Genomic DNA, 111,620 nt, shown 5'->3' on the forward strand with positions numbered 1-111,620 from the left:
CTGAGGGCATGCCAATGCTTAATTTGCAGATGGGGGCAAATGAAATTTTAGGCTCAACCCGTTGGATTGGTGATGACATCGATCCGTTTATTTATACCGAAGCAAATCGGTACGTTTTGAGCTTACAAGAAGGATATAGCATAAAATCCATAACCGCTGAGATCTTTAATTCTGTACTAGATTCTCAGGAGTCACTTGACAGCCTGTGGGCAACGACATTTTGGTCACTGCAAGATTTTACCTATGACTTCAAGTGGTACGAATATACCCGCATTGGTGAACCGTCACCTTATGCTAGTTTCAGTAATCTTCCGCTCAACGGTTTCAATAATTTTCTCTTGAATCAAGCTGCTGGGCTTTCTATTTCGGGGCCGTTTGATCTTTCCTGGGATTATAGAGTGACTATTGAAGTAGTTAATTCAGTTCCCGAGCCATCATCATTATGGTTGGTGCTGTTCGCACTTGCTGTCATCTTTGGGCACAAATATCAACTAAGAAACGTGTCAGCCCTTTGCAAAATATTCTAGTCATTTACACGGCGGTATCGCTGTAGAGGGCTTTGGAAATTATTGATCGTGGTACAGCTTCTTTTTGCTAGATAGCAAAAAACAGATTAATGCTTCTCGACACTTTTGGCGGCTAATGCGCAGCATGACCGCCAGATTGAAAATCTTTTATGCCGTACATTTTCCTCCGGTTTGTTCGTTATGAACAAACCGGTTATTTTCCAAAATAGCCCAAACATTCATCCACTTCATTTGCGGAACCTAAAATGACTGCAACGTGTTCAAGTAATTGTTGCGGTTGAATTTCCAAAGTGCGTTGCTGCTCGCTCCAGGTATTTCTTATTGTGTCCTCAATTAATATCGGTTAGGTAACAGAATTATTGGCTATCGCCCTTGGCTGATTCTCAATCAATGATTTAAGCTATGATTTTTACAATGCAGCTGACCATATTTTGTGGGTGAGTGAACTATTACAATAACAAACAAGATTTCACCGGAGTAGCTTATGCAAGCACAAAGGTATTTGGCATCTCTACTAATATTCATGTGTACCATTTGTATGGCGGCAAATGCCCCGGCGCAATCGCCGGATTCTGTACTCGTTAATTCAACATTGCCTGTTGCAAAAATGCCCTTTTTTAATCTGCACGATTTTGTTTCATTGCTGACTGCGGCGATTTGTGTACTGCTGGTGATTTACCAATTTTTCTTACCAAAGACCAAACCCCTGTCGGCGGTGTTGTTGGGCTTGTTTTTCCTCAGCTTGGGCGCTGCTGCGGTTTCAAATGTATTGCTGTGGAATGCGTACATTAGTATCAACTCAATACTGTTAAAAAATTTAATCCCATGGTTTTTTTCAATAGTCTCTATCACCAAAGGTGTATTTTTATATTTATATGTGGCGTCGTTAACGCAGCATGACTTCAAAATTAATTACAAACATTTTCTATATGCAACACCGCTATTGATTGTGTTAGTTATGTTGTGGGTGTTTCAAATTGATGCCGATAATTTGCGTTTTATCGGTGTGCACAAATCTCCAGAGGATATACAGCATGTTGTGTGGGTATGGCACTTTTTACGCATAACACCGTTTATCTATGCGATTTTGGCGGTAATCATGACATTCTATTATCACAATAATTTAAAGGAATATTATTCGAGTTACACCGTCAATGGACCTGTTTGGCTTAGTGTGTTGACAATTGGTTTTGCGCTGAATTGGGGATGGGCGTTGGCAACGCATTTCGGGGGGCGGTATTTACCTGTGGCAATCGCTGATTCGCTTGGCATAGCCGATAATTACATTACGTTGGTGTTGCTCAATGGAATTTTTATTTACAGTTTTGTCTATAGTCATAAATTAGAAGCGACCAAAACGCTGCCAAAAGGTGCTGAGGCGGCGGATGTGACGCACAGCTCTCTATCCGGTGATGAACTAACAAAAATTAGAAATGGAATGGAAGTTGATCAGTTATATTTGAAAAACAATTTGAATATAGAAGAGTTTTCAAAATGCATCGGTCTTTCTTATCGGGAGGTGTCGAGCATTATCAATAAACACTTCCAGACGAACTTTTATGAATTTGTTAATTTGTACCGCGTGAATAAGGCAAAACAGTTATTACTCAATCCGGATTATGCCGATAGAACCATTTTAGATATTTTTTTGGAATCCGGCTTCAACAGTAAGTCGGCATTCAATCGGTTTTTTAAACGTTATGTGGGAGTTACTGCCACTGAATTCCGTAAAAATCCACTCGCCCAACAAAAACGGGAAGGCTAAGCCTTCCCGTTTCAGGTTAATTCACCAAGCGGTAACTTAGTAGCAACCAGCGTTGATGCGTGTATTGCCATCCCACGCACATTGACCGGTGATACAGTCAACCAAATTGTTGTTAAAGCTGTTCGTTGCATGGCTGAAAATGGTGAACCAGCCACCGTCGTCCCATACTGCAGTCGGATAGTTGCGCGAACGAGCTTCCAGCGAGTGCATTTGTTGGTACCACAAACGAATGTTGTTGCAGGTCATGGTGGGCTTGTTCTTGGCCCAGCCTACCCCCCATTCACTTACATACACTGGCATACCTTTGCCGACCGAATCAGCCCAATTTTTTACCCGCGTCAGAGGATCAGCGATGGTGGCAGTCGTCCAGGCCATTGCATGGTTTCCGTCTTGACCGGAAAAGGTGAAGGGCTCGTAGTGGTGATGGGAGGCCATTATGTAGGGATCATTACCGTTGCCGACCGGGCTAAGGTCGTACCACACGTTACCCAACTCGTAAGACCCAAACCATTGGTTGCCGCCAATCATCACAATACGCTGTGGATTTACTGCGCGAATCTTTTGATAAGCCCGGCCACTCATCGCGCGGATGTTGGCGACTGGCATTGCACTACCATCAGAAAGATGTGGCTCATTCAGCAACTGGAACATCAGGCGCGTGTTGCGATTGCCAAAAATATCCACCACGTCTTGCCACAGACGCTCAAGTACCGCGGCGCGGTTGTTGTCTTTCAGGCCGTATTCGTGGTGGGCGTTGATGACAACATGCATGCCCGGCAGGGAGAGCGCATAGTCAACCGTCTGCTGAAGTTGTGCGAGCCTTGGATGGTTGCGGTCAACCACTCCAGTAAGTTGGTTAGCCAGGCGCGAACCGTTAATGGTTTCAGTCCAGGTAACCGGGATGCGCACATTACGGAAGCCTTTGGCGTAGTAAGCATCGATTTTGGGTTTGGCATTGGCGAAGGTTGACGCGTTCTGCTCGCCTTCGAACATGTTCCCCAAATTAAAGCCTGCACCCATATCCGTTGCTGCTTGTGCAGCAGTTTTCCATTGGCTGGCCGGTGCTGAGCTGGACGTACTTGTGGCGCTGGATGAACTTGGAGTAGATGTGTTTGTGCCAGAAACGATTTCAATCCAATCCAGATTGAATCCGCCCACCGCCATAAACATACCCAGGTCGTAGGTGCCGGCCTGGATAGTCACGTTAGCCTGGATGGTCTGGAAGTTTTGCCAATCGCCGGTGTTGGGGATCACCATATTGGTGAGGAAAGTTGCGCCGCTGTTTAGATCAACTGCAAATTGGGCCCCGGTATTGGGGCTCGCAACCCGTGCGCGGATGGTGTACTGGCCGGAGGTTGGAATGACAACATCAGTAAATTTGAGCCATTCATTGGCAACGATCCAACCTACATTAAATCCGCCACCCGCGGCCAGTGCTTGTATATCCACTGCGTCGTTACGATAGGCTGCGCCGCTATTACCGGCTGTGGTATCAAAGAACTCATCGTAGTCTTCCGCTTGCAAGCGGAGATTGGTGCCTGCCGCCACAGATGACCTGCTGGATGAGCTTGCCGCACACTTGTCGGTCAGGCTAAACCAATTCAGGTTCCAGCCGCCTGCAGGTACAACAATGCCCAAGCCCTGTGCACCGCCGGGGAGGGTGATATCACGAGTGATGGTGACCCAGTTTTGCCAGCCGCCAGTGTTGGGTACCGGGAGTGTGTCATAAGTGGCACCTCCACCCGATTTCTCCAGCACCAGCACCGAGCCGGTCACTGCGCTCGCTACACGGTATTGGACGGTGTAAGTACCCGCGCAGGGCAAGTTGAGCGTTGGGTAAGAAATCCAGTCGCCGGCATCGGTATAACCCACATTCAGTCCGCCGCCGGTATCGGTCGTCGCCTGGGTTTGGATGCCGAGCATATTGTTAAAGCTTTCGGCCTGGACAGTGGTGGTCGCAGCATTGACCTGTGCAGCTAGAAGGCCAAGCAGCATGCCTCCCACAGCAGCAGTGCCCCTGAGGGCTTTTTGAGCATCAAGATATGTAGTCATTTGGAAAACCTCTATGAATTTATTATTCGGTGTTGTGCTGCTGGCGATTGCCGATCAGTTTTGGTAATGCATCCTCTTTGTTATTCCGTTGTATAAGGATTCAAGCCAGCTACCCGATAGTAAATTTTGTGCAAGCCGACGCGCGCCAGAAGTTGCACAGCGTCAAAGTTGGTGCGCACCAGCTTCGCGGCGAAACTGGCACCTGTAGTTTTTGTGCTAAACAGCCACTTTTTTATAGAGCTGGTTCAAATTTTTAGGATGCGGCGGGATTTATAAAACAAGGGGAATAAAAAAGCCCCGGTAGTGAGTGGATTACCGGAGCTTCGTTTAAGGTCGAACGTTATGACAAAACAGTTAATGCAATCTGCTCGATATCAAGCAAACGACCCTTGCACAGGCTTCTGCTTGTGGTCTTCTAATACGCTGTCGGATGCGCTTGCAGATAACCTAAACACTCGTCCACTTCATTCGCAGAGCCCAATATTACCGCCACTCGCTCATGCAATTGTTTGGGTTGGATTGCCAAAATTCGCTGCTGTTCACTAAAGGCTTTTCCGCCGGCATTTTCAATTAACAGTGCCATGGGATTTGCTTCGTACAACAGACGCAATTTTGCCGGTTGTTTGGCGTTGCGTTTATCTGATGGGTATAAAAATATGCCGCCGCGCGTAAGCACGCGGTGCACATCGCCCACCATTGCCGCGTTCCAGCGCATGTTGTAGCGCTTCTGGCGCGGGCCGGTTTCGCCGAGGATTAAATCCCCAATATAGCAGTGCATATCGTCGTTCCAGAACCGCGAGTTGCTCATATTGATGGCAAATTCCTGGGTGTCTTTTGTGATCTGGATATTATCTGCCGTTAATAAAAAAGTGCCCTGGGTTGAGTCCAGGGTAAAGCAGCGCGTGCCTTTGCCGGTGGTAATGGCGAGCAGGGTCGACGGCCCATAGAGCACATAACCGGCGCAGACTTGTTGTGTCCCCTGCTGGTTAAATTGCAATTCGCTGTTGTGCGGAACTGAATCGAGTGCGCGGTAAATACTGAATATAGTTCCAATCTGGCCGTTGATATCGATATTGGATGAGCCGTCAAGTGGATCAAAGGCCACCAGATATTGTCCCTCTGGATTGGCCGCGACGACGCTATCTTCCTCTTCCGAGGCGAGAGCCGCTACAGGTGCACAGGCGAGTAACAAGTCTTTCAATAATTGGTTGGATATGACATCCAATTGTTTTTGGGTTTCGCCCTGGATATTTTCATCTTGCGTTGAACCGAGCACTCCCGCGAGCGCACCTTGGCGCACGCGGAACGCAATTTCTTTGCTCGCATCAATAACGGTTTCAATTACTCGCATCAACTCTGCTTCGACATCGTCCTCGCGCAGTACATTCAGTAAATTTTTCATTCAATTACCTGTTGCGGCTTTTTTGTTAGATATAGCGATTGATACAATTTAAATCGGCGAAGGATTGTTCCAAACGCTTAACCATATGTTCTTCGCTTTGGCGCAGCCAGACGCGCGGATCGTAATATTTTTTGTTAGGTTTTTCATCGCCATCGGGGTTGCCAATCTGGCTTTGCAAATATTCAGCGTTGGCTTTGTAGTATTCCATTGTCCCTTCCCAAAATGCCCATTGGGTATCGGTATCGATATTCATTTTTACAACACCGTAGTGGATCGCTTGGGCAATGTCGTCTGCTTCAGAACCTGAGCCGCCGTGGAAAACAAAATCCAGGCTGTTGTGCGGCACACCAAATTTTTCACTCACAAAGGTTTGGGAGTTGCGCAAAATTTCCGGCGTGAGTTTTACATTGCCCGGTTTGTAAACGCCGTGCACATTGCCGAAAGACGCCGCTATAGTGAAGCGGGGGCTTATGGGGCGCAATTTCTCGTAGGCGTAGGCCACATCCTGTGGTTGGGTATAGAGCGCGGAATTATCCAGATGGCTGTTGTCCACGCCATCTTCTTCGCCTCCCGTGCAGCCTAACTCGATTTCCAGTGTGATGCCGAGCTTGTGCATGCGTGTTAAATAAGCGGCAGAAATTTCGATATTTTCTTGCAGCGATTCCTCCGATAAATCGATCATGTGTGAACTAAATAGAGGTGTGCCAGTTTGCGCAAAATGTTTTTCGCTTGCATCGAGCAGTCCATCGATCCAGGGTAATAATTTTTTCGCGGCGTGATCGGTGTGCAATATCACCGGCACACCGTAGGCTTCTGCCACTGTATGTACATAGTGTGCAGCGGCGATTGAGCCTAGTATCGAACTACCTTGGCCATCGAGCTTGACACTTTTGCCGAGAAAAAAAGCGGAGCCGCCCTGCGACAATTGCACAATCACCGGCGAATTCACTTTGCGTGCCGCTTCGAGTGTAGCGTTAATCGTATTGGTGTTGGCTGCATTGACCGCGGGATAGGCAAAACCACCGGCTTTGGCGGCATTGAATAAGGTTTTTACGGCATCGCCAGTGGCAACGCCAGGGGCAACGAGGTTCGCGAGACTGTTCATCATCAAATCCTGAGCTGTGGTTGATTTTTTGTGATGACCGAGTTATTCGCCGATTGGATTTTTTAGTTTTTCTTTTTTATGTCGAATATAAATTTATGTGCACGACTTCATTTCTCGTTGCACTGACTCGTAGGGGCGCCGCTTGCTGCGCCCAACTCTCGCCGAACGCGCCCAAGGTTTTCTAGTCATCAATCTCCGCAAGTTCCGACGCCTGTTCGCAAATCGCAACAAAGTGACCCGGGTCCAAACTCGCACCGCCCACTAACAAACCATCGATATCTGCTTGCTGTAATAAATCGCGCGCATTGCTTTTAGTTACGCTGCCGCCGTACAAAATGCGCACGCGATTGGCAGTAGCTTCATCAAAAATGCGCGTGAGTTCTGCGCGGATAAACTGATGCACTTCTTGTGCAATTGCGGGTGTTGCTGCAAGGCCGGTGCCAATCGCCCAGACAGGTTCGTAGGCGATGCACAGGTCTTTGCCGTGCAGGTCAATACCGGTGAGGCCGCCGCGCAATTGTTCACGCAATACTTGCTCGGTGATATTGGTTTCGCGCTGCTGTTGGTTTTCACCGACACAGAGCACTGGCAATAATTCGTGGTTCAAGGCAGTGCGCACTTTGATTTGGCAGCCCTCGTTATTTTCCGCAAACATCGCGCGGCGTTCGGAGTGGCCTATTAAACACAGTGAGCAGCCCGCTTGCTTGAGCATTTGTGCCGAGGTCTCGCCGGTGTAGGCGCCTGATTCGTAGCGGCTCACATTTTGGCTGCCGATTTGCAATTCGGAATACTGCAAAAAAGTCAGCATATCGCGCATATACAAATAGGGTGGGCAGATGGCGATTTGCGCCGCAAAGTGTTTGCCGATAAACGAGGCCACCGAAGTGCAAATCAAATCCAGACCGCCGTTGAGTTTCCAGTTGGCGATCACTATGGGTTTACGTTGTTTCATGAAATCTACTCAAAAGAAGACGTGCACAAGAGTGCGGCGATAAAAATGGGTCGTCGGCGATTGGCGAGCTGATAAGTGAAAATGCTACACAGCGGAATGAAATCGAGCAATAGTCGATTGAAATTATATTGCTTTAAATTGGGTTTTTTTAGAAATTAAATCCTAAATTATCGTGAAAAACATGTGTAAACGTTTCATTTTTGTACATTCACAAAATGTAATCGTTTACATTTTGTGAATGTTTAGTTGTTGGCCGTAAGGGGTAGGTCGTTGTCGCTGGGGTCATAAAATGCGTAGTTGTTTTTGCCCTGCCGTTTGACGATGTACATAGCCTGGTCAGCATGTTTGCGCACGCTCAGTGCGTTGTCGCCATGCTCGGGGTAGAGCGCTATGCCGATGCTCATGCCGATTTTTTCCAGCACTCCGGGTTGTATTTCGATGGGGGCTTGTTGTGCATCGAGAATTTTTTGCGCGATGCGTTTGATGGTGTCGATTTTGCCAGCGTGGTTGAGGATCAATAAAAACTCATCGCCACCCAGACGTGCGACCACATCGGAGTCGCGCACCAATTTGCGCAGGCGCGCAGCGATAGTGACCAGCACTTTATCGCCCGCATCGTGGCCGTAGGTATCGTTGATGGTTTTAAATCGGTCGAGGTCGATCAACATCACCGCAAATTCTTTGCCGCCCACCGGGGCTTGCTGGATAAGTTCTTCCAGTGCACTTTCAGCTGCCTGCCGGTTGCTCAAACCGGTGAGGCTGTCTTTTTCGGCCAGCTCGCGAATGCGTTCTTCGGAATATTTGCGCTGGGTAACGTCGTACATCACCCCTTCTACAGTAGCGCCCTGTTGGGTATTGCCCGCGGGCGAAAAAATGCAGTGGACCCAGCGCACCTGATTATCTTGTTCGGTGCGGATGCGCAAATCGGCGGAGTGTGGACGCTTGCTGATCAAGGATAATTTAATCAGCGATGAAGCTTGTTCGTGGTCGAGAAAAACGCGCGCGATAATATTGTCATCACCTGTTGCAGACTGCGGTATTTCGGTTAAGCCGGTGAGATGAAAAAATGCCGGATTGGCGGTGACTAAAGTACCTCGCTCGCGCACTAAAAAAATACCTGCGCTGCTGTCTTCAAAAATGCCGCGAAAGCGCGTCTCCAATAATTCTACGCGATGGCGCAATTGCCGCTCTTCCTCAAGCATGGTTTCAACGGTGTGCAGGAGGGCATTGATATCGCCTGCGAGCAAGCCGATTTCATCCCCGCGGTGTACACCAGCCACATCAAGCCGGTTGCCATCGCCGGGCGTGATGCGATGCAAACGGCCGGAGAGATACGACAGCGGGCGCGTCATCATCCAATACACCAGAATTAATACCAGCAATGCAACTACAGCGGCTTGCGCCGCTAAACCTATCGCAGTAGCCATGGCGGAATCGCGTGCGCGCAGTGCAATGAGCGGAAAATTGGGCACCACGGCGAGCTCGCCCACCTTTTCTTTTTCATCGAAGGGCGCGTTTAGGCTAATCGAAATCAATTGCTGTTTTGCATCGGCATTGGTTCGACCGTGCTGGCCAATAATTTCCTTGTTGGCAACAATTTTTGCGCCTACCACTATATCGTTTTGCGTTAACCCGGTGACCACTTGCTGCGCGAGTTCACGGTTGCCAACGTAAGCTGCAATAGCTGCAGTTGCCTGTACGGTTTCCAATAATTGTTGTACCGAGCGCTCGCTGTCGGCAAAGGATTTTTCATAACTGCGCTGGTAAAAAAATTGTGATGACAAGAGCACAACAAAGAGCGCTGCGGCAGCGACACTAAGCGAGACTTTAATGTGCAGGCTTTGGATATTCATTCGTGCGAGGGTAACTCCGTTACAATTTTTACATTCTTGGGTAGCGCCTGGCGTGTGACATACGCAATCGCTTCGGTATTGCGGGCCACTTCAGCAATCAAGGTTTGTTCATCGACCAGTTGTTTGGGGGGCGACATACGCCCGGCAAAAATCAGTGTGGCCCAATAGGCATCTACCTGGGCTTCATTTTTGCCGGTGAGGATTTTGTAAAAGTGGGCGCGCAAGGGTGTACCGGTTTTTAAATCCAGGGTTTCGGCTGACTGCCCGTTGGGAAACGCGGAGGCTCGACCCATAAACAAATCCATTACCTGTTTTTTTTCCAGTGCACTGACGGAATTCTGCGCGTTGACGATCACCAGTATCTCAGCCTGGAGTTGGCCGCTGAAGATCAGCGCTGCGATCAACATAATCACTTTCGCCATTAGAAGAGCACATCCCATGCAAGGCTAAGGACAACAGGTTTTTGGTCTGCAAGGATCGGCTGGGTATTGTCAGTGCGCAACCAGAGGTTGGTGCCGGTTTTATCTACGTCAAATTGTTCCAGTTGGATTTTCAAGGCCATTTTTGCAGTGAAATCCCAGCGTGCGCCTACACCATAACTGCGCTGCTTGATACGCACACCATTCAGGGTGCGCTCGGTGGCAACAACCAGGTAATCCAATTGGGATTGAAAGGGCTCAGGCAGCACAATGGAGGGATAAGGTACGTAAACCGATGGGTTTTTGGGTTCCGCATAACCGGCCAAACCGTAAATGCTCAGGCTACCAAAGCGCTTGCCCAGACTGGCATAGGCGTGTTTGCCGCTGGCAACCAGTGCCAGCTCCGACCCCAATTGCAAAAACTCACCTTGAAACCACCAGTCGTTGTTGTCGTAGTTCACACCTATCTGGTTGTAATCAAAACTTTTATCAAGGGTTTCCAGTTCGGACATAAAAAGCGTGGCGGGCGGCCATATCGAAGCCACTTGTGCTAATCCCTCGCGCAGGGGTTTGGCGTGGTCACTTTTGACTTTCACTTTGGCGTAGGTGTAGCGCAGCTTCCAGTAATTCCATTCCATGCTAGTGCTGGCACCATAGAGATCGAACTCCACGTGAATGCCTTGGTCGTTATTGAAACCGGTGGGATATTCCTCATCCGAGTTGCCGTAAAACGCTTTGATATTGAGTGCGGCATCGCCCAGTTCGATGCGCTTGGTAACGTCTGCACCGTCAAAATGATAGAGGGAGGCAAGGCCGTAAAGGTCATGGGGCGGGCGTACCCAAGGGATGGCATAACCGACTTGCCGATACTCAGAGAGCATAAACACATCGGCGCCCAAGCGCCCCAGGCGCAGATCCAGGCCATCGGTGGGGCGATAGCGGACAAATGCCCACTCGATGGAATTGGCGAGGCTGTTATTAAAGCGGTCTTTCGCCACCAGCTGCACCATGGTACCCCATTCGGGTGACCAATCTCCCTGCCATTGCAGGCCTAGCAGGGAGTCGCTTTTCCAGCTGCCGCTATGCTTGTAGGCGCCGTCATCTTTGGTGATGTCGCGTCTGAACACAAGCTTGGGGTTATCGCTCATCGCGATACCCAGGGTGGCAAAGCCAGAGAGGCGATGCTCTGCATCAGCGCTTGCGAGTGGTGCAACACACACTAGCAAGAGCGCTAGTAGTGGCGGGAAAATGCGATTTTCAAACATCATGGGAAAGGCAACCTGAAAATCCGCTAGTGGCTGGACATCAACATTGATGGAGACATGGACTGAGTATAGCCAGCGAGCCGTGCTTTGCAGGTTTACATTTGGGCGATATATTTGGACAGTGTTTCGAATTTTTCCGCATCGTTATCGACAAAGCGGATAACGATTTTAACTACGCTGGTATCGGGACGGTTCTCGCCCGCCTGGATGCTGTGGACATAGCCGTTGACGCGCGCGAGGTTGCTGCCGTCACCAGTTTCAATATCGACGACGGCCTGCTCAAACACCGTGGGCAGATCATCTGTCCGCTGCATTAAACAGCTCATCAGTTGCAATGACATCTCGCGAATAACACAAGCAAAAGTGCGGTTGTTAGAAAAGCGCAATTGCGCCTTGCCTTTGGCGGCCTTGGGAGTTTCTACTGCTTTAATGACGGGGGCTGAGGGCGCCGCCGGTTTTGCGCCCAATGCGCCAGCGCTGTTATTGGCGAAGGGATTGATGGGTTTGGGGGCAACCGCTTTAGGTGTGCCACCTCCACTGCCGGTCAATACATCCACCGAGGCAAAGGCAATCCCTTGGGTGCTGGCGGTACGCACCGCTTGCGTGGGTGATTTACCGGCAAGTTTCAATTGCTTGAAGACTTTTTTCAGCAGCTCTTCAGCCGAAAACGGTTTGGTTAAATAATCGGATACGCCCAGTTCGATCGCCTTAACGATATGGTTGCGGTCGCCGCGGCTGGAAATCATCACGAAGGGAATAGTGCCGTCGTGGGGCATGGCGCGTACGGCGGTGAGCAATTCGGCGCCGGTCATATTGGGCATTTCCCAATCGGAGAGAATCAGGTCGACCGCTTGGCCTTTGAGTTGCGCCAATGCCCGTGCGCCATCGGGAGCATCAAATACTTCCACGCCGGGAATTTTATCGCGCAGTTGTTTTTTGATCATATCGCGGATAAAGGTGGCATCGTCCACCACCAGAATACGAATGCCCATAGGTCATCCCTCTAACGATTATCCTTTTAGCCTAGCCCAGCTTTGATAATTTGCGCGCAATCCCGGGCAGGTAGAAATACCTAATCACGCGCGTGCATGCAGGTGGCGGATGGGTGTATCGAGGCAGGTTTCGTCGTCGCGGAAGTCGCCAATTTGCGCCGCCTCCACCGCGATACGCAGCCAGTGTTTCAATTCGGCTGGTTGGTCGAGCACTTCATTGGGCAGTTGGAAGAAGGAGGATTCCACATTAACTGCCGCGCGCGGCTGGAACGCGGCCATGCCTTTTTGCTGGTAAAGCGCGCGCGAGTGTTCGTCGGCGCGGAAATAGAGGTGGTCGTTGATCACAATGGCAAACTGCACGCCGCGATAATAAATGCCGACACCATTGAAAATCCGGCGATAGGAAACCTCTGCCACTTGCGACAAGCGGGCAATGATGCGATCCAGATACGCATGGCTGAGGTTCATTGGGTGATTTCCTATCCTGACTATTATTTAAAAAGCCCCAAAACTTTATGGAGCTGCGCATCCGTTTGCAACGACCTGCTAAGATCGTTTTCTGCGCCAAAATGAGGATAGTTGAATTTTTGACTATATACAGTTTACTGCTGAAAACGGGCGTATTTATGCAAATTGGGTGTGACGAATAAATACTGCTATAGTGCCCGGCTTTTTTAGGTTCAGGATTTGCTTATGACCAACAATGATATTCTCCGCCGCCTGCGTTTTATTTTTGATTTTGGCGATGCGCAAATGATGGCGCTGTTTGCATCAGGTGGTTTCAATGCATCGCGCGAGCTGGTGAGCGATTGGTTGAAAGCGGATGATAAACCCGACTACAAAGAGTTGCGCGATGTGCAGTTGGCTATCTTTTTGAATGGCCTGATCAATAAAAAACGTGGCAAGCGCGAGGGCGAGCAGCCCGAGCCAGAAAAAAGACTCAATAACAATATTATCCTGCGCAAATTAAAAATCGCGTTGGATTTTAAAGATGAGCAAATTCTGGAAGTGATGGAACTGGCTGGTTTTCCCCTGAGTAAACACGAGTTGAGTGCATTTTTCCGTAAGCCTGGGCACAACAATTATCGTGAGTGCCAGACACAAGTACTGCGTAATTTTTTAAAGGGCTTGCAATTCAAGATGCGTGGCAGCGCCGTTGATGCAATGGAGCCTGCGTCCGAATAACATGTCGCTTACATTCTAAAGTCCGTACTAACGAAATAGTTCGTTCTAAATGTATGGCCTCTTCATAACAATTGCTTCCGTTCCAGACGAGATTGCTGGATTACACTTTTAAGTACCCCTACTTATCACGTGTTGATCCAGTTCATCTGCTGCGAGTCATTGTTATGCGCACTTATATCCGCCACCCCACATCGATTCCCATTCAAGTCTGCGCCGGCGGCGACGAAGATTCGCGCGTTCGGGTGCGCAATTTGAGCGCGGGTGGCTTATGTTTCATCACCGATAAGCCGGTAAAAGTTGGCACCCTGGTCGAATTTGATATTCCGGTCACCAAACCGGATTATCACGGACGCGGTGTAATCGTGTGGCGCCGCGAGCAGTCATCGACGAAATATGAGGTGGGTGTGCGCTTTACCAGCGACGATGAGTTTTTCCGTACGCGCATGGTGGAGCAGGTGTGCCAAATTGAGGATTATCGCCAGCGCCTGGCGTTAAAGGGTCGGCAGTTGAGTAGCGAGGAGGCGGCACTGGAGTGGATTGAACGCTACTCGGCGAGTTTTGATCATCACGCGCAGCATTAATAAAAGCAGGTTATCAAAAAAACAAAACCCGGCCATGAGCCGGGTTTTGTTTGTTGATGGCATCTTAGTCGTGTTTTTGATGGAAGGGTGCGAGCCAGCAAATCAGAAAAGATGGAATAGTTGCTACCATCACAAAAATAAAATAACCGGTATAACCCATCGCTTCCTGCAATACTCCACTCACCATACCGGTGAGCATCATGCACAATCCCATTAGCGCTGTGCCGAATGCATAATGCGCTGTCGTGTATTTGCCGGGAGCGAGCTGCTGCATCAAATAAATCATAAAGCCCACAGAGCCAATACCAAAAAAGAACTGCTCAACTATGACGCCGGTAGCTATCAATGCGTAGCTTTCCGGTTGGATAACGGAAAGCAGTAAAAATGTGACATTGGGAATATTAATCGCGCAGCAAAGAGGGAAGAGTGCCTTTTTCAGTCCTTTTTTGGCAACATAAAATCCGCCGATTAAAGAACCAATGATCATGGCTATCAGGCCAAAGACGGAATAGATAAGTCCAAATTCCTGATTGGTTAATGAAAGTCCTCCATTTTCCATTGAGTCTTTCATAAACAACATGCTGGGTGCCAACAAAAAACCATAGCTGAGACGGAACAAGAGTGCGAAACCAATCATCATCCAAATTCCTTTTTTCTGGAAGAAGGTGATGAATGCATCAAGCAGAGTTGCACTTGCTTCTTTCACACTTGTGGGGGTATTTTCAGAGCGCGAGCCATCGGGCATAAATTTCCAGTGCCAAGCTGCCATTGCCAGCATAACGGCACCCAATAACGCGAAGGCAATTTGCCAGGATTGAGTCCAGTCAGTGCCATTTACCAAGGGATCGTGACCAAAAACATTTTCATGTAAAAAACCGGTCAAAATAATTAAGCCGCCGGTAATTGCCAGTTTTCCAAGGTTCCAGCTTAAGCTTTGCACGCCGCAATACTGCGCTTGCTGTTTGCTGTCCATAGAGGTGACATAAACCCCGTCGCTGGTGATGTCCTGTACTGAGCCGATAAAAGAAATTACCCAGAACAATACAATCATGGGAAGAAAAAAACTGGGAAGATTCAGTGCCAGGGCAACACCGATAAATCCTATACCTTGTATGATTTGGCTGGCGAGTACAAAAAACTTTTTGGTTTTATACATCTCCAAAAATGCAGCGAACAGTGGTTTTATTGTATATGCCAAACCGAGGGCGCTGGCATAACCTGCTGCCTCAGCATTACTCATTCCGAGATTGCTGAACATAATTACGGCGGCTGCGGTAAGAATGTTGTAAGTCAGCGCCATCGTAAAATAACCGGTTGGCACCCAGAGCAAAGGATGTTTAGTTTTGGCGGTCGGCGTTATAACAGAGGCGGAATCAATCGCAGAATCAGAACTCATGGTCAGTACCTTGTGTTTTTTCTTGCTGTTGTGTTTTTGTGGTAACGGCGACCTGCTCGTGTGTGTTGTTTCAGGTATTGGTTTGCGTTACTCACTGCCACTGGTTTTATTTTAGTCGGCGTAATCCATGCCTTGATTGTTACTCCGCTTTGGAAACAGAGGCCACTTTTTCTGAAAGTGGCCTCTGCGATCTCTCTCACCTGATCAAGCGGTTGATGCTGCTTTGTTGGGTGTTACTTTTTTTATTGCGATGTTTAATCGCTATTGTTTACAACTATTTTTTTATTGCTGCAGTGATGCAGTTTTATTTCATAGCTCGCGCGCAATTATTTGCCCGCTTTGTAGGTTTCTGCGGCTTTCAGGATTTCTGCGCGCGCTTCTTCCAGATCACCCCAGCCAGCGACTTTTACCCACTTGCCTTTTTCCAGGTCTTTGTAGTGCTCAAAGAAGTGTTCGATTTGCTTGAGGGTGATTGCGGGTAAATCTTGCAGGGTTTTTACCTCGCTGTAGATAGTAGTCAGCTTGTCGTGCGGTACCGCCACGATTTTCGCATCTTCACCGGCTTCGTCGGTCATCTTCAGCACGCCCAGCGGACGGCAGCGAATCACAGAACCGGCTTGCACTGGCTGCGGGAATACTACGAGTACGTCTGCAGCATCGCCATCGCCACACAGGGTGTTGGGGATGTAGCCGTAGTTGCAAGGGTAGTACATGGCAGTGCTCACCAGACGGTCAACAAACAGCGCATTGCTGTCTTTGTCGATCTCGTACTTGATACCGGAATTCATGGGGATTTCGATAACTACGTTAAAGTCATCGGGCAGGCTTTTGCCCGCAGGGACAAGTTCAAAACTCATGATGCGTTCCTGAAGTCTATTGATTGAAAATTAATGAATTAAAACGGGTTAATCTGCTGCACCGGGTGGAGCAAGAATTCTTTGAGCTAATAGGCGGCGGATTCTACCACAACAAAAAGGCGACGATAGCGGTGACCACCAGGGTAGCGGCGATCAGTGCCAACCATGCGTTGCGGCGGCCGTTGCTCAGGCTGGGTTCGATGCGGTTGCCGGGCGAAGTGGGGCGGGTTTTCCAGCGCTTGGGTTCGCTGCTGGGTAGTTTGCGCTCAACTGGTTTGCTCAGCTCATCGATCGGTTTGCGGATGCGGGTTTTGTTGTCTTCGAGGTCGGGTGCGACTATGCGGAAAGTGTAGACATCCAGGCGTAAGCGGTCGCCATTGTTGGCGGTGGCATTGTCGATACGCAATTCATTGAGGAAGGTGCCGTTAGCGGAGCCAAGGTCTTTAATGCGCAGATGATTGCCTTCGATGCTGATTTCGGTGTGGCGGCGCGATAAATGGGTGCCGGGGATTACAATATCGCACTGGTTGCCGCGCCCTATCACCGTGCTGCGCTCAGGCAGCAATATAAAATGCTTTCCCGCCAGCCAACTGCTATCGGAGACGAGCCGCCAGGGGGCGCTGTAGGTGTCTTTGGCTTTATCGGGCAGGCTGCGAGGATCGAGTACGATAATGTCGCTGTTGCCGATTTTGATAATATCGCCAGGCAGGATTTCTTTTTGGGTGATGCGCTGGCCATTGATGAAACAGCCGCTGGTGCTGTTGTTATCTTTGAGAAAGTATTTGGTATTTTCCTGAATGACCTTGGCGTGCAGTGGGTCTACACCGTCTTCGTCGATGATTAAGTGGTTGTCTGCTGCTCTACCGATAGAGAAGAGTTTTTCGACGACCCACACGGGCGGGCGTCGATTATCCTTAAAATGGAGTTTGAGCATGGCAGATTCCGTATTTTGTCGTCTGAATCATTATTTGTGCTGCTATCTACCCTGAAACTGCGGATTTTGACGCCGATCCTGTGATCTGAATGACCTTATCATCGAATTCTATTAACTCATACCCTAAAGGGCAATCAAATGGCTGATATTCCTGAGTACGTAACTCCTCATGCTCCCCCCCAACCAAAAAATAGAGTGGTTATTCACTACTGCAATATGTGCCGGTGGATGCTGCGTTCAGCGTGGCTGGCGCAGGAGTTATTGAGCACCTTTGATGGCGAGCTGGACGAGGTGGCGCTACATCCTGGTACCGGTGGAATATTCCATGTGTGGCTCAACGGCCAGTTGATCTGGGACCGGGTTAGCGACGGTGGTTTTCCGGAGGCGAAGGAACTAAAACAGCGGGTGCGCGATCTACTCTGCCCCGAGCGCTCGCTTGGTCACAGTGATGGACACACGAAAAAGGCAGACTGACTTTTGTAACAAATCGTTTCAGGCGCCCTGAGTTGATGGCCTTTTTACTGTTTTAAATGGGGGTGGCTGGCATAATGGCGCCACCCTGCTGGCTGATAGACAACTGGCTCGTCCCTCTTAACATCCTGTCGCTCAGGGAAATTTCACCAACCGGATTTTTTCATGCAGACACTTTCACGTTTTTATCTGTCGCTCAACCGAATTTATCGCGCGCTTGTTATCAACCGTCCCTATCATGTACTGACGACGCTGGTGTTGCTCACCATAGTTGCTGCGTTTGGCATGACTAATTTCAAATTGGACGCGTCCGCTGACTCACTCACCCTGGAGCACGATACTTCTATCGATTATCTGCGTGAGGTTTCCAAGCGTTACCAAAGCGGTGATTTTCTGGTGCTCACTTATGCACCTAAAGCCGATATGTTTTCCGATGAGTCGATTAATACGCTTAAACAATTGCGCGATGAACTGGCGAGTGTTGATGGTGTGGCAAGCGTCTATTCCATGATCGATGTACCGCTGCTATACAGCCCAATGCGCCCATTGGCGGAACAAAAGGAATCGACGCGTACCTTGCTTACACCGGGTGTCGATCGTTCGATGGTCAAGCAGGAATTTTTAACCAGCCCGATTTACCGCGATATGTTGCTGAGTCCCGATGGGACGACATCGGCGATTTTGCTCAACCTAAAAGTGAACAATCAATATATCCAAATGGCGCGCCATCGCGACGCGCTGCGCATGAAACGTGACAAGGAAGGTTTGAGTGAAAGCGAAGAAAAAGAATTGGCGCAGGTATCGGCTGAGTTTTTGGATTACCGCACTGCAACTGCCGCACAGGACGCGGCGCGCGTGGAAATTGTGCGCGGCATAGTTGCTAGATATCAGGATCGCGCGCAAATTTTTCTTGGCGGCGTAAGCATGATCACCACCGATATGATTGCCTATATCAAAAGTGATCTGGTGGTATTCGGCGGCGCATTGGTTGCGTTCATTATTTTTATGCTGGCATTTTTATTCCGTCAGTGGCGGTTTGTGGTGCTGCCGCTCGCAACCTGCTTGATGTCAGTGACCTTGATGCTCGGTTGGCTGAGTTGGATTGATTGGCGGCTCACGGTCATCTCATCCAATTTTGTTGCGCTGTTATTAATCATGGTATTTGCATTCACCATTTATGTCGTGGTGCGCTATCGCGAAATCCATGCGATTGATCCCGATATGGATCAAGCCGATATAGTTCTGCAAACTGTGCGCGATATGGCGGTGCCCTGTCTGTATTCGGCATTGACCACGATTGTGGCATTTATGTCGCTGGTGATGAGCGGTATTCGCCCGGTAATTGATTTTGGCTGGATGATGACCATTGGATTGGTGGTGGGTTTTATTTTAGTGTTTGTGGTGTTGCCTGCAGGTTTGATGATTCTTCCGAAAGGCGAGCCCAAAGATCGCGGTGATAATTCCGCAGCGCTCACAGTTCGTTTTTCCAAGCTGGCAGAATTTCACGGTGGCAAAATTTTATTGCTCGCGCTGATTACGGTGCTTATCAGTGCGTGGGGCATCACCCGGTTGGAAGTGGAAAACCGCTTTGTCGATTATTTTAAAAGTGACAGCGAAATCCATCAGGGTTTGAGCGTAATTGATCGCCAACTCGGCGGCACAGTCACACTCGATATTATTCTTGATGCCGATAAAAACACTATCGATATTGTTGAAGCCGATGCGAGCGATGAAGAAGATCCTTTCGCTGAAGATGGTGGCGATGCTGCTGGTGTTGATGAGTCTGCCGACGAAGAAGATCCCTTTGCCGAAGCGGGCGATGAAGATGCTTTTGCCGATGATGCCAGCACTCCCACTACCGCACCAAGTTATTGGTTTAGTGTCGCCGGGTTGGATCAAATCAAACAATTACACAATTATTTGGAATCGCTGCCGGAAGTGGGCAAAGTTCAATCGCTCGCGACCGTTTACCAGTTAGCGCATGACATCAACAAAGGCAAGTTGAACGACTTTGAATTGAATGTGCTGCGCAACATGCTCTCCGACGATATCAAAAACTTTTTGATTACCCCCTACCTTGTTGATGATGTACAGCAAACCCGCATCACCCTGCGTGTTATTGAAACCACGCCGGACTTGAAACGTGCCGAACTGGTGGAAAAAATTCGCCAGTATGCGTTAAAGGATGTTGGTCTTAAACCGGAGCAGGTGAATTTCACCGGCATGTTGGTGCTCTATAACAATATGTTGCAGAGTTTGTTTGCATCGCAAATTGCAACGATCGGCGTGGTGTTTGTGTCAATCATGCTGATGATTATCGGTTTGTTCCGCTCATTTAAAATTGCGTTGATTTCAATACTACCCAATATCCTGGCGGCGGGAACTGTATTGGGTGCAATGGGCTTAGTGGGCATTCCGCTTGATATGATGACAACAACTATTGCGGCGATTGTGGTAGGCGTCGGGGTTGATCAAGCGATCCAGTACTTCTATCGTTACCGGATCGAGTTTGCGCATGACCAAAATTATGTTGAGGCGATGCATCGCTCACACGCATCGATTGGCCGCGCCATGTATTACACCTCAGTCACTATTATTGTGGGCTTCTCCATTTTGATGCTATCGCAATTTATCCCTTCGATTTATTTCGGTGTGCTCACTGCATTTGCTATGTTTATGGCGATTGTTGGGTCGCTAACTTTGTTGCCAAAATTAATTTTGATGCTGAAGCCATTTGGTCCCGGGAAATAATTTGTGCATAGGTTGACAATAAAAAAGGGCGCGAATTTCGCGCCCTTTTTTCTTTTGATATCAAGCAATCGATTAATACTATTTAGGCTCTAGGCGAACGTTGTCAAAATAGTATCCATCGTTCGTTCCTGCTGGACGATTGAGTCCCATGCCAATTTTGATGGTACCTGTAAGCGCAGCTCCTTTGGTTGGATCTACGGTCAAGGTGTAGGTTTTCCACACATCAATGTCATCCCAAATAGTGCCAATTTTGGAGTGGTATGCCGGGTTGGTGTCGCCTGCACCACTAGTGATACTGGTGCCAGCAAGGAAAATAAAGTCCTTGTAGTAGTTGGCTTCTCCATTAGTCAATCCGAGTGTATTTCTGGGGAAGTAAGCGTCTAATTTCACGTTGTAGTCTGCCAGGGTTTTTCCTTCTGGCAAACTAACTTCCATGATAGGCACTGCATTGTAATTACCTACGACTACTTTTAGCACGTTCACTGAGCTGCCGTTAGCCGGGAGTCCGGTGACTGAGGCAATGGTAACGACTGTTGCGGTTAGTTCTCCCGGATTCCAGCTAGCGCCTTCATAGGTAGCACCAGCGGTATCGCTCTCAAAATCGACACTGAGCTTGGTCGCCGCGGCAGAGCTGGAGCTGCTGGATACTGAACTCGATGCGGGTTCTGATGAGGCGGCGGGAGTAGAGGAGGCAGGCATACTTGACGCCGGCTCAGATGACGCAGGAGTACTTGATGCCGGTGTAGATGATGCGGGCGTACTTGATGCTGGAGTAGAGGATGCCGGTGTGCTTGAGGCTGCAGGAGTACTTGACGCCGCAGGCGAGCTGGAGCTTAGCGCAACGGAGGAGCTGCTGCTGGATTTCTTGTTGTCACTACCACCACAAGCAGTCAAAGAGGCCGCCAGTGTAATAATTAATGGAAGATGTTTTAGCATGTTAAAACTCCTGAGGGTAACGTATCTGCCCGGGTAGGCAGTATCGGTAACGCGTTATTGTTAGTGTTGCTGGATATTTGATTGCTAAAAAATATAACTAATTGATTTTTATTTAAATTATTGCTTTTTTAAAAGCCTGCATACTTGTATTTCTGCAGTAAATGAAACATAGCACACAAATGTTCTTTGCGACTATAAGTCGAGTGCTTTTTTCTGTGGAGTAAATTGGGGGGGGGCAAAGGCTCTGATCCAGAGCCTTTGGGATTTTTATCTATCGAATTACCAATCCATCAATGCTTTCAATTGTGGTACCAAATCTTTAGCCATTGCCGCATGTTGTTCTTTGGTAGGGTGCGCATCCCGCGCATCGCCAGGATAGTGGTTGGACGTAACTTGATGAACGCGTGAGTCGTTCACGCGTGAGATCGCCTCGCGGATATAATCAATTAACGCTGCTTTTTCTTCGCCATTGAGAATGGCTCCTTCCGTCAGCGCGACATGCGCCTGCGGATGATTCGCGAGCAATTTATTGATTAATTTTACATAGGCGGTCACATAGGCTTCGCGTTCGGGAATCCCCCGGCTGAAATCGTTGGTGCCTATGGCACTGACAATTAAATCCGGTTGATACTGCGTGTGATCCCATTTCATTATCGGGTCGTTATCGCCCACTGCAAACTCATAAAAATCTGTCAGGTTTGCGTCATCGGTTTTTCCATTCCAGCTGCGTACCAAACCGCGCCCGCCCCAACACACTAGATTCACCTGCGCATTGAGTGTTTTGCCAGTAAGCATGCCGTAGGATTCGCGCGCATTCCACCAACGGCTATTTTTTTCTTCGCCTGTTACGCGGTCAATCGCTTCGCCACAAGTAACGGAATCGCCTAGCACCAGCATTTTGCGTTTAGGTAGCAGCGGCGCGGATAAAAATTTCTCGCCTGTGAGCGTGAATTGTTTGAGCTCGACTTGGCCTTGCCAATTTTCAGTGCGGTGAATAATTTCCACAGAATGTTTGGCATCCTCCGTAAACCTGAATAATTCGACAGTTTGCGGTTGGTTGGTAATCTTGATGGCAGTCGGCGAACCATTATCGACAATCACATCGACCCAGGAGTTGCCGGTCGAACTCTGCAAATCGGCAGTCAGGGATCTGCCCATAACGTCGGCTTTAATGCTGACGCCGGGAAAACCCAACAGCAGGCTTTTATCGCTATTGATATGGGTGCGTCCCATAGTGGCAATTTCGGTGTTGGCGGCGGGAATGGTGATCATAACGTCGCTGTGTTTTGGCGGGGAACTGCTGCAGCCAAATAATAAAATAGTGGAAAAAAAAAGAGCGGTGGAAATCGGAAGAAGTTTCATGATGGCTACCTTGCTGTAATAATTTGTTGGGTAGGCTGGGCAATTTGCCCAGCGCCATGAACATTTATTGCAATAATGCGTTGATATCTGGTGTCATTGCATTGGCCCAAACTTGATAGCCTTTGGGAGTCGGGTGCAGGTAGTCAGCCATTATGTCGGGCGAAATATTGCCATCTTTTTGCAGCAACAATGGGCCGTAATCCTTAAAGAAAATCATTTTGTTGTCGCCCAGTTTGGAAATAATCTGGTTGAGCTTTTTGACCTTGCGGCGATTATCCGAACTGGGTGCCTGATCAAACGGAAATACCGCATTTAATAATATTTTGCTGTTCGGCCAGGCCAGTTGGAGTTGTTGAACCACTTTGGTTACACCTGCGGCAGCTTGCTCAGGTGTTTCTTGCAATGCGCCGACATTGTTAACGCCGATTAAGGCCACAATCAATTTCGGCTGGATGTTGCCGATAGCACCATGTTGCAAGCGCCAGAGCAGATTGCCGGTGTGGTCGCCACCTATAGCAAAGTTGGCCGCTTTCAGTGGCTTAAAATTTTTCTCCCAGATTGACCAATCCCAACCGGCGGTAATTGAATCGCCAACAAAAAGCACATCGACTTGATCGTATTGCGCAACCACTACATCTTCGGCGTGCATCTTGTCCCACGCCGAAACAGACATCCAGTCGTATTCGACAGTTCGTTTGGTTGGTGTTGTGCCAGAGGGTGGTGTAGGTGATAGGGCGCCACTTAATTGGCACAAGAGTGTAAGTCCGATGCCGACACAGAGTTGCGCTAGATTTTTTTGATGCAATTTCATTGTGACTATTCCTGCTCAATAGTGGTTGAAAAATATCTGCCATTAGTAATCACGTTAGAGAAATGATTATTGGCAGAGCGGTATTGCAGGCCGTGTGTTTTTTTGTACTTTTATTTCATGCACGAAAATGCGCTTATATTTTTAGTTTTTCAGATGCTAACTTTTTAAGCTTAGCCTCTCGTTGTGCGCATTCAAACTTTGCACACCAGCGATGTTTAGAATCAAATCGAGTAATTCATCCCAGGGTTCGGCGTTGCGCATGCCTTTTACGGCCTTGTCTATTCCATTGGCTTTGCGCAATAGCTGTTGTAGCTGTGCCGGCTTTAAACGGCGCAGTGCTGTCTGGATTAACGGCTGGCGTTTATCCCACACCCCCGCTTGTTTTGCCGCCCATTCAAAATGTTTACCCTGTGCAACCGCCTGAGAGATTTGCACTAGCGCGCGAATTTCGCGTGTGACTGCCCAGAGGATATTGATCGGTTCAGTGCCTTCGGTTTTTAACCCTTGCAGCGTGCGCACAGCGGCGCGGGCATCGCCATGCAGGGCTTTGTCGGTAAGGCCGAAGACATCGTAACGTGCACTATCGGCGACGACTGATGCCATCATTTCATAGCTAATGCGATTGTCAGTAGTGAGCAGTTTTAATTTTTCAATTTCCTGCGCGGCAGCGAGCAAATTGCCTTCAATGCGCGAGGCGAGTAAATCGATCGCATCGCTGTCGGCGTGCAAACCGGATTGCTGTAGGCGCACGCCAATCCAGCGCGGCAATTGCGCCGGTGTGACTGGCCAGATCTGGATGTGTTGGCCGGCATCTTCAATCGCTTTAAACCATTTACTTTTTTGCGTAGCGCCGTCGAGTTTTTCGGTGACGATTAATAACAAATTATCGGGGGCGGGGGATTGCGCATATTCTTGTAGCGCCTTGCCGCCTTTGTCGCCCGGTTTACCTGAGGGCATACGCACTTCGATAATTTTTTTCTCGGCGAAAAGTGAGAGGCTGTTGGCAGAGGCAAGCAATTGGCCCCAATCAAAACTGGTATCTATGTGATACAGCTCGCGCTCACTAAAACCATTTTTGCGTGCGGCGGCGCGGATCTGGTCGCAGCACTCTTGAATCAATAAAGGTTCATCACCCGACACCAAATAAATCGGTGCCAATTGCTTGGTGAGCGCAGCCCCTAATTGTTCAGCGCGCAACTTGGGCATGTTATTGCGCCGTGGGTGTTGGAGTGGAGGTTGCTTTTGCGCTGAGATTTTTGATGCGGCGCAAAATGGTATTGGCCAGTTCACGACGCATTTCACGCAGAACTAATTCTTCTTCCTGCGCGGCGCTGTTGGCATTGTTGACGTTGTAGTTATAGGTGCGCGAGGTGCGCGCGCTGGTGTCGAGCGGGGTGATAACACCGCTGGCATTGCTGATACTGTAATCCACGCGCAGGATAATTTCATAAGCGCTGGTGAGTGCATCGCTACCGACGCCGGCGGTGCGTTTATCCATCACTTCGCGATTCAAATTGAGCGTGAGTGAGGTTGCGTTGGCTGCAGTTACTTCATTGATTTTGTAGCTGCGCAGTGCTTGGCGCAACGTGTTAATCAGTGGGCTGTGATCATCTTTGGTGACTATCACCAAATCCAGTGGAGTGGTCATCGCCAGCTTATCTTCACCGGCTGCCGAGCCGCGCAAATGCCAGCCGCAAGCGGTCAGTGTGAGAACTAATAAGCTGACGATAATTTTTTTCATAAATAAATCCGTAGGGCGGGTTCACGTAGCAACCCGCCGTTGATGATCAATTAGCAACGATGTTTACTAATTTATTGGGGATCACAATCACCTTGCGCACGGTGACGCCCTCCAGGAAACGCTGCACATTTTCCTGTGCGAGCGCATCTGCTTCGAGCTGCTCTTTCGAAGAATCAATAGCGACATCCAACTTGCCACGCAACTTGCCGTTAACTTGAATCACAACTTCCACGGTTGAACGAGCCAGTGCGTTTTCATCAAGGGTCGGCCACTTTTCATTGAGTGGAATATTTTTGTGTCCGAGTGCTTGCCAAAGCGAATGGCTGATGTGCGGCACAATCGGAGCGAGCAACAAAATTGCCGCTTCCAGCGCTTCGCGTTCAACCGCGAGTCCAAGTGGATTGGCGCGGTCAGCTAGCTTGCTGGTCTCGTTGAGCAACTCCATTGTTGCAGCAATTGCGGTATTAAATGTTTGGCGACGGCCGTAATCATCGCTGACTTTCTGGATGGTTTCGTGCGTCTTTCTGCGCAAATCTTTTTGCGCTTGCGGGAGTGCACTCACATCAAGCTTGCCCTGTGTGCCGGCATTGATGTGGCCTTCAACTGCTTTCCACAAGCGGCGCAAGAAGCGGTTGGCGCCTTCAACACCGGAATCGCTCCATTCCATGCTCTGCTCTGGTGGAGCGGCAAACATGGAAAACAGGCGCACGGTATCGGCGCCGTATTGGTTGATCAGCTCTTCCGGGTCAACGGTGTTGCCTTTGGATTTGCTCATCTTGGTGCCGTCTTTCAACACCATGCCTTGGCAGAGCAAGCGTTCGAAGGGTTCGTCGCAGCTCACCAAACCTTCATCACGCATTAACTTGTGGAAGAAGCGCGAGTAGAGCAGGTGGAGGATGGCGTGTTCGATGCCGCCTACGTATTGGTCTACCGGCAGCCAGTAATCGGCGGCGGCTTTGTCGAGCATGCCGCCTTCAAAGTTGGGACAGGTGTAGCGCGCGTAGTACCAGCTCGATTCCATAAAGGTATCGAAGGTATCGGTTTCGCGTTCAACCGCTTGGCCATCCAATTCGGCTTTGCGCCATTCAGGATCGGCTTTGATCGGCGAGTGAACGCCGTTCATCACCACATCTTCCGGCAGCAATACCGGCAGTTTGTGCGCCGGTACGGGAATCTCGCCGCCGTCGGGCAAGTTGAACATGGGGATAGGCGCACCCCAGTAACGCTGGCGCGATACACCCCAGTCGCGCAGGCGATAGTTGGTTTTCACCTGGCCTTTGTTAGCCATTTCCAGGGTGCTGGCGATGGCATCGAAGGCGGCATTAAAATCCAGGCCGTCGTACTCGCCGGAATTAACCAGCACGCCTTTTTCAGTGAAGGCGGCTTTAGTCAGGTCGATGACTTCGCCATTCTGCGGCGCAATCACTTGAGAGATAGGCAGGTCGTACTTCTTGGCGAATTCGTAATCGCGCTGGTCGTGCGCGGGCACGGCCATTACCGCGCCTGAGCCGTAATCCATCAATACATAGTTGGCGATCCACACCGAAACAGGTTCGCCGGTAATTGGGTGGAGCGCTTTAATACCGGTATCGATACCGCGTTTTTCCATGGTCGCCATATCGGCTTCCGCAACGGATTGCACTTTGCATTCAGCGATAAATTGCGCGAGCGCTGGATTGGTCTCTGCCAGCAATTTGGCGATAGGATGTTCGGCCGCAAGGCTCACATAGGTCACGCCCATAATGGTATCGGGGCGGGTGGTGTAGATATCAAAACCAGTGAATTCGCCTACCGGTGAGGCCAAATCAAAATGCATATCCAGACCGCGACTTTTGCCGATCCAGTTGCGCTGCATGGTTTTAACTTGCTCGGGCCAGTTGGGCAGCTTGTCCAGATCGGCCAATAATTCTTCAGCGTAGGCGGTGATTTTGATAAACCACTGCGGAATCTCTTTGCGCTCAACTAATGCGCCTGAACGCCAGCCGCGTCCATCGATCACTTGTTCGTTAGCCAATACAGTGTGATCCACCGGGTCCCAGTTCACTGTCGCCATGCGCTTGTAAACCAGACCTTTTTGGTAAAGACGGGTAAAGAACCACTGCTCCCATTTGTAGTATTCGGGCTTGCAGGTAGTCAGCTCGCGCGACCAATCAAAGCCAAAGCCGAGTTGTTTTAACTGGCTGCGCATATGGTCGGTGTTGGAGTAAGTCCATTTTGCTGGTGCGGTTTGATGCTTGAGTGCAGCGTTTTCCGCTGGTAGGCCAAAGGCGTCCCAACCCATTGGATGCAATACGTTTTTCCCCTGCATACGCTGGTAGCGCGCGATCACATCGGTGATGGTGTAGTTGCGCACATGCCCCATGTGTAGCTTGCCGCTTGGGTAGGGAAACATCGCCAGACAATAGAACTTTTCTTTGCTGCGATCTTCAATAACCTTGAAGCTTTGGTGTTCTTCCCAGTACTGCTGGGCTTGGGCTTCAACTTCGGCGGGAGTGTATTGTTCTTGCATGGGGCGCTCTTGCATTGATTGTACGGCCTATACTTAGGTTGGATTTTTTACTTACTAAAGGTAAAAAGTTGCGAAAGGCGGTGATTATAGAGGCTGTACTGCCTGTGTGGGTATAAATATCTTGAAGCGCTAGCGGGAGTTATTTGCCATGAAGCCGACTGACAATGTGACCAACAAATCTGCCAACTATGTAGCCAACAACCCTTATCACGTTATCCAACCGGATTTGCCTTTTAGCCAAGAAGAAACCGGTGCATTCGGTGCGCTGAAGCATGAGGTGGACGACCTGGTTAAGCTCGAACTCACTGCTGAGCAGATGGTAGGTGAGGAGGTTGATCTGGCCAAGGCCTACATCCGTGAGGATGCCCAAGGTATTTGGAGCGATATGAAGCTCGGGCTTGCAGAGCTGGAACTAATCACTGGGGATTGGCTGTTGCGCGCCGCTGATCCAACCCGCGTCGAGTGGCAACTGAATCATTGGTGGGAGGATGAGGAGTCCCAATTCCGTCATTAACGGATGCATAATCCCATTTATACGACAAGTTTGTTAAGCTCTCGTCTGTCTGATCATTGATATCAGTCCTTTGATGCATCATCACTGACAAGAACTAATGAGAGAACTCCATGTATGTATCCTCAAGGCGCACGCTGAGTGCGCTTGCCTGCATTTTATTGTCCTGTCTGCCAATCCTTGGAGCTGCCCAGCCTGTGAGCGAATTGCTTGTCGATCCTATTTATCTGTGGGATGAAAAACCCTTGGTCATTCCCGACCGCGAACATATAAAAGACCAGCGTGTTTACGCGGTGGATAATCCGGCGATGATCCCTTATTGGCCCGCTGTCGATAAAGCCAATGGCACGGCGGTAGTGATTTTTCCTGGCGGCGGTTATGTGCGGTTGGCGATCAACCACGAGGGGCACGATATCGCCAAGTGGTTTGCGGCGCGCGGTGTTGCGGCCTTTGTGGTCAAGTACCGGATGCAGGAGTACGGCTTTCCTGCCCCTTTACTTGATGGCTTGCGCGCGGTGCGCCAGGTGCGTAAACACGCAGGTGAGTGGGGAATTGATCCAGCCAAAGTGGGAGTGATTGGTTTCTCGGCCGGCGGCCATCTGGCGGCGAGCGTTGCCACCCGTTCCGATTTCACCTTTGCACTGGATGACCCGCTCGGCGCTATCAGTGCGCGTCCTGATTTTGCGATTCTTGGCTATCCGGTTATCGCCCTTTACGGCCCCGATGCGCATGCGGGTTCACGCAAAGCCTTATTGGGCGAAAATCCCGATCCCAAAAAGCTGCATGACAATTCCTTACAATTTCAGGTGACGGATAAGGTCCCGCCGGTGTTTATGCTGCATGGTATCGATGATCAGGCTGTGCCTGTAGGCAACAGCCTTACCTTTTTTACCGAAGTGCAAAAACACAATAAGCAGTCCGAGTTACATATTTACCAAACCGGAATTCACGGTGTGGGGATGATTCAGGGGCAGGGCAGTGTATCAAGCTGGCCAGACTCCCTTGAGCGGTGGTTAAAGCAAAACAACTGGATTCATTAGCACTATGAACACAAATAGCAGAAGGAATACGAGCGCAACCTTTTGGGAGAGACGCAGTTATGGCGCGCAATAGTTTGGCGACAATGCAAGGCATGGTGGAGGTAGAGCAGCAACTGCAGTGTGAAAAAGCAATTGCAATGTATCGCCAACTGCCGAATGTATTGATTTTTACCTTTGTCGCTTCTTCGGCTTTGGCCCTTTATTTCCAAGAGGCGGCCAGTCAGTCGTCATTACTCCTGTGGTGGGGGAGTATGCAACTGGTTAGCCTTTTGCGTCTTGGTGGTTTGTGGTGGTGGCATCAATCCCTGCGGCAGCAGCATCAAAACTATACTCAGATGATCCGGCTATTTATGTTGGGGGCACTGGTATCGGGTGGTGTTTGGGCGAGCTTTTCGGTTGCCTATTTTAACGATGCACCTGCTGCGCAGCGTTTGGTTATCGCACTGGTAATGGCGACTATCGCGGCGGGCAGCATCAATGTGCTCATGTTGGTGCCTTGGGTTGGTCGACTATTTATGGCGTTGTTGATCGGCCCGCTAGTGGTGTTGTTTGCAACGACGGGCGCCATGGATGATTTGGTTGTGGCAGGGCTGAGCTTGGCACTCTTTATTGGCCTATCAGGTTTTGCACGCGTATCGCGCGATAGTGCGCTTCACCTGTTTGCAGCAGCGCGCGATAAAGATCGCAGCATCGCTATTGCGCTCAGTCAGCGCGATGAGCTGGCGCGGGCCAAAGATGACTTGGAGCTGCGCCTTGCCGAGCAGATCGAGACGCTGCAATTTGAAATCGCCCTGAAAGAGCGCTATGCGCAAGAGCTGGCGCGGGTGGCGTCATCTGATCCGCTTACCGGGCTGTTAAATCGCAGCTCTTTTGAGCGCGAGCTGCGCCAGCAAATCGAAATGGCGCGCGCCAATAACAGCTGTCTGGGCGTGCTGGCGATTGAAGTACTGCGTTTTGATGTTATCGAGTTGCAGGGGGCCGTCGTTAGCGAGCAGATATTGCTGGTGCTGGCAGATCGCTTAAAAGGTGCAATGCCACGCGGCAGCCTGATTGCCCGCTGGGGTGGCTCGGAGTTTGCGGTCACCATGAGCACACAGGGGCGCAAATGGGTGCATGAGGCGGCGCTGCTGCGCGGAGTTTTGCAGCAGCCGATTGAAACCGGCGCGGGGGTTATGCGCATCGATGTCATGATCGGAATTTCTGCTTTTCCCGGGGAGGCGCGCGATGCCGAGCAGCTTCTCTATCAAACGTCGATCGCTCGCCACAGTCTGCGCCAGCAGGGAACTGGCGGCGTAAAGCTATTCGATTTAGCTTTGGATGTCGGTATCCAGCAGCGCCAGCGTTTGCGCCGCTCCCTGCATTCGGCGCTGGAGGCGGATGAGTTATCGCTGGTGTTTCAGCCTATTGAGCCCTGCGGCACCTCAGCCCCGCGCAAAATGGAAGCCCTGTTGCGCTGGGATGAGCCTGAGTTGGGGGCAATCTCGCCACTCTTGTTTATCCCTGTTGCAGAAGAGAGCGGGTTGATTGTGCCGCTGGGGCGCTGGGTACTTATGTCTGCTTGCAAGGCCGCAGCGCAGTGGTCGGGCGATGCTGTGGTTAGCGTCAATGTCTCCATCCATCAAATTTTGGGCGGCGACCTGTTGGCTGATGTTAACGCAGCTTTGAAGTCCTCGGGGTTGGCGCCCGAGCGACTGGAAATTGAAATTACCGAAAGCGTTTTTTCCCACGATATAGATCTGGTGTGCTCGGTACTTGAACAGATTCGCGCACTGGGTGTTAGTTTAGCAATCGATGACTTTGGTACGGGCTATTCATCGCTGGCCTATTTGCGACGGTTGCCGGTCAATATCATCAAGATCGACCGCAGTTTTATCGCCGATCTCGACCATGACGCGCGCAAGTTGCTGCTCGCGATTGTCGGCATGGCGCGCGGTTTGGGTTTTCGCATTGTGGTTGAGGGGGTCGAAACCGAGCAGCAGCGCAACCTGCTGGTGGCGATGGGGGTGGATTATTTGCAGGGATATTTGATATCCCGCCCCATCTCTGCCCGCAATGTGGCTGGCTGGTTGTCGGCACCTAACTCGCTCAATGCGTGATTGTCGCTTTTGCTTGCGATTGATTGGCCATTTGGCATACAATCGCCGCCCCTGAAATCAGGTATACGACGCTAGTCCCAAACGCCAAGGCATGTCGCCCGGCTACTTCGTGTCGTCCAAGCGTTGTTTTTGGAGCAAAGAATGAGCGCATATGCAATTTTTGAAAGCGGTGGCAAGCAACATCGCGTAGTTGTGGGTGAAACCCTCAAACTCGAAAAAATCGATTTCACCACTGGTGGCGTTGTTGAATTCAACAAAGTGTACCTGGTTGCCAACGGCGCAGACGTCAAGATTGGCGCTCCTGTTGTTGAAGGTGCAACTGTTACTGCTGAAGTGGTTGCTCATGGCCGTGCCGACAAAGTGAAGATCATCAAATTCCGTCGTCGTAAGCACCACATGAAGCGTCAAGGTCATCGTCAGTGGTTCACCGAAGTGAAAATCACTGCTATCAAAGGTTAATTGAGGAGGCTATAAAATGGCTCACAAGAAAGGGGTTGGTAGTTCTCGTAACGGTCGCGATTCAGAAGCGAAACGCCTTGGTGTTAAAGCTTACGGCGGTGAATTGATTTCTGGTGGCAGCATTATTGTTCGTCAACGCGGAACCAAATTCCACGCTGGCGTAAACGTAGGTCTGGGTAAAGACCACACTCTGTTCGCGAAAGTGGACGGTACCGTTAAGTTCGAAATTAAAGGCGCTTTTGGCCGTCAATACGTAAGCATCATTCCTGCTGCTTAATATTGCGCTAAAATACTAGCCAAGCTTGCTGCTTGCAGTGGGCAAAAATGAAGAACAATAAAAAAGCCCTGTCGTCCCCGTCAGGGCTTTTTTATATTCAGGACGAATGGTATGTCGCGAGTGCATGGATGCACAGGAGCGACGATATATTTAAGTTTGAATTATTTTTTGTTTTGTATTTTTTATTCCTCTGGAGTGCGCTGTGAAATTTGTTGATGAAGCCCCAATTCATGTCGAAGCCGGTAAGGGTGGCAACGGATTCATGAGCTTCCGGCGGGAGAAGTTTATTTCCAAGGGCGGTCCCGATGGCGGTGACGGCGGTGACGGCGGCAGTGTCTTTCTGGTTGCCGACGAAAACTTGAATACCCTGATTGATTATCGCTTTGTACCTAAATATCGCGCCGAAAATGGCGAGAAGGGTGGCAGTAAAGATTGCACCGGCGCCAAGGGTGCCGATTTGTTTTTGCCTGTGCCGGTGGGCACTACTGTTATTGATATTGATACTGAAGAAGTGTTTGGCGATTTAACCGAGCACGGTCAAAAATTAAAAGTTGCCCAAGGTGGATTCCATGGCCTGGGCAATACCCGCTTTAAAACCAGTACAAACCGCACCCCGCGTAAAACTTCGCCCGGTACGGAAGGTGAAATGCGTAACTTGAAGCTGGAGTTAAAAGTGCTCGCCGATGTGGGCATGCTCGGTTTACCTAATGCCGGTAAATCCAGTTTTATCCGCGCAGTGAGTTCAGCCAAACCCAAAGTGGCGGATTATCCGTTTACCACGCTCGTGCCTAATCTCGGTGTAGTAAAAGTGCAGCAACACCGCAGTTTTGTGATTGCTGATATTCCCGGTGTAATCGAAGGTGCAGCAGAAGGGGCTGGCTTGGGTGTGCGTTTCCTCAAGCATTTAACCCGCTGCCGTTACTTGATGCACATGGTCGATATGGCGCCGGTGGATGAGTCCAATCCCGCCGAAAGTGTGCGTGTCATCGCCAACGAATTGCAAAAATTCAGCCCGACCCTCGCGACACGTGAGCGCTGGTTGCTGCTCAACAAAATTGACTTGCTGCCGCCCGATGAAGTGGAAGCGCGCTGCCAGGCAGTGATTGATGAGTTGAATTGGACTGGCCCGGTATTCCGTATTTCTGCACTCAATCGCGACGGCACCGTGCCGCTGACCGGCAAGCTGATGGATAGCCTTGAAGCTGTGTGGGAAGAAGAAAAAACCAATCCGGAAGCGCGCGAGCGTGAAGCGGAGTTGCAAAACCAAATGGCACAAGAGGCGCGCGAGCGTATCGAAGAGTTGCGTGAAATTGAACGCGAAGCGCGCCGTGCACGGGGCGATGTAGAAGATGATAATTTCAATGAAGACGATTACGACGTAGAAGTTATTTACGTGAATCATTGATCGCGGCCAATTAGCGCCAGCAGCAAAATAGTGTAACCTCACGCCCGGGCACCGCTCCGGGCGTTTTGTATTGATAGCCCGACTTTTTTATAAAAATTTCATTTATTTCTTCTTGAGCACATCCTATTCATGAGCAAAAGAAACATCATTCCCCAAGCCAAGCGCTGGGTGGTAAAAATCGGCAGCGCACTTTTAACCAATGATGGCAAAGGGCTGGATGCAGTAGCAATTGCCGGCTGGGTCAAGCAGATGGCTGAGCTCCGCTTACGCGGAATTGAATTGGTGCTTGTGTCTTCCGGTGCAGTCGCTGCTGGTATGCGCCGCTTAGGTTGGGCTGCTCGCCCCACTGAAATCCATCAGTTACAAGCCGCTGCTGCTGTCGGCCAAATGAGTTTGATCCAAACCTACGAAGTGGAATTTCAGCGCTACGGTTTGCTCACCGCACAAGTGCTGTTGGATCATGACGATTTATCGTCGCGCCAGCGCTATTTAAATGCACGTTCCACATTGAAAACACTGATTGGATTTAATGTAGTGCCTGTCATTAATGAAAATGACACAGTGACCACCGAGGAAATCCGTTTTGGTGATAACGATACCCTTGGTGCGCTCGTTGCGAACTTAATCGAAGCCGATTTATTGGTCATTCTCACCGACCAAAAAGGTATGTACGACAGCGATCCTCGTTCCAATCCCAATGCGCAATTACTCAGCGAAATCGCTGCTGATGATACCCGCCTCGAACAAATGGCGGGTGGCACTGGTGGTGCTTTGGGGCGCGGTGGAATGATTACCAAAGTGCGCGCTGCGCGCGTTGCCGCGCGTTCGGGGGCCGATACAGTCATTGTTGGCGGTCGCATCGACGATGCCTTATTGCGTATTGCCGCAGGTGAAAACCTCGGTACATTTTTGTGGGCTGAACAGCAACCGCAAGCCGCGCGCAAGCGCTGGATATCCGGCCAATTGCAAACCCGCGGTACCATTGTGTTGGATGATGGCGCAGCGCGCGTAGTGCGCGAGCAAGGCAAAAGTATTTTGCCGGTGGGGGTAAAAGAAGTGCGCGGCGATTTCACCCGCGGTGACATGGTAATTTGCGAAGACCTGAACGGAAAAGAAATCGCGCGCGGATTAATCAATTACCACGCCGACGAGGCGCGCAAAATTATCGGCAAACCCAGCAGCCAGATTTTCGATATTTTGGGTTATCAGGATGATAACGAATTAATTCATCGTGACAATCTGGTTTTAAGTTAATAGGTTGGTGTTGAGTTAATTTGTCTTTTGCTTAACGATAAAAAACCCGCGTCAAAAACGCGGGTTTTTTTATTGCGCAGTATTACTTCTGTGATTGCGACATTTTTGCCCGCAGTGCGATAACTGCCAGCATGCCAAGCAACAACAATAAGCTCGATGGTTCAGGTACGGAAATACTTGCTACATTTACTGTTGTTCCAGTGATGGTGTCGATCGATAGATCATTGCCGTACGCATCGCCGATTGTATTGACTGTCAGTGAAAAATTGCCGCTGCCAATAGCGACGGCATTGAGCAGTACACTAAACAGCGTAAATTCGCCTGCCTGCAATAACTCCAAATCCAATGCATCATCAAAAGAAATTTCCAACGCGCTTAACCAGTCCAGTCCGCTGCTGCTGTCTTGCAGGCTACCAAAACCGTTTAGGTCAAGCTGATTGCCCAATGTTGAGTCACCCCACAAAATGCTGCTGAAATTAAACAGACTGGCATCGTAATTAAAATTCACATCGTAAACGCCGAGTGCTGGCGCGCTGGCGTCACTCAAGCCGCTGATGCGCACCTGCACTTCAATATTGTCGCCAACATTGACGGCAGTTTGATTGGCGATAAGGTCAATGCTAATGGCATGGGCGTTGAGCGATAAGCTCAGGCCGAGAGCAAGTAAACCGGCGAATAATTTTTTCATCATAAACTCCTATTAATTAGTTAATGGCGCAGCCAGTGCGAGTGCACTGCAAGGTGAGTGCGCGTGCGTCATTGGCATTAATGATTCCGTCGCCATTCACATCGCGTTGGTCAAATGCGGTTGGCGTTACGCCGCGCGCATTGGTCACGAGCTGCACATCGCTTTTATCGACGTCGCCGTCGCCATCCAAATCGATAATTAATTTGAGTGAAACCACTAGCGGATCATGATCAGAAGAACGATAGGCATCGGTGCTATAAAAATTCGCAATTTGCGCGGCAGATTTAAATTCGGTGTTGTAGTCGAGGCTGATAGGTTCGTCGGCGTTGATGTGCCAATCAGCGGCATACAAGACTTGTGGTGTTAATGCATTGCTCGCCAGTCCATGATCCAGATAGCCGGCTTGTCCATCAAATACATAGGAGTAAGCGGCGTCGCCGCCGAAATGGTTAATCAAATCGGTATAGCCAGCGTTGATAATTTGGACGATGGGGTTTTCTTTAGCGTAAGCATTTAAATCGCCGATGATTAAATAATCGCGATCATTCACGCCGGTCGGATGGGTGCCCAGCCAATTTACTAATGCAGTGGCCGCTTGGGTTCGGGTGATATTGCAATTGCCTTGACCATCACCGATATCGAGATCACCTAAATCATTACAATCCGAACCTTTGGATTTCAGGTGATTAACGGCGACTGTAGCAATCGCACGGTTGCTATTGGCGCGGAAACTTTGCGCGAGTGCCGGGCGGTTTTTGGTATCGATAAATTGTGAATCGACACTTGAATCGAGAATCGCTGTCTTACCAATCGCAGTGGCTTTGTCACTGCGATAAATAAATCCAACAGCGATTTCATCGGTACCGATTTTATTCACTCCTGGATTAATATATTTCCATGCGCTGGTTCCGGTAGCGGCATTGACTGCTGCTGTTAATTCGGCGATTGCACTGGTGCTGCCGTAGCCATCGTTTTCAATTTCAATCAGGCCGATCACGTCGGCGTTCAAGCCCACCAGTGCGCTGACAATTTTTGCTTTTTGCCGTGCAAATTCCGTTGCTGTATTAGCGCCGCGTGAGGTTGGGAAACCGCCGCCAGTTCCGTTACCGTTGAAAAAGTTCAGCACGTTAAAGCTGGCGATTTTTAAATTCGCCGCCGAATCTGTTACAGGTGCAAGTGGGCGTGCATTGGTATTAACAAAATTTGGTGTGCTGGTGGGGAGAATGCGGTACACACCAAAATCGTAAGTGATCACACCTTGCAGATTCGCTACTGTATCGCCACTGCGTAAAGTATTTTCAGCAGACAAACCCGGAGCAGGGAAAATTACCGGATCAGGATTTTGCAGGTTGCTTGCGTCATCCATCATCAACTTATTCAAATTATTTTGCGCCTGCAACACATTGGCTGCTGCACCGGGTTCGACCACATTGGTTGGTTGTTGCAAACGGCCATTAGCCAGCAATAATTGTCCGTAGCGACCCAATTGATAGGTTTCATTGACGGTGAGGGTTTGTGCTATCGCCACTGACATGCCTTCGATTTTTTCAAATGCATCCAGTGATGCAACAGGCCAGGAAATGGTCGCAGGTGTTGGCAATGTTTGGTTGTTCGCACACACAGTGACAGTGGCGTTATTGAGTTGAGTTAACTCAAATGTTTCTGCCACCACACCACTTACTCGTACGCGATCACCCACAGAAACCGGTGTGGTGCTGGCGATATAAATGCCTTCTGAGGTGTTTGCATTACCATCGTTGTCGGCATCTTCTTCCTGAATAAAAAATCCGCCGAGTTGATTGGCGTTTTGGAAATCGGCCACCACGATGGCTTCGATGCTGATGTTATTGCCGACTAACGCGCTCGCAGTTCCTGATCCTTGAATGCTTGCGATGCGTGTTGCACTTTCACCGCACTTGCCAGCAGTGCCGCCACCATTATTGTTGCCACCGCCGTTGCTGCTGCCTTGATAAGTGCCGAGGTGATCGACGGTATCCTGTGCGTAACCTTCCCATTCCAGCGCCGGATCAAAACTATTGTTGATGCTTACGTCGCCGGTGGTGATAGAGGTTTTACGGCGCAAGGTATTGTCTGCGGTGCTGGTAAAACCTGTGCCCCATTCGCTGCCGGGATCAACGCCGACTTGCCCGATGCTATCCAAAACCGTGTTGCCATTTTTCAACACAATCGCATCGTCGCCGTTAAACCAGCCTGAACTATTGGTTTGGTTGGCTGTGGCCAAAATCGTCGCATTGGCACTGCCGTGAGCAAGCACAAACACACCATTGGCGGGAATGCTGCCGGTGAGGTTGACGGTCAGGCCCGCGCTGTTGCTACCGTTGAAATACATCTCGACTTTGTAGCCACTTAAACTAATTGCGCTAGCGCTGCTGTTGTAAATCTCCAGCGCTTTATTGTTGCTGCTGCCTTCAATGTATTCGGAAAAGTACAGATCGGCGGCGGCGGGTAGCGCGCTCAGGCTTGCAATCGCGACCGCCAATAATAGCGGCTTGTGGGTCTTATAGTTCATGGTTGGCTCCCTGTTAAACCTGGTGGGTTTGATGATCGTGGAGCGCAGCTTAGGGGGAGTTTGTTACGGAGCCGTGGCGGGATTTGGTCGTTTGTGTGATGTTTTTGTGACGCCAGAATGCAATTGTCGGATCGCTGGCTATAGCGAATCCTTCTACAGGAAATGTAAAGATGGGGAACTTGCGGCGAAAGTGGGGAGTCCGAACTGTCCACCCTTTTAATCTAGGCAATCTGACTTGAAACGATAACGCTGTGATCTGTACGTCTGCATCTGTGTAGACAAAGACGCTGTATGGAGGTTTTTATGAACACCAGAAACGATCTTTTGCTCGATAAGATTGAACTTCGCACCCCGCTCACCTCCGATGGTGACGCACTCAAAGGCTTGCTCGCTACCACGCCCGTCCTCGACGGCAATTCCGTGCAGTGCACACTCCTGCAATGTGGCCATTTTGCCAAAACTTCAGTTGCGGCTTTTTTGCACGGACGGCTGGTGGGGTTTGTATCGGCTTATTATCCACCCAACGAACCGCAAACTTTGTTTGTGTGGCAAGTGGTGGTCTCGCAACAATTGCGCGATCTCGGTTTGGGTAAAAAAATGCTGCACTGGTTGGTCGCCCAGCCCGCGTGTGAACAAGCTGTGCGCCTGGTGACGGCGATCGGCATTAAAAATTCGGTCTCCTGGTCGATGTTCGATAGTTTTGCGCGTGATATAGGCGCCTTACCCATCAAATCCTTTGTGACTCCGCTAACACCGAAAGACGGTTACGAGCAAGACGAATACCTGCTGCGTATTTCCCCGCTCCCCAATCGCGCCGAGCAATCTGCAAGCGACCCACTGGAGGATCTCAAAGCCAGCGGCTCACATATCTCGGCGATGCGTCGCTGGTTGGATTAGTTTAGCGGCGACCTTTGGTCGCTCGCCCCCTGCGACAATTTGTCACTATCGGTGGCGCATTAAAGCGCATAAGGTTTCACCCAAAATACGCAAGCCATGCATATAAGGGTGAGATAAGTGAGAAGACTGCAATACCTAAGCGCGATGGTAATCGCGAGCTTTGGGGCTGTTGGTGTGGCCCAAGCGCATGAAGAGGTGCTGAAAAAATCCAAGCGCGCTAAAAATGCCGAAGTTGAAGAAGTAAAAGTTTGGGGCGAGGCGCGCGACAGCTCGGCATCCGGTTATACCAATCCCACCAGCGTTCTGACCCAGGAAGATATGGTCAGCATCAACGCGACTACCACTGAAGATCTGGTCAAATACGAGCCGAGTCTCGTTATCCGCAAACGTTACATTGGCGATTCCAACGGCACCCTGGGTTTGCGTGGTTCCAATATGTTTGCCACGCCGCGTTCAATGGTATTTGCCGATGGCGTGCCCCTGCATTACTTTTTGCAAACCCGCTGGAGCGGCGCGCCGCGTTGGACCATGGTGAGTGCAAGTGAAATTGCGCAGGTAGAAATTCTCTACGGCCCTTTCTCTGCCGAGTACAGCGGCAACTCCATGGGCGGTGTGATCCTGATTGAAACCGCGATTCCGCAAGAGCGACAAGTGCATTTGGATCTGGATTATTTCTCGCAAGATTTTTCTGCGTACGGTTTTAGTGATCGCCTCGACGGCTACAAAACTTTTGTCTCCTACGGTGAAACGTTTGGCGATTTCAGCTTGTATCTTTCCTACAACCGTTTGGAAAATGAGAGCCAACCCCAGTCCTATTATTTTGACAGCAAGCGCACGCTGAATAACGCCACGCCTGTGACAGGTATGGTCACAGACACCGATGTATTTGGTAAACCCGCGTACTATTTTGGCGATACCGGCATAGAGCAGGCGGTTACCGATAATTTCAAAATTAAAGTGGGTTACGATTTTGACAACTGGTCGAGCTTGTTAAATATCGCCTATGAAGATCGCAACACCCTGCGCGATACCCCGAATACCTATCTAACCAATGCGGCCGGCAATAAAGTCTGGTCGGGCAATTTTATTCAGGATGGTATCGCGATTACCGTTCCCGCATCGCGCTTGGGCGCCAGCGAATTGGATCGTCGCAGTTTGTCCACCGGCTTGCGGATAAAAGGCGAGTTAAACGAGCAGTTGCGCTTTGAAGGCAATGTGAGTGACTTCCGGATTTTGGAAGACAACTCGCGTGCATCCAGTCATTCACTGCAAGATCCATTATTCAAAGGTCGCGGACAAACCACTGACTATCAGGACACAGGTTGGCAAACGGCTGAAGGTAAATTTGTTTTTACCGGCATAGATGCCATGGAATTGATTTCCGGCGTTCGTTACGAAACCTACGAGCTCAATTTGGACGTATTTAATTCCGCTAATTGGGAGCAGGCGGACAACGCAGGTTTTGCTAGTCGTTCCGGTGGTGAAACCAATATCGCTGCCGCATTTGTGCAAATGAATTGGGATGTCATTGAGCGTTGGGATTTGGCATTGGGCGGCCGCTATGAGCAGTGGCAAAGTAAAAATGGTTATTACAGCAAAGATATCGCCGCCACACCGGCTTTTGATCTGGTTGAAGTTGCCGATGCAGATCGCAATCAATTCTCGCCAAAATTTTCACTGGGTTATGTTCCCGCTGAATACTGGTTGGTGCGTTACTCCTTGGCAAAAGCCTATCGCTTTCCGATTGTGGAAGAATTATTTACCCAGAGTTCAAATTATTCATCGGTTGTACAAGCACAACCGGATTTAAAACCGGAAAATGGTTTGCATCACAACCTGATGTTTGAAAAACAATTTGATGCAGGTTATGCGCGCATCAATATTTTTACCGAGACGATTAAGGATGCGATTGAGTCGCAAACCACGTTTTTGCCAAGCGGCTCCACTGTTCCCTCTGTTACTACCTTTGCTGCTGTCGATGAAGTGGAAACAGATGGTGTTGAGTTAATTTTAAATCGCTATGGCGTACTGGTACCGGAGTTGGATATACGTTTCAATCTGGCTTATACCAAATCCATCATCACCGACAACTCAACGGCGGAAGCCAATAATCCAGCCGGCACTAAAAGTTTTGAAGGTAATGAGTACCCCCGCATGCCGCGCTGGCGTGGCAATTTGATGGCGACTTATCACGCAACCGATCGTTGGGATTTGAGTGCAAACCTGCAATACGCCGATAAAAGTTTTGGTCGCCTCGACAATACCGACACTGCTGAGCAAGTGATGGGTGCGCAGGATGGTTACACCCGCGTTGGCGTAAAAACTACTTACGATCTTAGCGACCAAATCGAAGTGGGTTTTGGTATTGATAACCTCACCGATGAAGAGAGTTATGTTGCACACCCATGGCCAGGTAGAAGTCTGTATTTAAGTCTCTCTTACGATATGTAATTTACGTAGCTCCCAAGCTCTGCCTGGGAGCGATAAATAAAAACTATAATCTCCCCGAGAAAATGTGAGAGCAAACATGGCAGAAAATACTAACAATCAAAAAGCCCTTTACCGCACTATCTGGCGCTGGCATTTTTACGCTGGGATTTTCTCAATTCCCTTTGTCATCATTCTTGCGTTGACCGGTGCAATCTATTTATTCAAGCCTCATTACGAGCACTGGCAAGAAAGTGATTATCGCGGGTTGCAAATGAGCGGTGAGGCTCTTGCGCCCAACCAACAAATTGCCGCTGCGCTTGCTGCCATCGACGGCGGAAAATTATTAAGTTATCGCCTGCCGCAAGCACCTGATGAAGCTGTTTTAATAAAAGTGCAGGGCGATACCAACTGGATGGTCTTTGTAAATCCTTACACCGGTGCCGTGCTTGCAAAAGAGCGCAGTGACGAACAATTAATGAATATCGTCAAAACACTTCACGGCGAATTACTGCTCGGCACTGTTGGCTCTATATTGGTAGAGCTCGCGGCTTGCTGGGCGATTGTCTTAATCGTCACCGGTTTGTATTTGTGGTGGCCGCGCAATGCGCATGGGTTGGCCGGAATTATTTACCCGCGCCTGCGCGATGGCAGCCGAACATTCTGGCGGGATATTCACGCCGTCACTGGCATCTGGATTTCTGCATTCGCATTATTTTTATTGGTCACCGGTTTACCTTGGGCATTGGTGTGGGGTGCCGCATTAAAAGAAGTGCGTGCAGTTGATTTTTCCTCGCAGCAGGATTGGACCCAAAGCCGCGCCCAAGAACACGACCATTGGCGTGCACAAGCCAGCGATACATTTAATTTAACCCCGGAAGTTTTAACAGCAGCCCAGCAATTGAATTTGCCTGCGCCAGTTGAGCTGAGTGTGGCAAGCACCCATCACATCAGCTGGAAAGCCTCATCGCAAACCGGCAACCGCCCGGTACGTGCAGATGTGTGGCTCAATGGCGATGGCAGTATCGAAAAGCAAAGTGGTTTTGCGGAAAAAAAATTAATCGATCGCGCCATTGGTGTCGGCATAGCCGCGCACGAGGGTTATTTGTTTGGCTGGTTTAATCTGGTGTTGGGTGTGCTCACCTGTGTGGGATTAATTTTAATTAGCGTTAGCGGATTTATTTTGTGGCGTAAACGTAAACCGGATTCGGTATTGGGCGCGCCTCAACCAATGCCCGCCCGTATTGGTTTCGGAATAGTTGCGATCACCATAGGTTTAGCAATATTTCTTCCGCTATTGGCTATTTCATTGGTTGCACTTTTGATAATTGAATTTATTTTTTTAAGGCGAATCAATGGTGTCAGCCAATGGTTGGGGTTAAGCAAATAGCCATGCCACTTTTAATATGAAACTCTTATTGTTTTTCCAACAAGCTCGGCCACAATTGCGCCCAGGTTTTCCAATTATGTTTTCCTGTTTGCGTTACTGTGTGGCCTTGCGGTAAAAGGTTGGCTAATAACCCGTTAGGCGCTGCGAATTTATCATTCGTACCGTAAGCAAGATAAATTTTATTTTTTGTTTCGTCGGGCAGCTGTGTTAACCAAGGCCATAAATTGACATCGCGCGGAGCTTGTGGGGCAGCAGTCTTTTCAAGCAAATAACTGTAGTCTTGTTGGTCGCCAAGATAGGGCGCAAGAATAAATATTTTTTCAATGTCGTCCGGGTATTGTTTTATATAAAGCAGTGAGCCAAACCCGCCCAGCGAAGTCCCGCCTAAATAAATTTCACTATAGCCTGCATCCAGTGCGGGTTTGATAATGTCCTGCCGCAACCGGTCAATGATGGTGCGCGCTTCGTAATATTTAAAATGGGCATCTACCGCAATCACATCCATATCGGGATGGGCGGAGTGAATAAAATCAATCACGCCATGCTTATCAAATACCTTAGCCTTGTCACCAATACCGGGCAGCAATACCATCAATTGACGGGCACTTTTATTTTGTTGTTCCGCATGTTGTGTGTAGTGAATTGTCTTTATCGGTATCGATGTGCTTTGCAGATAGTAACAGCTGGTTAGTAATGCAAGCAGGGGCAAGCTGGCGAGTGTTTTCAGGCGCATGTATGCTTCCACATGATGATGGCGGTCACTTGAGTCTATCAGCTGTGCGTCGCTTTTCCTCCATCCACAGACTATTTTATAAAAATAGTAGTACCGACTGCCGCCATTGCCTTGATCTGGTAAATCGCATTGCGCGCTACGTAATAAGCTGTAATATTATCCTCCACCTCCGGGATTAAAACGCATACCCTATTAGGTCTGCCGTATATTTCCGTATTTATCTAACCGTGTATCCCCGGTTTTATTTGAGTTGGGTTCAGGTTGTTGAATAAACTGTTAGCAAAAGACAAGTAGATATGAAAATAACATGGAATGAATACAAGAATATTGCATCTGATAATATTGAGAAAGATATTTTTTATATGTATCGCGGTCAATCTGACTCGAATTGGACTTTGATTTCATCACTGGTCAGAACAGGAATAGTTCAATCTCTGGGTGATTTTCAAGCGTATTTTAATTTGGTTTTGCCTCAAGTAAAAGAAAAAATTCAGGCATGGGAAGGGCGTGACTGGAATCTTGCGGATCAATTGGGTTTGGCTGAATTTGTAGCGTATCTTCAGCACAACGGTTTTCCAACGCCACTCTTAGACTGGACACTTTCCCCATATGTGGCTGCCTACTTTGCTTTCGAAGGTGTAGACCCTTTCAATGCAAAATCTGAATCCGTGTCTATATACTGCTTTAATGCAGGTGCATGGCGAAATAAATTTAAACAAGAAAATGATATTGCACATGAACCTTCTCACGTATCATTGCTTCATCCAAGAATTGTCGGCAATCATAAGCTCGCACTTCAACAAGGTTGTTTTACATTTAGCAATGTAATAGATGTTGAAGTTCATATACGTGATTGTGAAACTGAGGCGGATCATTTTTTAGATAAATATATTTTAAAAGCAGATGAGCGGCCCAAGGTTATGAAAGAGCTTTCGCTCATGGGTATTTCAGCTGTTCAACTAATGCCATCTATTGAATCTGTATGCAAAAAAGCTCTAAATGATTTAATTGGTTTGTCGCCGATACGAAGATTACCGTAAGTAAATCTTTGTTAACAGGGGGCTGTGGGAAAAAAACAATCTATTGCTACGCAATGCATTATCGCAAAACGCGACTTACAATCTGCGGCTGAGCCTAACGTTTAGCAGGAAAAAGAAATGACCGTTATCGTAAAACTAAAGTTCTTTTTCTCCGTATTATTAATGTGCTGTCTATTTTTTCCACTATCGCAATGCACAACGAGTGACAAACAAGATGCTGAAGCACAATTTGAAAAGGTTGTAGAAAAACAATATGTATTTAAGTCGTCTAAGGAGGTTGGTTCATGGCTAAATGCTCTGGCTTTAATAGCCCCATTTGCTATGTTTTTTGCAACGCGAAAAAGTCCTACAAAAATTAAAACAGCTGCCGGGTTCTTGCTTTTTAGCTGTGCTGCACTTTATGTAATATTTAGTGTTACGTTTTGGTCTGAAAAAATACTGCTCGGTGGTTATCTGGCATACGCTAGCTCAATTTCATTGGTCTTGCTGGCTCTAATTGAGCTATGGACTAGTTTTCGGCATTATCTGAAAACAAAAAAATCATAATAAATCTGCTACGCATAAGTATTCCACAAAACCACGAGTTACAAACTGCCACGTAGGGGCGCTGCTTGCTGCGCCCTGTTTTTTTGTTTGATCTTTTTCTTTTATCTGGTGGATTGGGTTGGGCGCAGCAAGCGGCGCCCCTACAATTCTAGTCTGCAGCACTTATAAACTTCACCGGCTTTTCCCACACTGCTAACACCACACAACCTTCCTCGCTAAAAATTTCATGGCTACTCGTTGCCGGATTAATTAAAAAAGTGCCTGCGTGATACTGGCCGCGTTCATCGCGTTGGCTGCCGCGCAGGATTAATAAAAATTCCATACCTACATGCAAGTGGCGCGGAATGTGGGCGCCGGGTTGGTAGCGGAGCAGGGCGCAGGAGCATCCTTTCGTTGGGTCCCCGTGGAGGGGCAGCATGTCTACTCCTTTGCGAAAGTCCTGCCAATGCAATGTGGGTGAATCGAAATCCATTGCTAATAAATCGCTCCACACCAATTTTTTTTCCGCGTGTTCTTCCATGCGTTTCTCCTAGGTTTCCAGTGCGGCGAGTAAATCGGTTGAAGTGGCGACGGCACCAAATACGCCGCCCTGCATGTGGATCATCGCCAATGCAGCCGCATGATTGGCGGGGTCGGTTGCGGCGCAGCAGTCGCTCAGCAGCACGCATTCAAAACCGCGATCATTTGCCTCGCGCATGGTGGTGTGAACGCACACGTCGGTGGTGATGCCGGTGAGAATAATATTTTTAATGCTGCGCAGATGCAGCACCATTTCCAAATCCGTTGCATAGAAAGAACCTTTGCCGGGTTTGTCGATAATAATCTCGCCTGCGATAGGTGCCAGCTCGGGAATAATTTCCCAACCCGGTTCGCCGCGAATTAAAATTTTTCCGCAGGGACCTTCATCGCCAATGCCTGCGCCGATTTGGCGTGAGCGCCAGCGTTTGTTTGCGGGCAAATCGGCGAGGTCCGGCCTATGTCCTTCGCGGGTGTGGATAATGTGGAAGCCGGCGGCGCGCAGCGCCGGCAATAATTTCCGCAATGGTCCAATCGGTGCGCGCGTTAAATTGATGTCGTACCCCATGGTGTCCACGTAACCACCTTTGCCGCAAAAATCCGTTTGCATGTCGATAATAATCAGCGCGGTATTTTCCGGGCGTAGATCTCCATCGTAGGGCCATTTGTAGGGTGTGCTGTTTAAATAAATCGACATAATCGCTCCTTAATCAATGTGCTGGCTCAATGATTTCTGTTTCGTGATCTTCTGCCGGCGCTTTGGTCGATACCACACTGAATTTAGCGCAGGCAAATAAAACACCCGCAACCGCGAGATAGGCGAAGGCAACCGTGGGTGATTCCGCAATGCCAATCGCTTCACCGTGCATTAATCCGAAAAACGTCAGCACTGCACTGGCGCAGGCAAACCACCCTGCCTTGATAAAGTTGCGGTCGATAATAAACGCGGTAATGGCGCCGAGCATCAAGCCGCCGAGAATCGCGCCGCCGCCCAGTACCGATAATCCTTCATAGAGCACTCCGTTTTGCGCGAGCTTATCCAGCCCGACGGCGGCGGCGTTGGTGCCCGCTGCACCGAGTACGTTATCGATTTGCAATTTGCCCCAGGCGGCGAGGTGCGGCATGAGCGAAACAATAATCGCGGGCGCGTGGGATTTGGGGCTTTCCTGAAAAGCTTGCGAACCGATCAGCATGCCGATGTAGAGCAGGATGGGCGAGATGGCCACCAGCGGAATCGCCGAGGAAAACACCGCAATAATGCCCAGCCAACAGAGCACCAGCACCGCAATGCCCGTCGCTGCGGAATAGCCAATGCCGCCGCCCATGGATTTCCAGCCGGGGTGGCCAATGTAAACCGCGTTGATAAAGGGGTTGCCCATGCAACAGCCGATCAGGCTGATCACGCCGTCGGCCGTGAGCACGCGGGTGGTGGGGTAGCTATCGCCGGCCACGGCGGCGCTCTCCACGTTATCCATAGCTTCGACCAGATCGTAGATGCCGAAGGGGATCGCGGTGACGAGGATGATCCCGATAAATTCAAACCCGGAAAACACATGGCCAACGGCGGGCACGGGCACCGAGAAGCCAAAGCTGGTGAGCGATTGGGTCAGCCCCTGCAGGGTGAGTCCGCCAAAATTGAGGCCGATAGCGGTTGAGCCCCAAGCGATTAAAGTTCCCGCTGCAATGGCTACCAGGCCTGCAGGAATACCTTTGAAATAGCGCACCCCGCCAAACCAGCTCAATAAGATAATGGCAAAACAGACTACGCCAATCACGGGGGTCATAAACATTTCCAGCGCCGGGCGCAGCGAGATAAACGCAATGGACACACCGGCCAGAGTTCCCAACAGTGCGGCGCGCGGGGTAATTTTGCGGATATAAGGGGCGATGTAGCCACCGATCATCAGCACAAAACTCTGCACAAACACCCAGGTCAGACCCGCCTCCCAGCCTTTGATGGGGTCGCCGGTGGTGAGGCTGATGGGCAGCATAATCACAAACACCACCACAAACATATGCGGCACGCTAATGCCCGAAGGCAGGGCGCAGACATCGGTGCGCCCTGTTTCTTTCGCCAGCTTGTAGGCGAGGTAAGCGTAATAGAGCGTGCTCAAACACATCATTAGCCCCACCGCAGGTAGTATTCGGCCAAAGACGATGTCGTCGGGCATCTGCAATACAAAGCGCAGCAGGCCCGTGAGTACCAGCAGGTTAACTAGGATATTGGTGCCAAAACCGAACAAGGCGTTCCAATCGCCCGGTACCCAAAGCGCGGGTTTGATAGTTTGCATAGCGGTACCCTCCAAAGTTGTAGTAGGCCTGTTAATTGATATTGCGGTAAAAGGCGCCAGCGATAATTGTTATGCCGCGTGGTGTGCCCGGTGGATGCCGTTGACAAGGGGTGCGGTGGTGGCGACCCAGCCGAAAATGCCGCCCTGTGCCGCTATCATCGCAACGGCCACACGGTGGAATTCAGGAAAGTAAGAGGCGCAGGCATCGCTCACCACCACGCAGCGATAGCCGCGGTCGTTTGCCTCGCGCACGGTGGTATGCACGCAGACTTCGGTGGTGACGCCACATACCAGCAGGTTTTCGATCTTGCGTTCCCTAAGTAGCTCGCCCAGCTCGGTGTGATAAAACGCGCCCTTGCCCGGTTTATCGACCACAATTTCGCCGTCGATCGGTGCCAGTTCGGGAATAATGCTGTGGCCGTGTTCGCCGCGGATCAGGATCCGCCCCATAGGGCCGGGGCTGCCGATGCGCAAGGCCGGTGTGCCCCGCTCGATCTTGGCGGGCGGGGCATCGCTTAAATCCGGCAGGTGTCCCTCCCGCGTATGGATGACGAGCAACTTCGCCGCGCGCGCTGCCGCCAGTAATTGTTGGCAGGGGGCGATCGCCGAGCGCAGCAGGCTCACATCGTTACCCAAGCTCGCACCAAAGCCTCCGGGTTCGAGAAAATCGCGCTGCATATCGATAATCACCAGCGCGGTTTTGGCGAATTCCAGCACCAGTGGCGCTGGTTCGGCAGGCAAGAGGTAGGTCGTCATACGCGATTCTTCCTGTACATCAGTAGAAGGTTAAAAACGGAAGCGGGCGCCGACGCCTAGTGTGTGGCCGGTCTGCTCGGCCAGGTCGGGGTCATCGCTGGTATAGGCTGAGTAGATATCGAACTGGCTGGTCAGCGGCAGGTTGTAGACCAGGGTGTAGATATTGCGGTCATACTCGTCAGCTGCGGTGCTGGTTTCGGTCAAGCCGTAGCTGAGGTAGACGGAGCCGGGGCCGGCGGCAATAGAGGCGCTTAGCACTAGCGTGTCGCGGTCGATATCGCCGGTGGCAAGCTCATCGCGCAGCAATTGGTACTGTGCATAAACCGTGCTTTTGCCGATGGCATAACTCAGCCCCGCAATGGCGGCGGTCTGGCTGTCATCCATAGGCAAACTGGTTGCGCCCGGCTGGGTACCGGAAACTTTCTGCACGGCGGCGGTCAGGCCAAGATTGCCGGATGTGTAAAAGGCATTGGCAGCGATTTTGTTAGTGCTGGTATCTCCCTCTTCCTCGCCGAAGGCGTAGGCGACACTGGTAGTGAAATTGCCCATTTTGGGCAAGCTGTAGACCACTGAATCACTCCAGCCGGTGTCGCCATAAAGCCCGCCGCCGCCATATCCCATCAGGATCATCGGCGAGAAGGCAAAGGAGTCGCCAAAGGGGTTAAACAAAATGGTCGATAAAAAATAGAGGCTGGTGGTGCGGCCCATTTTCACTTCGCCAAAGTCACCCGCCAGACCGACATAGGCGCTGCGGGCAAAAAAGATATCGTCGTCAAAGCGCCCCTGCTCAGCGGAGTCGGGTTGGAAAAACATCTCCACCGCGGCGATGGCGGTCAGTCCGTTGCCCAGTTCATGTTTGCCGTGGGCGCCCAGCCAGGAGGTGGTCATGCCGTTGGATTGGATGCCTTGGGTGCTTTCCGCATCGTCATCACCGGCTGGTTCATAATCGCTGGCGTAAACATCCAGCTCGCCCTTGAATACAACGGACGATTGGGCGATGGCGGTGTTGGTGATGAGTATCAGGACAAGGCTGGTGGTACCGGCAAATAGGCTTTTCAGGATTTTTCTTGGCACTATTATCATGACTATCTCCTCAGTAATTTATTCATCGTTGTATACAACGATGTGTTTAGCATAAGGTGTGCCAGCTCGAAAAATGAGCTAAAACCCTAAGGCTAAGCAGATGAATTACTTGAGGAATTTGGTGGGAAGATGCGGAGGTTTCAGCGAATATGAGGTAGGTGAACGGGCAGCGGTCAGCACTAAACCAATGCTTTGTCTTGGCATCTTGCACCGCCGCAGGGCGATAAGTGCGGTACTTTAAGGCGCTAGCGGCCTTGGTTTACAAGGTGCAGGTGCTCGCCTACCATGCAAGTACTACCATGCAACTACCTACGTGTTAGCAAACGCAGATCAGCAAACGGAGCAGGTGTTTTGACAACCCCCAAATCAGCGGCACAACTGGTGTACGACCAGTTGAAACAAAAGATTATCGATTTTGAGATCTACCCCGGCACGCGCCTTACTGAATCTGAAATCGCCGAGGATTTCCAAGTCAGCCGCACCCCGGTGCGCGCCGCGTTACAGCGTTTGGAAACTGAAGGCCAAATCACCATCATGCCCAAGCAGGGCTGTTTTGTGCGCTCGGTGGATATAGAAACCATCAGCCAGTATTACGATGTACGCATCATGCTTGAAGCCAGCGCGGTCGAACTCGCTTGCGATCATATGGAAGATGAGGATCTGGATGCGCTGCAAGAAGATTGGAATGCCGAGCGGCTGGATGATGAATTGGATATGGAAGAAATAAAGGCGCGCGAAGAAGCCTTTCACATCGGCATCGCCATCGGCAGCGGCAACCCGGTGCTCGCGAATTATCTGCGCGATATCAACAACAATATCCGCATCCTGCGGCGCTTGGGCTTTCCCGATCGTCAATCAGTAATTGAAACCTGTGAAGAACATTTTGCCATCTGCCAATTAATCCGCGCCAAAAATAAAACCCAGGCGCGCAAAGCCATGACCAAACATATCCGCAAAAGCCAGGACCTGGCGCGCAGCGTGACACTGAGCCAATTGCAGCAGGCGATCAAGCGGCATAAGTCCTAGCTGGCGCGGTCTAATGAATTAACACTGAAAAAATTTCTGAGAGACAGCTAATGAGTTCCGCCCCAGAAGTGATTATGAGCTTTAGCGATGTCGCTCATGCGATTCAGCTCGCGCTTGCGCCGGTATTTTTATTGACCGGTATCGCCGGTTTATTGAATGTGATGGCAGCCCGGCTCGCGCGCATCATTGATCGCGGGCGCAGTCTTACCGAACAAGAACTGCCGCTGCATTTGCAAAATAATCCCGATATTTTTCAAAAAGAATTGAGTCGCCTTGAGCGTCGCCGTCATTACGCTAGCCTGGCAATTACCGCCTGTACTTGTTCAGCATTATTGGTCTGCACTGTGATTGCGGTGATTTTTCTGCAAGTGTTATTGCAGGCGGAATTTAAATGGGTAATTAGCTTTTTATTTACCGCGTCAACCCTGACCTTAATTGTCGGGCTGGGTTATTTTTTGCGAGAAGTTCACCTCGCAACGCGCACCGTGCGAATCCAGATTATCAAACCTGCCGAATAATCTGGATTCAATGATCCTACTGAAGGTAAATGCTCCTGCCTCAGTAATACTTCAACTGCGTCGCTTTGCCATGAAATACTTTGTACGAAAAAAAGGTGTAGCCGAGAATAGTGGGCAGTACCACGATTACGCCATACAAAATAAACATCAGCGACTCCGGCGCGCTGGCGGCTTGCCAGATATCCAATTTATTTGGCACAACATAGGGATAAAAACTGTAAGCCAAACCGATAAAACTTAACAAAAAAATCATCGCGGCCGACGCAAAAGGAATCCAGCAGCCAAAATCGTTAGGATAAGGTGCGCGTCTTAAGTAGCGATCTGCAATAAAAAACAGAACAAAACAAAATACCGGGATCACCCATAAGATAATAACCAAAGGTGTGCCAAACCATTTATCAAAAATAATATCACTGACGAGTGGATTGACTATGGATACCGCAACAATTCCCAATAGCATTAACCACGCGCAACGACGCGCCCACCATGCGGCGCGTTTTTGTAAATCCCCTTCTGTTTTCATTACCAACCAGGCGGCGCCGATAAAAGTATAACCGGCCGTCACACAAATTGCGCTGAGCGCGGCAAATAGATGCGCAGCCAAGGTATCTTCAAAACCCATCACAAAAAGGCCAAGCATATAACCTTGTGCCAGGGTGGCGAGCAGTGAACCAACTTGAAATGTGCGATCCCATAATTCCTTGTGATCCTCCGGTGCTTTAGCGCGAAAGTCGAACGCGACTCCGCGCAGGATTAAACCGGCGAGCATGACCGTTACCGGTAAATACAGATTCAATAAAATCATGCTGTGCGCCAACGGAAACGCAATTAATAAAATGCCTATGCCTAACACCAGCCAGGTTTCATTGGCGTCCCAAAAAGGGCCGATACTGGCGATCATGGTATCGCGCTGCGCCTCGGAATCTTTTGGCAATAAAATGCCGACACCAAGATCGTAGCCATCGAGAATTGCGTAAATAAAAAATGCGAGCCCCATCAAACCAATAAAAATAACGGGTAACCAAAACGCCTCGCCAGATAAAGTGCTGATATCAGTCATGATTCATTCCTCACAAATTTTCTTCGACGAGTTTTTCTTGCAGGGTGTCAATTTCTTCAGGGCGATCTACTAGCACGGCTTTTCTTGCCATCACAAACAAGGTGCGGATATAGGCAATCAGCAACACAACATAGAGCGTTAAATAAATCGCCAGGGAGGTGCCGACATTGCTCGCGGGTGTTGTGGTAACGGCATCAACGGTTTTCAATACGCCAGTCACTAACCAGGGTTGGCGGCCGATCTCGGTGACGTACCAACCTGCCAGCGTCGCAATCCAGCCGGAGAATGTCATGCCGACAAATACTTTTAGCATCAGCGGCGATATTTCATTGCGGCGATAAATTTGCCAGCAGCCAATCCATGAGACTAACAGCATCAGCATGCCCACACCTACCATGATGCGGAAGCCATAAAACAGCGGTCCAACGGGTGGGTGTGCATCGGGAAACTCATTTAATCCTTTGAGTTCACCATCACTGGTGTGCGTTAAAATAATACTCGCCATGTTAGGAATCTGAATTGCGTATTTATTGCTTTGGGTTTCTTTGTCGGGAATGGCAAATAACACCAAGGGCACATTTTTTTCCGTATGCCACACCGCCTCCATCGCCGCAATTTTTGCAGGTTGATGATGTAAGGTGTTGAGCCCGTGCATATCCCCTAAAAATATTTGCAGGGGAATTAAAAACGCAGCAGCGATAGTGGCATTCTTTAGCGCAAGGCGCGGTGCCGGTTTGTGGTCATCTTTTAATATGCGATACGCAGAGATACCGGCAATTAAAAATGCAGCAGTTAAACCGGATGCAATCAACATGTGTGCTAAACGATAGGGCATAGATGGATTAAAAATAATTGCCCACCAATCCAGCGGAAAGGCTTTCATGGTGTCGCCGACTAGTCGCATTTCAAAACCGGTGGGGGTTTGCATCCATGAATTCAATGCAATAATCCAGAAGGCCGACATGCTGGTGCCGAATGCCACCAAAAAAGTCGCAAGTGTGTGCACGCGGTTGGATACTTTATTAATCCCGAACAACATAATGCCTAAAAATGTTGCCTCGAGAAAAAATGCCGTCAGCACTTCATAGCCGAGTAATGGCCCGGCAATATTGCCCACGGTTTCCATATAGCCTGGCCAATTGGTACCGAATTGAAAGCTCATTGTGATGCCGCTGACAACACCCAGTGCAAACGTCAAGGCAAATACTTTTACCCAGAATCGATAGGCGCGCATCCAGACTTCGTCGCCGCTGCGGTTGTAGCGGACCTTGAAATAAAATAAAAACCAACAGAGTGCGATGGAAATAGAGGGAAATAAAATATGGAAGGAAATGTTCGCCGCGAATTGTATGCGTGAGAGCATGAGTGTTTCGAGCATGTCGGTTACCTCGATGATGAAACGGTCACTTCGTTGATTCTTTTTTACCGCCCAATAAACGGTCTTTCATATCCAATACTTTGCCGATGCTGCTGCCGAGCTTGAGTAATTTGCCAAGTTGGGCAGAATCGAGGCGCTGGATTTCCTGTGTCCAGAGAGTGAGCATTTCAATTAATTCGTGCATCTCGCGCATGCGCTGCTGCGCATATTCTTCTTCGGCGTTAGCGGGGGTATCAATCAACAAATTGCGCAGCGTTGATAACGTAGGGTCAATTTCACGTTTGCGACGCTGCTCAATCAGGGTCTTGGCAATGTCCCACACATCTCCCGGTGCTGAATAAAATTCTTTGCGCTCGCCCGGCCGGTGTTGCAGCTTAACCAGCTCCCAAGACATTAATTCCTTTAATCCCATGCTCACGTTAGAGCGGGAAATGCCGAGTGCTTCGGTGATGTCATCGGCGCACAACGGCTCTTTGCTTAAGACTAACAGGGCATACATCTGCCCGACTGTGCGGTTGATCCCCCAGCGGCTGCCCATTTCGCCAAAGTGAAGGATGCAGGATTGGATCATGGGGGTAAGGGGAGTCGTCATATAGGTCTTCCGGATATTCTGTAATTTCAGTATTTACTGAAATTACAGAATTATTTGATTCTGGTCAAGCTTTGCCTGTTTTTAGTTCTTGCGGATGCTTTGCTTCCAAGGGTGTTGAATCCCTTTTTTATGTTTGTTGCCGCACCGAACCGGGGTGTTTTTCTTTCTATAGTGGGCTTGTTGTATCCCGGACTCGATCACATTAGCTATTTAAGCTAGAGGTCGATAAGGGGATAAAAAGGGGAGTTGCTTGTTATCTATGGCTCCCGTATTGAACTTAATTCATAGAGAGATAATCATCATGAACAAAGATCAAGTAAAAGGCTCAGTGAAGCAGGCTGCAGGTAAAGTGCAGCAAAAAACCGGTGAAGTTATTGGCAGCGAAAAACAGCAAGCCAAGGGCATCGCCAAACAAGTTGAAGGCAAAGTCCAAAAAGGGATCGGTGATTTGAAAGATAATCACAAGTAAATGCTCCACCAAAAGTGATGGAAAACTTTGTTCATCCCGACGCAATGGATTGCGTTAGTCTCCTGCCCAACGACTAATTCCCTGCATTTTTATGCCCTCCCTTAGATGTTCTTCCGCATGCCCTTCCTTTTCTAATAAGGTTTTCTTGCGAGCTCCTGCTGATACCCAATGCCGTTTTGTCATGCCTGCTTATGAGCAGCAGCTTTTGTAAGTGGTGAAGTTTATTTAGTGGTGCATGGGTTGCTGTAGTAAAATTCCCACGCAATCTTTCACTCGCCCCATTTTATTGAGTAATTTTATGATCGATACCAAATCCTCAGCGGAACTGGATAGCTTCCTCGCTGACTGCCTGCAGGCGTTTACTGCCGGTACCCTGCAGCGCCTGGTGTTATCCAAATACAAGGGCGCAGAGGTGGATTTAAATCGCATCACGATTCGCCCGGTGCAGATTAAAGACCAGCAACTTCTATCGTTTTTGTACGAGTATCGCACCAACCATGTGACTAAAAATTTGGCTATCGAAGCGGCGATTGTGCAGTTGCGACAGTGGCTCGGTAGTGAATTTCACAATGCCCACATGATTAGCGACGAATGGGAAACCCAACTGAGTTTTAGCAAAAAAGGCAAAGTGTTGATCAATAAAAACCGCAACAAAAATTCAGCACCGACCGGCGATAGCAGGGCTGTGCCGCCTGAGTTGGCGCACAATCGCAATAAGCTGCGCTATGTGGAGCAAGATCGCCCTTATCTGCGTGAGCTGGGAATTACAGATGCGAGTAGACAGATCATTCCGGCTATGTCCCGCAAGTGGAAGCAGATTAATAAATTCATTGAGGTGCTTTCTACCGCAATCCAGCAAACTGGACTTGATAAGCGCGAAGAATTGCATATCGCCGATTTTGGATCGGGAAAAGCCTATCTGACCTTTGCGGTGCACGATTATCTGACGGCCAATGTGGGTGTAAAAACACAAGTAACTGGTGTGGAATTGCGACAAGGTTTGGTGGATTTATGCAATCAAACTGCGCAAAAATTATCGCTGACTGGCATTAAATTCGAGCAGGGTGATGTACAACATTTCTCCGCGCAGAACATCAATATTATGATCGCTTTACACGCCTGCGATACCGCTACCGACTACGCGCTCAATATGGGGATTCGCACCGGTGCCGAGATTATTATGTGCTCGCCTTGCTGCCACAAACAAATCCGTCCGCAATTAAAAAGCCCCGTGTTGCTTGCGCCTGTATTGCAACACGGCATTCATTTGGGGCAAGAGGCAGAAATGCTGACCGATGGCTTGCGCGCGTTATTGCTGGAAGCCAATGGCTATGACACCAAAGTGTTTGAATTTATTTCGCTCGAACATACCAGCAAAAACAAAATGATCTTGGCGCAGAAGCGGAAAACCGTGCGTGACAATACAGAAGTATTACAGCAGATTGCAGCGATCAAAACGTTTTACGGAATTGAAGAGCATTGTTTGGAAACACTGCTGCAGAACTAGCTGCGTCGAGGGTTGAGTTAGCGTTTGTATTGCGTCGGGCAGTAGCCGCGATTAATCTCAGGCGAGCGCAGCTGTAGATGTTTGGTTTTTCGTCCGCTAACGCGTTCACGCCACAGGCGAAATGATGCGGGCTTCAGCTCGCGCCGCATCAATACGCGCACATCCGGCTCGCCTAAACCGTAGAGTGTTTTTATGGCTTCAAAAGGTGTGCGATCTTCCCAGGCCATTTCAATAATGCGCGAGATGTCAGCTTGAGTGAGTGATGTGTCGTGATTCATTGCGGTATCTGTATGGTTTGCTACTGGTACGCGTTTTTGGGATTGTGGATCACAAGTACAGAATAAAAAGCCCCGATCATCGGCGATGAGCGGGGCTTTTTATTTTCTTATCATTTGTTGTTATTTCAAATTCATACAGCTCGCATAATAACTAACACTTGCTGGCCAATCAGAGAAGATGCCAATTACGCCGACATCCTTGGCCAACACATGTAACGCATCCATCATGTCGCCGTCGTTATTGATTGCTGGATTCACCGTTTGGTAATACCAGCCGCCGCCGTTTTTGAGTGGGCCCGAGCGCTCAAATGACCAAGTAATCATTTTCAGGCCCGCTTTTTTGGCGTTGCGCGCGTATTCGGATGGGATAATTTTATTGTTGTTGTCCAGTGCCAGCAGTACCCATATCGGTGGAGCGACAATGTTAAATCCCTCGTCGGCATACATTTGTAAATCGATTGCCGTTGGTACATCGGCAATGGTGTTGGCATCATCCAAATACACTGCTTGTTTGCCAAATTCCGGTTCGTTGTTTATCCAGTAGCGCACATCCTGAATGTCGAATGATTGCGACCACACATCGCGTGCTTTTACACCTGCGGCTTTATATTCATTTATTAATTGTTGTGCATACATCGCTTGGGTGTAGGTGCCTTCAAATGGCATGGCTACACTGGCTGATTTCAGTTCGGGGGTCATTTTCACACCGAGTCTTTTAAATAATTGGATGCTTTCGGCATGAGTAAGCAATGTGCCTTTGTTTGCGTATAAATCGGTACGCCAATTGGCGGTGCCTTTTAAATATTCATCGACGCTAAGGGCTTTTGGATTAAATGCATCCATTTTTCCTTGCAGAGTTTTAAATTCGGCTAAGGTGATATCGCTGGTGCAGCAATTGGCGCTTGCCGCTTTACCACTCACTGGATCAAAGGGTGAAAAATTCTGGCTGCATTTGCTGGCGAGTGGTGTGGCGAGGATATTGGTAGTGGTGTGCAGGTCGCATTGTGAATGACGGCACACAAGTTGTTTGTCTTTGGTGAAGGTGACATCGCACTCCAAAATGCCGGCGCCCATTTTGGCTGCAGCTTCGTAAGATTCCTTGGTGTGCTCAGGAAATTGCAAGGGTGCGCCGCGGTGGCCAATTGAGAAATTGGTTTTTTTTGCTGGGCTGTTAACGCAGCTCTGCAATTTCTTTTTCAGCGCGCTTTCGTCCATATCATTCACTAAAAAATAGGGACGCGGGCCGAGCTGGATGCTGGAGTTTTTGTCGTCATCTTTATAGCGTTGGTCGTCCCTGTCGCCGTGGGCACAAGCGGTGAAGGGAATAATAAATGTCAGCATCAAGGCGCTGGTGAGCAGATGGATTTGGCGCAGCATGGAAACCTCCTTTAGTGGGTTGGGTTGTATAGATAGCGGTGTAACCCTAGCGCGCTAATATGAAGGTAATTTGCCGATTTGATGACAGCTTCGCGATGGCTGATGGTTTTGTGTGCTCTGTCGCATTAGGCTGAAATATCATGAAATACCAAAATCTGCAATTTAGGTTAGGCTAGGTACAGTTTTTATGATTGCCATTTCAAGGATCCTGACTTATGTCCAACAGCATTCCATTGTTAGTGACCCAATTACTGGCCTGTACCAATGCGGGAGAGGCAAAACCGGTGGTCGATGCATTGGTGAAGCACTTGTGCGAGATCACCGGCCTGGATTTACATCCGGCACTTTTTCTTGATGAGCATGCAACTATCACTGAGCAAGGCAAGGCGGTATCGCCCACTACTGCAGCACAGTGTGCGGAGGATGTGCAGCGGACGCGGATTTTTATGCAGGGGGTTTATGCTGCGCTCCAGCAAAAGCTGCAACAAAAAAATTCTCAACCAATCGAGGTGTTGTACGCGGGGACTGGTCCCTTTGGGTTGTTGTTGATACCGCTCTTGCCGTTATTGGATGCAGCACAGGTGCGCGTAACCTTGTTGGATATTCACGTAGAGTCGCTGACAAAATTGCAGCAGCTTATCGACTTTCTGGGTGTTGGTAATTTTATTGTACGAGCGGAATGTGCAGATGCTTGTGCATGGCAGAGCGAGAAAAAGTTTGATGTGATTATTTCTGAAACCATGCGGCAGGGATTAATACAGGAACCGCAAGTGGCCATTTTTAGTCATCTGCAACAGTTTTTGAAAGAGGATGGTTGGCTGATACCGGAAACAATCCGGTTGGATTTGTGGTTGAGTACAGGTGTTGCTCCTGCGCTGGGTGAGCGTAAAAAACCTGATGTGCATTTAGGTCGGGTATTTCAGTTGGATAAGGCTACGGCGATACAACTAGGCAAGGGTGACAATGGTTGCACACATGGCAATCTATGGGTGCCGGATTATGCCGGGGCGTTAAAGGATTTAAAATTAACTACTTTTATTCAAGTGTTTGGCAATTATCAGCTTCATGAAAATCAATCGCAGCTCACGCTACCACTTTACGAGCGCAATGCGCGGGTTCAGCCGAATTCACTGCTGCGGTTTCGCTATGAATTTGGGACATATCCCCAATGCGTATTTGCGTATGAACAATTACCCGAACTTGCCGAATACCCATTGCCTGATAGTTTGGAAAAAAATGTCCAGGGTATTTATCACCTTAAGCGGCTATGGCACAAAATCCAATTGCGCAAGCAGGCGGTCTCTTCTGCCAAAGCGCAGCAGCAATTGGCGGATATTCCTGACAGCGAATGGCTGCTGGATCGCATTTTGTTGGATCAATTGGGCGCAGGGCTTGAGCCCGGCATGCAGCAATTGTATTTCGCCGACACACTGGTGGATGTTGAATACTGGCTCGCCAGTGCGAATGCGGGTGAAATTACGGAAGATCAAATTCAGCGCACCAATCGCGCGATAGTCAATTTTATTGAAAATAAAAATGGTGAGTTGGATGCTCAAACCAGATTGCCATTGAATGAGCAGCAACTCTCCCATTGGGATGAACAGGGCTACCTGATTATTCCCGGTGTGTTATCGGCTAGTGAATCTGCGGCAGCGCGCGCGGCCATTTGGGATTTTCTACACATGCGTGCAGATGATCCCGCCAGTTGGTATCAATCTTCTACGCAAATGAAAAAAATCATGGTGCAGTTATTTACCCATCCTGCACTTGAGGTTGCGCGTAATTCGGATTATATCCGCCGTATTTTCCAGCAATTGTGGCAGCGCGATGATTTGGTAATGACAACTGACCGCGTAGGTTTTAATCCGCCGGAAACGACACAGTGGCAATTTCCCGGACCGGGCATTCATTGGGATGTGGAATTGATAGCGCCAGTTCCATTTGGTACCCAGGCGTTAATTTATTTAACGGATGTGGCTGAGGACCAGGGCGCTTTTTGTTGTGTGCCGGGCTTCCATAAACAAATCGATAATTGGTTGGCGGTACAGCCGCAGGGCATTGATCTGCAGCAGCAGGATTGGTCGCAATGGCCGGTAAAACCTATCGCTGCGAATGCAGGCGATTTGATTATCTGGCACCAGGCGTTACCGCACGGTAGTAGCCCTAACCGCGCAAATTTTCCGCGTATGGTGCAGTATCTCAATATGTATCGTTAGTGAGTGGAGGGCGGTGGGCGCCGGGTTATGTAGATAGATTCAATCTATGACCTTTGTCTGGACGCGCTGGCGCCTATAGAAGATACTTTCCGCCTGCATCCCAATCAGTATTGGGCAGCGCAATGGATTCGATTCACGCGGACGCTAATTAACAAAATCCAGGCTGTAACATGAACCCGATCGATCCTTTATCTACTTATTCTCTCCAGCGTAGGCAGTTACTACTTGGCATGGCTGCTGCGAGCTTACCCTTGGGTGTTGCCTCCTGTTCCCGTACTGAGGAGAGCAATTTACTGGTGGTTGGCGGTTTGCCTGTTACTTGCAACCTGACCCTGCCAGTTGCTTGCGTTGCCAAAGCGGCGGCGGGGGCATCGGGTGTGGGGTTCCAATACAGTAAATACAGTGGTTGGCCAGAGATCAAGGAATCGTTGATGACCGGGCGTATTCAGGCTGCCTATATGCTGGCGCCGCTGGTGATGGATCTCACTACCAAAAAAATTCCGCTTAAAATTGTCTCGCTCGGGCATAGATCCGGCGCGGTGATTATGGTCCGCACGGACTCTGACTATAAAAGTTTCAGCCAACTGAAAGGCAAGCGCATCGCAATCCCCAGCCGTTTCGCGGTGGATTTTTTGTTCCTGCGCAAAATGCTCGCACAAGAGGGCATGACCCACACCGATATTGAAATTGTTGAAATGCCTCCGCCCGATATGCCCGCCGCACTCTACGCCAATGCAGTGGATGCCTATTGCACGGGTGAACCCTTCGGTGCCGCAGCGCAAAAAGCCGGTTATGCACGCCCGTTACGCATGACGCGTGATGAGTGGCGCAATTATATTTGCTGCGTACTGACCGTGCGCGAAGAACTGATTCAGACGCAACCGGAAGTTGTGCAAGATCTGGTTAACCATGTGATGGCCGCAGGTGCCTGGTTGGATCAGGGTATGGTGAATCGTGAGAAAGCAGTTCAAATTGCTGCTGGTCGCCAATTCTTCAATCAAGATCCCAACATTATTCGTTTTGTGATGGAAAACCCTGAAGACCGGGTGACCTATGGCGATATGCGCATGATCAAAGAGGAGTTCAATGAGTTGATGGAGCTGTCTATCGCGGCGGGTACACTGACTAAACCGGTTGCGTTTGAAAACTATGTGGACGAAACCTTCGTCAACAACGCCAAACCTGTTGCTATTACTGTTTAGTGTCGGGATTGATGATGATTCGATTGATTCTGGTGTTTGCGTTTTGCATAAGCCTTATCAGCAATGTTGCGGCAGAAAATGTTGCAACAGAAAATAAGGAATTAAAATCCGGTGTGTTTGACCCTCCGCGTATGGCTCCGGATTTTTCCCTCGCCAGCTCCCTCGATACGCAATTCACATTGAGCGAGCAGCGCGGCAAAATTGTGGTGTTGGGTTTTGGTTTTAGCCATTGCCCTAATGTCTGCCCCATGACACTCGCGAACCTTGCGCAAACCTATAAAAATCTCGGCGCCATGGTCGATCAGGTACAAGTGGTTTATATGACCGTTGATCCCGAGCGCGACACTCCGGCGCGCCTGCGCGAATATCTGGCGAATTTTAATCCGCGTTTTATTGGTGTGACAGGCTCTGCGGATGAGTTGGCGTCCTTGCGTCAGTCCTACGGCATAATCGCAAAAAAAGAAGTGCACAAAAATGGCGGCACCTATGAGGTGCATCATTCCTCTTATATTTATTTAATTGATCGCGATGGTTTGTTGCGCGCGCTGGTGCCGTTTGGAAAAAGTGCCGCCGACATAACCCACGACATCAACATATTGCTGCAAGAAAAAACGCAACAGGCTGCCCTATGAGAGTAGGTGTTGCCCGTTCGTTATTGATTGTATTTGGCGTTGCTATTATCGCGGCTTTGTTGCTCGCGTTTTTTCCCCTGCGAATTGATTCCCGTGAAGAAGTCTTCGAAATTCCCAAGGGTACCTGGGAGCAGCGTATGTCAGGTAATTCCGTGAGCATTTTGCCTGACCAAATTTATTTGGCGCTGGGAGTGCGCGATCTGTTGGTGTTGCGCAATCTGGATGATGTGCCGCAAATGTTTGGGCCGACGCTGATTATGCCGGGGCAAAGTTTTAAGTTGCCATTTGAATTGGCCTCTGAATATGATTTTGCGTGCACTGCCCACGCGAGTGGGCAAATGCGCGTGGTGGTTGATCCGGAGCCGACACCCGGTTGGTATCGTTTGCAATGGCGGGTTAAAAATTTGTTCCGTTAGTTGTTGTAAAAATTGAAATAATAAAAGGTAGTTTCTGTGATAAAACTCAAAAAAATATTACCACCGCTTGCGTTGATCACCACGCTAATTGCGGTCTGGTGGATTGTGGTTGTCAAAACTGGCAGTGTGATTTTTCCTACGCCCTTGCAGGTGGTAACTGGTGCGCTGGAATTAATTGAAGACGGCACTTTATGGGAGCACATCAGCTCGTCATTAATGCGTGTTGGTGCTGGCTTTTTACTGGCGGTATTAACGGCAATTCCTTTAGGGTTGTGGATGGGACGTGTCGATGGTGCTTATGCAACTTTAAACCCGGTGTTTCAAATTATGCGCCCCATTTCGCCAATCGCATGGATTCCGCTGGCGATTCTCTGGTTTGGTGTGGGCAACGCATCGCCGATATTTTTGATTTTTATCGCCGCCGTATTTCCGCTCATCGTGCAGACAGCTGCCGGTGTACATACCATCGAACCGCGCTATTTAAATGCGGCAGAAAATTTTGGTGTATCGCGCTATAAGCTTTATCGCCAAGTCGTTATTCCAGCGGTATTGCCAGATTTAATTGTGGGCATGCGCATCTCGCTCGGTGTGGCATGGTTAGTGGTGGTTGCAGCGGAAATGATTGCACTGCGCTCCGGCCTCGGCTACATGATTATGGATTCGCGTAATGCGGGTAATCGCTACGATTTGGTGATTGCGGGCATGATTATTATTGGCGTCATCGGACTTTTGTTGGACGGCTTGATGCGACTAATGGAAGGGCATAAATCAGTAAGGTGGCGCTATGACCGATAAGATTGTTATTAAAAATATCAAAAAAAGTTTTTCATCCGGCAGTGAATCAAAAGCCGTAATTGATGGTATTAACCTCACGATTGGCGATGGTGAATTTGTGGCAATTGTCGGCCCATCCGGGTGCGGCAAATCCACGCTGATGAAAATGATTGCCGGTTTTTTGCAGCCGGATGAGGGCAGTATTGCGGTTGATGGTGTAGAGCGAAAAGGCCCGAATGCGAATGGTATTTTAATTTCCCAGCACGGCTCAGTGTTCCCTTGGTTAACTGTGCAACAAAATTTAATGTTTGGTTTAAATGATGAACACATCGATAAGGCGGCGGTTGCCGATCACTATGCTGATTTGGTGGGTTTGAAAGGATTTGAGCAACATTACCCGCGTGAATTATCGGGCGGTATGTTGAAGCGCGCAGAAATCGCGCGGGCGCTCGCGGTCAAACCGGAAATTCTTTATATGGATGAGCCTTTCTCGGCGCTTGATGCGTTGATGAGTTTGCGCATCCGCACCGAGTTGTTGCGTATTTTGGAGGAGGAGCGCCACACAGTTATTTTGATTACCCACGACGTGGAAGAGGCAGTGCATCTAGCGAACCGGGTGGTGGTGCTATCCAATCGCCCGGCCACTATCCAGACTATTTTTGATGTGCCCTTTGCACACCCGCGCAAATTATCGGACCCCGCTTTGCAGCAATTGCGTGATGATATTTTGCGCGAACTCGGGATTGACTGTTAATAAAAAGCCGGCATTTGCCGGCTTTGTTTTTTTGGGTGCTCTATTTCAATGTTGCATCACTCGGTGAAAGAGTAGGGATCAAACCAGAGTGATGCATCATCCACTGGCGTTTTTTTCGGCAGCCCCGGATTATCGAGTTTAATGAGTGTGCGGTTTTTCAAATTGGCTTTGGCCATCACATCTTTCACGGTGGGGTCATTGAGAAAGTATGCATTAAAACTGCCGTCTTCCATGGCGATGCGTAACCCCCGCTCAATATCTGCCGCCAGTTTGGCGTTGGATTTATTCACAAAAAAATAAAAAGGATTGGTGTAAGCGATGAGCAAGTTTTGCTCAACATCCAGCGCCAGTTTCGGGTAGCGCTGCATTTCCGACCAGGGTTCATGTGCGCCGCGCGGGAAGGCATCAAAGCGGTCGCCATCGAGCATGTAAAACAGCCCTTCATACTTCAATACTTTGACAACATTGAGGTTATTGGCTGTTAACACATTGGTGTCTGCCCAAAAGCGGCCTTGACCAAGTGATACTCGTTTCAAATCCTCCACAGTTTGAATGGCATCAAATTTATGTTGGGTACCTTTTTTAATCATCAGCACGCGGTAGCCTAACAGGCCGCGATAGATACAAATGCGGATAGGTTGCAGACGCTCTTCCAGGTCATTGGTGGTGGCATACCAGACAACATCTAACTGGTTGTCCATCAGCATGCTTACCATGCGTTCTTCGCTGTTGCTCGCTATGGTTTGTTCTATTTCATATTTTTCCGGCAGTTTACTAAGCGCTAGCGTCAAAAGCCCTCTCGCATAGGTTTCTATGCTGTTGCTGCCTTCAACTACGCGCAATGGTTTTGCAGCGATTTCCAGTGACATGCAGAATAAGAAAATGATCAGCCAGAAAGCTGAACGCGGAGTGCGAGCTGTTGTGTAAATTCGGAACATTGGTAATCACTCGACGAGTATACAATTTCTTTACTCTAGTTGAATTTAGCGCAATTGCATGGTGTTTTTAATATCAAAGGACGATAAAAAACCACTGCACCCGTTGAGGTTCCATAAGGAAAAGGTGCAGTGGTGAAAGCAGCTTATCGCCTGCATCAGCCGTGGCTGACAGCTGGGCAGGGATAAGTGATTGGAAGCAGATGTGCAGCCCAATCATCAAACAACTGCTGGGGAGTAGTTATCCAATCATTAGGGAGGCACACCTAAACACGTACAAACCACTGAAGTGGTGATTCAGTTATTTGTCTGCCAAGGGCTGTGTGGGCAACCATTGGCTGCACCGGTGAGTGTGGGCGCACCGGCACCTACAGCAACTGCCGCTACCTAGTCATCCTTATCCGTGGCTGTGGCAGTTTTACTGTTCAGGGTTACAGGCTTCTCGTAAGTGAAAGGCTGTAATAATTCATCCGGCTTGCCTTTACAGGCCTTGGCCAGCAGTTCTCGCCGCTGGGCCAGCAAAATACCTATGGCTTCGCTGTACTTCTCATCGATACCGGGAATATTTTCTTCAATCAATTGGGTGATGTTGGCGGCAAGTTCCAGGTATTTATCGTGCTCTTCTGCGACTTTTTTATCTTCAAACATACTGCCATCCCGATCACATAGCCAAACGGCGATTACTGCCATTGTGTAAATCCTCAAAGTTGTTACTGTTTTTATGTACAGTATTCTGCGGTGCGATTAATGTCAACTTTCTTTTTGCGTTTTCTGATGGGAGCCGCTGCTAGGTGGCTATCTCCCGAGCCTGAGACATTGGATAATGCCCGCTCTTTTGCCCGCGCAGGATTTGCCCGTGTCTGATTCCGAGTTGCCCAGCCCATCCCCTGAAAACCCCGCTCCTGAGAAAGGCGCCAAGCCCAAAAGCAAAAGCCTGCTGCGCTCCAGCTTACTCACCGGCTCTATGACGATGGTCTCGCGGGTGCTGGGTTTGATCCGCGATATCGTTTTGGTGGGGGTGCTAGGTGCAGGTGGAGCGATGGATGCGTTTGTCATAGCCCAAAAAATCCCCAATTTTTTCCGCCGCTTGTTTGCGGAGGGAGCCTTCTCGCAGGCGTTTATTCCAGTGCTGTCGGAATATCGCGAAAAAGGAACTCATGCGGCAGTGAAGGAGTTGGTCGATAAAGTGGCCGGTTGTCTTGGGTCAATCCTGTTGTTAGTCACGGTGATTGGTGTGGTTGGCGCGGTCGGTTTTGCCTATATCTTTGGTTATGGCTACGCCGATGAGCCGGAGAAATTTTCCCTGTTGACGGATCTTATTCGCATCACCTTTCCCTATTTAATGCTGATTTCGTTGACCGGGCTTGCCGGTGCAATCTTGAATAGTTACGACCGTTTTGCCATCCCCGCAGTTACGCCGATTTTTTTGAATATATTTATGATTGCGGCGGCGCTGCTGGTGGCGGACTTTTTCCCTAATCCCGCTTATGCATTGGCGTGGAGTATTGTCGCGGCGGGTATTTTTTCGCTGTTGTTCCAGCTGCCGTTTTTGCGCCAGATCCATCTGTTACCATCGCCCCGGATCGATTGGTCGCACCCCGGCGTAAAGCGTATTTTGGTGCTGATGGCGCCTGCACTTTTTGGTGTGTCGGTAAGCCAGTTGAATCTGCTGTTGGATTCGATGATTGCCACCATGTTGAGTGACGGCGCCGCAAGCTGGTTGTTCTTGTCAGATCGCTTAGTGGAGTTGCCGCTAGGGGTCTTCGGTGTGGCGATTGCCACGGTTATTATGCCTGGCCTATCACGCCTCAGCGCCACGCAGTCGGGCGAAAAATTCAGTCATATGCTCGACTGGGCGATTCGTTTTGTGGTGCTGATCGCACTACCTGCAACGCTCGCGCTGATTATTCTGGCCGAGCCAATTCTCTTCACGCTTTTCTATCATGGCGAGATGGAGTCAAGCGATATCCTGATGTCGTCATACAGCCTAAAGGCCTACGCGCTTGGTCTGTTTGCTTTTATGCTCATTAAGGTTTTAGTGCCAGGTTATTTCGCGCGGCAGGATATGAAATCGCCAGTGCGTATCGGCATTATCGCTATCATCGCCAATATTGTGATGAAGCCAATTGTGGTCATTCCGCTGGTGATGCTTTGGGGCTTAGGGCATGTCGGGCTCGCGTTTACCACGGCGATGGCAGCTTATGTAAATGCGTATTTGCTCTATCGGGGCTTGCGCAAAAGTGAGGTTTACAACCCTGCGAGTAACTGGCCGAAATTGTGGTTGCGCTACGGTGCGGCGAATTTGGCGATGGTTGCGGTATTGCTCGCTTTTCTCTTTTTTTGGAACCTCTGGTCTGACTGGGGTGTTCTGGAGCGAGTCCTGCGCCTGACAGTGGTCTGTGTGGTGGGGTTTGCGGTTTATCTGGCGGCGCTTTTCGCGGTTGGCGTGCGCCTGCGCGATTTCAAAGCCCATCACTAAGTAAGTGATCTGCCCGTACTGATTTACCCTCGGGGTAGGCTCAGGCGCTGCCGCTCCTGTATACTGCCCGGCTTGTTTTTCGGGCATTTTTTCAAGCACTTTGGTAGAGGGCAGTAGTTAGCGTGAATCCAGCGGCACATGCGTTTATTCGCGGGTTACATAACCTGCGCCCCTGGCATCGCGGCTGCGTGGCGACCATAGGCTCGTTCGACGGCGTGCATCTCGGTCATCAAGCTATCTTGCGCCAGTTGATTGCAGTGGGGCAGCAGCATCAATTACCGGCCGTGGTGATTGTGTTTGAGCCCCAGCCCCACGAATTTTTTTCTGGCGACAAAGCGCCCGCGCGCCTGATGCGCCTGCGTGAAAAAGTGCAGGCCCTGCTGGCAGCAGGCGTAGCGCGGGTGCTGTGCGTGCAGTTTAATGATGCGCTGCGCAACCTGACCGCCGAAGCCTTTATCGAAACTGTATTGCTTGATGGCTTGGCGATTAAGCATTTGGTTGTTGGCGATGATTTCCGTTTCGGCTGCGATCGTCGCGGCGATTTTGCCCTGCTGCAAAAAGTCGGCAGTGAGCGCGGTTTTGGTGTGACAGACACCTGCACACTGGAGATTAACGGTGAGCGTGTAAGCAGTACCCGCATCCGCCAGCTATTAGAAGTGGGTGATTTTGCCCATGCCGAAACTCTGCTGGGTAAGCCTTACAGCATCAGTGGGCGAATAGCCTACGGCCAGCAGCTCGGGCGCAAACTCGGTGTGCCCACCGCCAATGTGCATCTGCGCCGCTATCGTTCACCATTGCACGGTGTATTCACAGTCACGGTGAAATTTGCCGATGGCAGTGTGCATCAGGGTGTCGCTAACGTTGGTGTGCGCCCTACCGTCACTGGCGATAAGAAACCACTGCTGGAAGTTCACCTGTTTAATTTCTCGCGCAAAGTGTACGGCGCGATGATCGATGTGATTTTTCATGCGAAATTACGCGATGAAAAAAAATTCAACTCATTGGATGAGCTGCAAGCACAATTGCAAATGGATATTGCACAAGGGCAGGATTTCTTCAGGGGCAATTGGCTCAGCTGATTTATCGGGAATACTCAATATGAGCAGTGTCTGGCAACAAATATCCAACACGGTTGTGACTGAGTTTTCTGATCTGAAAGATGTAAGTGAAATTACCACCCTCATAATTCGCCTGCTGATGGCTGCATTGCTGGGCGGAATCTTAGGGTTTGAACGTGAGCAGCGTGGCAAAGCAGCCGGCATTAAAACGCATATGCTGGTAGCGATTGGTTCGGCATTATTTGTACTCATTCCGCAGCAAGCAGGACTTTCGGAGCAGGAATTAAGCCGGGTAATGCAAGGCATTATTGCGGGTATTGGTTTTCTTGGGGCCGGGGCGATTTTGAAAGGGAATGATGAAAAGGATCTTAAAGGTTTAACAACAGCCGCCGGTATTTGGTTGACAGCAGCCATCGGTGTGGCTGCGGGGTTGGGGCGCGAATCCTCAGCGATCCTCTGCACGTTGTTGGCCTTGGTAATTCTGGTCACTATGCCGAAGGTGGTTGACCGGCTTGAAGTAAAAGACAAGCAATAATTTTTCTGGCGGTTTCCGCCATTTTTCTAAACATTTTTGTTAACAAGTTGACCGTGAATCATGATCGATTACAAAACAACACTGAATCTGCCTAATACCGGGTTTGCTATGAAAGCAAACCTTGCCCAGCGCGAGCCGGACATGTTGAAACAATGGCAAGCGAGCGATCTGTACCAGCAAATTCGCGCTGCACGTGTTGGCCGCGAGCAGTTTATTTTGCATGACGGCCCACCCTACGCCAACGGCGATATTCATATTGGTCACGCGGTTAACAAAATTCTTAAAGACATTATCGTCAAAAGCAAAACCCTGAGTGGTTTTGACGCTCCCTATGTGCCGGGTTGGGACTGTCATGGTTTGCCGATCGAACACAATGTCGAGAAAAAAATCGGCAAAGCGGGCGACAAAGTAGATGTAAAAACCTTCCGCAACAAATGCCGCGAATACGCCGCCAAACAAGTTGAAGGCCAAAAGGCTGACTTTGTGCGTTTGGGGGTTTTGGGTGAGTGGGATAAACCTTATCTCACCATGGACTACAAATTCGAAGCAGACATTATTCGCTCGCTCGGTAAAATCGCTGAAAACGGCCATCTGCACAAAGGTTTTAAACCTGTGTATTGGAGTGTAGTCGGCGGTTCCGCGCTCGCAGAAGCTGAAGTGGAGTATCAGGATAAAACCTCTTTCTCAATAGACGTAAAATTTGCGTTTGTCGATCAAGCGGGGATTGCAAAAGCAATTACCGAATTAAGTGGCAGCGGAAAAATCTCTTTAGTGATCTGGACCACTACACCCTGGACTTTGCCTGCAAACCAAGCTGTGTCTGCCAATGCGGAAGTTGATTACGCGTTAGTACAAGTTGGTGATGAGCGTCTGCTAATTGCAGAAACCTTAATCGGCAGCGTGCTGGCGCGCGCAAAAATTGAAAGCCATGAAATTGTTGGCCGCGTAAAAGGTGCTGCACTGGAAAACTTGTTGTTGCAACATCCTTTCTATGCGCGTCAGGTTCCGGTAATTCTCGGCGATCACGTAACCACCGATGCCGGTACCGGTTTTGTTCACACTGCACCGGATCACGGCGCAGATGACTTTAATGTCGGCGTGAAATACGGCATAGGCACCCTGAACTATATCGACGATCATGGCACCTATCGCCCGAACGTAGAAATTTTTGCAGGCGATCACGTCTACAAAGTCGATGAAAAAGTTATCGCTTTGTTAATCGAAAAAAATGCATTGCTGGCGCAGGCAAAAATTACGCACAGCTTCCCCCATTGCTGGCGCACTAAAACCCCGCTGATTTTCCGTGCAACACCGCAATGGTTTGTGAGCATGAGCAAAAACAATTTGCGCGATCAGGTTGCGCAAGCGGTGGAATCGGTTGAGTGGGTGCCGGATTGGGGCAAGGCGCGTATCGATGCAATGCTCGCGACTTCGCCCGATTGGTGCATCTCCCGTCAGCGCACCTGGGGTGTTCCAATTGCGTTGTTTGTGAATAAAGAAACGCAAGAGTTGCATCCGGAAACAGCGCGCTTGATTGAAGCAGTTGCCCAAAAAGTAGAGCAGGGTGGAATGGACGCCTGGTTCGAATTGGATGCCGTAGAATTGCTCGGCGCGGATGCTGATAAATATCAAAAAGTCACCGACACTTTGGATGTCTGGTTTGATTCCGGTGTGACCCATTACGCGGTGCTCGCGCAGCGCGCCGGTCTGCGTTTCCCTGCGGATTTGTATCTGGAGGGATCAGACCAACATCGCGGCTGGTTCCAATCATCGCTTAAAACCTCTATGGCGATGCATGCAGTTCCGCCCTATAAAACTGTATTGACGCACGGCTTTGTGGTGGATGCGCAGGGGCGCAAAATGTCCAAATCAATTGGAAATGTAATTCCGCCACAAAAAGTGATGAACGATTTGGGTGCTGATGTATTGCGCTTGTGGGTTGCTGCAACGGATTTCAGTACTGAGATGAGTGTGTCGGATGAAATCCTGAAACGCACTGCTGATTCTTATCGCCGTATCCGTAACACCGCGCGCTTTATTTTGTCCAACCTCACTGGATTTAATCCGGCAGCTGATACTGTGCCAGTTGAAAATATGCTGCAGTTGGATCGCTGGATTGTGGCGCGCACTGCGCAATTGCAGCAAGAAATTATCGCCGCTTATGATAGCTACCAGTTGCATTTGATTTACCAAAAGCTGCACAACTTCTGCGTAGTTGAATTGGGCGGTTTCTATCTCGATATTATTAAAGACCGCCAGTACACCGTAAAAGGCGATGCCCTTGCACGCCGCTCGGCGCAAACCGCATTGCAATATGTGATTGAAGCAATGGTGCGCTGGATTGCGCCGATTTTAAGTTTCACTGCCGACGAAATCTGGAAAGAAATTGCCGGTGAACGCGAAGCCAATGTGTTTGTCGCTGAGTGGTATCAATTGCCCACAATGCCAGCGGATTCCTTTGCAGACAGCTACTGGGAATTGATCGCCCAAGTTAAAGATGCCGTAAACAAAGTGCTGGAAGCAAAACGCACTGCGGGTGAAGTGGGTGGCTCTTTGGGCGCGGAAGTAATTTTGTATTGCGATGAAAAATTGCAAAGCGAATTGCACAAGCTCGCCAATGAATTGCGCTTTGTATTGATCACATCCACTGCAGAGGTTCGTCCTCTCAGCGAAGCGCAAGAAGCAGTTGCAACTGATGTGGCCGGTTTACAAGTGGCGGTGAAGAAATCCGAGCATGCGAAATGCGAACGCTGTTGGCATCATCGTGCCGACGTGGGCGCCAATGCTGCGCATCCAACCATTTGTTTGCGCTGCGTAACAAACGTGGATGGCGCTGGTGAAGCCCGTCAATTCGCCTAATTGCTTTAGTAGGGGGCGTTGCTCGCCGCGCCCTTTTTTGTTTCGATGTTGTATTGAGTGTTTTAATGGGCGAAGCAAGCGGCGCCTCTATGCGTTGTGAATGATTCAGTCAGGGTGAAGTGTAAATAATGGCAGAGAAAATTTATCAAAAGCCTTGGTTCTGGTATTTAACGGCGGTGGTTATTTTGCTGTTGGACCAAGCCAGCAAACATGCCATAGAAGCGGCGTTTGAATACGGTGAAACAAAAGTATTCACATCATTTTTTAACTTCACCCTGGCCTACAATCCCGGTGCAGCATTTAGTTTTCTTGCGGGAGCGGGTGGTTGGCAGCGCTGGTTTTTTGCGGTGATCGCCATCGCTGCCAGCGTGCTTCTGAGTGTGTGGATTGCGCGCACGGCACAGCAAAAGCCGCGCGAGGCGTTTGCGCTGGCGTTTATCCTCGGTGGTGCACTGGGTAATCTTTATGATCGTATTCTACTAGGCCATGTAGTGGATTTTATTGTGGTGCACTATGAAGATAATTATTGGCCCGCATTTAATCTTGCCGATTCGGCTATCACCTTGGGTGCAGCAGTATTGATCATCGATATGTTGTTCAGTAAAGAAAACAGTAAAGAGAAGAAAACAAATGCGTGAATTAGCGATTGGCCCCGGTACTAAAATTACTCTGCATTTTGCCCTGCAGTTAGATAACGGCGATATGGTTGATTCCAACTTTGAGCGCGCTCCAGCCACTTTCACTGTGGGTGACGGCAACTTGCTGCCCGGCTTTGAAAAGGCGTTGTTTGGTATGTTGGAGGGGGAGCATAAAACGGTGGTGATAAAACCGGAGGACGGTTTTGGTCAGCGCAACCCCAATAATATTCAGGAAATCGCCCGCAGCCAATTCAGCCCCGATTTGGAATTAAGTGAGGGCTTGATGTTGTCATTTGCCGATGCACAAAAAACCGAATTACCCGGTGTAGTGCAGCGCTATGATGATGAGGTGGTAGTGGTAGATTTTAACCATCCACTCGCCGGGCGCGATATTTTATTTGAAGTCGCTATTATCAAAATCGAACCGGTTCAGGTGCACTGATCATGACCCAAATCAAGCTCGCCAATCCCCGTGGTTTTTGTGCCGGCGTCGACCGTGCGATCGACATAGTTAATCGTGCGCTCGATGTTTTTGGCGCGCCGATTTATGTGCGTCACGAAGTTGTGCATAACAAATTTGTAGTGGATTCATTGCGCGAGCGCGGTGCGATTTTTGTTGATGAAGTGGAGCAGGTTCCTGACGATGTTATTTTGATTTTCAGTGCCCACGGCGTATCGCAAGCAGTGCGTAAAGAAGCAGAAGAGCGCGGCTTACAAATTTTTGACGCGACTTGTCCGCTGGTAACCAAAGTGCATATCGAAGTCACTCGCTACAGCCGTGAAGGCCGCGAATGTATTTTGATTGGGCATGAAGGCCACCCGGAAGTTGAAGGCACTATGGGGCAATACAATACCAGCAACGGTGGCGCAATTTATCTGGTGGAAGATGAAGCGGATGTTGATGCACTAATTGTGCATGACCCTGAAAACCTTGCATATGTAACCCAGACTACTTTGTCTATGGATGACACTGCCAAAGTCATCGAAGCCCTGCGCAATAAATTTCCCAAAATTCAGGGGCCGCGCCGCGATGATATTTGCTACGCAACCACTAATCGTCAAGACGCTGTGCGTCAACTCGCACTTGAATGTGATTTGGTTCTTGTAGTTGGCTCGCCTAATTCATCGAATTCCAATCGTTTGCGTGAGCTCGCCGAACGCTGCGGTACTGAAGCCTATTTAATTGATGGTCCTGATGATATTAATCCTGAGTGGATTAAAAATCGCACCAGCATTGGTATTACGGCCGGTGCTTCCGCACCTGAAGTCCTGGTAAAACAGGTTATTGATAAGCTCAAAGCCTGCGGAGCCGAAGCGCCAATTGAGATGGACGGCACTCCGGAAAATATTAGTTTTTCTCTCCCTAAAGCGCTGCGGATCTGAGTGATCTGCAGTTAGTTTTCAGATGTTAGCGGATAGCGTCACAATCCGCGTTAGTAAGCTTCCCCACTCTTGTTCTCCCTCCTCTCGACAGTATCAAGCTGTAGCCATCTCCTTCCGCTTTGGGGCAAATTTTGATAGTGCCGGCGAGAAAACCACCGATACCGCCTGTGCCCAGTTGCCGCCCTTCACCTGTCCCGATAAACGCAACATAGCCATTCATCGGTGCCTTGGCGTGCGTGATCACAGCATCCAGCCCATTATTAACGCTAAGGGTTTCATCGTCATTGTCGAGTGTGCCGTTGTTATTGTTATCTACAAACAGGGTCCAGCCTTGGTGCCATTTTTTGTTGGTGGATTGTAATAACACGTGTTGATTGCGGAATACTGCAGTTGCCCGCGTGGTTTCTATCGCATCTAGCAGTGCAAGTGCCGCTGTTTTGGTGCGCGACTCACTGATTTGTTTGTTGAAGCTGGGGATGCCTAACGAGAGGACGATACAGAGGATGGAGAGGGTGACAAGTAGTTCCAGTAGGGTGAATCCTTGGGATTTCATAACTGCATTCCTTTGTTGTGATCTAAAGTCCAAATAATATTGTGTTGCTTTGCGCGTCACACGCCGCCGTTCATTCAGTTGGCTATGCCATATGTCGTACTAGACACAACTCCATCGTGCGAGCGTGATAGGCTAATCCAGTATAAATTGGTAAAACAGCGGCGTCTATTCGTTGTGTGATTGATAATGCTGATCTTTGTTGTCCGTGGATCAGGGTGGGAGAGAGGGCTATATGGTTTATCGAAATAAGGGCTTTACGCTGGTCGAGTTGATGGTGACTGTGGCTATTGTTGCCATAGGTCTATCCATTGCCGTGCCTAGTTTTCAGGCTCAAATATTAAATAATCGTTCGATTGCACTGGGTGAAGATTTTGCGTCAGCGGTTAATTATACCCGCTCTGAAGCGGTTAAACGAGCGGGACGGGTTAGCTTGTGTGCAAGCAAAAATGGTACGGCTTGTGACGGTGTATGGACCGATGGGTTTATGGCTTTTGTCGATACTGCAGCAAACGATACTGCAACGCCTCCTGTTGTTGGATTGGTTTTGCGGGTGTGGGAAAGGCAGAATGTGGATGCTCTCATCACTGTGCGGAGTGATGCTATTGATGTGAATTTTATCCGTTACACCAGTTTGGGTACGCTTGCGCGTGTCAACGAAAAGCCCGTGGTGATTGCGGCAGAATTAAAAAAATGCACAGGTAAAGCGGCGCGTCGAATTGATATAGGCTTGTCTGGTTTGGTATCGGTAAACAGTGCTGCTTGTACGGCTTACTAGCCGGGTAGTGCCTCATGAGGGGGAGATAATTTTATGGGTGTATCTTTAGCTAGAAAAGCGCGGCATTTTTTTGCTGGCCAACAGGCGGGAGTGGGCTTGATTGAAGTCTTGGTGACACTGTTGATTTTATCTACATCATTGTTGGCGTTAGGCGCTATGCAAACGCGCTCATTGCAGTTTAATCAAGGTGCATACTTTCGTTCTCAGGCAAATATATTTGCATACGATATGTTGGACCGTATGCGTATTAACGTAAATGCATTGGCCTCTTACAACTCGGCACTGCTTCATGTGCCTGAGGATGCTGCTCCTGTATTGACACCCCTTGCAGCTGCTGATTTGCATGCGTGGAGGCGCAATATTTCTGCCGAGCTGCCAAACGGCAGCGGCGGTATTGCTTGTGATGCGGCAACCCGGGTATGCCAGTTAACTATCGAGTGGGATGAACTAAATAGCACAGGAAATGTGGCAGAAAACAAAACTACATTTACCTACAGTGCTCGGTTTTGAGGATTACTCTTATGCATTTGCGGCAGGCAGGTTTATCTCTGGTTGAATTAATGATCGCTATTGCTCTTGGTTTGGTACTGATGACCGGAGTGGTGCAAGTTTTTTTATCAAGCAAAACGGTATTTAGTACACAGCAAGCCATGTCGCGCATTCAAGAAACCGGGCGATTGGCAGTCGATTTTTTAGCGCGTGATATCCGCATGGCTGCCTACTATGGTTGTTATCGTCCGCAGGCAGGTGTGCCTAGCGCAGCGCTGCAAAATGGCGCTATGGTGATTGAGGATTTGCACGGAAATTTTGCTGAGGGCGTGCGGGGCTATACCAGTGTGGAATCACTTCCCGGTGGTGTTAGTGATTTAGGTGCAGGATTAAAGCCCTTAGTGGGTAAAACTGCCAATGTGCTGGTGTTGCGCACAGCGAATGAAGTTGGTCTGCCCGTATCTAACCCGAATGATTCCAGTGGGATATATGCCTACAGTCCCGAGCCAGTAAATGGACAGGGTTGCATTGCTGGTATGTGTTTGGGCTCTGCAGTGGTGGTGAGCGATTGTTTTAAGGCGCGCGTGTTTCGTCTTGCAGAAATACCCTTGGCTGTGGGCGCAAATGTCTTTCACCTCAGGCACAACGACAACTGGGGTGGCGGCATTACTCCCACCCAAAATTTTAATACAGGCGAAGTGTCGGCAATGAATTCGGTGGTGTATTTTCTGGCGGAAGGACCTACCGGTACGCCAAGTCTTTGGCAGAAAACTAATGACGATACAGCATTGGAATTGTTAGAGGGGGTTGAGCATATGCGGATTACCTACGCGACATCCGCCAACCCAGAGGTGTATCGGTTGGCAGAGGTGCTTGCTGCTGCTGAGTGGGCGCTGGTCACTTCAATTCGGGTCGAATTAGTAGTACGGAGTATTGAAAATAATGTGGTCGATGCAACCCAGCCCTACACCTTTGCTGGGGCCATTGTGAATCCACCCAATATCAACGGCGCGAGTGATCGTTACCTTCGGCAAGTGTTTAGCACTACTGTCGGTATTCGCAGTCGCATTCAATAAGGGCGTCAATGATGAGAAGCAAACGGTTTTATCACAACTATTCTCCTATGCCGGTTAAGCAGGCGGGGGTGGTCTTGATTGTTGGGTTGGTTATGGTGTTGTTAATTACCATAGTTAGTTTGTCCGCTATCCGCGGAACAGGATTGCAAGAAAATATGGCGGGCAATATGCGTGACCGCAATATTGCCTTCCAGGCAACTGAGTCAGCGTTACGTGAGGGTGAGAGTATAGTGGGGCCGAACAATAAAACGTTGGACCCTTTTGAGTGTGTCCAGGAGTCAGGACTTTGTCAGGATTTAAGTATTAATCCGCAAAATTCAGTGCTCTACATGGCCGATGCAGCTTGGAAACTTTCTGCCAAAGAATCCCTATTGGTAATTGAAGAGGTTGCGAGTAAACCGAGTTATCTAATAGAAGAATTGCAAGTAGATATGGGGGCAAGTGCAGCAGCAGAGGGTAGTGCAATCGATGTTGCTGGCATGATGACTACAGGAGATGCCGTTCCTTATCGCGTGACCGCAAAAGGAGTTGGGTTAAGTCAAGATACCAGAGTGGTCTTACAGTCAGCCTACAAACGTCGTTTTAAGTAACGGAGATTAAGCTATGTCAATTCAACACTATGTTGCCAAATGTTGCGATATTGCCGGGTATCTCCCGTTGCGCAAAATCAATATTAGTTTGTTGGTGGGAGTTTTGAGTATAGCGATTGCGCATTCAGCTCATGCGGCGCCATCGCAGGATCCACTGTTTTTGTCGAACCCTGTTGTGCCGATTATGATGCTCAATATGTCAAAGGATCATCAACTGTATTACAAAATATACGATGATTATTCTGATCTTGATGGCGGTGGCGAGGATACCACCTACAAAAATAGCTACGACTACTACGGTTATTTTGATAGTGAAAAGTGTTACACCTACAACACTACTAGCAACAGGTTCGTACCCAGCCGTTTAGTGGATAATAACGGGTACTGTAATTATACCGGTGGCAGCAGCGAGTGGAGCGGCAATTTTTTAAACTGGTCGAGCATGACCCGTGTCGATTCCATTCGTAAAATTCTGTACGGCGGTTTGCGCTCTACCGACAGCGCCACAGTGACGGTTCTTGAGCGTGCATTTTTACCTCATGATGCGCATTCGTTTGCCAAATTTTACAATGGCACTGATTTAGGCAAATTAACGCCGTTTGGTGATACAGCTACAGTTCCTGTTGGTTTAACTGGCGTCAAAGAGACAGGTATTACTATTTGTAATACTACGCCGGGTGGATCTGCGCTTTCACAAAACGTCACCAATGCTCCTCTGTTGAGAGTTGCAAAAGGGAATTATACGTTTTGGGCCAGTAATGAGCGCTGGCAATGTCGTTGGAACAGCGAAGTGTCGGCACCCAATGGCAATGCTTCTGCGGTTACCGGTGTTTTTTCCTATACAGATACCCCAGTTAATGCCAACAAGTTGGGCACAGGCTCAGCGAGTGGAGAATTTTATGCGCGCGTTGAGGTATGTAAGTCAGGCTTGGAAGAGTCCAATTGCTACCTTTATCCCAGCGGGAATAAAAAACCGGAAGGTTTATTACAAAAATATGGCGAGATTCGCGATGGATCTTCAGTTGCTAAAATCAACTTCGGTCTGTTAACCGGCTCTTACAGTAAAAATAAGTCAGGTGGCATTTTAAGAAAAGCCATCGGCAATATGAGTGCTGAAATCAATGCGACTACCAACGGTACGTTTACCAATGCTGATGGTGCTATCAAAACCCTGAACTCATTGCGTCCCTATGGGTATCGTTATTCAGACGGCACCTATTTTGGTGCAACAGGTAGCGATAACTGTAGCTGGGGATTAGGCTCGTTCTCCAACGCCGACTGTAGTAACTGGGGTAATCCGCAAGCAGAAATATTTCTGGAGTCCCTACGGTACTTGGCCGGCAAGAGTGCTAATGCGGATTACGTTGAAACCAATACCGCAAAAAATGACGCATCCCGTATTGCCGGGCTGACTGAGGCGTCCTGGACGCCTGCACCTGTAACATCTGCAAATTATTGCGCCCCCCTAAACGTATTGCAGTTCAATGCGTCCACAACATCTTATGATGGTGATAATTTGGGAGCTGCAGCAGATATTGGCGTTACGGTAAACGACTGGACAAACAAAATTGCCGATGCCAGCCATGAAAATTTAACGGGCAATTTTTTTATAGGTAGCAATGGCACCAACGCCGATGAGTTGTGCACCAAAAAGCCCATCACCAGCTTGTCGGCGGTGAGAGGAACTTGCCCGGATGCGCCAAGGCTTCAGGGTAGTTATCAAATTGCTGGGTTGGCCCACTACGCCAGAACCAATGACCTTATTCCCACTGCAGTAAAAGGTACGCAGAGTGTAAGAACCTATGGTGTTGCTCTGTCGCCAGCACTTCCCAAGGTCACTATTGATGTGCCTAATGGTTCAGGTAAAAAAGTGACCATTCTGCCGGCTTGTCGCAATAAATCTATCTCGCCAGAGTCTAACTGCGCCATTGTTGACTTTAAAATTCTTTCTCAATCTACTGATAAGACTAGCGGTACATTGTATGTGAACTGGGAGGATAGTGAGCAGGGTGGAGACTACGACCAGGATATGTGGGGTGTTATTAAATACGCAGTAACAGCAACAACTGTGAGTGTGACCACCGATGTGGTTGCCCAGTCTACGCCTAATGTGATGGGCTTTGGTTATGTGATTAGCGGTACAACCAATGATGGTTTTCATGTGCACAGCGGTATCAATGGTTACAGCGCCTATGAATGTTCTAATTGTACCAGTGGCAATGCGGAAAACTTGAAAAGCTATACTGTTGGCAATGATGGTGGCTCGCTGCTGGAGTCGCCGCTTTACTACGCTGCGAAATGGGGTGGGTATAGCGAAGCATTCGTTGATGAAGTAAAAGAAGCGAAAGGCACTGCTTATACAGATGCTGATTTGCTTGCAGCTATAAAAACTGCCAAGCCAGAAAGTTACTATTATGCTACTGATCCACGGCAGCTTGAAAAATCCTTGGAGGATGCATTTAGAGATGTTGCTAAAGCTACAGGTTCTGCATCTGCGGTAGCAACAAACTCGACTCGCTTATCAGAAGGTTCTTATGTATTCCAGGCGCAATTTAATAGCGAGAACTGGACTGGTGAGTTAAATGTATTTGAGTTTGATGACGAGGGTAATCTGCCTGCGGCACCAGTGGGTACTACGGAAGATGCTAACAGTATGCCCAAAAGCGGCAGCGGTAGAACCGTTTATACCATCAATGCTGCCGGCAATTTGGGTACATTTAACTGGGCTTCATTAACCACAGCACAGAAAGATTTGCTGAAATTAACGGGTGATACGGGCTACACACAAGCAGAAAAGCGTGCGGATTGGCTGTTGGGAAATGCGACCTACGAGACAGACATTGATAAATTACGTAAGCGTGGTACTGGGACCAAAAGAGTAATATTAGGGGATATTGTCAATTCAAGCCCGGCTTATGTAGGCGCTCAGGACTTTCGTTACAACCGTTTGCCCGTCGGTGGAAGCAGTTACAGTGACTTCGTTAAACTGAAAAAAGCAAAAAAACCGCGTGTTTTTGTTGGGTCGAATGATGGGGCTGTGCATGCCTTTGAGACGCCTGCAGATAAAGCTAAAACTAAAACGTTTGTGGAGCTTTTCGCCTATATACCTGGCATTGCCTTTCCAAAGTTGGCATTGACAGCTCAGGCTGATTATGGCTCCAAGGCAAATCCGCATCAGTTCATCGTAGATGGCCCCATCACCGTTGGCGATGTGTTTATTGGTGGCAACTGGCGCACAATAATTGTGGGAACTTTGGGAGCCGGTGGGCGTGGCGTTTATGCATTAGACGTTACGGACCCAACACCGAAGGTACTTTGGGAGCTAAGTGCTGCAGACTACCCCCAGCTGGGTTATGTTCTGGGTAAACCATTAATTGTTCCAATGAAAAATGATCGCTGGGCGGTGGTATTTGGCAATGGCAGTAGCAGTGGCAGCACCTCAAGTTTATTTGTGGTTGATATAGAGGCTCCCAAGAATCCCAGTTACACCAAGATACTGGATGCGGGTGTTGGTACAGGTCTGTCTGCTCCAGCGCTGTTGCCAAATGTTATTGGTCAAGTAGAGGTGGCCTACGCCGGTGATCTTAGTGGTAATTTGTGGCGCTTTAACTTATTTGGCACCAGCGCCAGCGATTGGAAAAAAGATTACTTGCTGTTTGCTGCGACGGATAAAAATGGTGCGGGTGGCAATGCTCAGCCCATTTCAGCGGCGCCGACATTGGGGTTAAATGCGCTCAAGAATGACAATGTGATGGTGTATTTCGGTACAGGCAAATACTTCGAAGCAGGCGATAACACCGCGGCGGCGACTCCTGTACACAGCTTTTACGCGATAGCAGATGTGGGCAGAACGGTTGCCCGCACAAGTTTATTTAAGAAAGAATTGGATACGACCTATACACCTAATAGCCGCAAGGTGAAGCAAGACGTTGCTTTGCCTGTACAGTCACCTGACTGGGCTATTAATAACGGATGGTACTTGGATTTTGGTGATACACCGGGCGAGCGCGTTACGACCAAATCATTGTTGTTGCAGGATTGGTTGATTTTCCCAACCTTAATTCCTTCTGGATTTGCGTGTGAATATGGCGGTCGCAGCTGGCTGATGGCAGTGAAAGCAGTAGGCGATAGATCCAATGGTAATCCACCACCTATTAATAGTGTATTAAATGAATTTTTAGTCTTGGGTGATGTTGGCTTTGGACAACTGGGAGAGGCTGGTAAAGGTGCAATTATAGGAAGCGGCACTGATGCTACTTTACTCAATATTGAAGCGGAATATGACGCCGGTACTGAAGGGCGTCAATCCTGGCGTCAAGTACAATAGGTGTGGGAAAAACAATGAAACGAAAAAGCGGTTTTACTCTGATTGAGATACTAATTACTGTTGCGATTGTTGGCATCATTGCCGCTATTGCCTATCCCTCCTATATGGAATCGGTGCGTAAAAGTAACCGCGCCGAGGCGAAAGTGGAGCTCATGGATATTTCCCAGCGCTTGCAGCGCTGTTATTCATCCTTTGCAAGGTTTGATAATGCCGCTAACTGTCCGGTGTACGCTGACTTGATTGATGGTGGTATTGAGACCCGAGGGGCAGGTTATTATCGCATTACGATTGCGCCGATCGCGGGCGGTGTGGCTGCAACCTCGTTTGAGCTGTTAGCTACCGCTATTAAGGCGCCGCAGACTAAAGATTTAACGGATGGTTGTAATGAGATGAGGCTACGACATACGGGCGTGCAATTGCCAGATGCGTGTTGGTAGCCTTTTGTTTTAAAAAATAGCCTCATTGTGAGGCTATTTTTTTATCTGCGAATTTTTAAAGTTTACTCATCATCCAATCCCAACTTCTGCAATCTATAGCGCAGCGATCTAAAACTAATTCCCAAATGTTTTGCGGCCAAAGTTTTGTTCCACTTCGCATGTTCCAGTGCATGGCAAAGAATTTCTTTTTCAACATCTTGTAAGTATTCATCCAATGACGAGTATTCTGCGCAGCGAGCCGGGTAATCTACTGAGCCGCTGTTAGTGCGTGTCGATGGCTTGGTTGTTGAATAGGTTTTGTCGATGTTATTGTCGAGCGGCTGATCGTGTCCCCGCAGTTGCAAATCCTCGGCATCGATTAGATTACTATCGCAGAGCGTGAAGGCTCGCTCCAGAATATTTTCCAGTTCGCGTACGTTGCCGGGAAAGTGATAGCTTTCCAGCAGACGCTGCGCATCTACTGAAAGTGTAGGTGCAGCATGACCAATATCTGTAGCAAGTTTGTGTAGCAGATGTTGTGTCAGCAGGGCGATATCTTCGCGCCTTTCGCGCAGTGGGGCGACGGCAAGTTGAATTACATTCAGGCGATAAAATAAATCCTGGCGGAAGCGACCCTCTTTCACTTCTACTTCCAGATTTTTATGTGTTGCGCAGAGGATACGTACATCGGTGGCGATTTCATCGGCGGCGCCCACCGGGCGTACAAATTTTTCCTGAATGGCGCGCAGTAATTTCACTTGCATATCCAACGGTAAATCAGCGACCTCATCAAAAAATAAGGTGCCACCTTCCGCGGCCTGGAATAAACCGATTTTGTCTTGGTGTGCGCCAGTAAAACTTCCCTTTTTGTGGCCAAAAAATTCACTTTCCATCAACTCGCGTGGAATCGCGCCGCAGTTAACGGCGATAAATGGTTTATTGGCGCGCGGCCCTAAATCGTGAATGGAGTGAGCAACCAACTCTTTTCCCGAACCTGATTCGCCACTGATATAAACGGGAGCTTGTGAGCGTGCGAGTTTTTCAATGCTGCGAATCAAGTCCTGAATGGCTTTGGACTCACCGATGATGGGGGTGACCTTTGCCAGCGGCTGCGGCATGAGTTGGCTGGATTCAATGGCAGTGTTGACCAGCTTGCGCAGCGTCGGCAAGTCTACCGGTTTGGAAATAAAATCAAATGCACCGGCTTTCATGGATTCAATGGCGGTATCGATACTACCGTGAGCTGTAATTACGGCTACGGGCAAATGGGGATATTGCTGTTGAATTAATTCCACCAGCTCCAGTCCTTTACCGTCGGGTAAGCGCATATCGGTTAAACACAAATCATAATGGTTGCGCATCAATAATTGTTTTGCGCTGGCAACTGAATCCGCTGAGTCGGTATGAATGTCCATACGACCCAACGTGATTTCCAGCAGTTCGCGGATGTCGGGTTCATCATCGATAATGAGCGCGCGTTTTTGAGTCATAATTGTTCCTGAATTTCGTGAACTTTTTATTAAGATGTTTTTTCCGGATGGGCCAGTTGTAGATGAAAACAACTCTCGCCTTTATCAGTGCGTCTGTAGGAAATAATAGCCTGATTGGCTTCACACAACTCTTTGCAAATGTACAACCCCAATCCTGAGCCGGTATTTTCGGTAGTGAAGAAAGGTTCAAATAAATGTTTGCTATTGTCGTCGCTAATGCCTGCGCCGTAATCGATCACACGAATATAGGGTTGCTGTTGATTGGTGTCCAAGCCAATTTCGATACGTAAATCGGGACGCCCTGTCTGGCTTATTCCATAGCGTATGCCATTATCGAAAAGGTTTGTGAGCACTTGTTGTAATTGGCTGGTGTCGAATTTGGCATACAGTGTGGTGATTGTACTTGCGTCGTCATAGTCAAATTCACTGTGCGAATCCCCGATATTTTTTTCTTTCACTTGTATGTTCAATTGATAGCCGTTGCTTTTGCTGGCTTTGTAGTCTGCGACAAATGCAGGAATCCACTGCTGTAAATTAATTTGTGCTGGTTTGGCGCCGCGTCGCCGCGATAACTGCAAAATATTTTCAATGATTTGATTAACGCGTTTGCTGTGATTGTTAATAATATCCAGTAGTCGATGATCGCTGGCTGGCAGTGCATCGGATTCGCCTAATAGTTGACTGGCGTGGCTGATGGCGCCGAGGGGGTTGCGAATCTCATGGGCGATACTCGCTGTTAAGCGCCCCAGCGACGCCAGTTTTAATTGCTGCGCTTGTTGATTAAGTGAGCGTACGTCTTCCAGGAAAATCAACACATTTGACGTATTGTCCGGCTCCAGGTGGGCAAAGTTGACTTTGGCTTCGGTGATTGTATCGCCATCAACTTTTAAATAGGGCGAGTGATCATTTGCGTTGCGCTGCCAGGATTGATGTTTTTTATACAGATCCGGGAATCTGTCCAAACGCAATTTTTCCGTAGGGTCATTTGTCGCGCCGAGCAATTTTAGTGCTGCCTGATTGTACAGTTCTATCTCCAGGTTTCTATTGAGCACTAATATTCCGGTGCGCATCCTTTCCACAATAAGCTGCGCCAGTTTTTGCAGATGCGCTGCTTGCGCCGCCTGGGTCTCCGCTTCTGCATAAGAAAGACGGATTTTTTTCGTGAGATATTGAAACAAGAGTGCAGTGAGGAATGCGAGCGCGCTGAGTGTGCCTGACGCAAAGAGCGATTTGTTATCCTGGGTAAGAATCAGAAAACGAAACGCCCCCTCACCTATCACTACGATAGTGGTAATGGCGGCGAGAAAAAATGAAACCCGCTCGCGCAGCATAATCCCCCCTGCTGCAATAGCTATCAGCAACAGATAGCCCAATCCGCTGACTGCCCCACCACTGGTGTGCATCAACAGGCCAATTGCAATCACATCAATTAACAGCGAGCCAAACAGTTTGCGCTGTGAGGGGGAATACTTTAATCGCCACATAACGATCAGGGTCATAAAGTTGATAGCAGTGTAGGCAACCGAGGTGTACAAAAACAGATTCGGATTGTCATTGCCCAGGATTTTAGGCGCGAACTCTATTTGGAACATCAACAGCAATACGCTGCCGAGCAGCGTGCGGTAATAGGTGTAGATGCGCAGTAAATCGTAGGGATTGTAACTGTGGGGGTGGTTGAGCAAATTGGAGGTCATGATCTTCTGCTGTGTCCTTTTGGGATAACCGGGCAAAATCCGCTTGGCTTTAAAAGGTTATTTCGCGGACAATGCGCGCCTGTGTTTGAGTCGCCTGGAGCCTATAATCCTTTTTAGGTGTCTGGTTGTGCATAGGCTGATTGTGTGGGCTAATTTTGCCAGTTTCCCACCGCTTGTGCTGCTTTCCGCTATGCGATTCCAGACTTATTTTCAGCGATGCTGTTCCCACTCTCTTATCCCTTGAATTCTATGTCGCAGTTACAGTTAATTCTTGCCCAAATTAATACACTCGTAGGTGATATTCCCGGCAATACAGCCAAGGTACTTGCTGTTGCACGAACTGCATTGGCGCAAGGGCAGGTGGATGCAATAGTGTTCCCCGAGCTGACCCTGACGGGCTACCCGCCGGAAGACTTGTTGCTGCGCCCGAGTTTGGCTGTGCGCATCGATAGGGCGTTGCACGAGTTGATGGCGGCAAACTTGCCAGTCGCGCTAGTGATTGGTTATCCCCGCGTAAGTGATGGTCAGTTGTATAACATGGCGGGGGTCATTGCGGACGGGAAGTTGGTCGCTGAATACGCCAAACAGTGTTTGCCCAATTATCAGGTGTTTGATGAAAAACGCTATTTCGCGGCGGGGGATAGCCCCTGTGTATTTGACCTCAAGGGTATCCCTACCGCATTGAGCGTCTGTGAGGATATTTGGTTCCCAGGACCTATGGCGCAGGCCAGTGCGGCCGGTGCCAAATTAATGCTCAATCTCAACGCCTCACCTTACCATCAGGGCAAGCAGCTGGAGCGCGAAGCTGTTATTGGCCAGCGCGCGCGCGAAGGCCAAATGCCGGTTGTCTATACCAATCTGGTGGGTGGGCAGGATGAATTAGTGTTTGACGGCGGCTCGGTGGTGATGGATGCCCAGGGTGAAACCCGTTTCCGTGCACCTTCTTTTGCTGAGGGTCAATTCCCGCTTTCTGTTGACTGGGATCTAAAACACGTCAGCGTCCCACTGCAGTCGCTGGAGACTATTCCTGACAATATCGCAGCTGTGTATCAGGCGCTGGTGGTAGGGATGCGCGATTACGTCAATAAAAACCGCTTCAAGGGTGTGGTGCTGGGGTTGTCCGGTGGTATTGATTCCGCCCTGACACTTGCCATGGCAGTAGATGCACTGGGTGCCGAGCGTGTTGAAGCCGTGATGATGCCCTTCCGCTATACATCCGATTTAAGCAAAAACGATGCGGCCGATGAAGCGGCGCGCCTTGGGGTGCGCTACAGCTCGATCAGTATCGAGCCCATGTACGAAGCCTTTATGGCCGCACTTAGCGATGAATTTGCGGGTACCAAGCGCGATACCACCGAGGAAAACCTGCAGGCGCGTTGCCGTGGGGTATTGCTGATGGCGATCTCCAACAAAAAAGGCTATCTGGTGCTGACTACCGGCAACAAAAGCGAAATGGCAGTAGGTTACTCCACACTCTACGGCGATATGGCGGGCGGGTTTGATGCACTCAAAGATGTGCCCAAAACCCTGGTGTTTGCCCTGTCGCGCTACCGTAATACCCTCGGTGAAGTGATTCCTGAAAGCGTGATTACCCGTCCACCATCGGCCGAACTGGCACCGGATCAGAAGGATGAAGACAGCCTGCCGCCTTACGACATTCTCGACCGCATTCTGGAGTTGTATGTAGAACAGGATTACAGCGCAGAAGCGATTATCGCTGAAGGTTTTAACCGCGAGCAGGTTGAGCGGGTAGTGCGCTTGGTGGATGTGAATGAATACAAACGCCGTCAGGCGCCGATCGGGATTCGCATTAGCCAGCGCGGTTTTGGTCGGGATCGCCGCTATCCAATCACGTCGGGTTGGAAGATGGGTGATTGATCGGGTAAAAAAATAAAGGCCGCAGAAGCGGCCTTTATGGGTGTTGCACTAATTTGATCAATCAGCGCGCGCTACATCGGTAGTGACTTTGTATTGCGGGTCGTAGATTTCACGGGTATCAAAACCGGTGATTTCATTTTTGCTGAACAAGCCCAGCGTCAGGTAGGCCAGCCAGGGCGATTGGCCATTGTTGTACATGTAGTCGTAATCAAACTCGCCGTTTTTGTTCAGTGCCGGATAATCGGCGTAGTTAAGTTTCAGGATTTCCAGCATCTCATTGGATTGCTCGGGCATCTTTAACAGGTGATAACCCTGTACCATAACGGCCAGTGCATCGGGAGTGGCCGGTGCCTGCGGGAAGTTTTCAATCACGTAGCGGCCGCGGCCCACTGCAGCGACATAGGCGCCGCGTTTAAAATAGTAATTCGCCACATGGATTTCGTAGCGTGCCAAATGATTACGAAGGTGCAACATGCGCTTTTTCGCATCGGCAGCATAGTTGCTGTCGGGATAACGATTTAGCAATTGGGTAAAATTCGCCAATGATTCGCGTGCTGCACCCGGATCGCGTTTGGATGTGTCCACCGGCATCACCCGTTCAAACATGCCCTGATCTTTGGTAAAGGACGCCATCCCCAGCATGTAGTAGGCGTAGTCCACATTGCGATGTTGGGGGTGCAGTCGGATAAAGCGGTTCGCCGTAGCGATTGCCGCATCGGCTTCGCCTGAGCTGTAATGAGCGTAGATAAGTTCCAGTTGCGCTTGGTCAGCATAGGTGCCGAAGGGGAAATTTTCTTCGAGCGAGTTGAGGTTTTTGATCGCCGATTCCCACTGGCTGCGCTCAAGTTGCTCTTCGGCGGCGTGGTAGAGGTCCGCTTCGGTGGTGTATTCGGGCTCTTTGCTGGAGCAGGCAGTCAGCAGTAAAAGGGTGCTGAGCATCAAACAGGGCAGGACTCGCATAGGGTTATAGACTCTTATCTCGATAAAATAGACCCCGTTTGCGGGGCAGGGTATTTAAACACAGAGCTTGGCGGATACCAATCTGGCAGCAGTAAAAGCTCCCAATTTCCGGTTTTTGGCAAATCATTCACGGCCAGAAACAATCACTAGAGGTTTTTTAATGAAAGACGTTTTTGACCTGAGCGCGCAAGTGCCCATCCAGATGAGCGGCATGCGCTTCGACCAGATCGCCTCCGAGTTGTTCCCTGACTTCTCCCGCTCGCGTTTGTCGAGCTGGATTAAGGATGGCCAGCTCAAAGTTGACGGCCGTACTGCCAAGCCAAAAGACAAGTTGATCGGCGGTGAAGTGCTGGAGCTCAAGGCAGAGTTGGAAGCTCAGGGTGAGTGGCAGCCGGAAGAGATTACGCTGGATATCATCCACGAAGATGACGACTTGATCATCATCAACAAGCAAGCCGGGCTGGTAGTTCACCCGGCTGCTGGCAACTACACAGGTACGCTGGTTAATGCGTTGATCAACCATATTCCCGGCTTGGTGAATTTGCCGCGCGCGGGGATTGTGCACCGCCTCGACAAAGAAACCACAGGGTTGATGGTGATTGCCAAAACCCTGGAAGCCCATACCGATCTGGTTGAACAGCTGGCCGACCGCACTGTTAGCCGCGAATACGAAGCTGTTGCCATAGGCGCTATGACCGGTGGTGGCACCGTGGATGCCCCAATGGGGCGTCATCCTATGCAGCGCAAACTCATGGCGGTACTCAAGGCGGGCGGCAAGCGTGCCGTGACTCACTACCGCGTGGCCAAACGCTACCCGAGCCATACCCATATCCGCGTGAAACTGGAGACTGGCCGTACTCACCAAATTCGTGTGCATATGGCACATATCGGTCATCCGTTGGTGGGTGATCCCACCTACGGCAGCCGTTTTAAAATCCCCAAAGGCGCCAACCAGCATTTGATCGATACCCTCAAAAGCTTCCCGCGTCAGGCGCTGCATGCCTTTAAATTGGGCTTGGAACATCCTGGCACCGGCGAATACTCCGAGTGGACTGCGCCCTTGCCGGAGGATTTTAAAAATCTGCTCGATGCACTCAATACCGGGTTCACTCTTGTCGATGACTGATATGAGTGGCATTACGCCTGACTGGCCCGCCCCCGCCAATGTCCGCAGCCATATCACCACCCGCGCGAGTGGCGTCAGTCTGCCGCCCTACGCGAGTAATAATCTGGGGTTACACGTCGGCGATAATCCGGAACATGTTGCCGTTAACCGCGCGCAACTATCCGAGCACTTGGGATTTCAAAACACACCACAGTGGCTTGAGCAGATTCACGGTGTGAAAGTCGTGAATGCCAAAACCGATGGAGTGGTGCGCACAGCTGATGGCAGTTACAGCAATCAGCCCGGTCACGCCTGTTTGGTAATGACAGCTGATTGCCTGCCGATTTTGTTGTGCGATAAACAGGGCACCCAGGTTGCCGCGTTACATTGCGGCTGGCGCAGTTTGGCAAAAGGGATATGCGCGCGCGGCCTGCAAAAATTCAACGCCAAACCGGACGATATTCTTGCCTACCTCGGCCCAGCGATTTCACAGCCGCACTTTGAGGTGGGGGTGGATGTGCTTGAAGCCTTTTTTAAAGCGGCGCGCAGCCAGCAACATGCTGAGGAGACTGCTAACGCGTTTATCTCTGCACACCGTCCACTGCATTTTTATGCCGATATTTATGCGCTCGCCCGGGCTGAATTACATGCTTTGGGGGTGACTGCAATTTACGGTGGCAATGATTGCACCTATGCTGATGAAACCCGTTTTTACTCCTTTCGCCGCGACAAAGTGACCGGGCGGATGGCGAGTGTTATCTGGCTGGAATAATTTTTTTGCATTGACTGAATCCGGTTGCAGCAGTACTTGCATCTAAGTTTTCGTGCATAACGTTTATCGAAACCATCACCAACAAGGAATCATTATGGATCTCGACCAAATCGAAAAGCTGAACGACCTGAAACAAAAAGGCCTGATCAGTGAAGAGGAGTACCAGCAGGCCAAGGAGCGTATTCTCGGTGCCCAGCCACAGCAGGCCGCATCTGCCCCGCAACCTCACACCATAATGCAAACCAATAATTATGATTATGCAATGGTGTTGCATCTCACCCAATTCTGCTCCTGGTTGTTCCCGTTTTTGGGGCTTATCGTCCCGCTGATTATGTGGCAATCCAAAAAAGAAGATGCTTATGTTGATGAGCAAGGCAAGGTGGTGATGAACTGGGTGTTCAGCTCGCTGATTTACTTTTTGGTAAGTGTGATCCTGTGCTTTATTGTGGTTGGCTTTTTCCTGATAGCAATACTGTTTGTGTGCTCGATTGTGTTCACAATTATGGGCGCGATGGATGCCAACAAGGGCGTTATTAAAAACTACCCCATGTCGATCAAGTTTTTTGATGTGCGCGAAACAGCGCGTACACAGGTTGTTCCGAATAGCCCGCAAAATTGATCTAGCGCAAAAAGCGCTATTTATTCCCGGCAAAGATGACAAGCAGGTTCCCGGCCTGCTTGAAATCACCCCCCTCACGCCCCACCTCTGCCTCAACCGAGTAACACATCGCTTGAGGTAATCCATGCGTATCGACCGTTTAACCAATCAATTGCAAGTAGCGCTGTCCGACGCCCAATCCATTGCGTTGGGGCAAGATCACAGCCAACTGGATCCAGCCCATTTATTGCTCGCGATGATCGACCAGAAAGGAGCGGCCAGTGTGCGCCTGCTGCTGAACCAGGCGGGGTTCGATGTCGCCGGGCTGCGCACTGCGCTCAATGAATACGTGGAAAGTTTACCGCAAATTAAAAATCCTACCGGCGAAGTCACTATGTCGCCTGATATGGTGCGCATGTTGAATCTCGCGGACCGTCACGCGCAAAAAACTGGCGACAAATTTGTCTCCAGCGATTCAGTGCTGGTGGTGTTGATGACTGAAATGCAGGGCGCAGTGCCGGATATATTGAAAAAATTTGGCAATGCCCAGCGCCTGCTGCAAGGTATCCAAAAAGTGCGCGGCGGCGAAAATGTGGATGACGCCGATTCCGAAGGCAACCGTCAGGCACTGGAAAAATATACTGTCGATTTAACCGCGCGCGCGGAAGCGGGCAAACTCGATCCGGTGATTGGCCGCGACGACGAAATTCGCCGCACTATCCAGGTGTTGCAACGCCGCAGCAAAAATAATCCCGTCTTGATTGGTGAGCCAGGTGTGGGTAAAACTGCGATTGTGGAAGGGCTCGCGCAGCGTATTGTCAACGGTGAAGTGCCCGAAGGTTTAAAAGATAAACGGCTGCTGTCGCTCGATTTGGGTGGACTGCTCGCCGGGGCAAAATTTCGCGGTGAATTTGAAGAGCGGTTGAAATCCGTTATTAACGAATTAAGCAAACAAGAAGGCCGCATTATTTTATTTATCGACGAGCTGCATACCATGGTCGGCGCCGGTAAAGGCGAAGGTGCAATGGATGCAGGCAATATGCTTAAACCGGCGCTGTCGCGCGGTGAATTGCATTGCGTGGGTGCTACCACGCTCGATGAATATCGCAAATATATTGAAAAAGATGCAGCGCTGGAGCGCCGCTTCCAAAAAGTATTGGTCGACGAACCTAATGAGTCCGACACCATCGCCATTTTGCGCGGTTTGAAAGAGCGCTATGAAGTCCACCACGGCGTGGATATCACCGACTCGGCGATTATCGCCGCCGCAAAACTATCCCAGCGCTATATCACCGATCGACAATTACCTGATAAAGCGATTGATTTGATTGATGAAGCCGCCAGCCGTATCCGCATGGAAATAGATTCCAAGCCGGAGGAGATGGATCGTCTGGAACGCCGTTTAATCCAATTCAAAATTGAACGCGAAGCGGTAAAAAAAGATGAAGATGAAGCAAGCAAAAAACGCCTCGCCAAACTCGATCAGGATATCGATAAGTTCGAGCGTGAACTGAATGATTTGGAAGAAATCTGGCGCGCTGAAAAAGCAGCGCTGCAAGGCTCACAAGAAATTAAAAGCCAATTAGAGCAGGCGCGTTTTGAAATGGAAGAAAAACGCCGCAAAGGCGATTTGGCGCGCATGTCAGAACTTCAATATGGGATTATTCCGCAGTTGGAAAAGCAATTGGATATGGCTGGCCAAGCGGAAATGATGGAGATGAAACTGCTGCGCAATAAAGTGACCGAAGAAGAAATTGCCGAGGTGGTCTCCAAGTGGACTGGTATTCCCGTCTCCAAAATGTTGGAGGGCGAGCGCGAAAAATTATTGCGCATGGAAGAGTCGCTGCATAAACGTGTGATTGGCCAACACGAGGCGGTAGTCGCTGTTGCCAATGCGGTGCGCCGTTCGCGCGCGGGCTTGTCCGATGCCAACCGTCCCAATGGTTCATTTTTATTTTTAGGGCCAACCGGTGTCGGTAAAACCGAATTGTGTAAATCCCTTGCCGAATTTTTATTTGATACCAGCGATGCGATGGTGCGTATCGATATGTCGGAATTTATGGAAAAACATTCGGTCGCCCGTTTGATCGGCGCTCCACCCGGTTATGTGGGTTATGAAGAGGGTGGCTACCTCACCGAGACAGTGCGCCGCAAACCCTACTCCGTCATTTTGCTCGATGAAATTGAAAAAGCGCATCCCGATGTATTCAATATTTTGTTGCAAGTATTGGACGATGGACGCTTGACCGACGGCCAAGGCCGCACTGTGGATTTCCGGAATACGGTAATTGTAATGACCTCGAATTTAGGGTCGGATCGCATCCAGGAATTAGCGGAAGATAAATCTTTCGACACTGTGAGTTTCGACAGTTTTGTGAATGACGATATGAACAATTCACTCAATAATGAGAATCGCTACAACGCGATGAAAGATGCGGTGATGGAAGTTGTCGGTGGCCATTTCCGCCCGGAATTTATCAACCGTATTGATGAGGTTGTTGTCTTCCATCCGCTCGGGCGCGAACAAATTCGCGGTATTGCCGATATCCAGTTGGAGCTGTTGAGAAAACGTTTAGCCGAACGCGAACTGAGTCTGGAGTTGGAGGATGAAGTGATGGATAAATTGGCAAGTGTCGGTTTTGATCCTGTCTATGGTGCACGCCCTTTAAAACGCGCCATCCAGCAGTTGATTGAAAACCCGCTGGCACAGGATATCCTCGGTGGTAAATTTATGCCCGGCGCGATTATTCACGGTAAATTGTTAGGCGATAAAATTGTGTTTGACCCCAAGCGGTTGAATTAACTGCAGATGAGTTCGCTCAAAATAGACTTACTAAACGCCGTCGCAATGACGGCGTTTTTTTTATCCCTGTAAATGTACTTTCAGCGGCTACACTTATTTATCGTTATTCAAGTAAAAGTTGATCAATTTGGCGACAAAGTGGTAAAACGCTCGCTCGGCAACCGCACTCAAAACCCAATCATAAAAAATCATGGAGATGTTATGTTCCCACGGACATTATCAGCCGGTGTGGTGGCACTGGCCTTTTGCGCACTGGTGCACCTGGCTCAGGCGAATCAATCCCCCCAGCAAATTATCCAGATTCATCAGCAACACAAGCAGTCGGGCAATCAGCTCGACTATCATCCCGACAACAGCGAACCCCAGTCATTTGCGTTATCGGCTGGTGGCGCGGTGAGTATCAATAATCAATCTGGGCAACTGCAAATCCAAACTCTTGACCACACCCAGCCGCAGCGATTGCTGGTGCGTTTAAAAGATCAGGCGGTCAGACCCTATCTCAAGCAGCAGCGCGAGCAAATGCGAGCGACGGGCAAGCTGTCGCGCGCGCAGCAACAACTGCTGGGAAAATCCACCCAAAGCCAGTTGCAACGCGTACAAAAAAGCCAGAGTCAATTGCTGGGCGAATTGCGCAAACAGAAGCTGATGCAGCAGATGCACGGGCAATTTACACAGTTAACCAATACGCTGAGCATCACTGCCGAAGCAAACAGCATTGAGCGGATCCGCCGATTGCCACAGGTGGCTGCGGTGTACCCGGATACCCGGATAAAAGCCTTTCTGGCTGAAAGTGTGGGTATTACCAAGGCGCCGCAGCTGTGGGCAATGCGCGACAGCCAGGCGCGCGAGGTCACCGGCCAAGGGGTGACAGTGGCGGTGCTGGATACGGGGATTGATTACACCCATCCCGATTTGGGCGGGTGTATCGGAACCGGCTGCAAGGTGGCTGGGGGGCACAATTTTGTTGAAGGGGAGGACGTCACCAATCCTATCGACAAACACGGTCACGGCACCCATGTGGCGGGCATCATTGCAGCCAAGGGCACCCTCACCGGTATGGCACCCGATGTGACCCTCTATGCCTATAAGGTGTTGAGCGATCAGGGCTGGGGCATGGAAAGCGGCATTGTTGCGGCGCTGGAAAAAGCCGTTGATCCCGATGGAAACCCGCTGACGGATGACCAGATTGATATAGTTAATATGAGTTTGGGAGGCTCGGGAGCGCCCGACTCGCCTATCTCGGAAGCCGCAAACAACGCCATGGCTGCAGGGGTAGTGGTAGTGGTAGCGGCGGGCAATAGCGGTAGCTCCTATTCCACCATAGGTTCACCGGGAAATGCTGAACAGGTGTTGACGGTGGGCGCTAGCGATAACAACGGCGCTATCGCCGGTTTTAGCTCACGTGGGCCAATTTCTGGCAAGGCTTATGTAAAGCCGGAATTGGTAGCGCCGGGTGTGGAGATCAACTCGGCCAAGCCCGGCGGCAGTTATGTTCGGCTCAGTGGAACCAGTATGGCCACTCCCCACGTGGCGGGTGGCGCTGCATTGTTAAAGCAGCTTTATCCCAACCTGACCCCAGCCGAACTTAAAACTCTGTTGATTAATACCGGTAGTGATTTGGGGCAGGATGTGTTCACACAGGGCGCAGGGATGATGGATCTGGCGCAAGCTGCAAGTGCCAAGTTGTTGGTAAGTCCAGCGCTTTTGTCGGCTGGATCAGTGAATCTTGCGCAGCCGAGCTGGTCGGCAAATCTGTCACTGACGTTGAAAAATATCAGCAGCAACTCGCTCAAGGTGGCGACAACCGCGCCGGTGGTATTTCCCCAAGGCGCCAGCGGGTTGGTTGACCCAGCGGGTGAACAGGAGTTGGCGGCGGGTGAGCAAACCACGGTGAAGCTGCAGTTATTAGTCGATACCCAGACCTTGCCCTTTGCCGACAGTGCGACCTTGCATCATGAAGTGGTTGCCAATGTTCGTTATTCCGAAACCGATATACGGCTGCCACTGGTATTTGCCAAAGCCGCCCGGCTCAATGTGGAGTTCGATGCGCCGCTCTTTCTGCTGCATGTGATCAATGACGATGGAAGTTATGGCAGTGTGGAGTATTTCAATAGTTGCACCGATGCGCCAACCAATTTCGGGCTCGATCTCAAGCCGGGTACTTACCATCTGGCGGCCACTTTCTATGGCGAAGGCTGCAGTCTGGATTCGCTGGTGTTCAAGGAAGATATTCAACTGGTGGATAGTGTCACCACCAAACTGGAGCGAGCCAGTGCAATCCACGAAATAGCGATTAGTTCAGTGACAGGGTTGGACGGTAGCTCTATCCCCTTGGATGGCATGAATACAAAGACTCAGTTGATCGAATGGCGGATGGCTGATGTTCCCCAAGGCAGCGTGCTGTTTTTGGGTGGCAGCGGCAAAAGAATTTTGCGTGTATCGGAGCTCTCTGAGAGCGTTCAGATAGCGGCGACAGCGCTGTTCTCACTGAGAGAAACAAGCCCTGGGGTGACGGGTGAGTATTATTTGTTGTCGGCCTTTTACAGGGATGGCATTCGTTCATCTCAGTATCTTGATCTGGATTTGCGCACTGCCGGTGGCGTTGATTTTACCTATGCTGATCTGGATAAGTTGGCGGGGGGTGTCAGGTTCTCCCAAGGGTTGAGCCAGCTGCGCTCTACCTTTGACTTCGTCGCTTTTGGCACCTACTGGAGTAGTGGGACTGTCTACAACCAGCCGATATCAGCAAAACTCTATGCCAATATCTCCACTCTGGAAAAAGGCGAGTGGTACCCGACGATGGGGGTGGAGCGTTTGAGTGATGATCCTTTTGCGTGGAACCTGCAACTAATGAATACGGGCTCCCTTGCCTTTACGGATTCCCAATCCTTTACCAAGCTGCGCGGTGTATTCAGTACCCCGGATGCGACCAACTACCGCAGTTCTGGTCGGGCTATCACCGTTGCAGATGGCGCCTACTTCACAGCTCCCGCCTTTTACTTCAATAGTTGGGCTAACGAGTTACAGATTCAGAGCATGTCTGAGCCCTACTGGTTTGGCGGTAATTACACCATCCAGCGCGATGCCCAGCAGAATAGCTTTTTTGATCTCATGTCCTATCGACTCTTGTGCGATGGACAGTTAAATACCAGCTCGGAAACCAGTGGTGGCACATTTAATCTCCCTCTTGGCGCGGGCACCTGTAGCAATCTGCTGTTCGAGCTGGATCAGCCGACGCGCTTTCTGGGGGTGGTAAGTCCATCTAAGATGCTTCTGGAGTTGGACACCAGCCTATTGCAAGGGCAAACAACCTACCTGCTAAAGGAGTTCCCCGAACAGTTGCGGTTCCTTAACGACGGTGTTCCCAGTCGGGTTCTGAACGGCAGCGATTTGGCAATCGAATTGAGCATGCTCAGTATGAGCAGTGAGGTGGCCAGTGAAAGTGAAGCTCCGGAGATGGAATATCGGCTGAGTGGCTCGGCTGATTGGGTTCCTTTGGCGTTAAGCCGGGAGAATGGGCGCTACCTTGCCAAGCTCCCGGTAATTCCTGGGGCAGTAAAAGCGTCGCTAAGGATTAGTCTTGGCGATACACAAAAAGGGGTAAAACTGGTGCAGACGCTAGAGGAGATTGTTGAATTGGGTCAGGGGGCAAGTGGTCTTGTACTTGCTCCACCGAGCTTTGATCCGCTACCGCTCTTGACGGTCGAAGCGACTGCATTAGAGACGGCTTATAGCTTGCCACCCGTATTTGCCCGAGATGTAAAAGATGGCCAGATAGCAGCTGTCACGTCCAACATCGGACCTTACAGTATTGGTACCCACTCGATCTATTGGCGGGCTACCAACTCGGTCGGGAAAATCGCCACCAGTCTGCAAACCCTTGAGGTGCGTGACACTACCGCTCCAGTGATCCAAATACCCGCCAATATCACGGTCGATGCAACAGGAATGCTAACGGATGTCCCCCAGCCAGAAGTTAAGGCTTACGATTTGGTCGATGGTGAAATTACGGCTTGGACAATCGATTGGAAACCCTTCCCGGTCGGGACTAATTATGTGATCTGGAATGCGAGCGACTCCCGGTATAATCTGTCATACATAACGCAAACCATCACAGTAAAAGCAGCTGCAGCGAGTAGTCAGGCTCAGTCATCCAGCAGCAAAGCAGCGGTTAATTCCGGTGGGGGAAGTGGCTCGGGGGGCGGTGGTGGTTTGATGGGGATCTGGATGCTAATACTGTGTGGGGTTTTGGCAGGAACCGCCACTCGCCAACGGTACCGGCGATCAGGCGATAAGATATAAATAACCAACAAAAAACGGCCATCTAGTGGCCGTTTTTTTATTGCAAATCGGTCTGTGTTATTCGCAGGTCTGATCAATCACTTTCTGCGTGGCTATCCGCTGCTGCACCTTATCCTCTTCAGTCAGCGGTACTACAATCCCTTGCTCATTCGTGGTTCTTATCCGGGCAACCGTATTCAGGATATTCAGATTTTCTTTTGCTGCGGCACAGCGCTTAGGGTCTTTGAGTGCGGCCGCCTGTACTGCTCGTGGATCCTCAGCGGGCGGTGTAGGTTCTGCTTTGGGCTGAGAGGCCGCAATTTGTGCAGGTGTTGGATCGCTGTGACCTGTGCGAGTTTGTACTAATGTAGCCTTGACATCTTTTGGTGGGCGTTCGCCGTAATGAACCGTGCCTTTGCTGTCGGTCCAGGTGTACACCTTCTCTTTTGCGAACCCCTGCTGGCTGAGCATTACGCCAACAAGCGCTATGCCGGCCAATTTTACGATATGCGAAAACTTCATGAAGCTTGCCCTTATTGCTTGATGCGAATGCAGCAACTATAGACCTAATGCGCAAGGAGCGAAACCGCGACAGGGAAAACTGTGAGCGAGTGCAAGCTCGTGGCTACCTGCCCCTAACCTCTATACTTCCCTGGATCGATGCATAAAAAATCATCATTCCGGCGTTAATTTCTTGACTTTGAACCATATCTTGCGAAAATTGCCAGTCCTCCAGATGGCTGGCAGATGACCGATAAGCTCGGGTACTCATCTGCTTCCCGCCAAGTCACCCTCTTGGCGAACCCTCTGCTGGCGATGCTCCTACCAGAGCATCACCTTAGAAAGCCGCTGTTTACCTGCACGGTTTTCGCTGATCCGATCCTGACCTTGCCGGGTTTTGATCGTGGATCATTCACGGTGTTGGCCTGCCCTAAGTGCCAATACTTTCCTGTGTGATTCTTTACCGCCTCAACTATCGGCTGTAGCAGCCTCTTGGTAAAAGACACACGCGCATATGCGATTCACATCCTAAAAGGGGAATTATCGTGGAAATGCTTTCAGGCGGAGATATGCTCATCCGCGCTCTGAAAGACGAAGGCGTTGAATACGTTTTCGGCTATCCGGGCGGCGCGGCACTGCATATTTACGATGCCATCTTTCGTCAAAAAGACGTTAAACACATTCTTGTTCGCCACGAACAAGCGGCCACCCATGCTGCCGACGGTTACGCGCGTGCGACCGGCAAAGTGGGCACCGTACTGGTGACTTCCGGCCCAGGCGCGACCAATGCCATCACCGGCATTGCGACGGCCTATATGGATTCTATTCCGATGGTTGTCATCTCTGGTCAGGTGCAAAGCCACTTGATCGGTGAGGACGCCTTTCAGGAAACCGACATGGTGGGTATCTCCCGCCCGATCGTAAAACACAGTTTTATGATCAAACACGCGAGCGAAATTCCTGAAGTCGTGAAAAAGGCTTACTACATCGCCGCGACCGGTCGCCCCGGCCCTGTGGTTATCGATGTGCCTAAAGATCTCACTCATCCGGCCTACACCTTCCCTTACGAGTATCCCGAGAAGGTTAAGCTGCGCTCCTATACTCCAGCGACTCGCGGTCACTCAGGCCAGATCAAAAAAGCGGTGCAATTGCTGCTCGGCGCCAAGCGCCCGATGATCTATTCCGGCGGTGGTGTAGTGCAGGGCAATGCCTCGCATCTGCTCAAAGAATTAGTTGAGTTGCTGAATTATCCCGTGACCAATACTCTCATGGGCTTGGGTGCATATCCGGGTACCGGCAAAAACTTCCTCGGTATGCTCGGCATGCACGGCACTTACGAAGCCAACACCGCCATGCATCATAGCGATGTGATTCTTGCCGTGGGCGCGCGTTTTGATGACCGTGTGACCAACACCGTAAGCAAGTTCTGCCCGAACGCAAAAATTATTCATATCGATATTGATCCTGCATCGATTTCCAAAACCGTTACTGCCGATGTACCTATCGTCGGTGCGGTTGATAGCGTGCTGGGCGAAATGCTCACACTTGTCAAAGAGAGCGATGAAAAACCGGATGCAGAAGCACTTGCATCCTGGTGGGAACAAATTAACGATTGGCGCGAGCGTCACGGCATCTACACCAAAAATCGTTTTGATACGACCAGCGATAAAATCAAACCGCAAGAAGTTATCCAGGCGATTTGGGAAGTGACCAAAGGCGATGCTTACGTCACCTCCGATGTGGGCCAGCACCAAATGTTTGCCGCGCAATATTATTTGTTCGACAAACCGCGCCGTTGGATTAACTCCGGTGGTCTCGGCACTATGGGCTTTGGTTTGCCTGCAGCGATGGGCGTACAAATGGCGCATCGCGATGCGACCGTCGTTTGCGTAACCGGCGAAGGCTCAATTCAAATGTGTATCCAAGAACTTTCTTGCTGCACGCAATATCATTTGCCGGTAAAAATTATCTGCCTCAATAACCAAGCCCTCGGCATGGTTCGCCAATGGCAAGACATGCAGTACTCCAGCCGCTACGCTGAAAGTCTGTATGAAGATTCATTGCCCGACTTCGTCAAATTAGCGGAAGCTTACGGTCATGTCGGAATTCGTGTGACCAAAAAAGAAGAGCTGAAAGCGAAATTAGCAGAGTGTTTTGCATTGAAAGACCGCGTGGTATTTATGGATATCATGGTTGATCAATCTGAACACGTTTACCCAATGCAAGTTGCGCCCAATGGTTCTATGCGCGATATGTTGCTAAGCAAAACGGAGCGCACCTAATATGAGACGCATCATTTCTGTATTAGTTGAAAACGCTCCCGGCGCTTTGTCCCGCGTTGTTGGTTTGTTTTCCCAGCGCGGCTACAACATTGAAAGCCTGACCGTTGCACCAACCGAAGACGAAACCCTGTCGCGTTTGACGCTGACAACTTTGGGCGATGATCACAAAATCGAACAAATCACCAAACACCTCAATAAATTAATTGATGTGGTTAAGTTGGTGGATTTGACCGAAGGTTCGCATATCGAACGCGAACTCATGCTGATCAAAGTCAAAGCATCAGGTGCACAGCGCGCAGAAGTAAAACGCTGCGTGGATATTTTCCGCGGTCAAATCGTGGATGTCACCAGCACCCTCTACACCATCCAAATCACCGGTGCGAGCGACAAACTCGACGCGTTTTTACAAGCCGTCGGCGATGCTTCTATCATCGAAGTAGTACGCACCGGCGTGTGCGGTATTTCTCGCGGTGAGAAGGTGTTGAGTTTGTAAGTTGCAAATTGCAGCCTGATTAAAAAAGGCCGATACTCGCCCGAGTATCGGCCTTTTTGCTGTTGATAATGTAAAAACAGAGAGATTGTGGTAAATGCGCGAATTTATTTTAAATTGCAATCTATTCGAAATCGCAGGCGTCGGCCTCGCATTTTTCGGTGGGATTTATTTATTGTTTGGTGCGCTCAGTTTGATGCTTGCCCAACAATTGCTGCCGCGTTTACATATCGGTTGCCAGCTCGATCCTCGCCCGCTGGGGGATGGACAGTTGCGGCGGGAGTTGTTGTTGTCTGCAAGCTCGATTGGGATTTTTGGGGTGGGGATGATTTTTCCTTGGGGGTTGCTGCAGCTGGGTTGGGCTAAGTTGGCGATAAATCCTTCGGGTTTGCAAATTGCGGTTGAAATTTTTGTGTTGATTATCTGGAATGAAATCCATTTTTATATCAACCACTGGTTGTTGCACACACGCTGGTTGCGGCAGTTTCATTTGCCGCATCATCGCTCGGTGGTGACAACACCCTGGTCAACCTATGCATTTCATCCGGTTGAGGCGATGATGCTGGGCAATGTGATTTTATTGCCCATGATGGTGCATGATTTTAGTGTGTATGCACTTTTCTCCGTACCCTTGTTTAGTTTGTTGTTTAACAGCATCGGCCATTCCAATTTTGATTTTAATCCCCGTTCGCCGCGCGTGATTTTTAACGGCGCGCGTCGCCACCATTTGCATCATGCCTGTTTTAATGGCAACTACGGTTTCATGTTTCCGTTTATGGATTGGATTTTTAAAACTGCTTTGCCTGCAGATGCCGCGGATAAACAAATCAATCGCTGGCGGGTGCGCTAACTTTTATGCGTAACTGGCGCGATTGGCAGAGCATCGTCTATTTGCTGGTGTTGCCATTATTGGTGCTATGGCAATGGCAGCAGGGATTTAGTTGGCCGTTGTATTTACTGGAATTATTTTTAACCTTGGGTGTGGGGGTGATTCACCATAACCATACCCATTTGCGCATCTGGACTTCTCGCCGGTTAAATCGTTTTACGGATTTATGGATTACCCTTTTGCAGGGTCATCCGACTTTTGTGTTTTATCCTTCCCATATTGCCAATCATCATCGCTATCAGCACGGTGAGCGGGACATAACCCGTACCTATCGTTTTAATACGCCAGGTGCACGTGGCGACACTAATCATCTGCTGGGTTATTTGTTGCATCCGCTACAGGCAATTTCAGTCTTATATCCGGAATTTATTGTTTATTTAAAGCGCCGCTACAAATCCCAGCGGGCATATTTTTATTATTGTGTATTGCAGTATCTTCTCGTTATGGGTTTATGGCTGGCTTTGGCGATAATTGATTGGGAAAAATGGTTGGTGCTAGTGCTAATCCCGCAGCTGCATGGTCTTCACTGGTTGTTGGCGACCAATTATCTCCAACATGCACATGCCGATGGCTCTGGCAAAAATTTACAGTTCGCACGCAATTTTTATGGTTTCCTTAACCCACTGTTATTTAATATCGGGTTACATACCGCGCATCACCAGCACCCGCGCGCGCATTGGTCGGGGTTGCCGGAATTACATCAGGGTTATGCCGCGCAGATCCATCCCGCGCTGCATGAAAAAAGTTTGCTGCGTTATATGCTGCGCACTTATCTATTGGCGTTACTGCACCCATACTGGCGCAGCCGCTCGCTTCATTACAAGGACTAATTTATGCCCACCCGTTTTAATCGTGTTTATATTCAATCGGCGGGCTATCACCTGCCAGGCGAGCCGGTCAATAATCAGGATATGGATGATTTTATTGCGCCGATTAATCGCATATCGCTACGCATCAAAAATAAAATTCTGGCGGAAAACGGTATCCAAACTCGCCATTACGCGATTGATAAAAATGGCGAGACAGTGACTTCGCATACGCAGCTTGCGGCCAATGCCATTCACGATTGTTTGGCGCGCGCCAACGCGAATTTAAGTGATGTGAGTTTGCTCTCGGTGGGCTCATCGGGAAGCGATGCATTGATTCCGGGTTTTGCGGCTATGGTGCAAGGTGAGTTGGGTGCGCCGCCGATGGAAACCTTATCGAGCCTTGGTGTGTGCGCTGCAGGTATTTCCGCATTGGCTTACGCTGCACAATCTGTCGAGCTTGGTGCGCATCAACACGCTTTGGTTGCGACAGCGGAAATGCCATCGCGCATTTTCAAAAAAAGCCGCTTTGCACCGCGCGGTTACAGCAGCGATTTTGATGCGCATTTTTTGCGTTGGATGTTATCTGACGGCGCAGGTGCAGTATTGCTTACCGACGCACCACAAGCAAAAAATGGTGTGCGCTTAAAAATAAACTGGATTCATCAAAAAAGTTTTGCGGGCGATTATCCGGTTTGTATGCAACTTGGTTTAACCGAGGATCGCAGCAAATCCTTTCTCGATTTTCCGTCATCCAGCGAGGCGGAAGCGGCGGGAGCGCTATCGCTGCGGCAGGATATTCGTCTACTACCGCATTTGTTTGATGTAAGCATCCACGAATACGTAAAACTGGTGCGCGATGGTTGGGTGACTTCAGATGAAATTGATCATTTCCTCTGCCATTACTCATCTGCACGTTTTATTCCAGTGGTGGAAGAACTCTTGGATAAAGCGGGTTTAACGATTCCGCGTGAACGCTGGTACAGCAATTTAACCACGCGCGGCAATACCGGTTCGGCATCCATTTTTATTATGCTCGCTGAATTTCTCGATGCGCATCAAGTTAAACCGGGCGAGAAAATATTTTGTTTTATTCCCGAGTCAGGTCGTATGACAGCGGCCTATATGTTGATTGAAGTGGAGGCAGCTGATACGCCTTTGGTTGCTAATCTTGCTCCGGTAATTAGATCGATAACGTCAGAAAAAAACGCGCTGCCAGATATTGCAGCACCTCATGACCCACGATCCGCTCCACAACACTTACAAAGCGTATTAACGACGCTTGCGGGAATCTGGCACGACTATCGTTCGCAAGTATGGCGCAGCCCGATTATCCACAAATTGGTGAGCCAGCAATTTGCGTTGGAAGATTATCGCCATTGGACTGCGCAATGGGTGCCGCAAGTGCGCGAGGGTAGTAAGTGGATGCGCGAAGCCGTTGCATCGCTCACGGGTAGCTATGCTGATCTTGCTGCATTGATTGAAACCCACGCGGGTGAAGAGCAAAACGATTTTAAAATTTTGTACGACGATTATTGCGCGGCAGGTGGAACTGAACCGCTCGATAATTTACGCCGCAATCCCGGCGGTGAAGCCTTGAATAGTTATTTACATTCACTTGCAGCGACAGCCAATCCGATTGGTTTGTTGGGCGCAATTTATATCATTGAAGGCACCGGTCAGCGTATTGTTCCTGCACTCTTGCCTTTGCTGCGCAAACAAGTGGATTTGCCTGCAAGTGCATTTCGCTTTTTGGAATACCACGGTGCGAATGATGAGCATCACCTCGCGCGTTGGTTGGCGGCAGTTGAACTGGTGATGGCGATCGATCCTAAGGCCGCAAACGCAATTATTATCACTGCCAAGCGCACGGCACAGCTTTATCTCATGCAGTTCGAACATATTCTGGAGTCATAGCGAATGGATAATGTAGAAAAAACAGAAAAGCCCCCAAAATTTTTGCAATCCGAATTTGATCCGCGCGACCCGAGTCCTTGGCTCGCGTTGTATTTGGATCAAAGTACACCGTTGCCAGACCATGTTAAAAAGGCGTGGCTCGCGGATTCAGAAACTCCCTCGCGCCAATTTCTGTTGCCCTTTGTGCGCCCCATAGCGCGCACGCTGATTGTATTAATCCAAATTGTTAAAGTGGTGGTGCCACGCAACTGGGCGGCATCCAAACTACTGCATTGGATTCTCGCTACAGGGCTGAAATATTTTGTTCGCCCGGAGGCTAACTGGTTGGTGCTGCGCCATTTTCATATGGGCGCGCAGATTCTGGAATTTATAGCCGCCAACGCACCGGTTGCTGTAGAAACCTCTCTGCTCAAGCCGATGAATCTGGATGATTTAAAAGATGAGCTGTTTTTAAAACACGACTTGAATCTGTTTAATTTTGTGATTCGTTTGGGTAAGGCACTGCGTGATGCGGATAAAAAATTGGTGCCAGTTGCTCGGCCAGATTTCAGTATGATCAAAGAACCAGAAATAACTCTGGATTCTATGCCACGCGGAAAGCTGAACGGAATCGATCTGCAAACCGCCATCGAAATGTTTACGCCCACCTACCAACTATTTTTAACTGATAACGATTTTTGGCGAGCATCCAATTCCTTGCAGTTAGATGAAACCATCGGTTTGTATGTGGCAACCATTTTAAACTCGCCGCAACATTTGGTGTTACTTAATAACAAGCACCCACTTGTGCCGATGAGCACCTTGCGCGCTGGCTATCGTTTGGTGTTGCACGGTTTATCAACGGAAATGTTGCACGCGTTGTTGATGGATTTGAAAAAAGCACAAGCTGAGCACCATTCCCCCGATTACAGTGTTAATCAATCGACTTCGGTCGTTGATGCAAACTAAATGGGAGTCTAATGCGCAATATTTTTTCGATAGTTGATTTCTCTGCTCCATCGCACGAAGTTGCGCCGCAGTTGATCGGCACGCAATTTTTTGTGAATGGAGTAGGTGGAATTATTGTTGAAGTAGAAGCTTACGATCAGTCCGAGCCAGCATCCCACACATTTTCTGGCCCGAGTGCGCGCAATGCTTCCATGTATGGTCCGCCCGGCTGCGCCTATGTTTATCGCTCATACGGCATTCACTGGTGTTTGAATTTTGTTTGCTCACCTGAGGGGCATGGTGCAGGTATTTTGATTCGCGCGATTCAACCCACCAAAGGGTTAGAGATCATGCGCGCGCGTCGCGGTGTTGAGGCTGAACGTTTGCTCTGCTCGGGGCCGGGGCGTGTGGGGCAGGCATTGGAAATCTTACACGCCTTTAATGGTCGCTCCCTTGCGAAAAAACCTTTCACGTTGTTGCCTGCCATTGCGCCGGTTGATGTAATTCAGGGGTCGAGAGTTGGTATTTCCAAAGCCATGGATTTGCAATGGCGGTTTGGTTTGGCTGGCTCGCCGTTTTTAAGTAAACCGTTTCGTTAATGTGTTTTGTATTCAGCTGAATATAAATCTTGGCTCAGATAGTTGATAAATATAATCACCCGGATTTTATAGTTGAATCTGGCAAATATCTGCTGCAGAAAAGCAACTGAAGCCTAGTGAATTGGTTGCGGCATCGTAATCAAAAGGTTTTTTAGTATAAGGGTTTTTGTGGTGTGATGATTTAATCGCCGCTGGCCAATCTTGCTTTGCAATCGTTTTTAATTCCAGCTGTAAGGCTACTAACGAGTAGATTCCCGCTAAGTCATGCGCACGGCCAATATAGGGAGCATATTGCCAGTTTTTCGCAAGATTAATTTTTCCACCTAGATTGTAAGGATTAAAACGCGAAAATATTAATGCTGTTGTGGGCGTTTGCGCGTGCTCATAAAACTCCACCGATGACATTTGGTTGAGCGCAAAAGCCGGTTTTAGTGTTTGTCGATAAAACCAGTTAGTCGCTGCAACAGGCTGTGTTAATGTCCACAAAATAATGGATTCGCCTTCAGGTATGGCTTTGGGGGCCGTTTGCCAGTTTTCTGCACCAAAGCGGAGTTCAGATACCAGCACTTTTTCCAAATTTACTTCTTGGATAGTTAGCGGTTTTAATAACGCTTGCAGATGCTGTAACTGCGTGCTGGACAACGCACTCTCTTGTTTTATTGCATGGGAAAGCGCTGCTACATTTCTGTACAAGCTGGAGATGGCTACCATGCGCCCAAGTGTCGTGTGGCTATCGGCGAGCGCCATTCGCCAAAAACGCATGTCTTCCTCACTATTGGCAAGCAACCCATCAAGTCCCTGTGTTTGATAGGCACTGGTTTGACTTAATTTGCCTAGCTGCATTAGCAGGGAATAATTTGGCAGAGGCGAGGTGTAATCCATTAAGCGGGTTTCCTCAATTAAGTGAGGAAGCTGAATAATCCTGCGATAGCGCTCAAGTTGGGTAATAAGACGCGGGTGGATGAGCGGGGTTTGTTTGACATCGGTCATTAATTCGCTAAAACAATTGGTTTGTTTGCGCGGAGTACAATCGGCTGCAGGATAAGCAGTTTGCCATTCTGCGTCCCATTTTTCATCGCCGCCATAAAGAATAGTTCTTTCGTCCTGGGTCAGGTTTGCGAATTCACCCTTGGCATGTTTTGATTGCAGGCTTTGGATGACAGATTTTCCTACTGCATCAGGATCTTTCCCGGTTGCGGCTGATATACCATAGAGGGGGTAGATGGCATTACCGTTTATATTGGGGTTGGGAGGATTACTTAAACGCTCGGTAATTTCCGGTAATAATTTTTCATCAAAAATCGACAGGTTGGGGATGAATATAATCGCTAGCGCTAATCCAATAACGAATGTGGTGCGCGTGATTACCTTAAATAATATTGATCTTGCGTGACTCATGGGCTTCTCCTCAATAAATGACACTGTAACTCTCGCATAAGCTTCACGAAAGCATATGAGGAAAACCTCCGCAAAACCCCGACGCGCCAAGTCCTCATATTGCGGGGGATCTTTAAATTGCTAAACTGCATGCATGACAAACAATAACCCAATGAATTACACCTCATTTAATTGTGCTGCGCTTGAGTTTGATCTGGTGTTGGGCACGGTGAAAAACACCCTTGGTGAAACCCAACGCTTAAGTCCTATCAATTTAAAACTGCTGACGCATTTGGTTGTTCGTCAAGGTGAAGTGATAAGTCGCGCCGAGCTATTTGACGCAATTTGGCCGAACCAGATTGTGAGTGATGATGTATTGACTCGTGCCGTATCGGATGTGCGCACGCAACTCGCCAAATTGGATGTATCAACGAAGTTTATAGAAACACTTCCCAAGCGCGGTTATCGCTGGATGGTTGCGATATGTCCGGTCAGTGAGCAGACACTGGTAGTCCCACCGGCTCCGCATACATTATCGATACGGAATGAGCAGGAGTTGCCGCTGCTTGTTTCCAATCGAATGCGTCGCCAATTTGCAAATGTGTTGTTTTATATCGTCGCTGTGCTTTTATTGGCTGGCGGGATTATGTGGCTTATTGGCCAGTCCATGACCAATCAGATTAATATCGCTGTATTACCCACTGGTTATGATCGCCCGCAGATGAACGCAGTCGCAAAAGTAGTGGATGAGAATCTATTACGTGTGCTGCGGAATAATCCTCGTATAAAACTCATCTCCAAGTCCGCCATAGATTCGCGCCCACAAAATCCTTTTCCTTATTTTTTCAGTGAGTTTGGCGCTAAGTGGGTAATTGAAAGTCGCGTAAGTGATTTGGATGGGATTAATCGCGTGGAGTTAAGTGTGGTGGATGCGCGCACGGGCTTGGAATTGCGCAATGCCAGTTTTGATGCGGCCAGCAACACCGGGTTGCTGACCAAGCTTGCCAATAAATTGGAGACACATTTGTTAATAGACGATGTTGGCTATTAGTGGTGTTTGCGATCAAGGTTTACTTGTCATTCGCCAGCTGCAACCAAAACGCATTCACAATCGGGCTTTTCAAGCGTTTTTCCATCACACAAATACCGGTGTCGTAAGGGCCTAAATCCGGCTGCGGATCAAAGCGTTTTACTTTGTTTGCGAGCGGGCTGTTATCCACCACAATTTGAGGCGCAACGCCCACGCCGAATCCCAAGCTCACCATGCTCACAATCGCCTCGTTGCCTTTCACTTCGGCGTAAATATTGGGTTTGATGCCGAGTGAATCGAACCAGATATTTAATCGCTCCCGCGCTAAACCCTCTTCGGGAATGATTACCGGAATATCCTTCCAGCTTTTACCTTGCCAATCTTCATTATTCGCGGTGATAAAAATCAGTGGCGAGCTGTTGATGGGTTTGAAGCTGATGCCTGCGGGCAATTTGTCGGGTTTGGCCGCGATGGCGATGTCTTCATCGCCCGCTAGAATCCGCTCAATCGATTGTGCTGGGTCTCCGGTGTGGAGTTTGATTGCAATGCCCGGATGTTTAACGCGGAACTCGGTGAGGATTTCATAAAGGAAGCTATAGCTTGCCGTCACCGAACAATAAATGCTGAGTTGGCCGCGCAGTTGATCGGCCTGCGCCTGTAGGGATTCTTGATATGTCTCCCACTGCTGGATGACTTCTTTCGCAAACCCTAAAAACTGTTCACCTTCGTGAGTGAGTATTACCGAGCGGTTGTCGCGTACAAAGAGGCTCACGCCTAAATCGTCTTCAAGCTGCTTGATGTTGCGGCTTAGTGTCGATGGGCTTACATGGCTGGCATTGGCGGCGCGACCAAAATGCAGGCTGTTGGCGAGATTACAAAATAGTCGGAGTTTAGTGATATCCATGATCGGGGATTAATAACCTTGTTGCATAAAATGAAATATTGAATTGCGAATATATCATTATACGCGATGACAGTGTTTCTCTACACTGACGGCCTTTTATCCAAGTCGCCTTGTGATTTCTTATTCTCAGGCGGTAATCATCCAAACAGGAGTCTGTTATGCACGTTTATTACGATAAAGATGCCGATCTTTCTATCATCCAAGGCAAAAAAGTAGCCATCATTGGTTACGGTTCGCAAGGTCACGCACACGCGTGCAACTTGAAAGATTCAGGTGTTGATGTGGTTGTTGGTCTGCGCGCTGGCTCTGCCACTGTTAAGAAGGCTGAAGCTCACGGCTTGAAAGTGACTGACGTTGCGACTGCTGTTAAGTCTGCTGACGTGGTAATGATCCTGACTCCGGACGAGTTCCAATCAAAACTTTATAAAGAAGAGATCGAGCCGAACATCAAGCAAGGCGCTACCTTGGCTTTCGCTCACGGTTTTGCGATTCACTACAACCAAGTAGTTCCACGTAAAGATTTGGATGTGATCATGATCGCGCCAAAAGCCCCTGGTCACACTGTGCGTTCTGAATTTGTGCGTGGCGGCGGCGTTCCTGATTTGATCGCGATTTTCCAAAACGCATCAGGTAAGGCGAAAGATACTGCTCTGTCGTACGCATCAGGCGTAGGTGGTGGCCGTACCGGTATCATCGAAACCACTTTCAAAGACGAAACTGAAACCGATTTGTTTGGCGAGCAAGCTGTTCTTTGTGGCGGTGCGGTTGAGTTGGTAAAAATGGGTTACGAAACTCTGGTTGAAGCAGGCTACGAGCCTGAAATGGCTTACTTTGAGTGCTTGCATGAACTCAAGCTGATCGTTGACCTGATGTTCGAAGGCGGTATCGCCAACATGAACTACTCCATCTCTAACAACGCTGAATACGGCGAATACGTGACTGGTCCTAAAGTGATCAACGAAGAGTCGCGCAAAGCTATGCGTCAAGCGCTGAAAGATATCCAAACTGGCGAATACGCCAAGAAGTTTATCCTTGAGGGTGCAACTAACTACTCTTCAATGACTGCCGCTCGTCGCAACAATGCGGCGCATGGTATCGAAGTTGTGGGTGCCAAGTTGCGCGCAATGATGCCTTGGATTCAGGCCAATAAAATCGTTGATCAATCCAAGAACTAATGGGTTGTTGGTGGGCATAAAAAACGCGGCTTAGGCCGCGTTTTTTGTTTCTTAGTGTGTAAAATGGCGCTCCCTCAATCGGAGAGATAATGATGAGCCAGCACGAGAATGATAGCTCCAAGCAAGAGCCGGTCGATAATGAAGGTCCGTTGCCGTTTGGTGATCTGGTTGAAGAGGTCTCGGAAAATGGCAAAAAGGTTCGTCATCGCGGTGTCTATCTGCTGCCCAATCTATTTACGACCGGCGCGCTGTTTTGCGGCTTTTACGCTATCGTCTCTGCGATGAATGGAAACTTTGCGCAGGCGGCGATTGCCATTTTCGGCTCTATGCTGCTCGACGGGATGGATGGGCGTGTAGCGCGTATGACTAATACGCAAAGTGCGTTTGGTGAACAGTACGATAGCCTTGCTGACATGGTCTCTTTTGGTGTCGCTCCTGCTCTCGTGGTGTTTAGCTGGGTGTTGCAGGATCTTGGTCGCTGGGGTTGGGCTGCCGCTTTCGTCTATACGGCCTGCGCGGCATTGCGCTTGGCTCGCTTCAATACGCAAATCGGCGTAGTCGATAAAAAATACTTTATGGGATTAGCGAGTCCAGCGGCGGCTTCTATTATCGCCGCAACAGTATGGGTGTGGTTTGATTCCAAGCCTGAGGGGGTTTGGGCTATAGGTGTTGCAGTATTGACGGCATTCTCTGGATTATTGATGGTATCGAATTTTCGCTACACCAGTTTTAAGGGTATTAACTTTCGTGGTCGCGTCCCTTTTGCATTTATGTTGTTGGTGGTGCTGGTTTTTGCGTCGCTCATTATTTATCAGGAGCAGGGTGTATTGGCGATAGCGGTGATATATGGATTATCAGCCCCCGTCATTTGGTTGTTTCATTTTGTTTCGGGCAAATCAAAATTGCCCAAAGTGTCCGAATAAAAGCCGCTAAGTTTGTTAATTAATCGCATTTGTAATTAAAGCGAAACAATCTCTAAAAAGTGCTTGCAGGGTCGTGGCCGGATTCGTATAGTGCGCGCCCTT

At 49.4% G+C, this 111,620-nt stretch carries 97 protein-coding genes (1 of these 97 running past the window's edge); 57 read left to right on the forward strand and 40 right to left on the reverse strand.

The window, feature by feature from the left end:
• On the forward strand, nucleotides 1-527 hold the 3' portion of the coding sequence (locus tag B4E62_RS11285) for a PEP-CTERM sorting domain-containing protein (RefSeq protein WP_331352139.1). The gene continues 97 nt to the left of window position 1, outside the view; 527 of the gene's 624 nt are visible here — the last part of the coding sequence; its start codon lies beyond the left edge, outside the window; the stop codon is at nucleotides 525-527.
• 484 nt (nucleotides 528-1,011) lie between these two features.
• The gene (locus B4E62_RS11290) at nucleotides 1,012-2,292 is read left to right on the forward strand and encodes a helix-turn-helix domain-containing protein (RefSeq protein WP_331352140.1); all 1,281 of its coding nucleotides are present in this window, start codon (nucleotides 1,012-1,014) and stop codon (nucleotides 2,290-2,292) included.
• Between the two features lie 36 nt (nucleotides 2,293-2,328).
• Here the strand turns inward: B4E62_RS11290 and B4E62_RS11295 are convergent, their stop codons facing one another.
• The 9 genes from B4E62_RS11295 to B4E62_RS11335 all read right to left on the reverse strand — a co-directional run bounded on the left by B4E62_RS11295 (nucleotide 2,329) and on the right by B4E62_RS11335 (nucleotide 12,800).
• Nucleotides 2,329-4,344 (reverse strand): carbohydrate-binding protein, encoded by a 2,016-nt coding sequence (locus B4E62_RS11295; RefSeq protein ID WP_310074243.1) that lies wholly within the window; start codon nucleotides 4,342-4,344, stop codon nucleotides 2,329-2,331.
• 415 nt (nucleotides 4,345-4,759) lie between these two features.
• Nucleotides 4,760-5,746: a class 1 fructose-bisphosphatase gene (locus tag B4E62_RS11300; RefSeq protein WP_331352141.1), complete on the reverse strand. Its 987-nt coding sequence runs from the start codon at nucleotides 5,744-5,746 to the stop codon at nucleotides 4,760-4,762.
• 25 nt (nucleotides 5,747-5,771) lie between these two features.
• Nucleotides 5,772-6,851 carry a class II fructose-bisphosphate aldolase gene (gene fbaA, locus B4E62_RS11305; protein ID WP_331352202.1) on the reverse strand — a complete coding sequence of 360 codons (1,080 nt, stop codon included), beginning with the start codon at nucleotides 6,849-6,851 and terminating at the stop codon, nucleotides 5,772-5,774.
• Between the two features lie 181 nt (nucleotides 6,852-7,032).
• On the reverse strand, nucleotides 7,033-7,803 hold the full coding sequence (gene tpiA / locus B4E62_RS11310; protein WP_310074236.1) for a triose-phosphate isomerase: 771 nt from the start codon (nucleotides 7,801-7,803) through the stop codon (nucleotides 7,033-7,035).
• A 242-nt stretch (nucleotides 7,804-8,045) separates the two neighbouring features.
• Nucleotides 8,046-9,656: a sensor domain-containing diguanylate cyclase gene (locus tag B4E62_RS11315; RefSeq protein WP_331352142.1), complete on the reverse strand. Its 1,611-nt coding sequence runs from the start codon at nucleotides 9,654-9,656 to the stop codon at nucleotides 8,046-8,048.
• A complete protein-coding gene (locus B4E62_RS11320) occupies nucleotides 9,653-10,078 on the reverse strand; it encodes a hypothetical protein (RefSeq protein ID WP_310074230.1) in 426 nt (141 codons plus the stop codon). The genes B4E62_RS11315 and B4E62_RS11320 overlap by 4 nt, the downstream gene beginning before the upstream one ends.
• Nucleotides 10,078-11,343: a hypothetical protein gene (locus B4E62_RS11325; protein ID WP_331352143.1), complete on the reverse strand. Its 1,266-nt coding sequence runs from the start codon at nucleotides 11,341-11,343 to the stop codon at nucleotides 10,078-10,080. Before B4E62_RS11325 ends, B4E62_RS11320 begins: the two co-directional genes overlap by 1 nt.
• A gap of 92 nt (nucleotides 11,344-11,435) precedes the next feature.
• Complete coding sequence (locus tag B4E62_RS11330; RefSeq protein WP_310074226.1) at nucleotides 11,436-12,332, reverse strand: response regulator; 897 nt, start codon at nucleotides 12,330-12,332, stop codon at nucleotides 11,436-11,438.
• Between the two features lie 84 nt (nucleotides 12,333-12,416).
• Nucleotides 12,417-12,800: a TfoX/Sxy family protein gene (locus tag B4E62_RS11335; protein WP_331352144.1), complete on the reverse strand. Its 384-nt coding sequence runs from the start codon at nucleotides 12,798-12,800 to the stop codon at nucleotides 12,417-12,419.
• Nucleotides 12,801-13,025: 225 nt separating this feature from the next.
• Here B4E62_RS11335 and B4E62_RS11340 point away from each other — a divergent pair, with 225 nt between their 5' ends.
• Both B4E62_RS11340 and B4E62_RS11345 read left to right on the forward strand, forming a co-directional pair.
• A complete protein-coding gene (locus tag B4E62_RS11340) occupies nucleotides 13,026-13,517 on the forward strand; it encodes a DUF1456 family protein (RefSeq protein WP_310074221.1) in 492 nt (163 codons plus the stop codon).
• A gap of 164 nt (nucleotides 13,518-13,681) precedes the next feature.
• On the forward strand, nucleotides 13,682-14,098 hold the full coding sequence (locus tag B4E62_RS11345; protein ID WP_310074218.1) for a PilZ domain-containing protein: 417 nt from the start codon (nucleotides 13,682-13,684) through the stop codon (nucleotides 14,096-14,098).
• Nucleotides 14,099-14,162: 64 nt separating this feature from the next.
• Here B4E62_RS11345 and B4E62_RS11350 read toward each other — a convergent pair whose 3' ends face one another.
• The 3 genes from B4E62_RS11350 to B4E62_RS11360 all read right to left on the reverse strand — a co-directional run bounded on the left by B4E62_RS11350 (nucleotide 14,163) and on the right by B4E62_RS11360 (nucleotide 17,285).
• A complete protein-coding gene (locus B4E62_RS11350; protein ID WP_310074215.1) occupies nucleotides 14,163-15,494 on the reverse strand; it encodes an MFS transporter in 1,332 nt (443 codons plus the stop codon).
• A 326-nt stretch (nucleotides 15,495-15,820) separates the two neighbouring features.
• On the reverse strand, nucleotides 15,821-16,351 hold the full coding sequence (gene ppa / locus B4E62_RS11355) for an inorganic diphosphatase (RefSeq protein ID WP_310074213.1): 531 nt from the start codon (nucleotides 16,349-16,351) through the stop codon (nucleotides 15,821-15,823).
• 103 nt (nucleotides 16,352-16,454) lie between these two features.
• Nucleotides 16,455-17,285: an FHA domain-containing protein gene (locus B4E62_RS11360; protein WP_310074209.1), complete on the reverse strand. Its 831-nt coding sequence runs from the start codon at nucleotides 17,283-17,285 to the stop codon at nucleotides 16,455-16,457.
• A 138-nt stretch (nucleotides 17,286-17,423) separates the two neighbouring features.
• Between B4E62_RS11360 and B4E62_RS11365 the strand changes: the two genes are divergently transcribed.
• Both B4E62_RS11365 and B4E62_RS11370 read left to right on the forward strand, forming a co-directional pair.
• Nucleotides 17,424-17,759 carry a SelT/SelW/SelH family protein gene (locus B4E62_RS11365; RefSeq protein ID WP_331352145.1) on the forward strand — a complete coding sequence of 112 codons (336 nt, stop codon included), beginning with the start codon at nucleotides 17,424-17,426 and terminating at the stop codon, nucleotides 17,757-17,759.
• Between the two features lie 162 nt (nucleotides 17,760-17,921).
• Nucleotides 17,922-20,507 carry an efflux RND transporter permease subunit gene (locus B4E62_RS11370; RefSeq protein ID WP_310074203.1) on the forward strand — a complete coding sequence of 862 codons (2,586 nt, stop codon included), beginning with the start codon at nucleotides 17,922-17,924 and terminating at the stop codon, nucleotides 20,505-20,507.
• Between the two features lie 78 nt (nucleotides 20,508-20,585).
• On the opposite strand, the gene B4E62_RS11375 is transcribed toward B4E62_RS11370, so the two are convergent.
• The 6 genes from B4E62_RS11375 to leuS all read right to left on the reverse strand — a co-directional run bounded on the left by B4E62_RS11375 (nucleotide 20,586) and on the right by leuS (nucleotide 27,866).
• Nucleotides 20,586-21,443 (reverse strand): hypothetical protein, encoded by an 858-nt coding sequence (locus tag B4E62_RS11375; protein WP_310074201.1) that lies wholly within the window; start codon nucleotides 21,441-21,443, stop codon nucleotides 20,586-20,588.
• Nucleotides 21,444-21,722: 279 nt separating this feature from the next.
• Nucleotides 21,723-22,805, reverse strand: coding sequence for a bifunctional acetylxylan esterase/glucomannan deacetylase AxeC2 (gene axe2C, locus B4E62_RS11380; RefSeq protein ID WP_331352146.1), 1,083 nt, complete (start codon nucleotides 22,803-22,805; stop codon nucleotides 21,723-21,725).
• A 64-nt stretch (nucleotides 22,806-22,869) separates the two neighbouring features.
• On the reverse strand, nucleotides 22,870-23,616 hold the full coding sequence (locus B4E62_RS11385; protein ID WP_331352147.1) for a GDSL-type esterase/lipase family protein: 747 nt from the start codon (nucleotides 23,614-23,616) through the stop codon (nucleotides 22,870-22,872).
• Between the two features lie 156 nt (nucleotides 23,617-23,772).
• Nucleotides 23,773-24,822 (reverse strand): DNA polymerase III subunit delta, encoded by a 1,050-nt coding sequence (holA, locus tag B4E62_RS11390; RefSeq protein WP_331352148.1) that lies wholly within the window; start codon nucleotides 24,820-24,822, stop codon nucleotides 23,773-23,775.
• 1 nt (nucleotide 24,823) lies between these two features.
• Nucleotides 24,824-25,357: an LPS assembly lipoprotein LptE gene (gene lptE / locus B4E62_RS11395; protein ID WP_310074191.1), complete on the reverse strand. Its 534-nt coding sequence runs from the start codon at nucleotides 25,355-25,357 to the stop codon at nucleotides 24,824-24,826.
• A 46-nt stretch (nucleotides 25,358-25,403) separates the two neighbouring features.
• Nucleotides 25,404-27,866, reverse strand: a complete 2,463-nt coding sequence (gene leuS, locus B4E62_RS11400; RefSeq protein WP_331352149.1) for a leucine--tRNA ligase — start codon at nucleotides 27,864-27,866, stop codon at nucleotides 25,404-25,406.
• Between the two features lie 148 nt (nucleotides 27,867-28,014).
• On the opposite strand from leuS, the gene B4E62_RS11405 reads away from it, so the two are divergent.
• From B4E62_RS11405 to proB, 7 genes are all read left to right on the forward strand, one after another.
• Nucleotides 28,015-28,380, forward strand: coding sequence for a hypothetical protein (locus B4E62_RS11405; RefSeq protein WP_331352150.1), 366 nt, complete (start codon nucleotides 28,015-28,017; stop codon nucleotides 28,378-28,380).
• A 194-nt stretch (nucleotides 28,381-28,574) separates the two neighbouring features.
• A complete protein-coding gene (locus tag B4E62_RS11410; protein WP_331352151.1) occupies nucleotides 28,575-29,417 on the forward strand; it encodes an alpha/beta hydrolase in 843 nt (280 codons plus the stop codon).
• A gap of 59 nt (nucleotides 29,418-29,476) precedes the next feature.
• Nucleotides 29,477-31,513 carry a putative bifunctional diguanylate cyclase/phosphodiesterase gene (locus B4E62_RS11415; protein ID WP_310074182.1) on the forward strand — a complete coding sequence of 679 codons (2,037 nt, stop codon included), beginning with the start codon at nucleotides 29,477-29,479 and terminating at the stop codon, nucleotides 31,511-31,513.
• Nucleotides 31,514-31,654: 141 nt separating this feature from the next.
• Nucleotides 31,655-31,972 (forward strand): 50S ribosomal protein L21, encoded by a 318-nt coding sequence (rplU, locus tag B4E62_RS11420; protein WP_062064492.1) that lies wholly within the window; start codon nucleotides 31,655-31,657, stop codon nucleotides 31,970-31,972.
• Between the two features lie 16 nt (nucleotides 31,973-31,988).
• The gene (gene rpmA, locus B4E62_RS11425; RefSeq protein ID WP_007640051.1) at nucleotides 31,989-32,249 is read left to right on the forward strand and encodes a 50S ribosomal protein L27; all 261 of its coding nucleotides are present in this window, start codon (nucleotides 31,989-31,991) and stop codon (nucleotides 32,247-32,249) included.
• A 202-nt stretch (nucleotides 32,250-32,451) separates the two neighbouring features.
• A complete protein-coding gene (cgtA, locus tag B4E62_RS11430) occupies nucleotides 32,452-33,654 on the forward strand; it encodes an Obg family GTPase CgtA (protein WP_310074176.1) in 1,203 nt (400 codons plus the stop codon).
• 129 nt (nucleotides 33,655-33,783) lie between these two features.
• Nucleotides 33,784-34,908, forward strand: coding sequence for a glutamate 5-kinase (gene proB, locus B4E62_RS11435; RefSeq protein WP_310074173.1), 1,125 nt, complete (start codon nucleotides 33,784-33,786; stop codon nucleotides 34,906-34,908).
• A gap of 82 nt (nucleotides 34,909-34,990) precedes the next feature.
• On the opposite strand, the gene B4E62_RS11440 is transcribed toward proB, so the two are convergent.
• Nucleotides 34,991-35,599, reverse strand: a complete 609-nt coding sequence (locus B4E62_RS11440) for a cohesin domain-containing protein (protein ID WP_331352152.1) — start codon at nucleotides 35,597-35,599, stop codon at nucleotides 34,991-34,993.
• A gap of 13 nt (nucleotides 35,600-35,612) precedes the next feature.
• Nucleotides 35,613-38,126 (reverse strand): ExeM/NucH family extracellular endonuclease, encoded by a 2,514-nt coding sequence (locus tag B4E62_RS11445; RefSeq protein ID WP_331352153.1) that lies wholly within the window; start codon nucleotides 38,124-38,126, stop codon nucleotides 35,613-35,615.
• A gap of 303 nt (nucleotides 38,127-38,429) precedes the next feature.
• Here B4E62_RS11445 and B4E62_RS11450 point away from each other — a divergent pair, with 303 nt between their 5' ends.
• The 3 genes from B4E62_RS11450 (at nucleotide 38,430) to B4E62_RS11460 (ending at nucleotide 42,840) form a co-directional block, all read left to right on the forward strand.
• Nucleotides 38,430-39,023, forward strand: coding sequence for a GNAT family N-acetyltransferase (locus tag B4E62_RS11450; RefSeq protein WP_310074163.1), 594 nt, complete (start codon nucleotides 38,430-38,432; stop codon nucleotides 39,021-39,023).
• A gap of 117 nt (nucleotides 39,024-39,140) precedes the next feature.
• Nucleotides 39,141-41,474, forward strand: coding sequence for a TonB-dependent receptor (locus tag B4E62_RS11455; RefSeq protein ID WP_331352154.1), 2,334 nt, complete (start codon nucleotides 39,141-39,143; stop codon nucleotides 41,472-41,474).
• A 76-nt stretch (nucleotides 41,475-41,550) separates the two neighbouring features.
• Nucleotides 41,551-42,840: a PepSY domain-containing protein gene (locus B4E62_RS11460; RefSeq protein WP_331352155.1), complete on the forward strand. Its 1,290-nt coding sequence runs from the start codon at nucleotides 41,551-41,553 to the stop codon at nucleotides 42,838-42,840.
• Between the two features lie 25 nt (nucleotides 42,841-42,865).
• Here B4E62_RS11460 and B4E62_RS11465 read toward each other — a convergent pair whose 3' ends face one another.
• Nucleotides 42,866-43,573 carry a hypothetical protein gene (locus B4E62_RS11465; RefSeq protein ID WP_331352156.1) on the reverse strand — a complete coding sequence of 236 codons (708 nt, stop codon included), beginning with the start codon at nucleotides 43,571-43,573 and terminating at the stop codon, nucleotides 42,866-42,868.
• A 296-nt stretch (nucleotides 43,574-43,869) separates the two neighbouring features.
• Here B4E62_RS11465 and B4E62_RS11470 point away from each other — a divergent pair, with 296 nt between their 5' ends.
• Both B4E62_RS11470 and B4E62_RS11475 read left to right on the forward strand, forming a co-directional pair.
• Nucleotides 43,870-44,613: an FRG domain-containing protein gene (locus B4E62_RS11470; RefSeq protein WP_331352157.1), complete on the forward strand. Its 744-nt coding sequence runs from the start codon at nucleotides 43,870-43,872 to the stop codon at nucleotides 44,611-44,613.
• Nucleotides 44,614-44,730: 117 nt separating this feature from the next.
• Nucleotides 44,731-45,159 carry a hypothetical protein gene (locus B4E62_RS11475; RefSeq protein WP_331352158.1) on the forward strand — a complete coding sequence of 143 codons (429 nt, stop codon included), beginning with the start codon at nucleotides 44,731-44,733 and terminating at the stop codon, nucleotides 45,157-45,159.
• A 148-nt stretch (nucleotides 45,160-45,307) separates the two neighbouring features.
• Here the strand turns inward: B4E62_RS11475 and B4E62_RS11480 are convergent, their stop codons facing one another.
• The 5 genes from B4E62_RS11480 to B4E62_RS11500 form a co-directional block, all read right to left on the reverse strand.
• Nucleotides 45,308-45,679 carry a cupin domain-containing protein gene (locus B4E62_RS11480; RefSeq protein ID WP_331352159.1) on the reverse strand — a complete coding sequence of 124 codons (372 nt, stop codon included), beginning with the start codon at nucleotides 45,677-45,679 and terminating at the stop codon, nucleotides 45,308-45,310.
• Between the two features lie 9 nt (nucleotides 45,680-45,688).
• Complete coding sequence (locus tag B4E62_RS11485) at nucleotides 45,689-46,372, reverse strand: isochorismatase family cysteine hydrolase (RefSeq protein WP_331352160.1); 684 nt, start codon at nucleotides 46,370-46,372, stop codon at nucleotides 45,689-45,691.
• 13 nt (nucleotides 46,373-46,385) lie between these two features.
• On the reverse strand, nucleotides 46,386-47,966 hold the full coding sequence (locus B4E62_RS11490) for a hypothetical protein (RefSeq protein ID WP_331352161.1): 1,581 nt from the start codon (nucleotides 47,964-47,966) through the stop codon (nucleotides 46,386-46,388).
• A gap of 69 nt (nucleotides 47,967-48,035) precedes the next feature.
• The gene (locus B4E62_RS11495) at nucleotides 48,036-48,722 is read right to left on the reverse strand and encodes an isochorismatase family cysteine hydrolase (protein ID WP_331352162.1); all 687 of its coding nucleotides are present in this window, start codon (nucleotides 48,720-48,722) and stop codon (nucleotides 48,036-48,038) included.
• 30 nt (nucleotides 48,723-48,752) lie between these two features.
• Complete coding sequence (locus tag B4E62_RS11500) at nucleotides 48,753-49,805, reverse strand: porin (RefSeq protein WP_331352163.1); 1,053 nt, start codon at nucleotides 49,803-49,805, stop codon at nucleotides 48,753-48,755.
• Nucleotides 49,806-50,156: 351 nt separating this feature from the next.
• Here B4E62_RS11500 and B4E62_RS11505 point away from each other — a divergent pair, with 351 nt between their 5' ends.
• Both B4E62_RS11505 and B4E62_RS11510 read left to right on the forward strand, forming a co-directional pair.
• Nucleotides 50,157-50,831, forward strand: a complete 675-nt coding sequence (locus B4E62_RS11505) for a GntR family transcriptional regulator (RefSeq protein WP_331352164.1) — start codon at nucleotides 50,157-50,159, stop codon at nucleotides 50,829-50,831.
• Between the two features lie 50 nt (nucleotides 50,832-50,881).
• The gene (locus tag B4E62_RS11510) at nucleotides 50,882-51,349 is read left to right on the forward strand and encodes a DUF2721 domain-containing protein (RefSeq protein WP_331352165.1); all 468 of its coding nucleotides are present in this window, start codon (nucleotides 50,882-50,884) and stop codon (nucleotides 51,347-51,349) included.
• Nucleotides 51,350-51,389: 40 nt separating this feature from the next.
• Here B4E62_RS11510 and B4E62_RS11515 read toward each other — a convergent pair whose 3' ends face one another.
• Genes B4E62_RS11515 through B4E62_RS11525 form a run of 3 tightly spaced genes read right to left on the reverse strand, consistent with a single transcriptional unit; the run spans nucleotide 51,390 to nucleotide 54,379 of the window.
• Entirely contained in the window at nucleotides 51,390-52,409 is a 1,020-nt protein-coding gene (locus B4E62_RS11515; protein WP_331352166.1) for a cytochrome d ubiquinol oxidase subunit II, read from the reverse strand.
• A 10-nt stretch (nucleotides 52,410-52,419) separates the two neighbouring features.
• Entirely contained in the window at nucleotides 52,420-53,787 is a 1,368-nt protein-coding gene (locus B4E62_RS11520; RefSeq protein ID WP_331352167.1) for a cytochrome ubiquinol oxidase subunit I, read from the reverse strand.
• 25 nt (nucleotides 53,788-53,812) lie between these two features.
• Entirely contained in the window at nucleotides 53,813-54,379 is a 567-nt protein-coding gene (locus B4E62_RS11525; protein ID WP_331352168.1) for a GbsR/MarR family transcriptional regulator, read from the reverse strand.
• Nucleotides 54,380-54,680: 301 nt separating this feature from the next.
• On the opposite strand from B4E62_RS11525, the gene B4E62_RS11530 reads away from it, so the two are divergent.
• Both B4E62_RS11530 and B4E62_RS11535 read left to right on the forward strand, forming a co-directional pair.
• Nucleotides 54,681-54,848 carry a CsbD family protein gene (locus tag B4E62_RS11530; RefSeq protein WP_310074127.1) on the forward strand — a complete coding sequence of 56 codons (168 nt, stop codon included), beginning with the start codon at nucleotides 54,681-54,683 and terminating at the stop codon, nucleotides 54,846-54,848.
• 298 nt (nucleotides 54,849-55,146) lie between these two features.
• Nucleotides 55,147-56,355, forward strand: a complete 1,209-nt coding sequence (locus B4E62_RS11535) for an SAM-dependent methyltransferase (RefSeq protein WP_331352169.1) — start codon at nucleotides 55,147-55,149, stop codon at nucleotides 56,353-56,355.
• Nucleotides 56,356-56,372: 17 nt separating this feature from the next.
• On the opposite strand, the gene B4E62_RS11540 is transcribed toward B4E62_RS11535, so the two are convergent.
• Both B4E62_RS11540 and B4E62_RS11545 read right to left on the reverse strand, forming a co-directional pair.
• Nucleotides 56,373-56,633, reverse strand: a complete 261-nt coding sequence (locus B4E62_RS11540; protein WP_331352170.1) for a TIGR03643 family protein — start codon at nucleotides 56,631-56,633, stop codon at nucleotides 56,373-56,375.
• A 120-nt stretch (nucleotides 56,634-56,753) separates the two neighbouring features.
• Nucleotides 56,754-58,010, reverse strand: a complete 1,257-nt coding sequence (locus B4E62_RS11545) for a glycerophosphodiester phosphodiesterase family protein (RefSeq protein WP_331352171.1) — start codon at nucleotides 58,008-58,010, stop codon at nucleotides 56,754-56,756.
• Nucleotides 58,011-58,225: 215 nt separating this feature from the next.
• On the opposite strand from B4E62_RS11545, the gene B4E62_RS11550 reads away from it, so the two are divergent.
• The 6 genes from B4E62_RS11550 to B4E62_RS11575 all read left to right on the forward strand — a co-directional run bounded on the left by B4E62_RS11550 (nucleotide 58,226) and on the right by B4E62_RS11575 (nucleotide 64,004).
• A complete protein-coding gene (locus tag B4E62_RS11550) occupies nucleotides 58,226-60,226 on the forward strand; it encodes a phytanoyl-CoA dioxygenase family protein (protein ID WP_331352172.1) in 2,001 nt (666 codons plus the stop codon).
• 170 nt (nucleotides 60,227-60,396) lie between these two features.
• A complete protein-coding gene (locus B4E62_RS11555) occupies nucleotides 60,397-61,428 on the forward strand; it encodes an ABC transporter substrate-binding protein (RefSeq protein WP_310074109.1) in 1,032 nt (343 codons plus the stop codon).
• Between the two features lie 11 nt (nucleotides 61,429-61,439).
• Nucleotides 61,440-62,060 carry an SCO family protein gene (locus tag B4E62_RS11560; protein ID WP_310074106.1) on the forward strand — a complete coding sequence of 207 codons (621 nt, stop codon included), beginning with the start codon at nucleotides 61,440-61,442 and terminating at the stop codon, nucleotides 62,058-62,060.
• On the forward strand, nucleotides 62,057-62,476 hold the full coding sequence (locus B4E62_RS11565) for a hypothetical protein (protein ID WP_310074103.1): 420 nt from the start codon (nucleotides 62,057-62,059) through the stop codon (nucleotides 62,474-62,476). The genes B4E62_RS11560 and B4E62_RS11565 overlap by 4 nt, the downstream gene beginning before the upstream one ends.
• 36 nt (nucleotides 62,477-62,512) lie before the next feature.
• Nucleotides 62,513-63,271, forward strand: coding sequence for an ABC transporter permease (locus tag B4E62_RS11570; RefSeq protein WP_331352173.1), 759 nt, complete (start codon nucleotides 62,513-62,515; stop codon nucleotides 63,269-63,271).
• A complete protein-coding gene (locus B4E62_RS11575) occupies nucleotides 63,261-64,004 on the forward strand; it encodes an ABC transporter ATP-binding protein (RefSeq protein ID WP_310074098.1) in 744 nt (247 codons plus the stop codon). Before B4E62_RS11570 ends, B4E62_RS11575 begins: the two co-directional genes overlap by 11 nt.
• A 56-nt stretch (nucleotides 64,005-64,060) precedes the next feature.
• Here the strand turns inward: B4E62_RS11575 and B4E62_RS11580 are convergent, their stop codons facing one another.
• A complete protein-coding gene (locus B4E62_RS11580) occupies nucleotides 64,061-64,942 on the reverse strand; it encodes a diguanylate cyclase (RefSeq protein ID WP_331352174.1) in 882 nt (293 codons plus the stop codon).
• Nucleotides 64,943-65,326: 384 nt separating this feature from the next.
• The gene (locus B4E62_RS11585) at nucleotides 65,327-65,629 is read right to left on the reverse strand and encodes a YebG family protein (protein WP_310074093.1); all 303 of its coding nucleotides are present in this window, start codon (nucleotides 65,627-65,629) and stop codon (nucleotides 65,327-65,329) included.
• A gap of 274 nt (nucleotides 65,630-65,903) precedes the next feature.
• Here B4E62_RS11585 and murJ point away from each other — a divergent pair, with 274 nt between their 5' ends.
• From murJ to ispH, 7 genes are all read left to right on the forward strand, one after another.
• Nucleotides 65,904-67,418, forward strand: a complete 1,515-nt coding sequence (gene murJ, locus B4E62_RS11590; RefSeq protein WP_414633263.1) for a murein biosynthesis integral membrane protein MurJ — start codon at nucleotides 65,904-65,906, stop codon at nucleotides 67,416-67,418.
• A 122-nt stretch (nucleotides 67,419-67,540) separates the two neighbouring features.
• Nucleotides 67,541-68,497 carry a bifunctional riboflavin kinase/FAD synthetase gene (gene ribF, locus B4E62_RS11595; protein ID WP_331352176.1) on the forward strand — a complete coding sequence of 319 codons (957 nt, stop codon included), beginning with the start codon at nucleotides 67,541-67,543 and terminating at the stop codon, nucleotides 68,495-68,497.
• Nucleotides 68,498-68,516: 19 nt separating this feature from the next.
• Nucleotides 68,517-69,011, forward strand: a complete 495-nt coding sequence (locus B4E62_RS11600; protein WP_310074086.1) for an MgtC/SapB family protein — start codon at nucleotides 68,517-68,519, stop codon at nucleotides 69,009-69,011.
• Between the two features lie 60 nt (nucleotides 69,012-69,071).
• The gene (gene ileS / locus B4E62_RS11605; RefSeq protein WP_331352177.1) at nucleotides 69,072-71,870 is read left to right on the forward strand and encodes an isoleucine--tRNA ligase; all 2,799 of its coding nucleotides are present in this window, start codon (nucleotides 69,072-69,074) and stop codon (nucleotides 71,868-71,870) included.
• Nucleotides 71,871-71,998: 128 nt separating this feature from the next.
• Nucleotides 71,999-72,508 (forward strand): signal peptidase II, encoded by a 510-nt coding sequence (gene lspA / locus B4E62_RS11610; protein WP_310074082.1) that lies wholly within the window; start codon nucleotides 71,999-72,001, stop codon nucleotides 72,506-72,508.
• Nucleotides 72,501-72,950, forward strand: a complete 450-nt coding sequence (locus tag B4E62_RS11615; protein WP_310074081.1) for a peptidylprolyl isomerase — start codon at nucleotides 72,501-72,503, stop codon at nucleotides 72,948-72,950. The genes lspA and B4E62_RS11615 overlap by 8 nt, the downstream gene beginning before the upstream one ends.
• A gap of 2 nt (nucleotides 72,951-72,952) precedes the next feature.
• A complete protein-coding gene (gene ispH, locus B4E62_RS11620; protein ID WP_310074080.1) occupies nucleotides 72,953-73,891 on the forward strand; it encodes a 4-hydroxy-3-methylbut-2-enyl diphosphate reductase in 939 nt (312 codons plus the stop codon).
• 25 nt (nucleotides 73,892-73,916) lie between these two features.
• Here the strand turns inward: ispH and B4E62_RS11625 are convergent, their stop codons facing one another.
• A complete protein-coding gene (locus B4E62_RS11625) occupies nucleotides 73,917-74,444 on the reverse strand; it encodes a GspH/FimT family pseudopilin (RefSeq protein ID WP_310074079.1) in 528 nt (175 codons plus the stop codon).
• A gap of 232 nt (nucleotides 74,445-74,676) precedes the next feature.
• Between B4E62_RS11625 and B4E62_RS11630 the strand changes: the two genes are divergently transcribed.
• The 6 genes from B4E62_RS11630 to B4E62_RS11655 are packed head-to-tail and all read left to right on the forward strand — an operon-like array spanning nucleotide 74,677 to nucleotide 82,138.
• The gene (locus B4E62_RS11630; RefSeq protein WP_310074078.1) at nucleotides 74,677-75,219 is read left to right on the forward strand and encodes a GspH/FimT family pseudopilin; all 543 of its coding nucleotides are present in this window, start codon (nucleotides 74,677-74,679) and stop codon (nucleotides 75,217-75,219) included.
• Between the two features lie 33 nt (nucleotides 75,220-75,252).
• Nucleotides 75,253-75,729 (forward strand): type IV pilus modification protein PilV, encoded by a 477-nt coding sequence (pilV, locus tag B4E62_RS11635; protein ID WP_310074076.1) that lies wholly within the window; start codon nucleotides 75,253-75,255, stop codon nucleotides 75,727-75,729.
• Nucleotides 75,730-75,740: 11 nt separating this feature from the next.
• Nucleotides 75,741-76,784 carry a PilW family protein gene (locus B4E62_RS11640; RefSeq protein ID WP_310074074.1) on the forward strand — a complete coding sequence of 348 codons (1,044 nt, stop codon included), beginning with the start codon at nucleotides 75,741-75,743 and terminating at the stop codon, nucleotides 76,782-76,784.
• Between the two features lie 8 nt (nucleotides 76,785-76,792).
• Complete coding sequence (locus tag B4E62_RS11645) at nucleotides 76,793-77,374, forward strand: pilus assembly PilX family protein (RefSeq protein WP_331352178.1); 582 nt, start codon at nucleotides 76,793-76,795, stop codon at nucleotides 77,372-77,374.
• A 13-nt stretch (nucleotides 77,375-77,387) separates the two neighbouring features.
• Nucleotides 77,388-81,701 carry a pilus assembly protein gene (locus B4E62_RS11650; RefSeq protein WP_331352179.1) on the forward strand — a complete coding sequence of 1,438 codons (4,314 nt, stop codon included), beginning with the start codon at nucleotides 77,388-77,390 and terminating at the stop codon, nucleotides 81,699-81,701.
• Nucleotides 81,702-81,715: 14 nt separating this feature from the next.
• Entirely contained in the window at nucleotides 81,716-82,138 is a 423-nt protein-coding gene (locus B4E62_RS11655; RefSeq protein WP_331352180.1) for a type IV pilin protein, read from the forward strand.
• Nucleotides 82,139-82,200: 62 nt separating this feature from the next.
• Here the strand turns inward: B4E62_RS11655 and B4E62_RS11660 are convergent, their stop codons facing one another.
• Nucleotides 82,201-83,607 (reverse strand): sigma-54 dependent transcriptional regulator, encoded by a 1,407-nt coding sequence (locus B4E62_RS11660; protein ID WP_331352181.1) that lies wholly within the window; start codon nucleotides 83,605-83,607, stop codon nucleotides 82,201-82,203.
• Between the two features lie 29 nt (nucleotides 83,608-83,636).
• The gene (locus tag B4E62_RS11665) at nucleotides 83,637-85,301 is read right to left on the reverse strand and encodes a sensor histidine kinase (protein ID WP_331352182.1); all 1,665 of its coding nucleotides are present in this window, start codon (nucleotides 85,299-85,301) and stop codon (nucleotides 83,637-83,639) included.
• A 249-nt stretch (nucleotides 85,302-85,550) separates the two neighbouring features.
• On the opposite strand from B4E62_RS11665, the gene B4E62_RS11670 reads away from it, so the two are divergent.
• Entirely contained in the window at nucleotides 85,551-87,179 is a 1,629-nt protein-coding gene (locus tag B4E62_RS11670; protein WP_331352183.1) for an NAD+ synthase, read from the forward strand.
• Between the two features lie 57 nt (nucleotides 87,180-87,236).
• Here the strand turns inward: B4E62_RS11670 and B4E62_RS11675 are convergent, their stop codons facing one another.
• Nucleotides 87,237-88,139 carry an outer membrane protein assembly factor BamD gene (locus B4E62_RS11675; RefSeq protein ID WP_331352184.1) on the reverse strand — a complete coding sequence of 301 codons (903 nt, stop codon included), beginning with the start codon at nucleotides 88,137-88,139 and terminating at the stop codon, nucleotides 87,237-87,239.
• Between the two features lie 160 nt (nucleotides 88,140-88,299).
• Here B4E62_RS11675 and rluD point away from each other — a divergent pair, with 160 nt between their 5' ends.
• From rluD to B4E62_RS11700, 5 genes are all read left to right on the forward strand, one after another.
• Nucleotides 88,300-89,265 carry a 23S rRNA pseudouridine(1911/1915/1917) synthase RluD gene (rluD, locus tag B4E62_RS11680; RefSeq protein ID WP_331352185.1) on the forward strand — a complete coding sequence of 322 codons (966 nt, stop codon included), beginning with the start codon at nucleotides 88,300-88,302 and terminating at the stop codon, nucleotides 89,263-89,265.
• The gene (gene pgeF / locus B4E62_RS11685; protein ID WP_331352186.1) at nucleotides 89,258-90,016 is read left to right on the forward strand and encodes a peptidoglycan editing factor PgeF; all 759 of its coding nucleotides are present in this window, start codon (nucleotides 89,258-89,260) and stop codon (nucleotides 90,014-90,016) included. Before rluD ends, pgeF begins: the two co-directional genes overlap by 8 nt.
• A 94-nt stretch (nucleotides 90,017-90,110) precedes the next feature.
• Nucleotides 90,111-90,635, forward strand: coding sequence for a DUF4870 domain-containing protein (locus B4E62_RS11690; RefSeq protein ID WP_331352187.1), 525 nt, complete (start codon nucleotides 90,111-90,113; stop codon nucleotides 90,633-90,635).
• 124 nt (nucleotides 90,636-90,759) lie between these two features.
• Entirely contained in the window at nucleotides 90,760-93,417 is a 2,658-nt protein-coding gene (clpB, locus tag B4E62_RS11695; protein WP_310074052.1) for an ATP-dependent chaperone ClpB, read from the forward strand.
• 201 nt (nucleotides 93,418-93,618) lie between these two features.
• Nucleotides 93,619-97,719, forward strand: a complete 4,101-nt coding sequence (locus tag B4E62_RS11700) for a S8 family serine peptidase (RefSeq protein WP_331352188.1) — start codon at nucleotides 93,619-93,621, stop codon at nucleotides 97,717-97,719.
• Between the two features lie 57 nt (nucleotides 97,720-97,776).
• On the opposite strand, the gene B4E62_RS11705 is transcribed toward B4E62_RS11700, so the two are convergent.
• A complete protein-coding gene (locus B4E62_RS11705; protein WP_331352189.1) occupies nucleotides 97,777-98,220 on the reverse strand; it encodes a DUF4124 domain-containing protein in 444 nt (147 codons plus the stop codon).
• A 524-nt stretch (nucleotides 98,221-98,744) separates the two neighbouring features.
• Here B4E62_RS11705 and B4E62_RS11710 point away from each other — a divergent pair.
• The 7 genes from B4E62_RS11710 to B4E62_RS11740 all read left to right on the forward strand — a co-directional run bounded on the left by B4E62_RS11710 (nucleotide 98,745) and on the right by B4E62_RS11740 (nucleotide 106,109).
• Nucleotides 98,745-100,481 (forward strand): acetolactate synthase 3 large subunit, encoded by a 1,737-nt coding sequence (locus B4E62_RS11710; RefSeq protein ID WP_331352190.1) that lies wholly within the window; start codon nucleotides 98,745-98,747, stop codon nucleotides 100,479-100,481.
• A 1-nt stretch (nucleotide 100,482) separates the two neighbouring features.
• Nucleotides 100,483-100,974 carry an acetolactate synthase small subunit gene (gene ilvN / locus B4E62_RS11715; RefSeq protein ID WP_062061070.1) on the forward strand — a complete coding sequence of 164 codons (492 nt, stop codon included), beginning with the start codon at nucleotides 100,483-100,485 and terminating at the stop codon, nucleotides 100,972-100,974.
• Nucleotides 100,975-101,068: 94 nt separating this feature from the next.
• Nucleotides 101,069-101,821: a sterol desaturase family protein gene (locus B4E62_RS11720; protein WP_331352191.1), complete on the forward strand. Its 753-nt coding sequence runs from the start codon at nucleotides 101,069-101,071 to the stop codon at nucleotides 101,819-101,821.
• A 5-nt stretch (nucleotides 101,822-101,826) separates the two neighbouring features.
• Entirely contained in the window at nucleotides 101,827-102,690 is an 864-nt protein-coding gene (locus tag B4E62_RS11725) for a fatty acid desaturase (RefSeq protein ID WP_331352192.1), read from the forward strand.
• A gap of 3 nt (nucleotides 102,691-102,693) precedes the next feature.
• Nucleotides 102,694-104,583, forward strand: a complete 1,890-nt coding sequence (locus tag B4E62_RS11730) for an iron-containing redox enzyme family protein (protein WP_331352193.1) — start codon at nucleotides 102,694-102,696, stop codon at nucleotides 104,581-104,583.
• A gap of 3 nt (nucleotides 104,584-104,586) precedes the next feature.
• Nucleotides 104,587-105,531, forward strand: coding sequence for a DUF6999 family protein (locus tag B4E62_RS11735; protein WP_331352194.1), 945 nt, complete (start codon nucleotides 104,587-104,589; stop codon nucleotides 105,529-105,531).
• An 11-nt stretch (nucleotides 105,532-105,542) separates the two neighbouring features.
• On the forward strand, nucleotides 105,543-106,109 hold the full coding sequence (locus B4E62_RS11740) for a DNA-3-methyladenine glycosylase (RefSeq protein ID WP_331352195.1): 567 nt from the start codon (nucleotides 105,543-105,545) through the stop codon (nucleotides 106,107-106,109).
• A 66-nt stretch (nucleotides 106,110-106,175) separates the two neighbouring features.
• Here B4E62_RS11740 and B4E62_RS11745 read toward each other — a convergent pair whose 3' ends face one another.
• Nucleotides 106,176-107,507, reverse strand: coding sequence for a hypothetical protein (locus B4E62_RS11745; protein ID WP_331352196.1), 1,332 nt, complete (start codon nucleotides 107,505-107,507; stop codon nucleotides 106,176-106,178).
• A 133-nt stretch (nucleotides 107,508-107,640) separates the two neighbouring features.
• Between B4E62_RS11745 and B4E62_RS11750 the strand changes: the two genes are divergently transcribed.
• Nucleotides 107,641-108,537: a winged helix-turn-helix domain-containing protein gene (locus B4E62_RS11750; protein ID WP_331352197.1), complete on the forward strand. Its 897-nt coding sequence runs from the start codon at nucleotides 107,641-107,643 to the stop codon at nucleotides 108,535-108,537.
• A gap of 19 nt (nucleotides 108,538-108,556) precedes the next feature.
• Here the strand turns inward: B4E62_RS11750 and ilvY are convergent, their stop codons facing one another.
• A complete protein-coding gene (gene ilvY, locus B4E62_RS11755) occupies nucleotides 108,557-109,420 on the reverse strand; it encodes an HTH-type transcriptional activator IlvY (protein WP_331352198.1) in 864 nt (287 codons plus the stop codon).
• Between the two features lie 158 nt (nucleotides 109,421-109,578).
• On the opposite strand from ilvY, the gene ilvC reads away from it, so the two are divergent.
• A complete protein-coding gene (gene ilvC / locus B4E62_RS11760; RefSeq protein WP_007640245.1) occupies nucleotides 109,579-110,595 on the forward strand; it encodes a ketol-acid reductoisomerase in 1,017 nt (338 codons plus the stop codon).
• Between the two features lie 92 nt (nucleotides 110,596-110,687).
• On the forward strand, nucleotides 110,688-111,518 hold the full coding sequence (pssA, locus tag B4E62_RS11765; protein ID WP_331352203.1) for a CDP-diacylglycerol--serine O-phosphatidyltransferase: 831 nt from the start codon (nucleotides 110,688-110,690) through the stop codon (nucleotides 111,516-111,518).
• Nucleotides 111,519-111,620 lie beyond the last annotated feature (102 nt).

This window comes from Cellvibrio sp. UBA7671 (genome assembly GCA_002483145.1).
In the GTDB taxonomy this organism is placed as follows: Bacteria; Pseudomonadota; Gammaproteobacteria; order Pseudomonadales; family Cellvibrionaceae; genus Cellvibrio; species Cellvibrio fibrivorans.

Bases quoted from the DNA above. Each gene is read 5' to 3' on its own strand.
- B4E62_RS11535 (WP_331352169.1), top strand. From the start codon at position 55,147: ATGATCGATACCAAATCCTCAGCGGAACTGGATAGCTTCCTCGCTGAC.
- ilvN (WP_062061070.1), top strand. From the start codon at position 100,483: ATGAGACGCATCATTTCTGTATTAGTTGAAAACGCTCCCGGCGCTTTG.
- B4E62_RS11485 (WP_331352160.1), bottom strand. From the start codon at position 46,372: ATGTCGATTTATTTAAACAGCACACCCTACAAATGGCCCTACGATGGA.
- B4E62_RS11470 (WP_331352157.1), top strand. From the start codon at position 43,870: ATGAAAATAACATGGAATGAATACAAGAATATTGCATCTGATAATATT.
- B4E62_RS11340 (WP_310074221.1), top strand. From the start codon at position 13,026: ATGACCAACAATGATATTCTCCGCCGCCTGCGTTTTATTTTTGATTTT.
- B4E62_RS11630 (WP_310074078.1), top strand. From the start codon at position 74,677: ATGGTTTATCGAAATAAGGGCTTTACGCTGGTCGAGTTGATGGTGACT.
- B4E62_RS11690 (WP_331352187.1), top strand. From the start codon at position 90,111: ATGGATCTCGACCAAATCGAAAAGCTGAACGACCTGAAACAAAAAGGC.
- fbaA (WP_331352202.1), bottom strand. From the start codon at position 6,851: ATGAACAGTCTCGCGAACCTCGTTGCCCCTGGCGTTGCCACTGGCGAT.
- B4E62_RS11725 (WP_331352192.1), top strand. From the start codon at position 101,827: ATGCGTAACTGGCGCGATTGGCAGAGCATCGTCTATTTGCTGGTGTTG.
- B4E62_RS11335 (WP_331352144.1), bottom strand. From the start codon at position 12,800: ATGAACCTCAGCCATGCGTATCTGGATCGCATCATTGCCCGCTTGTCG.
- B4E62_RS11645 (WP_331352178.1), top strand. From the start codon at position 76,793: ATGATGAGAAGCAAACGGTTTTATCACAACTATTCTCCTATGCCGGTT.
- B4E62_RS11480 (WP_331352159.1), bottom strand. From the start codon at position 45,679: ATGGAAGAACACGCGGAAAAAAAATTGGTGTGGAGCGATTTATTAGCA.
- rluD (WP_331352185.1), top strand. From the start codon at position 88,300: ATGAAAGACGTTTTTGACCTGAGCGCGCAAGTGCCCATCCAGATGAGC.
- pilV (WP_310074076.1), top strand. From the start codon at position 75,253: ATGGGTGTATCTTTAGCTAGAAAAGCGCGGCATTTTTTTGCTGGCCAA.
- murJ (WP_414633263.1), top strand. From the start codon at position 65,904: ATGACGATGGTCTCGCGGGTGCTGGGTTTGATCCGCGATATCGTTTTG.
- pgeF (WP_331352186.1), top strand. From the start codon at position 89,258: ATGACTGATATGAGTGGCATTACGCCTGACTGGCCCGCCCCCGCCAAT.
- B4E62_RS11500 (WP_331352163.1), bottom strand. From the start codon at position 49,805: ATGATAATAGTGCCAAGAAAAATCCTGAAAAGCCTATTTGCCGGTACC.
- B4E62_RS11290 (WP_331352140.1), top strand. From the start codon at position 1,012: ATGCAAGCACAAAGGTATTTGGCATCTCTACTAATATTCATGTGTACC.
- B4E62_RS11585 (WP_310074093.1), bottom strand. From the start codon at position 65,629: ATGGCAGTAATCGCCGTTTGGCTATGTGATCGGGATGGCAGTATGTTT.
- B4E62_RS11540 (WP_331352170.1), bottom strand. From the start codon at position 56,633: ATGAATCACGACACATCACTCACTCAAGCTGACATCTCGCGCATTATT.
- B4E62_RS11440 (WP_331352152.1), bottom strand. From the start codon at position 35,599: ATGATGAAAAAATTATTCGCCGGTTTACTTGCTCTCGGCCTGAGCTTA.
- B4E62_RS11315 (WP_331352142.1), bottom strand. From the start codon at position 9,656: ATGAATATCCAAAGCCTGCACATTAAAGTCTCGCTTAGTGTCGCTGCC.
- B4E62_RS11405 (WP_331352150.1), top strand. From the start codon at position 28,015: ATGAAGCCGACTGACAATGTGACCAACAAATCTGCCAACTATGTAGCC.
- B4E62_RS11325 (WP_331352143.1), bottom strand. From the start codon at position 11,343: ATGATGTTTGAAAATCGCATTTTCCCGCCACTACTAGCGCTCTTGCTA.
- B4E62_RS11745 (WP_331352196.1), bottom strand. From the start codon at position 107,507: ATGAGTCACGCAAGATCAATATTATTTAAGGTAATCACGCGCACCACA.
- B4E62_RS11545 (WP_331352171.1), bottom strand. From the start codon at position 58,010: ATGCTGCGCCAAATCCATCTGCTCACCAGCGCCTTGATGCTGACATTT.
- pssA (WP_331352203.1), top strand. From the start codon at position 110,688: ATGAGCCAGCACGAGAATGATAGCTCCAAGCAAGAGCCGGTCGATAAT.
- B4E62_RS11655 (WP_331352180.1), top strand. From the start codon at position 81,716: ATGAAACGAAAAAGCGGTTTTACTCTGATTGAGATACTAATTACTGTT.
- B4E62_RS11525 (WP_331352168.1), bottom strand. From the start codon at position 54,379: ATGACGACTCCCCTTACCCCCATGATCCAATCCTGCATCCTTCACTTT.
- B4E62_RS11560 (WP_310074106.1), top strand. From the start codon at position 61,440: ATGATGATTCGATTGATTCTGGTGTTTGCGTTTTGCATAAGCCTTATC.
- B4E62_RS11665 (WP_331352182.1), bottom strand. From the start codon at position 85,301: ATGACCTCCAATTTGCTCAACCACCCCCACAGTTACAATCCCTACGAT.
- B4E62_RS11625 (WP_310074079.1), bottom strand. From the start codon at position 74,444: ATGAAATCCCAAGGATTCACCCTACTGGAACTACTTGTCACCCTCTCC.
- B4E62_RS11370 (WP_310074203.1), top strand. From the start codon at position 17,922: ATGCAGACACTTTCACGTTTTTATCTGTCGCTCAACCGAATTTATCGC.
- B4E62_RS11580 (WP_331352174.1), bottom strand. From the start codon at position 64,942: ATGTTCCGAATTTACACAACAGCTCGCACTCCGCGTTCAGCTTTCTGG.
- B4E62_RS11550 (WP_331352172.1), top strand. From the start codon at position 58,226: ATGTCCAACAGCATTCCATTGTTAGTGACCCAATTACTGGCCTGTACC.
- B4E62_RS11465 (WP_331352156.1), bottom strand. From the start codon at position 43,573: ATGCGCCTGAAAACACTCGCCAGCTTGCCCCTGCTTGCATTACTAACC.
- B4E62_RS11650 (WP_331352179.1), top strand. From the start codon at position 77,388: ATGTCAATTCAACACTATGTTGCCAAATGTTGCGATATTGCCGGGTAT.
- B4E62_RS11385 (WP_331352147.1), bottom strand. From the start codon at position 23,616: ATGAAATTGCATCAAAAAAATCTAGCGCAACTCTGTGTCGGCATCGGA.
- B4E62_RS11555 (WP_310074109.1), top strand. From the start codon at position 60,397: ATGAACCCGATCGATCCTTTATCTACTTATTCTCTCCAGCGTAGGCAG.
- B4E62_RS11530 (WP_310074127.1), top strand. From the start codon at position 54,681: ATGAACAAAGATCAAGTAAAAGGCTCAGTGAAGCAGGCTGCAGGTAAA.
- rplU (WP_062064492.1), top strand. From the start codon at position 31,655: ATGAGCGCATATGCAATTTTTGAAAGCGGTGGCAAGCAACATCGCGTA.
- B4E62_RS11345 (WP_310074218.1), top strand. From the start codon at position 13,682: ATGCGCACTTATATCCGCCACCCCACATCGATTCCCATTCAAGTCTGC.
- ispH (WP_310074080.1), top strand. From the start codon at position 72,953: ATGACCCAAATCAAGCTCGCCAATCCCCGTGGTTTTTGTGCCGGCGTC.
- ppa (WP_310074213.1), bottom strand. From the start codon at position 16,351: ATGAGTTTTGAACTTGTCCCTGCGGGCAAAAGCCTGCCCGATGACTTT.
- B4E62_RS11320 (WP_310074230.1), bottom strand. From the start codon at position 10,078: ATGGCGAAAGTGATTATGTTGATCGCAGCGCTGATCTTCAGCGGCCAA.
- B4E62_RS11295 (WP_310074243.1), bottom strand. From the start codon at position 4,344: ATGACTACATATCTTGATGCTCAAAAAGCCCTCAGGGGCACTGCTGCT.
- B4E62_RS11660 (WP_331352181.1), bottom strand. From the start codon at position 83,607: ATGACTCAAAAACGCGCGCTCATTATCGATGATGAACCCGACATCCGC.
- B4E62_RS11600 (WP_310074086.1), top strand. From the start codon at position 68,517: ATGAGCAGTGTCTGGCAACAAATATCCAACACGGTTGTGACTGAGTTT.
- B4E62_RS11360 (WP_310074209.1), bottom strand. From the start codon at position 17,285: ATGCTCAAACTCCATTTTAAGGATAATCGACGCCCGCCCGTGTGGGTC.
- B4E62_RS11750 (WP_331352197.1), top strand. From the start codon at position 107,641: ATGACAAACAATAACCCAATGAATTACACCTCATTTAATTGTGCTGCG.
- B4E62_RS11510 (WP_331352165.1), top strand. From the start codon at position 50,882: ATGAGTTCCGCCCCAGAAGTGATTATGAGCTTTAGCGATGTCGCTCAT.
- holA (WP_331352148.1), bottom strand. From the start codon at position 24,822: ATGCCCAAGTTGCGCGCTGAACAATTAGGGGCTGCGCTCACCAAGCAA.
- B4E62_RS11615 (WP_310074081.1), top strand. From the start codon at position 72,501: ATGCGTGAATTAGCGATTGGCCCCGGTACTAAAATTACTCTGCATTTT.
- B4E62_RS11640 (WP_310074074.1), top strand. From the start codon at position 75,741: ATGCATTTGCGGCAGGCAGGTTTATCTCTGGTTGAATTAATGATCGCT.
- ilvC (WP_007640245.1), top strand. From the start codon at position 109,579: ATGCACGTTTATTACGATAAAGATGCCGATCTTTCTATCATCCAAGGC.
- lptE (WP_310074191.1), bottom strand. From the start codon at position 25,357: ATGAAAAAAATTATCGTCAGCTTATTAGTTCTCACACTGACCGCTTGC.
- B4E62_RS11675 (WP_331352184.1), bottom strand. From the start codon at position 88,139: ATGCGAGTCCTGCCCTGTTTGATGCTCAGCACCCTTTTACTGCTGACT.
- B4E62_RS11495 (WP_331352162.1), bottom strand. From the start codon at position 48,722: ATGACGACCTACCTCTTGCCTGCCGAACCAGCGCCACTGGTGCTGGAA.
- tpiA (WP_310074236.1), bottom strand. From the start codon at position 7,803: ATGAAACAACGTAAACCCATAGTGATCGCCAACTGGAAACTCAACGGC.
- B4E62_RS11720 (WP_331352191.1), top strand. From the start codon at position 101,069: ATGCGCGAATTTATTTTAAATTGCAATCTATTCGAAATCGCAGGCGTC.
- B4E62_RS11730 (WP_331352193.1), top strand. From the start codon at position 102,694: ATGCCCACCCGTTTTAATCGTGTTTATATTCAATCGGCGGGCTATCAC.
- B4E62_RS11375 (WP_310074201.1), bottom strand. From the start codon at position 21,443: ATGCTAAAACATCTTCCATTAATTATTACACTGGCGGCCTCTTTGACT.
- B4E62_RS11445 (WP_331352153.1), bottom strand. From the start codon at position 38,126: ATGAACTATAAGACCCACAAGCCGCTATTATTGGCGGTCGCGATTGCA.
- B4E62_RS11490 (WP_331352161.1), bottom strand. From the start codon at position 47,966: ATGCAAACTATCAAACCCGCGCTTTGGGTACCGGGCGATTGGAACGCC.
- axe2C (WP_331352146.1), bottom strand. From the start codon at position 22,805: ATGAAACTTCTTCCGATTTCCACCGCTCTTTTTTTTTCCACTATTTTA.
- B4E62_RS11450 (WP_310074163.1), top strand. From the start codon at position 38,430: ATGAACACCAGAAACGATCTTTTGCTCGATAAGATTGAACTTCGCACC.
- B4E62_RS11520 (WP_331352167.1), bottom strand. From the start codon at position 53,787: ATGCTCGAAACACTCATGCTCTCACGCATACAATTCGCGGCGAACATT.
- B4E62_RS11475 (WP_331352158.1), top strand. From the start codon at position 44,731: ATGACCGTTATCGTAAAACTAAAGTTCTTTTTCTCCGTATTATTAATG.
- B4E62_RS11515 (WP_331352166.1), bottom strand. From the start codon at position 52,409: ATGACTGATATCAGCACTTTATCTGGCGAGGCGTTTTGGTTACCCGTT.
- lspA (WP_310074082.1), top strand. From the start codon at position 71,999: ATGGCAGAGAAAATTTATCAAAAGCCTTGGTTCTGGTATTTAACGGCG.
- proB (WP_310074173.1), top strand. From the start codon at position 33,784: ATGAGCAAAAGAAACATCATTCCCCAAGCCAAGCGCTGGGTGGTAAAA.
- B4E62_RS11575 (WP_310074098.1), top strand. From the start codon at position 63,261: ATGACCGATAAGATTGTTATTAAAAATATCAAAAAAAGTTTTTCATCC.
- ileS (WP_331352177.1), top strand. From the start codon at position 69,072: ATGATCGATTACAAAACAACACTGAATCTGCCTAATACCGGGTTTGCT.
- B4E62_RS11700 (WP_331352188.1), top strand. From the start codon at position 93,619: ATGTTCCCACGGACATTATCAGCCGGTGTGGTGGCACTGGCCTTTTGC.
- B4E62_RS11300 (WP_331352141.1), bottom strand. From the start codon at position 5,746: ATGAAAAATTTACTGAATGTACTGCGCGAGGACGATGTCGAAGCAGAG.
- B4E62_RS11350 (WP_310074215.1), bottom strand. From the start codon at position 15,494: ATGAGTTCTGATTCTGCGATTGATTCCGCCTCTGTTATAACGCCGACC.
- B4E62_RS11670 (WP_331352183.1), top strand. From the start codon at position 85,551: ATGTCGCAGTTACAGTTAATTCTTGCCCAAATTAATACACTCGTAGGT.
- B4E62_RS11460 (WP_331352155.1), top strand. From the start codon at position 41,551: ATGGCAGAAAATACTAACAATCAAAAAGCCCTTTACCGCACTATCTGG.
- leuS (WP_331352149.1), bottom strand. From the start codon at position 27,866: ATGCAAGAACAATACACTCCCGCCGAAGTTGAAGCCCAAGCCCAGCAG.
- B4E62_RS11705 (WP_331352189.1), bottom strand. From the start codon at position 98,220: ATGAAGTTTTCGCATATCGTAAAATTGGCCGGCATAGCGCTTGTTGGC.
- B4E62_RS11735 (WP_331352194.1), top strand. From the start codon at position 104,587: ATGGATAATGTAGAAAAAACAGAAAAGCCCCCAAAATTTTTGCAATCC.
- B4E62_RS11565 (WP_310074103.1), top strand. From the start codon at position 62,057: ATGAGAGTAGGTGTTGCCCGTTCGTTATTGATTGTATTTGGCGTTGCT.
- clpB (WP_310074052.1), top strand. From the start codon at position 90,760: ATGCGTATCGACCGTTTAACCAATCAATTGCAAGTAGCGCTGTCCGAC.
- B4E62_RS11365 (WP_331352145.1), top strand. From the start codon at position 17,424: ATGGCTGATATTCCTGAGTACGTAACTCCTCATGCTCCCCCCCAACCA.
- ilvY (WP_331352198.1), bottom strand. From the start codon at position 109,420: ATGGATATCACTAAACTCCGACTATTTTGTAATCTCGCCAACAGCCTG.
- B4E62_RS11330 (WP_310074226.1), bottom strand. From the start codon at position 12,332: ATGGGCATTCGTATTCTGGTGGTGGACGATGCCACCTTTATCCGCGAT.
- B4E62_RS11415 (WP_310074182.1), top strand. From the start codon at position 29,477: ATGGCGCGCAATAGTTTGGCGACAATGCAAGGCATGGTGGAGGTAGAG.
- B4E62_RS11740 (WP_331352195.1), top strand. From the start codon at position 105,543: ATGCGCAATATTTTTTCGATAGTTGATTTCTCTGCTCCATCGCACGAA.
- rpmA (WP_007640051.1), top strand. From the start codon at position 31,989: ATGGCTCACAAGAAAGGGGTTGGTAGTTCTCGTAACGGTCGCGATTCA.